The sequence below is a fragment of the Sphingobium terrigena genome, assembly GCF_003591655.1.
Classification (GTDB): Bacteria; Pseudomonadota; Alphaproteobacteria; order Sphingomonadales; family Sphingomonadaceae; genus Sphingobium; species Sphingobium terrigena.
This window is the reverse complement of sequence record NZ_QVRA01000004.1, coordinates 57,672-173,014: the sequence shown is the minus strand read 5'-3', so window position 1 is coordinate 173,014 and position 115,343 is coordinate 57,672. Positions and strand designations below refer to the sequence as shown.

Here is a 115,343-nt window from a genome sequence, read left to right as displayed (position 1 = left end):
TCGTCCATGGCGCGTCGGTCTGCGCGCTGGGCCTTCGGGTGACAGATGTCGCCTCAGCACTCGATCGGGCGGGTGCGCTGCGGATTGCCCGCTTTGAACAGGCGGTGGCGTCCGACGAAATGCAGATTCCGTCGGTGCGCGGCGTAGGTGGCAGCCTGATCTATTTCATCGAAACCGGCACACAGGACGCTGTCTGGGCACAGGAATTTGTGCCTGTGACCGACGCGGCGCAGGCCGATGCCGGCCTCGACCGGATCGACCATATCGCGCAGGCCATGGGGTATGAGGAGTTTCTGTCCTGGCTGCTCTATTATTTCGCGCTGTTCGACGTGACCAAGACGCCGCAACTGGAAATCGCCGACCCGCTGGGCATCGTCCATAGCCAGGCGGTGGAGTCCCCGGATCGCGGTTTTCGCATCACCCTCAACGGATCGGCAGCGGCGCAGACGCTCTCCTCCCGCTTCCTGCACCATTATATGGGGGCAGGGGTGCAGCATATCGCCTTTGCCTGCGCCGACATATTCGCCACCCGCGACGCGATGGTGGCGCGCGGGCTGGAACTGCTCGACATCCCGGCCAACTATTATGATGATCTGGCCGCGCGCTTCAGTCTGGACCCCGCACTGGTCACGCGCATGGCCGCGTCGGGCATTCTCTATGACCGGGTGGGCGATCAGGAATATTTCCAATTCTACAGCCGCGCCTTTGCCAAGCGTTTCTTCTTCGAATTTGTCGAACGGCGTGGTTATGATGGCTATGGCGCGGGTAATGCGACAATAAGGCTGGCGGCCCAGTCGCGTTTCAGGGACGATATGCCGGGTTGATGACGGTTTGACGAGAAGGACAGGTGGAGTGGGTAAGGCGGCCCTGACGGCAATCGAAGGTGGAGCGAGTGCGCGCACGGCGGAGGCCGAGGAGACGCGGCGCAACATATTGGACGTCGCCACCGTGGAATTCGCTGACAAGGGGTTGAGCGGCGCGCGGATCGACGAAATCGCCGAACGGACCAATTCGTCCAAGCGCATGATTTATTATTATTTCGGCGGCAAGGAAGGCCTGTATCGCGCGGTTCTTGAGCGTGCCTACACCGCCGTGCGCGAAGTCGACGCCGCTGTCCGGCGCGATCATCTGTCCCCGGATGCGGCCCTGCGCGATCTCATCACCACGACCTTTGACTATCATATCCAACATCCCGAATTTGTCCGGCTGGTCATGAACGAGAATATTCTGCGCGGCGCGCATGTCGGGGAGATACCGGGCATCCGCGAACGCAACCGCAAGGTGATCGACAATCTGCGCGACATATTGGCCCAGGGGGTCGCCAGCCGCCATTTCCGCGAAGGCATAGACCCGGTTGAACTGCACATGACCATCAGCGCGCTGTGCTTCTATAATGTGTCGAACCGCTACACCTTTGCCTTCGGTTTCGACCGGGACATGACATCGCCCAAGGCGCTCGGCCGTCGCCGCATGTCGGTGATAGACATTATCGAAAGCTGGTGCCGGGCCTGATCGGCGCACGGCCCGTTAGAAGGCTGCTGGCCCTTGCGCAGCAGCCCATCTTTGGATATTAATGTACGAAATAGTTAGCACATAAAAATTGCAGGTGAGGAGAAGCGGATGCGCAAGCCGACTTTCAACGCAGTGGCAGCAGCCCTGCTCAGCACAGTCGCATGTGCTGCCTACGCCCAGCCGCCATCCACCCCCGCACCGCCGACAGCACCCGAACCCGCGCTGGGTGACCCCATGCCCGAACGGCGCGTCGCCTTTCCGGGCGGTGTCATCGCCAGCACCGACATCGTCTTTTCCACCATCCCCGGCTATCGCCCGATCACGCTCGACCTCTATCGCGCCACCGGTGCCAGTAGCCCACAGCCGATCATCATCTACATCCATGGCGGCGGCTGGATGAACGGCCATACCCGCCAGTCCGGCGCGTTCAGTGATTTCCCCGCCGTCCTGGCGGACCTTGCCGCGCGCGGCTATGTCGTCGCCTCGCTCGAATATCGCCTGTCGCGCGAAGCCCCGTTCCCCGCCGCGATCGACGATGTCCGCACCGCCATCCGCTTTCTGAAAGCCAATGCGGCCACTTATGGCATTGATGCTGGCCGCGTCGGTGTTTGGGGTGGTTCGGCGGGCGGACAATTGGCGGCGCTGGCCGCGCTGGAGTGTGGCGCTGCTCCTGCTGGCGCGGACAAGGCCAATGCCACCCAGTCCGATTGCGTCCAGGCCGGGGTCGGCTGGTACGGCGTCTATGACTTCGCCACCATGCCCAAGTCCAACATCCCGCAGGCCGAAAATGTCTATCTCGATTGTGAAAAGGCCAGTTGCCCGGCGGACCGTGTCGCGGCCGCCAGTCCTGCGACCCATGTGGATCGGAGAGACCCGCCCATGCTGCTCATCCACGGCACGGAGGATCGGGTCGTACCCGTATCGCAGTCGCAGGAATTGGCCGCCAAGCTCAAGGCCGCGCAGGTTCCCGTCACGCTCGATATCATCGCCGGGGTCGGCCATAGCTGGATCGGCGCGAACGAAGCGGCAACCCGCGCGGCATCGCTCCGTGCGCTCGATCTGACATTCCGCTTTTTCGACGCCCGGCTCAAGGACGGCCGATGATGCGCCGCTTCTGGACAGCCGTGGCGCTGTCTCTGGCCCTCCTGATCGGCGACCGGGGCGCGCAGGCGCAGGTGGTGGAGCGGCCTGCTGGCCCACCGGTCCAGACCGATGCCGGTCTGGTTGGCGGTATCACCCTGCCGTCGGGTGTACGGTCTTGGCTTGGCGTGCCATTTGCCGCCCCGCCAGTGCGCGATCTGCGCTGGCGCGATCCCCGTCCGCATGAAGGCTGGACCGGTGTCTGGAACGCCGATCGCTTTGCCCCGGAATGTATCCAGCCCTTGCGTGGCCGTTCGATCAACCATTATTTCGGTGAAGAGGCAACCAGTGAGGACTGCCTCTACCTCAACATCTGGGCGCCGCCCGAACCGGCTCCTGCGGGCAAGCCCTATCCTGTCATCGCCTGGATCTATGGCGGCGCGTTCAACGTCGGTTCGGCGTCGATGGCCAATTATTCCGGCGCGCCGCTCGCGGCCAAAGGCGTGGTCTATGTCGCGATCGCCTATCGGGTCGGTCCGCTCGGCTTTCTCGCCCATCCCGATCTGACGGTCGAGGGCGCGGGCCATTCGGGCAATTATGGCCTGAAGGACCAGATCGCCGGACTGCGCTGGATCCAGCGCAATATCGCCGGTTTCGGCGGCGATCCCGGCGAGGTGACATTGGTCGGCCAGTCGGCTGGCTCCATGTCCATTTCCCTGTTGCAATCAAGCCCGGCAGCGCGCGGCCTGTTCCATCGCGTGGTCGGCATGAGCGGGGCGAGCTTCGGCGACCTGATGGCGCCGGTCCCGCTGGCGCAGGCTGAACAGGAAGGACGCGCCCTGCAACAGGCGCTCGGTGCGTCGTCGATCGAGGCGATGCGCGACGTTCCAGCAGACCGCCTCATCAGCGTGGCGGCAACCGTCCCGCGTCGCCCGGTCGTGCTGGACGGGCAGATATTGCAATCCCTGCCAGCCGCCAGCTTTGCGGCTGGCCAGCAGAATGACGTGCCCGCGATGATCGGCTTCACCCGCGACGAAAGCTTCCGCGCGCTGGGACCAGTCAACAGCATGGCCGATTATGCCGCCGCCGTGCGTAAAGCCTTCCCCGAAACTGCGGCGCAAATCCTCACCCACTATTCTGCCAAAACCGATGAAGCGGCCCGCCGCGCGCTCCGCGACCTGCAACGCGACGCCAGCGTCGGCATGCAAATGGCCGATTGGGCAAAGGCACAGGCGACCTATGGGAAGGCACCGGTCTATCCCTTCTTCTTCACACGGGTGCATCCCTATCGGCCGGGCGTCACCTTCGCCGATCATGACCCGGCGACCGTCGGTGCCTATCATACCGGGGACGTGCCTTATTGGCTTGGGACGCTGGACAGCCTCAACCGCTTTCGCGTCACCCGCGACTGGACGGCGCAGGATCACGCCCTGTCGGACGCGATGATGGCGGCCTTATTGTCCTTCGCCCGCACTGGCCAGCCCGGCGCAGATTGGCCGACATTTCAGGTAAAGCGCCCGCAAATGCGTCTGCTGGGTGATCCGGGCGGGGCGATCGACTGGCCCCATTACGCCGCCTTGCCACTACTCAAGGCAGCAGCAGCACCCCAGTCAGCAGCGCCGCTGGACCGGCTGCGCGTTCGCGATTGAGGCAGGGCGTCATGACCCATTATTCACGCAGGCATGTGCTGGGCCTTGGCATGGCAACGCCGCTGCTGCTGCCGACTCTTGCCCATGCCGCGGTGTCAGGCGCAACCGACGCGCCGGGACTGGCGTTCGTCTATGAAGCGATTGTGACGCTGGAGCCTGTGGTGGAGGTCGGCAGGACGCCGCTCGGCACCCGTCGCCGCATCCCCATAACCGGCGGACATTTTGCCGGGCCGCGCATCCGTGGAACCGTGCTGTCGGGCGGCGCGGACTGGCAGTTGCAGCGGGCAGATGACTGGACCGTGATCGAGGCGGACTATATGATGCGGGCCGATGATGGCACGCTGATCCACGTCCGCAATGTCGGCCTGACCAACAGCCGCGTCGCAGGCGCACCGGAACGCTATCTGCGGACCGTCCCCAGTTTCGAGGCACCCGATGGGCCGCACGCCTGGCTCAATCAGGCGATTTTCATCGGCACGCTGGGACCACCCCCTGATGATGCGCCCAAGCCATCGGTGCGCATCCGCGTCTATCGCGTCACATGAAGCACGCCGCCAAGGCCGCGATACTGGCCATGCTATTGGGCAGTTGCACGACGCTGCCCGACCCGCCGACCCGCGCGGTTGATCCGCCAACCGCCTGTGCCGCGACGGCGCAATTCTCCTTCGTCTGCGGCGCGGACAAGCCCGAAGATCTCGCCCACATCCCCGATACGCCCTGGTTGATCGCCAGCGGCTTTGCCAAAGGGGCAGGGCTGAAACTGGTCGATACCCGCCAAAGGACCGCACGCATCTGGTTTACCGCGCGCGCCGATCAAATCGCCCGCCATCCCGCCTTGCCCGATTGCGACCAGCCACCTGACCCAGCCCTGTTCACCACGCGCGGCCTTAGCCTGCGTGTCGTCGCTCCCGGCAAGGCACGGCTCCATGTGGTCAATCATGGCGGACGCGAATCGATCGAAGTCTTTTCGGTCGACTTTAGCGACGCAAGGCAGATACCTGCGCTCCAATGGCAGGGCTGTCTGCTAATGCCGCCGGGCCATGCCGCCAATAGCGTCACAACCTATAGCGACGGCACAGTGCTGGCGACCGTCCTGACCCGGCCGGGAACCAGCATCACCGACTTCGTGGAAGGGCGGGTGACGGGTGGCGTGTATCAGCGCCGCCCCGGTGAAACGGCATTCCAGTTGCTGCCGGGAACGCAACTGCCGGGCAATAACGGCCTTGAGGCGGCACGCGACGATAGCGGCTTCTATGTCATCGCCTTCGGTTTGCGGCAGGTGCTCGGCTATGATCGACATGACAGCAGTGTCCCGCTCTGGCGGCTGACCGTGCCGGATTTCATGCCGGACAATATCCATTGGGATGGCGACCGCCTGATCATGGCGGGGATGATGCGGGACGAACCTGCCTGTGGCGGGGTTCGCCGGATTATCGACGGCGTCGCCGATGGCATGACCTGTCATCGCGGCTACGCCGTGGCGCAGGTCGATCCCGTCGCCCATCAACTCACGATGCTCGCCTATGGTCCGCCCGATCCGCAGTTCAATGGCGTTTCTGCTGCCATTCTGATCGGACAGCAGCTATGGCTTGGCTCCTATCAGGCCGATCGTATCGCGGTTCGCGATCTGCCTTATGCCTTGCCGTAACATTGTATGTACCAGTTCGTACATTTCGCTTGCACTGACGAAAATGTGGGCGTACGAACGGGCCATGGCGATCGGGGCGCAACCCCGACGCATCGGGGAGGACAGGCCAGTCATGGGCCAGCGTTACATTCACATCCTGAACGGACCCAATCTCAACTTGCTTGGCGTGCGGGAGCCGGAGATTTACGGTCGCGATACGCTGGTTGATGTTGAAGCGGCCTGTCGGCGCGAAGTCGCGGGAACAGGCCTTGATATTCTGTTCCGCCAGAGCAATGCCGAGCATGACCTGGTCGGCTGGCTGCATGAAGCGCGGGTTGGATCGGCGGGCATCGTCATCAATCCCGCTGCCTTCTCCTATGCCGCCTATCCGATCCTCGACGCGCTCAAAATGTGCGAATGCCCGGTCGTCGAAGTGCATATCTCCAACATCCATCGCCGCGACGCGGAATGGCGCTCGCGCTCGATCATGACGCAGGTCGTGACCGGCATTGTCTCTGGCCTTGGCACGGACGGTTATGCGCTGGCCGTGCGGCATCTCGTCATGCTCGATCAGCGGCAGTTGGCGGCATGACCATCGCATCGGCCCTTCGTCCGACCAAGGCGCGCTTTGGCGTTCTTGGCCTGATCAGCATCGCGACCCTGCTCAACTATATGGATCGCGCCGTGATGGGCGTTGCCGCACCGGCGCTGACGCAGGAACTTCAGATTTCGCCCGAAATGATGGGGCTTATTTTCTCCGCCTTTTCATGGACCTATGCAGCGTCCCAGATTCCCGGCGGCCTCCTGCTTGATCGGTTGGGCACGCGGATCACCTATGCCGGATCGCTGATCCTCTGGTCCTTCTTCACCCTGCTGCATGGCCTCGCCACCAACGTCACCATGTTGTTCGGCTTTCGCCTGGCGCTCGGCATGTCCGAAGCGCCCTGCTACCCCTGCAACAGCCGCATCCTGAGCAGCTGGTTCCCGCAGCAGGAGCGCGCCCGCGCCAATGCCGTCTATGCCGTCGGCCAATATGCTGGCCTGGCCTTCTTCAGCCCCGTCCTTTTCTGGGTGGTCGGCAGCATGGGCTGGCGCGCGCTGTTCATCATTGCTGGCGGGATCGGTCTGGCCTTTGGCCTGCTGATGTACGCCTGGTATCGCGATCCCCAGCACAGCCATCGCGTCAACAGCGCGGAACTGGACCATATCCGCGCGGGCGGTGGTCTGGCAGACGCCGCCCCGGCGCAATCTGTCCGCTTTTCCTGGGCCAATGTCGGAAAATTGCTGTCGCAGCGCCAGATATTGGGCGCATCGATCGGCCAATTTTGCGGCAATTCGACGCTGGTCTTTTTCCTGACCTGGTTCCCGACCTATCTGGCGACCGAACGGGGCATGGACTGGCTCAAGTCCGGCACCTTCGCCATATTGCCCTATATCGCCGCATCGGCGGGTGTGCTGCTGGGCGGCCATGTGTCGGACATGCTGATCCGGCGCACGGGATCGGCCAATATCGGCCGCAAACTGCCGATCGTCGTCGGACTGCTGCTGGCATCGACCATCATCCTTGCCAATTTCGTGCAGAGCAACACGCTCGTCATCGCCATCATGTCGGTCGCCTTTTTCGGGCAGGGCATGGTGAATCTGGGCTGGACGCTCATTTCGGATGTCGCGCCGCGCCAGTATATCGGCCTGACCGGCGGGGTGTTCAATCTGTGCGCCAATCTGGCCGGCATCGTCACGCCCATCGTGGTCGGTGTGATCGTGGGGCAGACCGGCTCCTTCTATGGCGCACTGGCCTTTATCGGCACGCTCGCGCTGGTGGGGGCCGCGGCCTATATCTTCATCATCGGCGATGTGAAGCGGGTGGAAATGGACTGAATGACATATTGAACGACACCATGCACGATGAGGCATGGTCTGAAATGGACTAAATAGTTCGTTATAATAAGGGAGGATGAGCATGAATATTTCTTTTATGACGGGACTGCGCCTCGGCGGGTCGGCGACGGCCTTGATATTGGCTGCCTTTGCAGCGCCCGCCATCGCCCAGGCACCGGCCGCTGACGCGCCACCGCAGGTCGCGGCCGAACCGGAACAGCCCAGCACCGCCGATATCGTCGTCACCGGATCGCTGATCGCGCGGCCCAATAATGTCGCCGTCAGCCCGATCGTCACCGTCTCCGATGAGCTGGTACAGCAGAGCGGCCAGATCACGCTGGAAGATTCGCTCAACCAGTTGCCCGGCTTCACCCCGTCGGGCAATGCCGGCACTGGCGGTCAGGGGGCGGGCGGTCGCGCCACGCTCAACCTGCGTGGGCTGGGGTCGAACCGCAATCTCGTTCTGCTCGACGGTCGCCGCCTGCCGCTGTCGGACATTAACGGCAATGTCGATATCAACATCCTGCCTGAATCGATCATCGGCTCGGTCGATGTCATCACCGGTGGCGCATCCGCCATCTATGGATCGGACGCCATGTCCGGCGTCGTGAATTTCAAGACTGACCGCTATTTTGACGGCGTCCGCGCCGACATCCAGCAGGGCGACTCGTTCCGCGGCGACTATGGCAAGTTCAACGCCTCGCTCGCGCTGGGCACCAAATTTGCGGACGATCGTGGCCGGTTGATGCTCGCGCTTAGCTACGCCAAGCGCGATCCGCTGTCCGGTTCGCAGCGCCCCTTCTTCGCTGACCGCGTACCGTCCTCCTTCATCGGCACCGGCGCGTTCGTTCCCGACGCGCTCAACCTGCCCAGCCAGGCGGCACTGGCCGGCGTGTTCGCCCAATATGGCGTCACCAGCCCTATCAACCGCACGCTCAATCTTGGCTTCAACAATAATGGCTCGCTGTTTACCCAGACCGGGGCGATCAACTATCAGGGGCCAACGACCGGCGCTTATGCCGTGATCGGCGGCAATGTCCGTATGCCGGTGGGACCGCAGCTCCAGATCCTCAACGCCTTCGAGCGCAAGTCCGCCTTTGCCAAGGGCGAATTCGACATCACCGAAGCGCTGACTGCCTATGGCCAGTTCCTCTATGTCGATTCCACCGTGACGACCGAAAGCGGCGGCAGCCTCACCCAGTTTGCACCCTTCACGACGATCCCGGTCACCAACCCCTTCATCCCGTCCGACCTGCGCACGCTGCTGGCCTCGCGCACCAATCCGTCTGCGCCCTTCCGCTGGAGCGCGCGCTATGTCGGCATCGCCGACAAGGGGTGGGACGAAAATTACCGCGTCCAGCAATATCTGGGCGGCCTGAAAGGCACGCTGGCCGGATCATGGAAGTTCGACGCTTTCGCCTCCTATGATGAGACTGTCCACAATCAGTCGATGTTCAACGCGGTGCTGAAATCGCGGGTCCAGACCTTGCTCAACGCGGCCGATGGTGGCGCGTCGATCTGCGCTGGCGGGTTCAACCCCTTCGGTATCGCCAACGCGACCAACCTGTCGCAGGCGTGCCAGGATTATATGACCAGCACGGTCAACAGCACCGAACGGCTGACCCAGACGCAGGTGCAGGGCCAGGTGAACGGCCCGCTGTTCAACCTGCCTGCCGGGCCAGTCCAGCTCGCGCTGCTGGCGGGCTATCGCAAGAACACTTACGCCTTCAGTCCCAGCGCGGATCTGGTGTCCAACAATGTCGAGGCCGTCGTCGGTTCGGCTGCCGCCCGTGGCCAGATCAGCGTCAAGGAATTTGCCGCTCAGATCGACATTCCCTTGCTGTCGGAAACCCCCTTCTTCCACGAACTGGGCGTCGGCGCGGCCTTCCGCTATTCCGATTATAACCCGACCGGCAGCGTCAAGAGCTTTGAATTTGACGGACGCTGGCAGCCGGTGGAATCGCTGCTGATCCGCGGCAGCTATCAGCGCGCCGTCCGCGCGCCCAATATCGGTGAGCTGTTCTCGCCGGTTACCGGGTCGCAACTCGCCATCGGCACCCCGCCGGTCGCGATCGGGGATCCCTGCGACACCCGCTCGACCGCACGCACCGGTGCCAATGGGGCGCAGGTTCGGGATCTCTGCCTGGCCCAGGGCATCCCGCTGGCCGCGATCGACGCCTATCAGTTCGCCACGACCGCAACCGGCGGCAATATTCAGGGCAATAGCGGCCTGACCCCGGAAAAGGCCAATACCTTCAACGTCGGCTTCGTCTATAATCCCAAATTCTCGTCGCCCTGGCTGTCGGGTTTCTCCTTCTCGGTCGACTATTACAACATCAAGATTCGCAACGTCATCTCGACCATCAACGGCCTGACCGTGCTGGCGAAATGCTATAATCTCGATGGGTCGAACAGCAGCTATTCCAACAGCAATGAATTCTGCCAGCTGATCCAGCGCGATCCGACCGGCCAGCTGGTCGCCATCGCCCAACCCTATCTGAACCTGGGCGCACTTGATACCGACGGTGTCGATGTGCAGGTCAACTGGTCGCTCAAGCTCGCCGATGCGGGCATGGGCGACGGTTCCGGCAAAATCTATGCCTCCTCGGCGATAGGCTGGCTCAACCATTATAAGGTCCAGACCCTGCCGGGTTCGGCTGTGCAGGATTTCGTCGGCACCAGCACGCCGGGCCGCCCGCTGCCCAAGTGGAAAGCGCTTACGACGGTGGGATACAGCTCCGACGTGTTCGGGGTCGGTCTGCGCTGGCGTTATCAGGGCAAGCTGCGCGACATCAGCGCCATCACCACACCGGCGGCCGAACAGGTCGGGGTCAAGCCCTATAATCTGTTCGACATCTTCTCCACGGTCGACATTACGGAGAATTTCCAGCTGCGCGGCGGCATCACCAACCTGTTCGACAAGGCTATTCCTTTCGTCGCCAGTTCGCAGAACGGCACTGATGCGGGCACCTACGACATGGTCGGTCGCTCCTTCTATGTCGGCGCGAAGTTCAACTTCTAACTCTCCCCCTCCCGCTCTCCGCCATCCGGCGGGGAGCGGATTTTCTTCACGGGATATTTCAGCCTTGGCTCATCATATGGCATCCTTTCTGACAGGTTTGATCGGTCGCGATATCGGGCGGTCGCTCTCGCCCTGGCTGCATGAACAGGAAGCCGCAGCGCAGGGGGTGAACCTCATCTATCGCCTGTTCGATTTCGCCGCCGATGGGCTGGGGGAGGCGGACCTCGACAGGATGCTGGCGGCGTTGCAGCTGTGCGGTTTCGCCGGTGTCAACGTCACCCACCCCTATAAGCAGGCGGTTATCGCCCATCTGGACGAACTGTCGGAACAGGCAGCACAGATCGGCGCGGTCAATACCGTCGCCTTCCGCAATGGCCGCCGCTACGGATATAATAGCGATATTTTCGGCTTTGCGGAAAATCTGCGCACCGGCCTGCCGGGCGCCGCCCTGGATCAGGTCGTGCAGATGGGGTCCGGCGGGGCAGGGGCCGCGACGGCGCACGCCCTGATGGGCATGGGTACAGGCAAGCTGGTGCTGTTCGATCCCAACAGGGATCGCGCGCAAACGCTCTGCGCGTCACTCAACGCCATTTATGGCAATGGTCGGGCGATCGTGGGCGACGATCTCGCGCAGGCGATCGGCAGCGCCGACGGCATCGTCAACGCGACGCCGCTGGGCATGGTCGGCTATCCCGGCAGCGCCGTACCACAGGCCTGTCTTGAACCGCGCCTGTGGGTAACCGACATCGTCTATTTTCCGCTCGAAACCCAGTTGCTCGCTGAAGCCCGCGCCGCCGGTTGCCGCGTTCTTGACGGCAGCGGCATGACGATCTTTCAGGCAGCCGGAGCCTTCGAGCATTTTACCGGTCGAAAGGCCGATCCCGCACGGATGCGGGCCAGCTTCCAGGCCATATCAGCCCGCTAGGATCAGGCAGCCAGCCCCAGCGCGCGCAGTAGCGCGGCGGAATCCGGCTGCCGCCCCCGGAAAGCGACGAAATTGTCGATCGCCGGTCGCGATCCGCCCCGCGCCAGCACATGGTCCCGAAACAGACCGCCCAATGCCGCGCGATCCGCCTTTTCCTCGGCGAAGGCTTCGAATGCGTCGGCGGACAGGCGCTCGGCCCACAAATAGCTGTAATAGCCCGCCGCATAGCCGCCTGCGAAAATATGGCTGAAACTGTGGGAGAAGCGATGCCATGCCGGGGGATGGATCACCGCCACATCCTGCCGCACGGCAGCGACGATTTGCTGCACCGAAGGACCATCCTTCTGTGCTGCCGACTGATGCAGGCGCAGGTCGAACAGCGCAAATTCGACCTGACGCAGCAGCGCCACCGCCCCCATGAACCGCCGGGCCGCCAGCATCCGCCCGATCATCGCCTCATCCAGCGGCTGCCCGCTCTCCTCATGCGCGGACACGCGCCGCAACATGGCGGGTTCCCAGGCAAAATTTTCCATGAACTGGCTGGGCAATTCCACCGCATCCCATTCGACGCCCGATATGCCGCCAACCGATGGCACATCGACCTGCGTCAGCAGATGGTGGAGGCAATGGCCCATTTCATGGAACAGCGTCACCATTTCCTGATGGGTCAGATGCGCCGGACGACCCGCGCTGCCGCTGGCGAAATTGCACACCAGATAGGCGATCGGCATTTGCACGGCGTCGGCTTCACGCAGGCGTGGGCGGCACACATCCATCCATGCGCCCCCGCGCTTGCCCGCACGGGCGAACAGGTCGCAATAGAGCGCAGCCACCGGCGCGCCATCAGCGCCATGCACGGTAAAATAGCGCACATCCTCATGCCAGACTGGCGCGCCATCGGCGGGACGAATGTCCACCCCGTAAAGCTCGGTCACCAGCGCGAACAGGCCGTCCAATATCCGCGCCAGCGGCAGATGCGCGCGGATTTCGGCTTCGTCCAGCGCATGGACCGCGCGCCGCATCCGCTCGGTCGCATAGGCGATATCCCATGGCTCCAGCGTATCGATGCCCAGCTGCGCTTGCGCAAATTTGGCCAGCTCGGCCAGCTCCCGCTCGGCGTGCGGGCGCGCCCGCCGGGCAAGATCGACCAGAAACGCATCGACCTCCTCGCCATCGCGCGCCATTTTGGTGGACAGCGACAAAGCGACAGGATCGGCATAGCCCAACAGCCCCGCCGCTTCCTGCCGCAACGCCAGCAATTGCGTGATCCGGTCGCTATTGTCGAACTGCCCGGCATGGGGTCCCTGATCCGACGCGCGGGTGCCATAGGCTTCATAAACCGTGCGCCGCAGATCGCGATCGTCGGCAAAGCCGGTAATCGCCCGCACCGACGGCGCATGAAGGTCGATCAGCCAGCCGTCCAGACCCTTGGCCTCAGCCGCGCGGGCCATGGCGCCCCGGTCGCTCTCCGGCACACCTGCCAGCCTTGCGGGGTCGGTGACATGCAGCGTCCAGGCTTCGGTCGCGTCCATCACGGCATTGGCAAATTCGGTCGCCAGCCGCCCCTGCGCCACGCTGTTGGCGGCAAAGGCTTCGCGCTCTTCATCATCCAGCCCTACACCAGACAGCTCAAACCCTTGCAAGGTGAGCGCCAGCGCGCGCGCCTCCGCCTCACCCAGCCCGTCGCGCGGAATGGCGACCAGAGCGTCATAAAGCGCGCGATCCTGCCCGACTTCGGCAAAATAGCTGTCGATCATCGGCTGAACCTCGCCATGCGCTGCGCGCAATTCCGGCGTGTTCGCGACCCCGACCAGATGAGAAACGGTCTGCCACACGCGCGATAGCGCCGCATCGGCACGGTCCTTCGCCAGAAAGATGGCGTCATATCCCTGCGCCTCGGCACAGCGCCGCATCGCCGCACGATGCTGCGCAATCACTGTTTCGACGGCGGGCAAGATATGGTCGGGCCGGATCTCGCCAAAGCGCGGGTGAAGGCCGGAATCGAGCAGGGGATTATTATCGGTCATCCGGCTTCCTTACACAGCCTGACATTATCTGTCTGCCAGCATCCATGCGATCGTGTCGTGCAACGGACGAAGCGTTTGCGTCTCGTTCATGGCATCCAGGTTCCAAAGTTTGCCCCACAGCAGTTTTGCGGCGTTCCTCCACACAAACGCCAGATCGACCGGACCATGAAAGAGCTATTGTTCGCCGAGTGGGAAACGCAAGGCCGCCAGTCTATCGCGACCGGCGCACCGGGCAGATGGTGACCGCACCCAACAGGGCAAAACCACAGCCGACGATGTAGAGGACGGCATAATCGTCCCCCTGCGCGCTGCCGATCGCCAGGATGATCGGCGCGATGGCGGGGGCCAGCGATTGGGGTAGGCTGTTGGCGATCTGGAACACGCCCATATCCTTGGCGCTGTCCTCCGGCCGTGGCAGGATGGCGGCGAGCAGGGCAAGATCGACGGCGAAATACAGCCCCTTGCCGATCCCCGCCATCGCCACGCCGACCAGAAATTGCGGGACGGACGGCGCCAGCGCGATGGTCAGGAAACCGGCGGCCTCCAGCGTCGCGGCCAGGAACACCAGCGGTTTGCGACGCCCGGTCCAGTCGGTGATGAAGCCGCCAACCAGCGAGATGGCGATGGTCGCGGTCGCGATGATCGCCATGGATTTTACCATCACTTGCGTCGCCTCGCCACGCGGCAGCGACAACTGATCGGTCAGGAAGAAGAGCTGATAGGTCAGCAGGAACGACCAGGCCATCATGATGAGGAAACGGCTGCCGAACGCCCAGCTAAAGTCCCAGTCGCGGAACGGCGCACCAATCGCGCGCAGCATGGCGAAAGGGCCAAGCCGGCGAAGATCATCCCCCTGCGCCGGACGATCGGGCAGGATCAGGCACAGCGCGCCGATACCCGCCACGGTGATGGCAAAGGGGGTCAGAAACATCAGCAGCGACGACCCCTGTGTATATTGGGTGATCCAACTGCCCGCGAACGTCCCCATTGTCGATGTCATGCCCAGCATCCCGGCGACGCGGCCCTGCCAGCGCACGGGAATGACGTCGGGCAGGATCGGCAGACAGCCCGCCTGCATCGCGTTGAACCCGGCCTGGCAAATGACCCAGCCCAGCCCCAGCAACAGCAGGTTGGGCGCCAGGCCCAGGATCAGCAGGCCCGAACCGGCAACCACCAGACCGCCGACCAGCCATGGCCGCCGCCGCCCGAAGCGACTGCGCGTCCGGTCCGACAGCGCGCCACAAATGGGCGTCGCAACCAGCGCAACGAAGCCGCCAATCGCCAGGATGATCCCCAGCCAGCGGCCCTTTTCCGCTTCGCTCGCAATGTCCCCGACCCGCAACGCCAGCGTCAGCACCACCGGCGTCAGCAGCGCCACCCATATGCCGAACTGCGCCAGCACATAGACGGCAACGAAGCCAAGCGACACCGGCGGACGGCTCGCTTGCGGCGATGGCGAAGGGGTCATCGAAGCGACCTTTCAAACGGGCGATCAGGGGTGATAGCTTTTGCCTTCCGCATCAGCCTTCGCCTTGGCCGGGCTGTCGGCGAACAGGTCGTTCATCTTCGTCGGCAGGTTGGACTTTACATACCAGTCGGCGGGGAAGTCGGCCGCGTGCGGTCCGTCGATATTGCGGTTCACCAGACCCGAACTGGTCTTGCGCGTATAGGGAACAACATGTTGGCCCTTATTATTGCCAAGCTGCTCGAACAGCGCCTTGCGCAGGGTGATCTTGCTATCCAGCCATTGGGGATCGTCGATCAGATTGTGCATCTCGTCGGGATCGCTCTTGAGGTCGTACAGTTCCTCCAGATCCCAGACGCCATGATATTGGATATATTTCACCCGGTCGCGCTCGATCGCGAAGGTGGTGGGGGTCTGCGGGAAGCTCCATTCCCAATAATATTCATAGACGAAATCGCCCGGATTCCAGGTCTTTTCATCGATCTTGCCCTCCGCGAGGGCCAAGAAGCTCTTGCCCTCCATCTGGGTGGGCTTGGCGACATGGGCGATGTCGAGGAAGGTCGGCGCCAGGTCGAGATTGCGCACCACCGCCGGGTTGGTCACCCCCTTGGGCACCATGCCGGGCGCCCAGACGATCATCGGCACGCGCACCGACGGTTCATAGGCATTGCGCTTGTCGATCAACCCATGTTCGCCGATCAGGAAGCCATTGTCGGAATAAAAGACGACCATCGTATTTTTATCGAGATGGTTCTTCTTCAGATAGGCCATGATCCGGCCCAGGCTTTCATCCACCGGGGACAGGGTGCGATAATAGTCGCGCACCTGCTCCGTCATCGGGTTGTTGGTATGATAGGGGAAGTCCGCGCCGTGCCAGCTGTTGCGCTGGTTGCGCACCCATAGCGGCTTGCCCGCATTATTTTCGGGCGTGTTCGCCATGCTGGCGGGCAGCTTGATGTCCAGCTTGCTATATTGCGTCTTGTAGCGGTCCGGCGGCAGCGGGTCGCTATGGACGGCCTTGTGGCTCAGATACAGGAAGAAGGGCTTGGACGGATCGCGCCCTTTCTCCAGCCAGTTCATCGCGTAATCGGTCAGTTCGTCGGTGATATAACCGGTGCGTTTGACACGCGCGCCATCGACATTGAGCATCTGGCGATCGCCCGCCGCGATCCGTTCGGGCGACAGCTGTTCGGTCGGGAAATAGGTGCCTTGCCCCTTGAAGCTGACCCATTTGTCGAAGCCCTCGCGCGGGGCATCGGTATCAAACCCCATATGCCATTTGCCAAAGAAACCGGTCTGGTAACCCGCCTGCTGCAGATATTTTGGGAAGAAGGTCAGCCCTTCCTCTGAACTATTATTATTGTCCACCACGCCATGGTTGCGCGCGGTCTGGCCGGTCAGAATGGTCGCGCGGCTGGGCGAGCAGAGCGAGGATGTCACCACCGCATTGGGGAAATAGACCCCATTTTTCGCCAGCGCGTCGATATTGGGAGTCTGGAGGCCCGGCGTCAGGAAGCCCATCGCGTCATAGCGCAGATCATCGACCAGCACGAAGATCATGTTGGTCGGCTTCGGCGGCGCATTCACCGGCCTGGCCAGCGCGCCCGGTCCCAGCAGCGTGCAGGCGGCGATCATGGCGGCGTTCAGCGCGCGGCGGGCAGTGTTCATGGGCGCGGTCCCTTCTTGTCCCGGATGATGCAGCGAAAACCGATATGGCTGGTCGAACTGTCCACCGCCTGCGGATGGCGCGCGGCGGGGCGATAGCGCTGGCAATAATTGGGCGCACAGAGATGCGATCCGCCCTTCAGCACCTTGCGCGGGATCGGCACGGCCGGATTGGCGGGGTCCAGGCTTTCGCGCTTGGTGCCGCCGCGCGGATTCGCGGGAACGCAGCAACTCCCCTTGGCCTTGCGCTCGATCCGGGGCCGGGCGAACCAGTCGGTGGTCCATTCCCAGACATTGCCGATCATGTCGAACAGGCCATAGCCATTGGCGGGATAGGTGCGGACGGGCGAGGTGCGCTCATAGCCATCCTCCATCGTGTTGGCGAAGGGGAACGCCCCCTGCCAGTAATTGGCCTGGTAAACACCGCCCGGCGTCAGCTCGTCACCCCAGGCATAGTCCGCACCATCCAGCCCGCTCCGCGCGGCATATTCCCATTCCGCCTCGGTCGGCAGCGCCTTGCCCGCCCATGCGGCATAGGCCTCTGCATCGGCATAGGCGACATGGACGACGGGATGATCCGCCAATATGTTCAGCTCACTGTCGGGTCCATGCGGGTGCCGCCAGTCGGTGCCGAAACTGAACTGCCACCACTGGCTGAAATCGCCCAGGTCCACCGGGCCGCGCGTGCGCTGGAACAGCAATGATCCCGCCTGCGCCATCGCCGGGTCCATGCCGGGATAGTCCTTCGGGTCGGGCGCAATCTCGGCCAGGGTGCGGTGACCGGTGGCTTCGACGAAACGGGCGAAGTCGCGATTAGTGACGGGGGTTTCGTCGATCCAGAACCCATCCACCTGCACTTGGCGCACCGGCGCTTCTTCGGGATAGAAATGGTCCGATCCCATCAGGAAGGTGCCGCCGGGCAGATGGATCATGCCATTAGTCACGGCTGGCGGCCTTGAGCAGGATGCCCGCCCCGCGTGGATAGGCAGGCGGCGGACCGTCGTCCGGCAGGTCGGGGCTTTGCGCTTCGACATCGGCCATGGAGCGGGGCAGCGAGAAGGGCAGGCGTCCCTGTGCCGTAGCACGACCTGTTACAACATCCAGCACCGCCGCATCGCTCGCACCAAAGGTGACGATCAGGGTGCGGGCCATCGGCTCGATCGCGGTCAGGATGGCGGGGCGGTCCATCTCCACCGCGACGATCGTGGGGACATGGGCAGATGCGCGGGTGATTGCCTGCACATCCTTGTCTGCCGCGCGGAAATCGAGGCGGCCCTCATGCTGGCGCGCGCCAAAGAAATGATAGGGATGCAGCGTTTCGAACGGGGTCGCGGTGCGAACCAGCGCAAAATCCGCCTGCTGTGGATCATCGACCACGACAAAGCCAGCCGCCCGCGCCGCCGCGGCATCGACGCCATGGAGCCATATCCGCTTGCCCGGCGCGACAGGCAGGGTCGCCTTGTCATTACGCAACAACACCTGGCTCGCACGCTGGACGGCGTCGCCCTCGGCCTGCGCCTCGCGGCTCCCGACGATCCGGGCGGCAGCGGCCTCATCCACATAGGGATTGTCGAATAGGCCCAGCTCGAACTTCAGCCGCAGCACGCGGCGCACGGATTCGTCGATCCGCTTTTCGCTGACAAGTCCCTTGGCCACCGCGTCCAGGATCGGCGCGGGATCGTCCGCGCCGCCAAACTGGTCGATGCCTGCCTCTATCCCCTTGGCGAAGCGGGTCGTCTTGTCGGCCGTTTCCATGCCCCAGGGCGTGCCGATCGACGCTGGCGTCTGCGGGTTGGCCGCGTCCGGCGCCATGCAGGCTTGCGGGCAATCGCGGGTGATCGACCAGTCCGAGACGATCAGGCCACGATATTGTTTCTGTCCCCGCAACAGACCAGTCAGCATTTGCTTGTTGAAGCCCGCCGCGACCGGCTCGATCGGCTGGCCTGCAATTTTCGGCCCATGGACAATGACATAGGTGGGCATGACCCCGGAACTGCGCGCGGCCAGACTGTCGTCAAAGGCGCGGATATGCTGGGCAAAGGATGAGTCGCTCAGCGTGGCGTTGCGGCCATAATAGTTATGGCCGTCAAACCCTTCCGGCTCCGCGCCATAGCCGACCCAATGTTTGACCACCGTGGCAACGCCATCGGGCTTCACGCCGCTGCGGCCATGTTGGAACCCTTCGACATAGGCGCCCGCAAGGCGTGATACCTCAGCCGGATCGGACCCGAAGGTGGCGGCAAAGCGCGGCCAGCGTGGTTCGGTGGCAAGGTCGGCCTGCGGCGACAGCGCCATATGGATGCCGACCGCGCGATATTCCTGCCGGGCAATGTCGGCGAAACGCCGGACAGTGCCCGCATCCCCCAGCGCCGCGAAACCCAGCGTATCGGGCCACAGCGAAAAGCCGTCGCCGGTCGTGCTGGCACCCAAAGTCGCCTGAAAATGATGGCGTGGGTCGGTGCTGATCGTGGCGGGGATGCCCAGCCGCCCTGCCTCCGCGAGCTTTTGCACCACGTTGTTCTGCGCCGCCAGTTCTGCGGGCGACACAACCAGCCGGGTGATGAAGCTGCTGATATGGCGATCGTTCAGTAGTTTGGCGGTCGCGTCGGCATCGTAGATATTGCCCCCAAAGCCAATGGGCGAGCCGGGCGTTGGCAGCGTGCCGTGCAACAGCATCCCCGCTTTTTCCGTCAGCGTCATCTGCCCCAGCAGATTTTCGACCCGTGCGTTGATCGGCGCGCGACTGTCCTCGTAACGATCGAGCCGACCATTATGGTTGAGGTCGCGCCAGCCCTTGGGCGGCGACGCCGCACCGCCCAGTGTCAGCGCGAAAAACGCTGCTGCTGCGATCCTGTGCACCCCTACCACGTCAATTGTTCCCTCCCGCAAAAGGCGTCGACCGGACTGACCCCGGTGAAGGGCTCATCGCCGGTCAGCCTCTCCACCAATGCCGTCTGGACATCGGGTAGCGAGGCATAGGCGTTGATATAGGTCGCGAAATTGGGCGCGTCATACAGATAATAGGGTTGACCGAAGGAGACGAGCAGGGTCGGGATTTCCCGGTTGAACTGGATCATGCCGTTACGCGGGCTGGCGTGCAGTTTGGCGAAATCGAGGAAGATATGGCCAAGCGAAGGCGTTGCTTCCTGGCCGATCAGATAGAGGATGAGGTCGGCATCGGCGGGCGTCGGCATCGCTTCAGGGTCGAAATCGCGGATGGTGAAACCCCGGCTTTCAAGGCCCGCGCGCAGCGGCGTGAAGTCGCGGTCCGGCGCGCCGGAAAAAAAGCTGGAGCCTTCGTCGGCGATGATGACGATGCGCTTATGCCGGTCAGGGGTGATGGGCAGCAGGGCGTCGCGATTCTTGACCAGCGTGATGCTGGTCGCACAAGCGCGCGTTGCCCGGTTCAGATGTTCAGGTCGGCGCAGCGTATCGCGCACTTGGCTCAGGGGGGCGATCCGCTCATCCAGCGTCATGCGGTGCAGGCCGAGCTTTGCCTTGAATGACAGGAAGCGGGTGACCGCGTCGTGCAGCCGCTGTTCCGACAATCGGCTCTCACGCAGCCCTTGCAGCATGAAGCGCATATCCTCCGCCGGATCGCGACTGAAGAGGAAAACATCGCAACCATTTTCGATCACCGCAGGCACCGCCTCAGCGCGCGCCATCCAGCTGGTCAGGCCGCCCATGACAGTGGCGTCGGACACGATCAGGCCGGCAAAGCCCAGTTCCTCGCGCAGCAACTGCTGGTTGAGCAAGCGGGAGACGGAGGCTGGCTCGAACGCCTGCGCGCCAGCTTGCGCCAGTTTCTCGCGAATATAGGCGGGCAGCGCGATATGCGCTGACATGATCGTCATCACGCCATCATCGACCAATGTGCCGAAGATGCGGCCAAAGGTCGCACGCCATTCGCCCATGTTCATATCGTTGACGCTGGTGACGAGATGCTGGTCGCGATCGTCCAGCCCGTCTCCGGGCCAGTGCTTGGCACAGGCTGCGACGCCCTGCGCCTGCAACGCGCGGACATAGGTGCGGGCTTGCGCCAGGATGCGGTCGGGGTCGGACCCATAGGATCGGGTCCCGACCACCGCGTTGCGAAAGGCGCGGTTGATGTCGACGACGGGGGTGAAGGACCAGTTATAGCCCAGCGCCCGGCTTTCGCGCCCGACGATGGCGGCCAGATCGGCGCTAAGGGACAGGTCGTCGCAAGCGGCGATGCCCATCTGGTTGGGGATGGCGGTGGTAAAGGGATAGCTGATCGTGCCCCCTTCAATATCGCCGGACAGGATCAGGGGGATCTCCGCACGTTCCAGCGCATCGCGGGTCGCGGCCCAGGCGGTGTCGAGATCACGGGTCGGGAAGCGATGGAGGCCGCCCGGCGCATGGGCGAGCAGTTCCGCATTCTCCTCGATGCTGTCATGGCGCGCCGACAGGACAAACAGCTGCGCAATCTGTGCCTCGACGCTCATCGCATCGCGCGTGTTTTCCACCCAGGCCATGTCCTCCGGGGAGAGGGCGAGAGGACCGGCGCTGGGTGAAAGCTGAGAATATGGGACAGGAATGACGGGACTCATTTCGAATCGGGGGAGGCGTCGTCGTGGCGGACGCGGCGACCGGAACCGCCGCGCCGCAAGGATCAGAACTTCACGCCGAGCGTCGCGCCGAAATAGCGGTCCGCATCCTTGTTGAAGGTGCCGACCAGATCGGTGGCGCCGCCCAGGAACGACGAGTGGCCGATGCTGGTCAGGTAATTTTCATCGAACAGATTTTTGACGAACACGGTCAGGCTGTAACGGCCGTCAATCTGCTTGATGCCGATGCTGGCGTCGACCAGCGTGTAAGCGGGCTGTTCCAGCAGCGGGTCCTGCTCGACCGAAAAGTTCATCGCGCTCTGGAAATTGACGCCGACCTGCGCGAAACCGGCAAAGTCGGTGCCGGGAATGTCAGCCTCATAACGCGGGGCGAGGGTGACCTTCCACTTCGGGCTGACCGGCTGGGCCGCACCGCGCAGATTTTGCGTCGGCGTGACACCAGCGGCGGAGCGGTAGCAGATGTTGGTCGGTTTGCCCGACAGGACCGGGGCTGCCGCATTGAACTGCTGCGGGCAGTTAAGCCCGTCAATGTCGATCCGCGCATCCGAATAGGTCACCGCGCCGGTCAGGCTGAAATGATCGTCGGGACGGACGGTCGCTTCGATTTCAAAACCCTTGGTGCGCGACTTGCCTGCGTTGGTCGACACGAACTGGACCACGCCCGCGGCAAGATCGGACCGGTTCGCCTGCACCTGAAGATTGCTATAGTCGGCCAGGAACAAAGCCGTGTTGAAGCTCAGCACGCCGTCGGCGGTGCGACCCTTGAAGCCGATTTCATAGGCGTTGACATGTTCCGGCTCCAGCACGGTCTGGTTGGCCAGGTCGGTGCTGATTTCCATGTCATAGCCCAGCCCCTTATAGCCGCGCGTGTAGCTGGCATAGACCTGCGCGTTGCGGCTGAATTCATATTGCAGGCCTGCCTTGCCGGTCACGGCGGTATCGCTCGCCGTGATCGATCCGCTGACCGGCGCATTGCCCGGCAGCACCGCGTCGCCCGGCACCAGCGGCGAAATGCGGCTGCCGCCATTGGTGCCCTTTTCATATTGCAGGCGCAGCCCGCCAATCGCCTTCAGACCGCCGACGATACGATAATCGACCTGGCCAAAGACGGCGACGCTGTCCTGCTTCAGCCGGACATTGCTGGCCGACGACTGGTAGATGGTATTGGCCGGCGCACAGGGCTGACCAAAGGTTCCGGCGGTGCAGCGCGCGCGGCGGCGGTCGAACGGGCGCTTGATGTCGGAATGCATGTAAAACACGCCCGCGACATAGTTGAGGTCGCCCCCGCCATTATTGGCGATGCGCAGTTCCTGGCTGAAGGCGCTCAGGTCAAGCTGGCCATGGTTCTGGCTCCAGTCAGCATAAGCAGCGGAGGCGCCCACGAACAGCGGGACATTGCTGTTGATCCGCTCGATCGGCTGGTTCACGTCCAGATTGTAGGATTGATAGGCGGAGATGGACGTGACCGTCGCAGCACCCAGATCCCAGTCGGCCTGCAACGAATAGGTCTGCTGGTCGCTGTTGGAATAGGTGACCGTCTCGTCATTGAGCGTGCGATTGTTGCGGGTGGCGGTGATCGGGCCGACCAGCGCCTGGAGATTGGGGTTGGTGATCGCGATCCAGGTCGACGCGCAGCAATCCGCCTCGGTCTTGCGATATTCGCCGGTGAACAGCAGGTTCAGATTCTCAGTCGCGTCCCATTCCAGCTTGCCGCGCACGCCCCAGCTTTTGGAGCCATTGTCCCAGCTGTTTGTGGCGATGTTGCGGGCAACGCCGCGCACGTCATTGTAGAAACCGGTGAGGCGGGCGCGCAGCGTGTCGCTGATCGGGCCGGACACGGTGCCACGGGCGCGATATTCGCCATGTTCGGCGATCGTGAATTCACCGCGCCCTTCAAATTCGCGCGAGGGGCGGGCGGTTGTCACGCTGATAACGCCGGCGGTTGCGTTCTTGCCGAACAATGTGCCCTGCGGACCGCGCAGCACTTCGACGCGCTCAATGTCGGCCAGGTCGGTAAAGCCCTGGGTCTGGCGCACCGCGACCACGCCATCGACGACGGTGGATACGGAGGATTCAACGCCCTGGCCAAACAGCGCGGTGCCGATACCGCGAATGCGGAAACTGCTGTTGGTGGGAGTCGCACCCTGCTGGAAGGTCAGCGACGGGACGGCCTGCACCAGCGAGCTGCTGTCATTGATCTGGCGGTTGGCGAGCGTGTCGGCGCTCACTGCGGTCACGGCCAGTGGCACGTCCTGCAGGCGCTCGGCCCGCTTCTGCGCGGTGACGACGATGTCGGTGCCGTCCAGCGGCTCCTGGGGCGCTGTATCTTGCGCCATTGCGGCGGCAGGCATCATCGCGACGCTCAGGCTGAAAAGCGACACTGCAGCGTGGCGCATGGTCATGGCTTTGGAAAAACGCATATATCCTCCCCTGTCCGGCGCCTGTGTCGACGCGCGGTCTTGCAACTATGATTCCGACCAGCGGTTACCCGCTTGGTTGTAGCGCTAAATCTCCCTGCCGCACGCCCAAGTCAATATGATTATTTTAGCGCTACATTTTTTGCGTAAATTGCGGATTTCTTGCAACAGCGCGCTGGTCATCCATTTACAAAGATCAGGAATATAGCGTTAAACGAGCGCATAGCGCGTTCGCGTCCGTTCAGGGAGTTTCCAGCCATGGCCCGTTTGGGGCGTCGTACCAGCCAGGCTATCACCATCCAGACCGTTGCGGAACGCGCCGGCGTGTCGGCCATGACCGTGTCCAACGTCCTCAACAACAGCCCGCGCGTGCGCCAGGCGACGCGGGACACGGTGATGGCGGCGGTGCGGGAACTCAACTATGTCCCCAACATGGCGGCGCGGGCGCTGGCCAGCGCCAGCGCGACGCGGATCGGCTTGCTCTATCGCAACATCGAAAATGCCTTCCTCAGCTCCATATTGGTCGGCGCGCTGGACGCGACCAGTCGGCTGGGCGCGCAATTGCTGTTGCGGCCGCTGGAAAGTGGCGATCCCAAAGAAATTGCGCAGCAAATGCAGGGGCTGGTGGAAAGCGGCGCCCACGCGATTTTGATCGTCCCGCCCTATTGCGAGGTCGCCAATCGCCATGGTCTGACGCGCGACTTCCCCGTGCCGGTCGTGGCGATGTCACCGGGCGACATATTGCCGGGCGACCATATGGTGCGGATCGACGATTTCGGCGCAGCGCGGGACATGACCGCCTATCTGATCGGGCTGGGACATCGTAGCATCGGTTTCATTCGGGGCGGCGCTGGTCACATGATCCACCGGACCCGGTGCGAAGGCTATCAGGCGGCGCTGCGCGACGCAGGGCTGCCGATCCGGCCGGACCTGATCGTGACCGGCGATATGAGCTTTGAGTCGGGCCTCGCGGTCGGCGCGCAGCTGCTGGACCTGCCGGACCGGCCTACCGCCATCTTCGCCAGCAATGACGACATGGCCGCCGCGATCATCTCGCTCGCCCACAGGCGCGGGCTGGATGTGCCGGGTGACCTGTCGGTGGCAGGGTTCGACGACACGCCGATCGCGGTCAAAATCTGGCCATCGCTGACCACAGTCAAACATCCGGGCAAGGACATATCGGCGCAAGCGGCCATGCTCGCCGTCTCGCTCGCCAGAGGAGATCAGGAAGGCATGGCCGCGCCGACGGAACACTATCTCGAACACCGTCTGGTCGTTCGTGAATCTACTGCAATGCTTGGGCAAGCCGATCAGAAACGATAGCCGACCGTGCCCATGACATTGCGGGGTGCACCCATGAAACAGTCGCCACGGGCAAGGCAGGAGGCATAATAGCGGTTGTTCAGCAGATTGGTGGCGTTGAGTGCGAAGCGCCAGTTCTGCCAGTTGATCTCCGCCAGACCATCGACCGTGGTGCGCGCAGGCGTCGTGACGGTGTAGAGTGTGCCGACGGGAATGGCTGGATTGAGGCCATAAGGATCGATCAGGCCAGTGGATTTACTCTTGCCGCTATAAACGACACCGCCGCCCAGGCGCAACTGCGCTTCGCCGGGCAGGCCGAAGGTCTTGGTCGACCAGATCGACGCGGTATGGCGCGGCATATAGTCGAGGCTGGTGTTGCTTTCGGATTTGAGCTTGGCGTAGCCATAATTGGCGAGCAGTTCGAATTGGCCGGGCAGGGTGTGGCTGGCCTCGATTTCGAAACCCTTGGTGTCGAGTATGCCCGACTGGGTCGTGCCGCCAGCGGCCAGATAAAGGACGCGGTTCCGCTCATTGATCTTGAAGATCGTGGCCGTGACTAGGGTGTTGACGCCCGGTTGCCACTTGATGCCCGCTTCATATTGGGTGCCGGTCTGCGGTTTGTAGGGCGCGCCGGGCGGCGCTTGCGGATCGGGATTTTCGATCCGGCCAGCGACCGGCAGGAAGCTTTCGGTATAGCTGAAGAAGGGTGAGATGCCTGCGCCAATCTCACCGATGATACCGGCGCGGAAGGTGGTGGCATTATCCTTCTGTCCTGACGATCCCGTCACCCGATCGCGCCGTGCGCCCAGCACGACGGAGACACGATCGAAAAAGCGGATCTGGTCCTGCAAATAGACGCCCAGCTGCTTTTGCGAGTCATAGGTGAAGGGACCGGTCGGATCATAGGTTTGGAGCGCTTCCCGATCGATATCGTAAAGGTCGATCGTCTCGACGCCTAAGACACCGCGCTTGCCAACCTTGTTCCAGCTATAATCCAGGCCGACGAGCAGTTTATGTTCGATATTCGCGCCAGTGTTGAAGCTGAACTGCAGATTATTGTCGGTCGAAAAGACATTCATCCGCGCGTCGCTGGCGTCGGCATAAAGGCCGATGGTGCGACCGTCGGCTGCAAAGGGATTGGTGGGACTGGAATAGCTGTTGGCGTAGTGGGTCTTATACTCCAGGTCGCTGTCGATATAGCGCGCCTTAACACTGAGCCGAACATGGTCGGAGAAATTATGGGTGATGGAGCCGCCGCCCTGAAGCGACCGGCCATTATAGCGGTCCCAGCCCGGCTTGCCGACGAATGTATAGGGATCAAGCTTGCCTGCGGGATAGGCCGTATTCGGGCGGAAGGTGCCGACGATCGGCAGGAATTGGGAGGTCGATCCGGTGTCATCCTCCTGATACAGACCGGTCAGGACAATGTCGGTGTCGGGCGTCGGCTGCCACCGGATCGACGGCGCGAACATCACGCGATCATCGGGGACATGATCGACATAGGTGTCGGCATCGCGGACGCGGCCGACCGCGCGGATGGCGAAATTGTCGGCCAGGGCAAGGTTGACGTCGGCCAGCGCTTCCTTGCGGTCAAAGCTGCCATAGGCCAGGCTCGCTTCGCCCCGCGTCTCAAACCCCGGCGTCTTGGACACCAGATTGACAAGGCCGCCGATCGATCCCTGGCCGAACAGCACCGACGCCGGGCCGCGCACGATTTCGACGCGGTCGAAATTATAGGGGTCGGACGTGATGCTGGCATAGTAAGAGAATATGTCACGCATCCCGTCGCGAAACTGCAGCGCATCAAGGCCGCGCACGTTGAAACCATCGACACNGGTCGGACGTGATGACCTTGATCGGCTGGGGCAGCTGGATCAGCGGCGTTTCCGTTTTTGTCCCGGCATTGGCGGCAGTAACGATGATCTGGCCTTCGCTATCGTCGCGCGGCGCGTCAACTGCATCAGGTGCCTGATCCGCAGCAAAGGCAGTTGTGACAGAGAGCGCCAGCAATGCGGCGCCGCAAAGCGCCAATGATCGGATGGCAGACATTGATGGAATTCCCCTGTTGCAATTGATTCTCAACGTGGGGAGCGATTATAGCTATTAGGAATTAATCGCAATACACAATCATCAATGATTGAGGTTCGTGCCTCGATCGCTCATTCGCTATCCAGATAGCGCCCCGCCGCGTGCCGCACTGCCGCTGTCATACTGGTCAACGCCTGTGCCTGCAGGCGCAACACTGACCAGAAACGGGTGTTCCGGCACCAGTTCAACCAGACGGCCTGCATCGATATGTGGCTGGGCGAGGCATTGCGATCAACGAACCCGACAGTGACCCGCGCAACTGGTGATAACCATAATCGCCCAGTGTCGCCTCGCCGGAAAATTCCGTCTCGAAACTGGGCCCGCGGGTCGAGATGTTGATCGCGCCCGCCGTGGTATTCTTGCCGAACAATGTCCCTTGCGGCCCGCGCAGGATTTCGATCTGCTGCAAGGCCACCAGGTCGAATTGCGACTGGCCGACGCGGCCATAATAGACATTGTCGACATAGACGCCGACGCCATTTTCCAGCCCGTCATTGGTCAGCGAAACATTGCTGCCAAGGCCACGGATGTTGATGTTGGTATTGCGTGGATTATAGCTGAAAATCTGGAGGCTCGGCACGAGTTGCTGGCTCTGGCCGAGCGAGAAATTGCCTGTGGCGGCGAGTTGTTCCGCGCCCACGACGCTGAGCGCGATTGGCACATCCTGTGCGCTTTCGTCGCGGCGGCGGGCTGTGACCGTGATCGCGCCTGCATCTTCCTCTGCGGCGGCTGATCAGATCACTGCCGTGTCGGACGATCAGGTTGAACTGCTTGACGATCTCGTGCGCCTGCTCAATCTTGCGAGGGTGAACGAACCCATCATTGATCCCGCTCCCTCGCGTTCCGGCCCCTCAGTGGTGCTGCCTGCGCGACCCGAAGCGATCCGGCTTGACGCGGCGACCACGGCGGTCATCATTGTCGACATGCAAAACGCCTATGCCAGCAAGGGCGGCTATGTGGATGAGGCGGGGTTCGATGTCGGCCCGGCGGCCAGTGTCATTCCCAAGATCGCGCAAGTCGTCGATGTGGCGCGCGCAGCGGGGATGCCGGTGGTGTACCTGCAAAATGGCTGGGATTCCAACTATGTAGAGGCAGGCACGCCGCTGTCTCCCAACTGGCATAAGTCTAACGCGCTCAAGACGATGCGCGCGCGGCCGGCGCTTGCCGGGCAGTTTCTCGCGCGGGGCGGCTGGGACTATGAACTTGTCGATCGCCTGAATGTACATGAGGGCGACCTTCGCGTTCACAAGCCGCGCTATTCGGCCTTCTTCAACTCGCAACTCGATTCCGTGCTGCGGGCGCGCGGCATCCGCGCGCTCATCTTCACTGGCATTGCCACCAATGTCTGCGTGGAATCGACCCTGCGCGACGGCTTCCATCTCGAATATTTCGGCGTGCTGCTGGAGGACGCCGTGCATCATCTGGGACCGGACTTCATCCGTCAGGCAAGCCTCTATAATGTCGAAAAATTCTTTGGCTGGGTCAGCAATGTCGCCGATTTCTGTACAGCCGTCGGGCAGTTGCCACCAAAGGAGCCTTGATGCCTTTCGAACCGATCAACCCACCGCAATTCCCAACGCCCATCGCGCCCTATTCGGCTGGAGCCAAGGCGGGCAACACGATCTATGTGTCGGGCGTGCTGGCGCTGGGCGAGGGCGGCACGGTCCTGCATGTGGGCGATGCCGCCGCGCAGACGCGCCATGTGCTGGACGTCATCAAGATCACCGTCGAGGCGGCGGGCGGCACCATGGCGGACATCGCCATGAACCATATCTTCCTCAAGGATCTCAACGATTATGCCGCTTTCAATGCGGTCTATGCTGACTATTTTCCGGGCGACAAGCCAGCGCGCTATTGCATCAAATGCGAACTGGTAAAGCCCGACTGCCTGGTCGAGATCGCCTCGGTCGCTCATCTTGGCTGAGGCCGCTGGCCTCTATTATGAAACGCACGGGCGCGCGGATGCGCCGCCGATGATCCTGTCAAGCGGCCTTGGCGGCTTGGCGGGTTACTGGACACCAAATATCCCGGCGCTGGCGGAGCATTTCCGCGTCATCGCCTATGACCATCGCGGCACTGGCCGCAGTGACCGGACACTGCCCGATACCGTATCGGTCGAGGATATGGCAGACGATGTCATCGCGCTGATGGATGCCATCGGTATCGAGCGCGCGCATATCATCGGCCATGCGGTGGGCGGGGCGATCGGCATCGAGACGGCCATCCATACCGGACGGATCGACCGGCTGGTCGTCATCAATGGCTGGCGCTCGCTCTCGCCCCATACAAGGCGCTGTTTCGCCGCACGCCTCGCATTACTGCATGGCGCGGGTGAGCGAGCCTTTCTCGAAGCGCAGCCGCTGTTCCTCTATCCGCCCGACTGGATCGCGGCCCATGACCGCGAACTGACCGCCGACCTCGACCACCATCTGGCGGCTTTCCCCGGCGTCGAGACCACCACCAAACGCATCGCCGCCGTGCAGGCCTATGCGCCCGATCCGGCAGGGCTGGCGGCGCTTGAACATCTGCTCGTCATTGCCACCCGCGACGACTTCCTCGTGCCGTTCGCCACAGCGCTCGATCTCGCCGCGCCGGTGGACGGCGCCACAATCGCCACGTTCGATTGGGGCGGCCACGCCTGCAACGTGACCGACCCGGACAGGTTCAATCGCCTCATTCTCGAATTTCTCAGGAGCTAAAGTCCATGCAGGTCGGCGTTTTCGTTCCCATCAACAATAATGGCTGGCTGATCAGTGAGAATGCCCCGCAATATCTACCGAGCTTCGATCTCAACAAGGAGATCGCCCAGCGCGCCGAGAAATACGGACTCGATTTTCTGCTTTCTATGATCAAGCTGCGCGGCTTTGGCGGCAAGACGCAATTCTGGGAATATGGCCTTGAAAGCTTCACGCTGATGGCGGGCCTTGCGGCGGTGACGGAGAAGATCAAGATCTTCGCCACCTGTCCGACGCTCATCATCCCACCAGCCTTTGCCGCGCGTATGTGCAACACCATCGACAGCATCAGCCACGGCCGTTTCGGACTTAATCTGATCACGGGCTGGCAGCCGCCCGAATATACCCAGATGGGCCTCTGGCCGGGGGAGGAGCATTTCCGCAACCGCTACGACGTGCTGGATGAATATGCCCGCATATTGCGCGAATTGTGGGAGACTGGTCGCTCGGACTTCAAGGGCCAATATTATCAGATGGATGACTGCCTCGTTCGTCCCCAGCCGCAAGCGGACATGAAGATCATCTGCGCGGGATCGTCCGATGCGGGCCTCGCTTTCTCGGCGAAGTGGGCGGACTATGCCTTCTGCCTGGGCAAGGGCGTCAACACGCCAACCGCCTTTGCCTTCAACAACGACCGGTTGGCGAAGTTCACGGCGCAGACGGGCCGCAACGTGTCGGTTTTCGTGCTGGTGATGGTGATTGCCGCCGAAACTGACGAGGAAGCCATGGCCAAATGGCATAGCTATAATGATGGCGTCGATCTGGAAGCCATCGCCTGGCTGGCCGATCAGGGGGCCAAGGACACGGTCAACACCGACACCAACGTGCGCCAGCTGGCCGCGCCGGAAGGGGCAGTGAACATCAACATGGGCACGCTGGTCGGCAGCTACGAAAGCGTGGCGCGCATGTTGGACGAAATGGCGCAGGTGCCCAACACCGGCGGTGTGCTGCTGACGTTCGATGATTTCCTCGAAGGCGTGGAGGCATTCGGCACCCGCATCCAGCCGCTGATGAAAAGCCGCATTGGGATATCTTACTGAGACTGACTTGCATTAGTATGAAAGCTTCGCTAGCGATCGCCCCTTAAAAAGGGAGCTATCGTGCGCAAAGCCATTCACATCCTGCTATCGAGTGCCACGCTTATAGCTGGCGGACATGCATTCGCACAATCGCCGGAAGAGGCTGCCGATGCCGGACCCGGCGGCCCGATCATCGTGACCGCCGCCCGCAGCATCCTGCCTGCCAATGCGTTGCCGCTCACCATCGACGTCATCGACAAGGATGCGCTCGACCAGCAGATCGCCATCTCTGGGTCCGTCACGGACGCCGTGGCGACGCTGACGCCATCTTTCTCCCCCACGCGCCAGAAGCTGTCGGGCGCGGGTGAGACGTTGCGGGGTCGTTCGCCGCTCTATGCGATTAACGGCATCCCGCAATCGACGCCGCTGCGCGACGGCGCGCGTGATGGCTTCACCATCGACGGCTTCTTTGTCGACCGGGTCGAACTCATCTTCGGCTCCAACGCGCTGCAAGGCATTGGCGGCACTGGCGGCATCGTCAATCAGGTGACCGTCGGCGCGCCGAAAGTGGAAGGGCTGAGCGGTCGTGTGCTGGTCCAGGGGACAGCCGACAATGATGTCCATTCGGACGGCATCGGCGGAAAGCTGGGCGGCCTGTTCCAATATAAGGTCGGCGATTTCGACGCGACGATCGGCGCAACCTATGAAAAGCGCGGCGTCTATTACGACGGACGGGGCGATCGCATCGGCCTGAACCTGACCCAGGGCGAAACCCAGGATTCGCAGGCGACCAATATCTTTGCCCGGCTGGGCTATGCCGTATCGGCTACCGGCCGCATCGACCTGATCGCCAGCCGTTTCGAGCTGAAGGGAGAGGGCGATTTCGTTGCTGTGGAGGGCAATCGCCTCACCGGCCAGCCGACCGGTGCCGTCCGCGGCACACCGCCGGGCGATCCCGCCGCCAATCGTACCGAAAGCATTGCCCTGTCTTACACGGACAGCGCGCTGGGCGGCGGCAATTTCGTGAGTCAGATCTTCTTCAACCGGTCGCGCGACACGTTCGGCGGTGAACTGGCCCCGATCGCCAGTTTTCAGGACCCGTCGATCGCACCGGTCAACACATTGTTCGACCAGTCGCAAAACCGTTCGCGCAAGATCGGCGCGAAAATCAGCTATGAACGCGCCGTTCCGGGTTTCGAGGCGCTGACCGCGACGCTGGGTTTCGACGCCCTGTGGGACAAGACGCAGCAGCAGCTGATCGCCACGGGCCGCGTCTGGGTGCCGCCCGCCGAGTTTCGCAGCCTGGCGCCCTTCACCCAGGCCAATCTCAAACTGTTCGATGGGCTGGTGCGGGTCGCGGGCGGTGCGCGCTGGGAAAATGTGCAGATCAAGATCGACGATTTTCACACCCTTGCGCAGACCACCCGGACATTGGCGGTCAATCCCTATTGGGGCGGGGTCGATGTCGCAGGGGGCAAGCCGAAATTCGACGACCTTCTGATCAACGGCGGCCTGATCATCGAGCCATGGCAGGGCATCCGTGCCTATGCCAGCTATGCCGAAGGCTATACCGCGCCGGACGTCGGACGAATCACCCGGTCGATCAACCAGACCGGCGTCGATATCGACAACTATCTGGCCATCGAACCGATCGTGTCGAACAACCGGGAGGTCGGGATAGAAGTCAAACGCGGCCCGTTTGACGGGTCAGCGACCTATTTCTGGTCGTCCAGCGACAAGGGGCAATTGCTGGTGCCCGGCACCGGGCGCAATTTCGACGTCCAGCGCCAGCGCATCGAGATTGAGGGGCTGGAGGTCAACCTGCGCGCGCAAATGCCGATCGAGGGGCTGAAGCTGGGCATCGGCTATGCCCATATCCAGGGTCGTTACGATACCAACGCCGACGATGTCGTGGACACCGATCTGGACGGCGTCAATATTTCGCCCGATCGGGTCAACCTGTCGGCGACCTATAATCACGGCCCGGTCTCGGCGATCCTCCAGACACAATATTATCTCTCGCGCAGCTTCCACGCCGATGCTGGCCGTCCGCAACCCGACCAGCGCAACAATTTCGGTGGCTATACAGTCACCGATGCTAGCATCCGCTACCAGACGGGCCTTGGCGGCGTTCGGCTGAGCGTCCAGAATCTGTTCGACACATTTTATATCGACTATAGCAGCGACACCCGGCTGCCGACCGACAAGCTGGCCTATTTCGCCGGGCGGGGACGCAGCTTCACGCTCAGCTGGGACTATAGTTTTTGAAGCTGCTTGACCTTCTGCACCGCTGGATCGGCGGGCTGATCGGGCTGGTCCTGGCGGTGCTGGGCCTGACCGGCGCACTGCTGGTGCATAAGGACGCCTGGGTGCTGCTGCCCCACGCCGCCGATCCCCAGGTGCAGCACAGTGTCGCCATCGCAACGCTGGTCGATCAGGTCATGGGCAATCCCGCGACCCGGCCAGACATGATCAGCTTCGCCAGCCCCGATTTCGGCCTTGACCGGCTGCGCTATGCCGATGGTTCGGGTGCCTATATCAGCCAGACGGGCGAGTGGGTCGCGCGCTGGGACAGCCAGTGGCAGCGCCCGGAATTATGGCTGTTCGACCTGCATCATCATCTGTTCGCAGGCGACACGGGCGAGACGATCATCGGCATCGCTGCGCTGCTGGGGCTGTTCTTCGTCATTTCCGGCGTCATTCTGTGGACCCGGACGCGCAAGAGTTTTGCGTTCCGCCTGCTGCCCAAGCGGATCAGCCGCCCGGCCATCGTGCGCCACCACCGCGATCTGGGCGTCGTTGCGGCACCTTTGCTGTTTTTGTCGCTGCTGACGGGGGCCATATTGATATTCCGCCCCGTCGCCGCCGTGATCCTGGGCTTGTCCGCACCCGCACAGATCGACGCCAGCCTGAAAGCCCCCACATTCGCCGCCGTCGCCGTCGCACCGACGCTCGACTGGCGCGGCATGATCATGACCGCGCGAACCCGCTTCCCCGACGCCGATATCCGCAGCCTGTCGCTCCCTAGGGGCAAGAGCGGCCTCATCACCTTGCGCATGAAGAAGCCGGAGGAATGGCTGCCCAATGGTCGCACGACTTTGTGGTTTGCGGCGGATAGCGGCCGACTGGTCGGCGCACGGGACGCTGCGCATTTGCCCAACCGGGTGAAGATCTACAATATGCTCTACCCGCTGCACGCGGCCAAGGTGGGCGGGCTGCCCTATCGCCTGGTCATGACCTTCGCAGGCCTGGCGCTGGCGCTGCTGGGCAGCCTGACGCTCTGGTCCTTCTGGTTTTCCGGCCGCCGTCGGCGCGTCCCGGCGATGGCGGCGAAACCGGCAGTCGGCTGCTGATCCGATGCAGCCCGCGCTTGCGCCGGTGTCGTCACAGTTCTAGATACTTGTCTGACATATTGCATGTGATGGGACGCTGATGATCAGGCGTAAACTGGAAGTCTGTGTCGAAACCTTGGCGGACCTGTATGTCGCACTGGCTGGAGGCGCGGACCGGATAGAATTGTGCAGCGCGTTGGCCTTGGGTGGCCTGACCCCATCGGCTGGACTGGTGGCTCAGGCGGTGGACGCCGTGCGGCAGCAGGGCATGAGCATCCGCGCCATGGTCCGCCCGCGCGATGGCGACTTTGCCTATGACGTGGGCGATCTTGCCACCGCACAGGCGGAGGGTTTGGCGCTGATCGGGCAGGGCGTGGACGGGCTGGTATTCGGCGCAGCGCGCGCCGGGCAACTGGACTATGCCGCATTGTCCGACTGGACCGCGGCGATGCGAACCGTCCGCCCCGACATCGGCCTGACGCTGCATCGCGCAATCGATCTGGTCGATGATCCGGTCGCAGCCGTCGATCAGGCCGTCCATCTCGGCTTCGACCATATCTTGACATCGGGCGGTGCGACACGGGCTATCGACGCCCTGCCGATGATCGCTGCAATGCAGGCGCGCGCTGCCGGGCGGATCGTCATCATGCCCGGTGCAGGCGTCCGCGCTGCCAATGTCGGCGCGATCATCGCCGCCACCGGCGTGTCGACAGTCCATGCCTCCGCCAGCGAAGACAAAGAGGCGGTCGATGTCCACGCCCTCGCCTTGGGATTTGCGCGCGGTAACCAGCGACGCACATCGCTTGCCCAGGTGCGGGCCATCAGAGAGGCAATCGACCAATGATCCGCCTCCACCGCCGCGAAACCCTGACACTCGGTCTGGCGGCAAGCCTGCTGCCTGACGTCGCGACCGCGCGCCCGGCACCCGACGCCTCGCCGTTGCTCCACGGCCTTGGTTCCCGTGACGACGCCCCCTGGCACCTGCCGCAAAGCGATCCCTCGCGCCTGCTGCTCGATGAAGGCTGGCGTTTCCATGAAGGCGATATCGACGTGCCGCCGCCGATCGGCCATCACCTGACCTATTTATCGGTGAAAGCAGGCAATGCCCGTGGGCCGGCGGCGATCGACTGGGACGATGGCGACTGGCAAAGGGTGCGCCTGCCCCATGACTGGGCCTCCGCCCAGCCGTTCGTCAAAAGCGCCAACGTCTCGCAGGGCTATCGCCCGCGCGGCATCGGCTGGTATCGCCGCACCTTCCGGCTCGACCCGGCTGACCGGGACAAGCGGCTGGAATTGCACTTCGGCGGCATCGCGACGCAGGCGACCATCTGGGTCAATGGCAGCGTCGTCGCGCGCAATTTCTCTGCCTATAATGCGATCACTATCGACATCACCCCCTTCGCCCGCTTTGGCGAGGAGGATAATGTCCTCGCCATCCGCGTCGATGCCAATGCGATGGAAGGCTGGTGGTATGAGGGCGCGGGCCTCTATCGCCATGCCTGGCTGGCCAGACGCCCCGCTGTTTCGATCGCCACGGACGGCGTGCATTGCGATCCCCGGCAGGCGGATGGCGCATGGCGCGTGCCCGTCACCCTGACCGCCCAAAGCATCGCGCGCGACCCGCGTTCGGTGCGCGTCACCGCCATCCTGCGAGGCCCGGACGGGCGGGAGGTAGGCCGTCAGCAGGCGATGCTGGACGTGCCACCCCTCACGCAGGCCAGCGTCGCCATGACGATCCCGGTCGCCGCACCCCGCCTCTGGTCGGTTGACGATCCCGCCCTCTACAACGTCGATCTGCTGCTGGATGGGCCGGACGGCACCGACCGGCGGAGCATCCCCATCGGCTTTCGCACCATCGCCTTCGACGCTGACCGGGGCTTGTTGCTCAACGGCACGCCCGTCAAGCTCAAGGGTGTGTGCGTCCATCTCGACCATGCCGGGGTCGGTGTGGCGGTGCCGGACGCGCTGCTTGCCTGGCGGCTGGCGCGGCTCAAGGATATGGGCTGCAACGCCATCCGTTGCTCGCATAATGCGCAGGCGGAGGAATTTTATGCCCTGTGCGACCGGATGGGCTTTCTGGTCATGGACGAAAACCGCATCTTCAATCCCGCGCCGGAAAATCTGGCGCAGCTGGAATGGCTGGTCCGCGCCCATCGCAACCATCCCAGCATCATCCTGTGGTCGGTGTTTAACGAGGAACCGATGCAGGGGACGCGCGCGGGGGTGGAGATGGTCCGCCGGATGCGCGCGGCCGTCCGTGCGCTGGATGACAGTCGCCCGGTCACGGCGGCGATGAACGGTTCTTTCTACGATCCCGACAATGTGTCGCAGGTCGTCGATGTCATGGGGTTCAACTATTATCCCGACGATTATGACCGTTTCCACGCGCTGAATCCGCGCCAGCCGCTCACCAGTTCGGAAGATACCAGCGCCTTCATGACGCGCGGTGCCTATGCCAGCGACGCGCGCGCCCATGTCATCGCTTCCATGGATGAGGAAGCGGCAGCCTGGGGCGCCACCCATCGCAAGGCATGGAAGGCGATTGCGACGCGCCCCTTCGTCGCGGGCGGCTTTGTCTGGACGGGGTTCGACTATCATGGCGAACCCACCCCTTATGATTGGCCGACCATCGCCAGCTTCTTTGGCATTCTCGACCTGTGCGGCTTTGCCAAGACCGCCTATGATATCCGCCGTGCGCAATGGCTGGATGATCGTCCAGTCGTGGGTGTCGCGCCGCACTGGACCTGGCCGGGGCGCGAAGGCCAGCCCATCGACCTGCTGGTAACCTCCAACGCGCCACGGGTGCGGGTGCGGGTCAATGGCCGGATCGTGGCGGACCAGCCCTGCGACCGGATCATGGGCGTGGCCGTCAGGACCAGCTATGAACCCGGCCTGCTGGAAGTGGAGGCGTTGCGCGATGGGAAGGTCGTAGCCCGCGCCGCACACCATACGGCCGGTCCAGCCGTCGCGCTGCGCCTCACGCCCACGCGCGCGCATCTGCGCGGCGATGGGGAGGATGTCCTGGCCATCGCCATCGATGCCATTGATGCGCGCGGCCACCATGTCCCGGTTGCGCAGAATATGGCGCGCTTCACCATCAGCGGCGCGACCCTGATTGGCGTCGGCAATGGCGATCCCAATTGCCATGAAAGCGAAAAGGCACCCAAACGGTCGCTGTTCAACGGCCTCGCGCAAATGATCCTGCAGGCAGGCACCGGGCGAGGCCAGATCCGCGTCGAGGCGCAGGCCGACGGATTGCGGGCTGCCCGCCTTGTCCTCCCGCAACTCGCCATTCCCCCGCGCCCGTCGGTTCCGGCGCTACCGCCTCGCACGCTGGTCAGCGAATGGCGGCGCTCGCCTGCCTTTGCCGATCGCCCCCATACCGCGCTGCGCCCGGCCGATGGCGACAATAATCTGTGGGCCTTCATGCGCGCAGGCACGCCGACCCCTGCAGATAGCACGCCGCAATGGCGCGTCTATCGGGCGGCCCTGCCCCAGCGCAAGGCGATCATCGCGCATGGTGGCCGGATCAGTTTCGCGGCCCTCGCCGGGCGCGCCGAACTAAGGGTCGATGGTCGCCTGCTGGCCAGCAGGAGCGACACGACGACCGGCCCGCTGGTCGCCGACCTGCCACCCGATGCAAAGGAGGTAGCGCTGCTTATCCATTCGGACGCCGGGCAGCCGTCGGGCCTGCTGGGCCGGGTGCAGGTGGAGGCGCGGGACTGACATCCCGCGCCATGCCTTAGCGGAACGCCCCGATGGTCGCGATCGCGATGGCGGGCGCAGGCACCGCCGGGCGCGGGAAGCGCAGCCGCACATAGCGCGCCGGGCGTGGCGCGGAAAAGGGGATGCGCTGCGTCGCGCGGGCATAGTTGATATTCTGGAACTCGCCCTCTTCCGCCTTGCTCCAGCGCTGGCCATCGACGCTGCTTTCCACCATATAGCGGGCGGGCGGCGCGGCCTGCGGATCGACATGGCGGGTCGGGGTCAGCGTAAATCCCGCCAGCGTTTCCGCCTTGCCCAGATCGATGGTCAGCATCGCCGGGGCAGGGCTGGTCCAGGCCGTCTTGGCATCATCATCCAGCATGGCCTCACCGCCCGATGCACTGGCGGCGATGATCGTCCATCCGGCGCGCGCGACGATGCTGGGATCGCTGACTTGCGCCGGGGGCAGCGTGACCGGGGCAACCGACAGGAAAAGCGCAAATTCGCGCAGCGTCGGCCCGGCCTCCGCCGCCACGGCGCGGAAACGTACCCGGCGCGGCGACACCGGCGCAGGCAGACGGACCAGCCGCTGCGGACCCACCATGTCCTTGCGCGCGACCTCCCGCCACGCCTGCCCGTCATCGGCGATGTCGATGGCAAAACTGGTCGTGCGCAGCCCTAGCGGTAGCCATTCCTGCAAGCGGATCGTGTCGAACCGCGTGCCGGGGGCCAGGTCCAGCGTCAGGCTGGCGTCGCGCGCATCGGCTGGCGCACACCAGAAACTCTCAGGATTGCCGTCGATCGCATGACCGGCGGTGCCGCCAATGTCGGCGCTGGCGCTCGCCACCGCGCCGCGTGCCAGATCGGTGGCGAAACTCGCGCGCACTGCATCGCCAAAGGCGGTCAGGCTGGCAACATCGCGCTCGGCAATCCGCCCGCGCCGGTCAGGCGGCAGGTTCAGGTGGAATGTCGTGCCATGGCCGATCGACTGGTCGAACATGGCCATCAGCTTTTGCGGCGTCTTGACCTGCGCATCCTCGTCCGCATGATAGAACCAGCCCGGCCGGATCGACACATTGGTTTCGGCGGGCCACCACAGCGCGCCGCCGCGCACCCCGCTATTGCCCTTCACCTGGTCATAGGGTTCGTCGGGCATGGTCGGCCAGCATGGGTCACCGGCATGGCCATCCTCATTGCCGACCCAGCGTATGTCGGCCCCCAGCGGATCGAAGGTGCAGGCACCCGGTTGCAGCTGGTGGACCAGCGCGACGATGGCGGGCCAGTCATAATAGGCGGGGGCGTCGATCTTGCGGGTTTCCCGCGCCCCCCCATAATAGCCGTCTCCGCCATTGGCCCCGTCGAACCAGACCTCGAACAAATCGCCATAGCGGGTGCATAATTCGGTCAGTTGCGCCCGGTAATAGTCGATATAGGCGGGCGTGCCGTAATCGGCGCGGTTGCGGTCCCATGGCGACAGATAGACGCCAAAGCCAATGCTCGCGCGGCGGCAGGCCTGCTCCAGTTCGCCCACTATGTCGCCCTTGCCGTCCTTATAGGGGCTGGACCGGATGCAATGGTCGGTCAGCATGGTGGGCCACAGGCAAAAACCGTCATGATGCTTGGCGGTGATGATCAGGCCGTTGAGGCCCCCGGCCTTCGCCGCCGCGACGATCTGGTCGGGATCGAAATCGGTGGGATTGAACAGCTTGGGATCTTCGTCGCCATAGCCCCATTCCTTGTCGGTATAGGTGTTGATCGAAAAATGGACGAAGGCATACATGCGCCGGTCATGCCATTTCAGCTGGCGCGGCGATGGCGTCGCGCCCCATGGAGCGGGCAGGGCGGGGCGGGTCATGACGCCTGCCGGGCCGCGCGGCGCGCAGGCGCTGGCGCCCGCGATCAGCGATCCTGCCATCAGGGTGCGACGGGTGACATAGGCAGTCATGGTTTGGCTCCGTTAGGCAAGTCTTGGTTCAACGGCTGGGGGATCAGCCACACTTCGGCAATCTGCCGTCCACGCCCGCCGCCGCCGATGCCGGGCGGTCGGGTCCAGCTCAGGTCGAGCGTGCCACCGGCGGTCAGCGCTTGCGGTATGGCCAGTTCGACGCGCTGCGGATTGGCGCTGCGCACGGGTGGGGCAGGCAGTTGCACCCCATTGGCGGTCAGCGTCAGCGGCAGCACATAATCCTCGCCCGCCCATGTGTAGCGCAGCCGGTAGGCGCGGTTCTTTTCCAGCCCCTCATAATGAAGCATGAGCGGCTGTTCATATAGCGCCTCGGCATAGCTGAGTTCCGCCATGCGCCAGCCTTCGTCCGGGCTATGTCCAGCTACCCCGTCAATCGCACTGCGCCACAGTTGCGGATCGTCGGGATAGCCCGGCCCGCGCACCAGATGCGGCTCATTACCGGGGTCGCCCAGATCATCGTAAAGCGCCAAATCCGCCATGCCCCACCGGTCGCCGATCGCGACCAGCGCTTTGACCTGCTCGGCTCGTGTAGCCAACGCCAGCGCCGCAGTCATGTCCCGCTCCACCGCGACCCTATCGTTCAGGTCGATCATCGCCCGGTCCAGATTGGCACCCCGCCGCCAGTGGGACGCGCCATGCCGCGCGACCGACAGCTGCATCCCGGCCTTCGTCCATAGTTGGTCCGCCAGAAGCACCAAACGCTCGTGCAGCGTCGCCACCCGTTCCGCGTCCGGCCGCGCATAGGCAAAGCGCGCGCCCGCCACGGCTGCGTCAGGCCCAATACCCGGCGTCTGCCGCAACGTATACAGCGCCTCCGCCTGCCGCGCCCTCGCGCCCATCAACCGTGCGCGCACCAAAGCGTCATAGACCGCGCGATAACGATAAAGATCGGCCTGCCAACGCGTTGATTTGATGCGATCAATAGCGTCAAGCGTTGCATCAATCCCGACATTGTCCGCCGGATCGCCCCGCCAGTTCGCCTCCAGCATCGCCGGGATCGTGGCAAAGGCCAGGTCGCCGATATAGAAGCGCGAATATTGTTTTGCTATGTCCAGCTCAGTGTCGGCTTTCCATCCCAGCGCCAGCCATTGATGGACATTCCAGTCGTCATTGACCCCTTCGGAATAGCTGACCGCGCCCCGTGTCCCAGGCGACAGATGATCGAAGGCCGCCTGCATCGCCGCCGGTCGCGGGTTCACCGGCTCGCGCCCCTGCGTCAGCGCAAAGGCCGGGTGCCAGTCCGGCACCGGCAACTGCGCCTGCATCGCATGGGCCGTATCGGGATACAGCTCGACCGGATATCGCCCGGCGATCCGGTGCAGATGCGCCGCCACGCTCTCCCGCGTCTGCGGCCCGACGAAAATGCCGCTCAGCCAGCGCGGCTGTTTCACCAGCTGCGTGTAAAAGGCATCCAGTCCCGCCGCATCGAACCCCTGCGTTGACAACAGCAGTTCCGCCTTCGGAAAGCGCCCGCGCAACACGGCTGCCAGCCGCCGGGCGAGCGGGAAAAGCCGGTCGGGCGGGCTATGGCCGGGGTCGCCACCGGGAATATAGAGCGCATCGACCTTGGGCAGGCTGCGCAACAGCACATCGAGCCGCGCCGCCTCCGCAGCATCTGCTGCGCCGCCGTCATAATCCTCCAGCGCGGGATAGAAAATCGCGACATCCAGACCCAGCGCTGCGGCTGCCCCTGCCATGGCAGCAACCGCCTGCTCCGGCGGCACCGGCATCAGCGGCGATGTCGGCGCGTCGTCGGATCGCGGCGCGATGATCTGGATGCGGTTTGCCCCCCACAGCGCGAAATCCTCGATCCGCCGCCGCAGCATCGCCGGGGTCCAGGCGTCGTAGCTGTTATTCTTGAACCGATAGCCGATCTGCGTCCCACGCACCGCCTGCCGGGGCTGCTCGGCGACCGGCGCATCCAGCCTCAACATCAGGCCATCAGTATGGCGCAGCACCCATCCCGCGCCATAGATCAGGCCGCGGGTTCCCTTGGCCCGGATCATGATGCTGTCACCCCGCCGGTCGATGCGGAACGCCTCTGCTGCCATCCCGCGCGCCTCGATCATCCGCACGCGCACCCCGCATCCCGCCGCTCGCGCGCCACGTTCCGCCAGCCTCTGCCGAAGCAGCCCGGCCGCGACCGGCTCCCCCTCGACGCAGACGGATTGAAGCGCGACCGGCGCGGGCACTGCGCCGGTCGCGGTCGCCAGCATCAGGGCGGCGACTAGGCTCATGCGGGGTGGCCGGGGCGGTCCTCGACCCGCGCGGCAAAGCTTTTGTTCGGCGTGTCGCTCATCTCGAACCGCAGCGTGCCGCCCCTGACCAGATCGGCATGGCCGATCCAGCTTTTCGTCCATGGCTGCCCGTTCCAGCTGACGGCGCGCACATAGGGCGTGGCGGCGCTGTTCCCCGGTGCCTCGATCACCAGTTTGCGGCCTTCGCCCAGCCGCACGATCGCCCGCTCGAACAGGGGACTACCCAGCACATAGGTCGCGCTCACCGGATCGACCGGATAGAAACCCAGCGCCGACAGGATGAACCAGGCGCTCATCTGCCCGCAATCGTCATTGCCGATAATGCCGTCGGGCGCGGCCTTGTACATCTGCGCCATCAATCGCCGGACCATCGCCTGCGTTTTCCACGCCGCCCCGCAATAGGCGTAGAGATAGGCGACATGATGGCTGGGTTCATTGCCATGGGCATATTGGCCGACCAGCCCGCTAATGTCTGGCGGCGCGCCTTCGGGCAGGGTGGAATCGGCGGTAAACAACCCGTCCAGCTTGGCCTCGAAAGCGGCGTCCCCGCCCATTGCCGCGATCAGGCCATACACGTCGTGCTGGTTCAGAAATGTGGCCTGCCAGCTATTGCTCTCGGTAAAATCGCGCCACTTCTTGGAATGACCAATGCCATTGGGGGCAAAGGGTTCGGCCCACCGCCCATCGGCTAGGCGCGGCCGGGCAAAGCCGGTTTCCGTATCGAAAACATTGCGCCAGTTGCCACACCGCTGCCGCAGTCGTGCTGCCCGTTCGCCCGCGCCAGCGGCATCGGCGATATGCGCGGCGGCATAGTCGTCATAGCTATATTCCAGCACGCGCGACACGCTTTCAAAAATGCGGTCTGCGGGGATGAACCCCATCTCGTCATATTCGCGAATGCCCAGGCTGTTGTCGAGATGCGGGGTCGACCAGTCGAACAGCCGCTTCTCGATCCCCGGCCAGGCAGCGGCATAATCGGCAGGGATGCCCTTGGCCCGCGCTTCGGCCAGCACCGCAACGCTGTGCCAGCCAATCATGCAGCCGGTCTCCACGCCCTGCAATGGCCAGACCGGCGGCCCGAACGGGCTTTGCTGCGTCTGGCGGATCAGGTCGGACGTGAACGCCGCCGCCTGCTTTGGCCGGATCAAGGTCTGGAGCGGGTGAAAGGCGCGATAGGTGTCCCATAGCGAATAGGCGCTATAGGCCTGCTCGCCATCGGCCAGCTGGTGAACCTGCCGATCCAGCCCGACATAGTGCCCGTCGACATCGGAAAAGAGCGTCGGCCCCAGGCTTGCATGATACAGCGCCGAAGACAGGATCGTGCGCTGCTCCGCCGTGCCGCCTTCCACCTGAATATGGCCCAGTTCCGCATCCCAGGCCTTTTTCGCGGCAGCGCGATAGCGATCGAAATTCCAATGCCGCGCCTCGGCCTTCAGATTGGCGATGGCCCCATGCTGATCGACCGCCGATATGCCACAGCGGATCAGCAACGGCACCCGTCCGGCATCGTCAAAATGCAGCACGGCCTTCAGCCGCTTTCCGGTGACGCCGGTGGAGCCTGCGGGTGCATCCTCATCACCGAAAAAATCGATTCCGTCCGGCTGCCGGGACAATTGCATCGCAAAGAAGATGCGCCGCCCCTTCGCCCAGCGAAACACCCGCCGCGTGCCGGTCAGCATCATGCCGTCCCAACGCAGCGCCGCCTCGTCGATCAGCGGCGCCTCGCCCGGCCCTTCCATGACGAGGTGGCTCAGGTCGATCAGCACATGGCCCGGCCCTGCGGGGAAATGATAGCGATGGATGCCGGTCCGCGGCGTCACCGTCAGTTCCGCCCGTACCCCGCTTTCCAGCATGACGGCATAATAGCCCGGCTCGGCCCGCTCACCGCTATATCGCTGGCGATAGCCCGGTTCGGACAGGTCGATCGGCCCCGGCTGCAAGCGCACCGGGCCGCGCGTCGGCACCACCAGCAAGTCCAGCATATCGCCGATCCCGGTCCCCGACAAATGGCTGTGTGAAAAGCCCAGCAGCGACGCATCGCCATGATGATAGCCCGAACAGGTGTCCCATCGCGCCGTGTCGGTGTCGGGCGACAATTGCACCATGCCAAAGGGCATGGACGCGCCGGGGAAGGTGTGGCCATCACCACCGGTGCCGACGAACAGGTCGGGCGGGGTCGCTGCCACCGTCGCGGCATCCAGCCGGAAGGCTCCGGCCAGCGTCAGCGCACCGCTGCTCGCCAGCAGCGCGCGGCGGGTCAGGCGGGTCATACTCTCTCTCCCAGCAAAGCAGGCTTGCGCCGCGCGAGGTCAAGCATCAGCTCTCCGAACAGCCCGTTGGCCCAGGCGAACCAGTGGCGCGTAAAGCTCTTGGGATCATCCTGATCGAAAGCCTCATGCATGAAACCGGTCCCGGCATGACTGGCCTTGAGCCAGCGCAGGCACTGGCGGATGATGGCGTCATCCTCGCTGTTCATGGCGCGCATGACGATCGCCATGGGCCAGATCATGCGCAACCCGGCATGGGGACCGCCAATCCCCTCGGCGGCCTTGCCCTTGAAGAAATAGGGGTTGCGCTCGCTCCACGCGGCCGCAGCCGTCCGCCGGAACAGCGGGTCATCGGCGGGCACCGCGCCCAGATAGGCCAGCGCCGACAGGCTCGGAACATTGGCGTCGTCCATGAAATGGCCGTTACCAAAACCATCCACCTCATAGGCCCAGAGCCGGTCGCCGGTGGCCGGATCGATCATCGTCCCATGGGCGCGGGTGGCAACCTCGACCTCATCGGCCAGTGCCTTGGCATCGCGGGCCAGCGCATCGTCCTTCGCTGCCTCGCTCGCCACGATCGCCAGTTTGCGCAGCGCCGCCACCGCGAACAGATTGGCGGGGACCAGGAAGGGAAAGATGCAGGCATCGTCGGACGGGCGATACATGCTGTGGATCATCCCGACCTTGCGTGTCGGCGCGCCATAGCCGTTCAGGATCAGCGTTTCGGTGGCCAGCCTGTCGCGCCGCAAGAAGCGATAGGGACCGGGACCATCCTTGCGCTGCTGTTCGCGGAAGGTGCGGATGCTGGCGCGCGCACCGTCACGCCACAGCGCATCGAACGGCGCGGCATCGCCGCTCGCACGCCAATAATCATGCGCCAGCCGCATCGGATAGCAGAGCGAGTCCACCTCCCATTTCCGCTCCGCGACACCCGGTTTCATGTCGGTATCGTCGGCCAGCGCCCAGGGCAGGCTGGTCCTGGCGGCGGGATCGCGCATGAAGGCATTGGCATAGGGATCGATCAGGATCGAACGTGCCTGCCGGGCGATCAGACCGCGGAACAGCTGGCGCAGTGCGGCATCGTCGCGCGCCAGATGCACATAGGGATTAAGCTGCGCCGAACTGTCGCGCAGCCACAGACATTCAATGTCGCCGGTGATGACGAAGGCGTCTGGCCTGCCGTCCACTTCGTCCATGAACACGGTCGTATCGAGCGTGTTGGGATAGCAATTGCCGAACATCCATCGCAGTTCGGGATCGCCGATCCGCGCCGAAATACGGGCAATCTCGCGCTCTACCGCCGGGCTGGTGAAGCGGCGATCGGCCGGGGCAGGGCGCTTGCTGGCGGCGCGCGGCGCAGCGCCGACGGCTGGCGTCGCCGCCATGGCCAGACTGGCGGCGATCATGGCGCGGCGATCCATCCTCATTTGGGCAATTCCTGCATTCCGCTGATCGTGAAGGGAACCTCCACGCCGCTTGCTTCGCCCGGCTGTCCACCACCGATAAACAGGCGATAGGCGCCGGGCCGCACCGCCCGCAGGCCATCACGATCCACTGTCGACAAGGCGCGCGGATCGAGCGTGAAACTCACTATCTTGTCCTTGCCTTTCTTGAGCATCACCCGCTGGAAGCCGACCAGGCTGTGGCGCAACAGCGGATCGTTGAAATCGCCGATCCGTCGCAATTCTTCGGGCGGGATCAGATAGGCCTGCGCCACTTCCTCACCATCACGATCGCCGCTGTTACGCAGTCGCGCCGTGATGGTCAGCGTGGCTCCGGCAGCTATCTCCGGTGGCGCTTCGGCCCGGTCATAGGCAAATTGCGTGTAGCTCAGGCCATGGCCAAAGCCCCAGAGCGGACTGCCATGGAAATAGCGATAGGTCCGCTCCCGCATATTATAATCGACGAAGGCGGGCAGGTCGCGGGTTCTGGCGTAGAAGGTGACGGGCAGGCGACCGGACGGGGCATAGCGTCCCTCGATCAGGTCGCTGATCGCCGTGCCGCCCGCCTGACCGGGATACCAGGCAGCAATGATCGCATTGGCATTGTCCTTGGCCCATTGCATGGCCACCGCGCTGCCCGACATCAGCACGACGACCAATGGCCTGCCGCTGGCTTTCACCGCCTCCAGCAATTGCTGCTGCGCCTGGGGCAAAGCAATATCGGTGCGGTCGCCCCCCGAAAAGCCCGGCACTTCGATCTGGAGCGCTTCGCCCTCGACCGCTGGCGACAGGCCGACAAAGGCGACCACGGCGTCCGCGGCCCGCGCTTGCGCCACGGCATAGCTGCGCTGGGGCAGGGGCGGCGCGACCCAGGTCAGGCGTATGCCTTCATCCTCGCTGGCGTGCGACAGTTCCAACCGAATCTTGCGGGGCCGCGCATCATCAAAGTCGAGCCGTGCCTCTACCTGGCTATTGTCGCCTGTATCGGCGATAACCGGCTGGTCATCGATCCACAGCCGCACCGCATCATGGCCATTGCAATCGAAACAGCGCGGCACATCGATTCGCACGACATGTTCGCCTGCGCCTTCCGGCATCAACGTCCCGGTCCAGCGCACGCCATAGCGATCGGACGGGACGCCGGGTGCTGGCGATGTCCGGTTCCAGTCGAAATCGACCTTGTTGTGGGTCTGCGTAATGATCGGCGCGCCGGTCATGGCCGGGTCAGCGAAAAATTCAGCTTTCAGACCCGTGGCAAAAGCGGTTTCGGGGATGACCACCGGCACGCCCTCCGCCAGGGTCGATCCTTGGGCATAATGAACGTCGAACCTTTTGCGCAGCGCCGTCAGCGGCGTTGCGGGATCAGCAGCCGTGCCATGATAATTGGCCTCCAGCACATCCAGACTATCGGCATTGGGACCAACAACAGCAATGCGCGCTCCGCGCTTCAGCGGCAGGACGCCGTCATTCTGGAGCAGCACCAGCGACTTGCGCGCCGCTTCCAGCGCTAGCGCCTGATTGGCCGCCGTATTGACGGCGCTCGCCGGGATGCTGTCCCACCGGCTCTTCGCGCCAAATGCGTCACCCAGCGCCTTGCGCACCGCAAAAGTACGGGCAAGCGCAGTATCGACCGTCGCGCTGGTCGTCAGCCCTTGCGCCAGCGCCTTGTCCAGCGCGGCATAGGCTTTGCCGCAATTGAGGTCCATGCCCGCATTGATCGCCACCGCCGACGCGGCAGCATTGGTCTGGCGATAGCGCTGATAATGGTTGATATTGCCGATCGCATCGCAATCCGACACGACCAGCCCGTCAAAGCCCCAATCCTTGCGCACCCGCTGGTTCAGCAGCCAGTCGGACGCACAAACCGGCACGCCATGCACGCTGTTATAGGCACACATCACCGACAGCGCCTTGCCTTGCGTCAGCGCCATGCGGAAGGCGGGCAGGTATGTCGCTTCCATATCATAGGCGCTGGACTGGACGTTGAAACTGTCGCGTCCGGCTTCCGGCCCGCTATGTGCGACCAGATGCTTGGGCGTGGCGATGGCGCGGGGCTGCGACAGGTCCGGTCCCTGCAACCCCTTCACATAGCCTACGGCCAGGCTGCCGGTCAGCCGCGGGTCCTCACCATAGGTTTCCTGTCCCCGGCCCCAGCGCGGATCGCGGAAAATATTGATGTTGGGCGACCATATGGTCAGCCCCTGATAGCGCCGCCGGTCCTTGCCAGGCACGCCATTATATTTGGCGCGCGCCTCGGTCGATACCACCGTGCCGATCCGCTCCATCAGGTCCGGGTCCCAGGTTGCGCCAAGGCCGATCGCCTGCGGGAATACCGTCGCCACGCCATTGCGGGCCAGGCCGTGCAGCGCCTCGTTCCAATAGTCATAGGCGGGCAGTTCCGGGCCGTCGGCCGGTGCGCCCGATTGCAGTTGCGCGGCCTTTTGCGCCGCTGTCATCGACGCGATTTTCGCCTGGATATCGGCATCGACGACAGGCGTGGCCGCCGCCAGCAGGACCAGCATCACGCTCAACGACCATCTCCCAGATGACGCAGCTCCAGTGCCTTTTGCAGGGTGGAAAGCGGCGCCTTCGATGCAATGGAAGCGGTCACGCTCTCACCGGGCAGCAGATCGACATAATTGTCGGACGCGCGGGCATCGATCGTGCCGAAACCGATCCATAGTCCGCGCGCAAAGCGCGTTGCCGTGACGGTGAGTTGCGGCTTGCCATCGGCGCTTAACGACCAGCGTGCGACCAGGCCGGGGTCCGGCAGGGCCATCGCCTTTTCCGGCAGGGCCGACACGATGGCCCGCGATACCTGCCTGCCATCCACCATCAGGTCCGCGACTGCAAAGGTGCGGCTCCTGTCCGCCATGCCGAACAGCATGTCGTCGCCAAGGTCGCCAACCTTCAGGGAGGAAAGCGGCGCGAGCGGCGCGGTCCCTTCCTTCACCAGCGTCTCCCTGCCATCGACATCGACCCGTCGAATCCGCCATGTCGCCGCAACCGGGGTCGTCCGGTCGGAAATCAGCGACACGTCCGTCCTGCCATCCTCATGGCGGCCCGCCGCAATCGCGACCGGCGCGAAGAAACGGCGCGCGGCATAGTGCAGCGCCTTCCAGCGACCATCATAATCGATGCTCGACCAGGACGCGCCGGGCCACACATCGTTCAACTGCCAGTATAGCGATCCCATGGTGAGCGGGCGGCAGGCGCGATGGTGCAGCGCCCCCAGGGCGATGCCATCGGCCTGCATCGCCTGGCTCAGATAGACGAAGTCGGCAAAGTCGCGGGGCGTGCGATAGCGCTGCTCGATATAGAACAGCAATCTTTCCTGTCCTTCACCCTTCAGGAATTTCTGATGGGCGCGCATGACCGGCGATGTGATCGACAGGTCCTTGGCATCGGCAAAGGCGCGAATGGTCGGCATGACGGGCATCGCCTGAAGCCCATATTCGGACATGAAGCGCGGGCAGCTGTCGAGATAGGCGGTAGCTGGCTTCTTGCCGCCCCAGACGTCCCAATAATGGCGATCGCCGTCGCCATCGACATCGGGCTTGCCCTCATAATTGCTGCTGGGCGATCCGGGCCAGTAAGGCACATCGCTGTCCAGTCGCTCTGCGGCATCGCGCAAAACCTGGTTGAACAATATGGCCATGCCCACACCGATCCGCTCCTGCTCGTCGGCACCCACCCTTTTCTTGAAAGCGATACGGTCGGACCAGTTTTCCCAGCCCGACAGCACTTCATTATTGCCCGACCACAGCACGATCGATGGATGCGCCTGCACCCGCGCGACCTGTTCTTCGGCCTCGATGCGGACATTTTCGCGAAAATCGCGATCATAGGGCGTCACCGCGCCGCCAAACATGAAATCCTGCCAGACCATCAGGCCCAGCTGGTCGGCGGCATCATAGAAGCTGTCGGGCAGATAATGGCCGCCGCCCCAGATGCGGACCATGTTCATGTTGGCGTCGCGCGCGTCCGTCAGGATCGACGCCATCCGTTCCGCCGTCACGCGCGGCGCAAAGCTGTCGAACGGGATGACATTGGCGCCCTTCATGAAGATCGGCAGGCCGTTCACTTTGATTATGAACCCGCGTCCCTTGTCGTCCGCTTCGCGCACCAGTTCGACCGTGCGCAGGCCAGTGCTTTTCTCCGCCCGGTCTGCATCCTCACCGTTGAAACTGACCCGCGCCGCGACCTTGTAGAGCGGCTGCGCGCCATAGCCGGTGGGATACCAGAGCTGCGGCGCGTCGATCGATACCGGCACGGCGACCTGATTGACGCCAGCGGTGACCTGAATATTGCGGGTGGAAAGGACTGACCGGCCGTTCGGGCCAGTAACAGTCGTTTCCACCCGCGCCTGACCGCCGCGATCGGCGACCAGGTTCAGATTGGCGGTGATGCGGGCTTCCGCTTGTGTCACCGCCTCCTGCGCGACCCGCAGGCTCTCGATGCGCAGGCTGTCCCACGCTTCGATTTTGATGGGGCCGTTCGGCCCGATATTCAGGATGCGCGGCCCCCAGTCCCAGCCATAATGATATTTGGGCTTGCGAATATAGGGCGATGTCTGCCGACCTTCCGGCTCGTCACCAAAGACGCTGTCATATTCGCCGGGCAAGGGGTTGGAGAGCGGCAATATCTTGGGCTGCAACGTCTTGAGCGGCGATGCGAAGCGGATCATTATCTCGTTCGCGCCTGCTTTCAGCAGCGGCTTCACATCGGCGCGCCACCGGCGATGCGCGTTGTTGGCGGTCAGCACTACCTTCCCGTTCACAATCACGCTCGCAAACGTATCCAGCCCGTCAAACAGCAGGTCGATATGATCGCGCGCCAGCAGCGCTGCATTGGCGTCGATCCGTCCGCGATATTCCCAATCGCTGCGTCCGACCCACTGGATCGTCGCCTCGTTGAGACCGACGAACGGATCGGGCGTGATCTTCGCGTCCATCAGGTCGCTCTGCACCGTCCCCGGTACGGTCGCGGGCAGCCATGCTGCGGCCCTGGGATGCGCCTTGGCCGCCTCCTTTTCGTCCGGCGACAGGCGCAGCGCCCATCCCTTGTCGAGCATGATGTCGGTGCGTAGCCCGGCGCTCACCGCAACCGGAGCGGCCGCCAGCATCAGGGCGAGGGTCGTGCGCAGCATCAGCGACGATCCGCCAGCGTCACGCTCTCGACGGCATAGAAGGGATCGGACAAGGGCGACGTGAACTGGAAACAGAGATTGGCGTCCTCCTTCTGATCGGCAACCGGCGCGCTGAACGTCATCCGGTTGGGCGCGCTCTTTGGATCGGGCAGGGGAAAGGTGCCAACCACCGCGCCCTCGCATCCGCCAGCCCGCACGACCAGCTCGCCATGCGCGGTCACCGCATAATGCGCCCGCAAAGCACTTTCTTCATGCGCCAGACCATAATGGCGCGGCAGGCGGGCGACCGCGATCGTGACCGCTTTCGCCTCGCCCAGCGGCGCGTCAGCCCATTGGGTGCAGGTGTCGAAGATATTGACGTTGAACGCCGGGGCATCCTCGCTCTGGCCCGATACCAGCGGCACGCGCAGGCCAAGCGCGCCCTTGGGGCAAGCGACCAGATCGGATGCGGTCGCACGGAGCAGTGCGGCGCGGGAAGCATCGAAACGGCGCGGCGCGGCGGCGGCACGGCCATCGGTCAGATAGGCTGCCGCCTCGACACTCGCGCCAGTCCTGATTGTCAGTGGCGCGGAATAAGCCTGCGACCTTCCGCCCAGCTTGCCGTTCGTCGCATAGCGGATGGCACCCGCGCCCGCCTGGGTGTCCATGGCCAGCATCACCTTGCCGCTGCGCAGCGCGTCACCCCGGCTGCCCTGCATCCTGAAGTTGACGGCGAAGGCGCTGTCCGCCGCCGCTATGCCCTCGCGCTGGTAACGCAGCATCTGCGGATCGAGCCGCGCGACAAAGTCCTTCCAGTCGCGCTTGTCCCTGGCCGACCATGTCAACTCCGCCACGGCGGACAGGCGGGGAAAGATCGCATGTTCCTTCTGCTTCGCCGTCGCCAGATATTCGGAGAAGGCGGTTGCCTGCGCGCCAAGCACATGCCGCGCATTGTCGGCGGACACGCCTGCGGCCACCGGTTCAAACGCATAGACCTGTTCCAGCGTCTGGATCGACAGGCGGCCGGGCGGCTCGTCGCTGCGGTCGGACTGGAGACTGTCGAAATAGAGAATGGGGGCGGGGGCCAGGACGACGTCATGCCCCTTGTTCGCCGCCTCGACCGCGCCCTTCTCGCCGCGCCAGGACATGACCGACGCGCTGGTCGGCACGTCGCCCTCCAATATCTCGTCCCAGCCGATCAGGCGGCGGCCCTTGGACGAGAGATATTGGCCCAGCTGCGCGATCATCCAGCCCTGCATCTGGTTTTCGGTCTTGATGCCCATTTTCTTCATCTGCGCCTGAACCAGCGGCGAACGCTGCCACTGGTCCTTGACCGCTTCGTCCCCGCCGACATGGATGAACGGCGACGGGAATATGGCCATCAACTCGTCCAGCACATTGCGGATGAAACCCATGCTGCGGTCGGACGGGGAAAAGAGCCAGGGATTGATGCCCCAATCATGGCTGACATCGGGGCGGTCGCCCAGCACGCCTATTTCTTCGGGGTAGGCCGCGACAGCAGCCTGGGCATGGCCCGGCATGTCGATTTCCGGCACGATGGTGATGCCGCGATCGGCCGCATGGGCGACCAGCGCCTTCAATTCGTCCTGCGTGTAGAAGCCGCCAACCTTTGCGCCCGGCGCGCCGCCCGACGATGGCGGCGTGCGCCAGCCGCCGATTTCCGTCAGCTTGGGATAGCGCTTGATCTCGACGCGCCATCCCTGATCATCGGTCAGATGCAAGTGCAGCGTATTGAGTTTCTGCGCCGCCATCGCATCGATGATCGGATAGAGGGTTTCGACCGGCTGGAAATGCCGCGCCACGTCCATCATCAGCCCGCGCCAGACGAAACGGGGCGCATCCTCAATCGAAACCGCCGGTAAAGTGACGGCCTGCCCGAACCTGGCGTCAGGGGACAAGAGTTGCGCCAATGTCATCGCGCCCCAGATCAGGCCGCGATCCTCGCGCGCCCTTATGGTCGCGCCCTGCGGCGTCACATCCAGCCGATATCCCTCGGCAGCGTCGACCGAAGCGTCACGCTCGAACCGGATCACCCCGCCTGCACCCGAAGCAAGAGCGATACCGCGATCCTTCTGGACCTGCGAGATCAGCAGCTTCGCCGCCTTGGCCGCGCCCACATCATTTCCCGGTGCGCTGACGAGCGACCCGGCGGCGATGCGGAGCGTCCCCGCGCTCGGCGCAATGCGGGCGGGCATGGGGATCAGCGGAAGCGCGGTCTGCGCTGCGGCAGGCGCTGCGGCTAGAGCGATCGAAAGGGCGAGGAGACGACGCATTGCAGGGCTCCATTATGATGACAGATCAGTTGTGCAATCCGCCGGTCACGAAAACAAGGACGGGCGACCCCGTGCAGTGGGCCGCCCGCGGCAGTTGCCTGCCTAGATCATATCTGCCCGTGTTGGAGAGAGTGGGCAGACATGAAGAGGGTCGGGGAACGTCCTGCCGACCCGCGATGCGGCGCAGCGACGGGGCGAAGGACGTTCCCAATCATCAAAAGCGCACGCTGACGCTGCCGGCATAGGTCCGGCCATTCTTGTAGAAGGCCGTCGGCGTGGCGCGCGTGCCGGCATATTGAATATAGGTTTCGTCCAGCAAATTCTGTGCGTTGGCCGTCAAGGTGATATTCGGTGTGATCGCGTAGCTGGCCGAGAAATCGAGCTGGTTATAGGGCGCGACCATATCCACCGAATTCAGGCGACCGATCGCCCGGAAATAGGCGGAGCGATAATTATAGCTCAGCCGCGCCTGGAACGGACCACTTTCGAAATAGGGAATGATGTTGACCGTATGCTTCGACAGATAGGGCAAATTCAGCCCTTCGTCGGTCGAGCTGTCGGCAAAGCTATAATTGGCCTGGATGCCAAAACCGCCCCAGATTTCCGCTTGGCCTGACACCAGCACGCCGTTCACCGTCGCCTTGCCGCCATTGATCGGCTGCGACACATTATACACCTGATTCTGTTGCAGCAGTTCGTTGAAGAAAGTCTGCTGCGTGATGCCGTTATAGATATAATCCTTCACTTCGCGGCGGAACAGTTCCAGCGAGAAGAGCATACCTGCCTTGGGATACCATTCGGCGGACAACTCATAGTTGGTCGACTGATAGGGCTTCAGGTTCGGGTTGCCACCGCTCGCGTCCAGCGTGATGTCGTTGCGGCCGATCGATCCGCCCAGCTGTTCGTAGCGGGGGCGTGCGATCACCTTCGCTACGCTGCCGCGCAGGATGACGTTGCTGCCGGTATCATAGGCGATGTTGAAGCTGGGCAGGAACTTCAGATAATCATTGTTGACGCGGCCGGGGACCAGCACGGGCAGCGCGCCATCCCCCTGCGCGACCTGCGCGGTAAAGGCCGAGCTATTCTTGGTGTAGACCAGACGGCCGCCGATATTACCGCGGAACCCGCCCTGCTCGAAATTGAACTGGACATAATTGGCGGCGACTTCTTCGTCGACAATGTAGGATGCCGTCGGCTTGTCCACGGCGATGTTCACCGAATTGGCGAGAATGTCGATGACCGCCTGGGCCGGCAGATTGATATATTGGGTGGCATTGCCTGTCCCGCCCGTGCCGTCAAAGGCACCGTTTGGCGTGGTGATGGTATCGACGCCCAGGCTGGCTAACGTGTAACCGCCCGACAGATCATAATTGTTGAAGCCCGCAGCGTTCAGGCGGTTGCGATGCTTGGTATATTTGCCGCCAATCCGCACTTCGGTGAACGGTCCGAAGGCGACCGGAATGACGGCGTCGTATCCGGCATAATAATCACGGTCGATCGTTCTGGAAAAGTCGATGCCACCCGCCCGTGCCGCGACGAGTTGGGTGCCATTATAGATGATCGGCTGGCCGTCGATCGTCTGTGCCTGCGCGCTGTTGCTGCGACGATAATTGGCCGGATCGGTCAGGTCGCCGTCATAATTGACTTCAGCGCTGTTGGGCGTGAAGCTGTAGCTGTAGGGCAGGTCGGTACGGACATCGAGCAGATATTCGGGGTTGCGGCCACCGACCGCGCGGCTCCAGCCGCCAGTGGCGGTAAAGCTAGCGCCGCTGTCACTCTTCCATTCGGCCTCCAGATTGAGGTTGTTGGTCGTGAGCTTGGTTTTGCGCACCAGCAAATCCAGCTGCGAACTCTGGCTGTTGGCCGATGCAGCGCCGAAGCTGGCAGCGGTCACGACCCCGTCATTGACCGTGGCCGATTGCAGGACGTCGCCGCTCCAAGCGCCGGGAATGACATACATGGACTGGCTGCTATTATTATAGTTGCCGTCGATACGCAGGCCGGTCAGCGTCAACGTCAGACTATCGGTCGGCTTAAACTGCATCGTGCCCGAATAGCTGATGCGCTTACGCTGCTGCGTGAAATAGGCATAGTTGATGCCAAAGGGGCTCTTGGCGTTGTAGAGGTCCGCCAGCGTGCCGCCGGTAACGGTGGCATTTGGATTTTTCAGCGTGAAGCTGCCGTCGGCCGCTGTGTTGAAGAAGCGGCTGCCGGCATTTTCGAAACCGAAAAATTCCACGCCTGCCCGTGTCAGATTCTGTTTGTCATAAGTAACCGCGGCAAGGATGCCGAATGTCTCATCCTGATTTTTCCAGCTATACAGGCCGGACGCACGAATATTGCCCTTCTCCGCACGGTCGTTCCACGAATAGCCGCCCGACGCAAAGACGCTATTGGCCGGAGTTTCGAGTGGGCGCCGCGTGCGCACGATGACGGTGCCGCCGATCGACCCTTCGTCGATGCGCGGTTCGGGGGACTTATAGACTTCCAGTCGCTCGACCAGTTCGGGGGCGAGCAGCGAATAGTTGAAGGTGCGGCTGGTGGGGTCATTGTCATTGCCACCCCAGTCTGCCGATGCCACGGCGTGCCCGTCCAGCAGCATCCGGTTGAGCGCGGGGTCGGTGCCGTGGATCGCAACCTTCTCACCCTCGCCAAAACGGCGATCGATGGACACGCCCGGAATGTGCGACAGGGATTCGGCCACATTGCGATCAGGGAATTTGCCAATATCTTCCGATGTGATGACATCGACGACCGCATTGGCCTGCTTCTTGACGTTGATGGCATTGCGCAGGCTCGCGCGGATACCCGTAACGACGATTTCGCCCTGCGGATCGGGCGCCGGAGCGGCTTGCTGCGCGGAAACGGCTGCTGGCAACAGGGCCATAGCGCTTGTGGTGAACAGCATGAAATGTCGCAAAGCCATAATATACCCTCTGTCCTTCGACTCCTGCGGCGATTCTCGGCAAGAGCCTGTGTAGCGACCTGTTGTAAGCGCATTAATGGTTTCTATTAGGTATTATAAATGTCGCACTTGGTATTGTTGATCGTATATCCTGGACGGATAAAATCTACATAAATTTGCCATTTGGCAGAAACATTATGATAAATATCTGAATATAAAGCGATAATTTGATAAATGACACCCTTTTCAACCTCTTGCCGAGAGAATTGGCAGGTGACTTGATCGCGTGATCCGCACGCTTCGCCTGGCTTCCAATCCGTCGTCTCGGTGCCGAAGTGACCGTTTCCCCTATTGAAAATACGCATATTGGCGTGCAGCGCCTACTTCCATCCACAATAGCCCCTCAGGCCAATTGGCAAAAAATAGGACTTGAACAATACCAATGAATGACCTAAGTCGGAGTTGTGCATGATTCAACCCTCCACTACGGTCACCCGATTGGGATATCGACTTTTGTAGGGGGTATTATGGCGTCTTTTTCCGACCGGGTCGGGCAGTTGCGGGAAGAGCTGCGGATTCCGCTCTATCTTCAGTTGCAACAGCTCGTCCGCCAAGCGATCGAAACGCGCGTCCTGGTGCAGGATGATCTGATACCGGCCGAGCGGGACCTGGCCGTCGAATATGGCGTTTCGCGCATCACGGTGCGCAAGGCGATTGACGGACTGGCCCAGGAGGGGCTGGTTGTGCGTCGTCGCGGTGCGGGGACATTTGTGGCTGCCCGCGTCGAAAAAAGCTTTTCCAAACTATCCTCTTTCTCGGAGGATATGGTCGCACGAGGGCGGCGGCCCAGCAGCGAATGGCTGATGAAGTCGGTCGGCCTTGTAACCCCCGAAGAATCGCTGTCGCTGGGCCTGTCGCCTGGCACGCAGGTTTACCGGTTCCAGCGTATGCGCTTTGCCGACGATGTGCCGATGGCGATCGAATATTCCACCATTGTCGGGCGCTGCCTGCCCGGTATCGATGCGGTCGGCGAGTCACTCTATGCCGCGCTCGAAGCCGTCGGCAACCGTCCCGTGCGGGCGTTGCAGCGCCTGCGCGCGATGCATTTTCCGCTGGAACAGTGCAAGCGACTGGGTGTCGAAACGGGTCATGCTGGGCTGTTCATCGAAAGGCGGGGTTTTCTCGCCGACGGGGAAGCCGTTGAATTCACACAATCCTATTATCGGGGCGACGCCTATGACGTCGTTGCCGAACTCAACGCAACTTAGCGCGGCGGGCCGCGCGTCAGGGGGTTTGATGTCCAACGTAGAGCTGCAATCGGGGCGATCCGCGATGTGGCTGGAAGCAGGCGAGGGTGGCGAGTCTGTCGCGCGCTTTCTCCTTCGCAATGGCAAGGCGCTGGATGCACTGTCCGAACGTCTGCGTTCCAGCCCGCCCAAATTGGTCATCACCTGCGCGCGTGGATCGTCCGATCATGCGGCGACCTATGGCAAATATCTCATCGAAACCTTGCTGGGCTTGCCGGTCGCGTCTGCGGCACCGTCCGTAACCTCGGTCTTTTCGACCGAGTTTCAGCAAACCGACGCTTTGCTGATCGCCATTTCCCAGTCGGGTCGCAGCCCCGACCTGCTGTCGACGGTCGAACGCTACAAGGCGGCAGGCGCCTATGTGGTCGCGCTCGTCAATGACGAAAGCTCGCCGCTGGCGACGATGGCGGATTACCTGCTCCCGCTGTGCGCTGGCGCGGAAACATCGGTTGCTGCGACCAAATCCTTCATTGCGTCCATGGCCGGCCTGGCCGCGATCGCGGGATGGTGGAGCGATGACGCGCGCCTGCGCGACGCCCTTGACCGGCTGCCGACCCTGCTCGACATGGCCTATGAACTGGACTGGACACCGCTGGTCGGTGCATTGGCAAATGCCAGCAATCTGTTCATCATCGGGCGGGGCTATGGCCTGTCGATCGCGCAGGAGGCAGCGCTCAAGCTCAAGGAAACCTGCGGACTGCACGCTGAAGGTTTTTCCAGTGCTGAGGTGCGCCATGGCCCGATGGCGATCATTGAAGAGGGATTTCCGGTGATCGCCTTCGCCACGTCGGATATGTCCGGCGATGATGTGCGGGCCGCCGCCACCGAATTTGCCGATCGTGGGGCGGACGTGCTGCTCGCCGATTGCCGGGCTGGCACATCCAGCGCGCTGCCGACACTCACGAGCCATGCCCTGCTGGAACCGATCCTCCTGATCCAGTCCTTCTATGCCGCCGCGGAAAGGCTGGCGCGCGCACGCGGGCTGGACCCTGATCAGCCGCCCTATCTGCGCAAGGTCACGGAAACCCGATGAGCATCACGGGATTTCACAATGGCTGCATATTGACGGGGCGGAACAGGCTCGACGGCGCGGCGCTTCACATTAATGGGCAGTTGATCAGCGAAGTCGTGCCCGGCGGCGCTCGATCAACCGATATTGATCTGGAGGGCGGCTATATCGTTCCCGGCTTCATCGATACGCAGGTCAATGGCGGTGGCGGCGTTCTGTTCAACGAGCGGATCGACGTGGCGGGCATCCGGCGCATTGGGGAAGCCCATGCGCGATTTGGCACCACGGCCTTTCTGCCGACCCTGATCAGTGCGCCGCTGGAAGATGTGGCGCTGGCGCTTGATGTCGTCGATCAGGCGATCGAGGCTGGCGTGCCGGGCGTGGTGGGCATCCATGTTGAAGGGCCATTCCTGTCAGATGCCCGGCGCGGCATCCATGATTCGGCGCATTTCCGGCCCTTGGACGACGAAGCGGTCGCTCTGCTCACGCAGCCCAGACGCGGCATTGTCATGGTGACGCTGGCGCCGGAGAGCAATGATCCGTCCGCGATCGACGCATTGGTCCGCGCCGGGGTCATTGTCTGCATCGGCCATAGCGATGCCACTTATGCGCAGACCCGCGCTGTGATTGATGCGGGCGCGCGGGGCGTCACACATCTGTTCAACGCCATGTCGCCGCTGCATCATCGCGAACCGGGCGTCGTTGGTGCCGTTCTGGAGGATGAAACGCTTTATTGCGGTCTGATCGTGGACGGCGCTCATGTCCATCCCGCCGCGATCCGCGTGGCGCTGGCGGCGCGTCCGCGTGACCGGTTCATGCTCGTGACCGATGCGATGCCAACCGTCGGGTCCGACGACAAGAGCTTCGTCCTGAATGGCGAAAATATCCGGGTTCAAGATGGCGTGTGCGTCAATGAAGAAGGAACGCTCGCCGGCTCTGACTTGGACATGGCACAGGCGGTGCGAAACACGCATCAGCTTGGCGTGCCGCTCGAAGACGCGGTCGCGATGGCCACCGTCAATCCTGCCGCTTTCCTCGGCCTGTCGGATCGCATCGGTGTGCTGGAACCCAACCACCGCGCTGATTTCGTCTGGCTGGACCGGGATCTTCGCGTGCGCGGCACATGGATTGGCGGCCAGCGCATTTTTTAAGGGTGAAGGCTGCGGACGGCGAATTTTGGTGCCCGGCGAATCGCCGGGATGAAGGGAACGCAATGGGATCGATCATCCTTACATCGCCGCTGCATGGTTGGGCCACGGTCATGGACGATGTGCCTGATGCCGTCTTTTCCGCACGGATGCTGGGCGATGGCATCGCTATCGAGCCGCTTGCCGGATTGCTTCATGCCCCATGCGATGGCGAAGTCCTGACCCTGCATAGCAGCGGCCATGCGGTGACCCTGCGTGGCGATGGCGGCGTGGAGGTGCTGATGCACCTTGGCATTGATACCGTCGCGCTGGACGGGCAGGGCTTTGATCCGCTGGTCGCTGTCGGGGATATGGTCATGCGCGGCCAGCCGCTCATCCGGTTCGACCTGGATGCCGTCGCCCAGGCGGTGCCATCCTTGATCACGCCCGTCATCATCACCAATGCGGACCGTTTCCGCATCCAGCGGCGCGTGACCGGACAAATTGTCGGCGTCGGCGAAGGCATCTTATATTTGGAGCCGGTCGAAGCCGCCATTGCGCTCGTCCCGGAGATAAATGGCGACAAGCGAGCCATGGCAACTGTCACAGTCCCGATGGTCCACGGCATCCACGCCCGCCCCGCCGCGCGTATCGGAGAGACGGCCCGGACGTTCGTAGCGGCCAGCTGGCTGGTCAAGGACGGGTGTGAGGCCTCAACCCGTTCGCCGATCAGCCTGTTGCAATTGGGCATCCGCCTGAACGACCGGATCGACGTCGTGGCAACGGGTGAAGATGCTACGGATGCTGTTGCCGCGATACGGGCGCTGATCGAAGGCGGGATGAATGAGGTCGAAGGGGGGGAGGTGTCCCCATCGCCCTCTTTGATCGAGCCGCAGCGCCGCATGCTGCCAGACGGAGCGATGGGCGGCACGTTGGCCGCGCCGGGCTATTGCATTGGCACCGCCCGCTGGCTCCATGTCGCGGATATCGACGTGCCTGTCGACGGGGCGGGGGTAGAGGCGGAACGAGCCCGTCTCACCGCCGCGATCGACACGGCGAGACAAGCCTTGGCGCAGTCGGACGGGCCAGCAGCCGATGCGGCGATCCGTCGCGCCCACCTTGCCTTTCTGGATGATCCGGCGCTGCAACAGGGTGCCGCCGCGCACATCGATATGGGCCGCGATGCCGGCCATGCCTGGCGTCACGCCTGCCGCGACATGGCGGCATCGATGCGGGCCATGGGTGACGCTCGCTTTGCCGAACGCGCCGACGACCTGCTCGATCTTGAGCGACGGCTATTGCAGCTATTGACCGGCAGCCCCGCAGACTCCCTGTCCTTCCCGCCCGACACGGTCCTGCTCGCCGACGAAATGGTGCCGTCGCAGGTCATGGCGCTGGACGCCCATGTCGTCGGGATCGCGCTGGCGCGGGGCGGCCCCACCTCCCATGTCGCCATCCTCGCCGCCAGCAAGGGCATTCCCATGCTGGTCGCGATCGGCGATCCATTGTCCGCTGTGGCCGACGGAACACGGCTCATTCTCGATGCTGATGACGGTCTGCTTCACGCTGATCCCCTGCCGCCCATATGGGCTGACGCCAAAGAGAAAGTGGCCCGCCGGGCGCAGGCCCGCAGCGCTGCCGTGGCCAACGCCACCCAATCCTGCGTCAGCCGCGACGGCGTGCGGATCGAGGCATTCGCCAATCTCGGGTCGCTGGCCGACGCAGAAATCGCCATGGCGCACGGGGCTGAAGGATCAGGCCTGCTGCGCACCGAATTCCTGTTCCTTGATCGGGACGCTGCCCCCGATGTGCAGGAACAGGCCACCCTTTACGGCCAAATCGCGGCGAAGCTGGATGGGCGGCCACTGATCATCCGTCTACTCGATATTGGTGGCGATAAGCCCGCCAGCTACCTGCCGATGGCGGCGGAGGAAAATCCGGCGCTGGGCTTGCGCGGGATCCGCGTCAGTCTGGCAAGGCCGGACATATTGGACCAGCAATTGCGCGCTATCCTGTCCGTCGTGCCATATGGCCAGTGCCGCATCATGGTGCCGATGGTCGCCAGCGTCGATGAACTGCTGGCGGTCCGTCAGCGGGTCGATATCCTGTGTCGGGAAATGGCGATCGGCCATCGGATCGAGGTCGGCGTCATGGTTGAAACCCCCGCTGCGGCGGTGACGGCGGCGATGCTGGCGCGCCATGCCGATTTCCTCTCGATCGGCACCAACGACCTGACCCAATATGCGCTGGCGATGGATCGCGGCAATCCGGCGGTCGCCGCTGGCGTGGATGGTCTCCATCCGGCTGTGCTGGGTTTGATCGCCCTGACGGCAGCGGGCGCGCGTGGCCATAAGCGCTGGGTCGGCGTCTGCGGCGGCCTGGCTTCGGACCGTCTTGCAATCCCGCTGCTGCTGGGCCTTGGCGTCACCGAATTGTCGGCAGCGCCCCATTTCGTACCGGATCTCAAGGCGCTGGTGCGCCGACTGTCGATCGCCGAGTGTCGCCTCCACGCAGAAGCGGCGCTGCAACTGGAATCCCCGGCGCAGGTGCGCGCGCTGGCGCGTCGTTTTGAGGAAGGTCTGTCGCAATGAGAAGGATTGTCGGATCGCTCCAGCCGATTGGCCGCGCCTTGATGTTGCCGATCGCCGTCTTGCCGATCGCCGGCTTGCTGCTGCGACTGGGGCAGCCCGACCTGCTCGGCATTCCCCTATTGGCGGCGGCGGGCGATGCGCTCTTTTCCAGCCTTGGTCTGTTGTTCGCGATCGGTGTGGCGACGGGCATCGCCCGCGACGGCAATGGGGCCGCGGCACTGGCTGGGGTCGTCTGCTATCTTGTGACGATGCACGGCGGCCGCGCCCTGCTCCAGGTGCCCTTGGATGTGACCGCCGGTCTGGCCGACGCGCTGGCGGACACTGTCGCGCAGGCGTGGAAGGCGAAGGCCTTTGCGCGCCTCGACGTCCCCGTCGGGATTGTGTCGGGCCTCATCGGCGGCACGCTCTACAACCGTTATGCCACGATCAGCGTCCCTGCCTTTCTGTCCTTCTTCGGTGGCCGCCGTTTCGTGCCGATCGTCGCAGGGGCAGCGGGGGTTGGCCTCGCCTTGCTGGTTGGCGGCAGCTATGCGCTGCTGGACGCCGGTCTGGATATCGCCAGCCGCGGACTGGTCGCTTCGGGCCATCTGGGCCTGTTCGGTTTCGGTATCCTCAACCGCCTGCTGCTCGTCACCGGGCTGCATCATATCCTTAACAATGTGGCCTGGTTCGTGCTGGGCGATTTCAACGGCACGACGGGCGATTTGCGGCGCTTCTTTGCCGGAGATCCCCATGCTGGCGCATTCATGGCGGGATTTTTCCCCGTCATGATGTTCGGCCTGCCCGCCGCCTGCCTCGCCATGTATCGCGCGGCGCTGCCGGACCAGAAGAAGGCGGTTGGCGGCATGTTGCTCAGCCTGGCGCTCACATCCTTTCTGACTGGCGTGACGGAGCCGATCGAATTCAGCTTCATGTTTCTGGCGCCATTGCTGTACGCCATCCATGCGGTGCTGACCGGCATATCAATGGTAGTCATGGACCTTCTGGGTGTCCGGCTGGGTTTCGGATTTTCCGCTGGCCTGTTCGATTATCTGCTCAATTTCGGACGCGCGACCCGGCCCTGGCTGTTGTTGCCGGTGGGGATTGCCTATTTCCTCATCTATTACGGCATTTTCGCGTTCGCCATTCGCCGCTTCAACCTCGCCACGCCTGGACGACAACCGGTCGAAACCCAACCCGAAACTGTCACGCAAACTGACGCTCGCGGCGCAGCCTATCTGGCCGCTCTGGGCGGTAGCGCCAATCTGCAGACCATCGGTGCCTGCACGACGCGGCTTCGCCTGATCGTCCAGGATCAGGGGCTTGTGAACGATGCTGCGCTCAAGGCGCTGGGTGCGGTCGCAATATTGCGTCCTTCGGCGCAATCGGTGCAGGTGATCATCGGCCCGATCGCCGACCAGGTTTCGGAAGAAATCCGCCTGGCTGCTGCCCAGGGCGCGGCACCGCGCACCTCCGCGCCCATCCCGGCAACCTCGCCCCCATCGTCATCTGTCGAGGCGCGGGCCGACATCATTGCGGCACTGGGCGGTGTCGACGCCATTGCCGACACACGCCTGGTGGCAGGACGGCTGCGGATCGTCCTCAATCGCGCCGTGAATGTCGGAAGCCTCTGGACGATCGCCGATGTACATGGTGTCGCCCATATCGATGATCGGACGCTGCACATCATCGGCCAGGGGTTGACGCGCTAGGAAAAGGGATCAGTCGATCCTGATCCCGTCGAGCGCGCCCAGCGCCAGCGCCACCGTCCCCAGCGGCCCGGCCCGGTCGCCCAGTAACGGCGCGCTGACCACCGATGCGATGCTCGCCTCGTCAATATAGGGCAGATAGCCGCCCGCCAGCGCCACCACCTTTGCGCGCACCCGGTCCAGCAGGTCGGTCCGGCCCATGCCGACCCCGCCACCGATCAGCACCTGACGGGCCGCTACGTTCATCAGGATCGTGGTGACCATCTGGGCAATGTCGCTGGCCACAAAATCCCAGCGCGGGTCGTCGGACGCGATGCTGTGGCCGGGCGCGCCGAAGCGCTGGGCGAGCGCGGGGCCGGACACCAGCCCTTCGATACAGTCGCCATGAAAAGGGCAGACGCCAGGAAACTCGTCGCCCGGCGCACGCCGAACCTGTATATGACCAATTTCTGGATGCAGCGCGCCATGGACGGTACGGCCGTTAAAGGCGAAACCGCCGCCGACACCTGTGCCGATGGTGATATAGCATAGGCTGTCCGATGGCACGGCACCTTGCGCCCCCGCACCCCAGCGCAATTCGGCCAAGGCTGCGCCATTGACGTCTGTATCGATGGCGGCTGGACAATCGAAAGGTTCGGTCAACGTCGCATAGATGTCGGCCCCGGCCCAGCCGGGTTTCGGAGTGGGCAGCATGATACCGAAATCAGGAGCCTGTCGGTCCAGCCGCAACGGGCCAAAGCTGCCGATACCCATCGCCGCAAAGGGCGTTTCCCCATGCCACGCGCGCAATATATCCAGCACGGACCCCAATGTCGTCGCAACCTCCCTGGTAGGGATGGTGCGAAGATCCATGATGTTCTTGCCCTGCGCGCGCACGACCACGACCTTCGTTCCGCCCAATTCTACGCCTGCGACTATGGCCGGATTGGTCACCTTCATCTCCCTGCAATTCCTTATCGCTCGTTGCGGTCATTCTGGCCCATGCGCAGGCACGAAATTCGAACCGGATGGCTTATGTCGGACGCGCGATCCACAGATCATGTCCTCATAATGCGAGAATTGGTATTATCGCAACACGAACCTTGTCCTTGACGCAGCTCGCTCAGTCATTCGATGTACAAAACAGCACAGAAAGAGGCTGGCGCACGGCTAAATTGCTGCGCCTTTCCTCGACTCGCCATATGTCGAGTTTCGACATTCCAGACTCAATTGTAGCGGTCGAATTTCAAGGCGCAGCGGCTTCCCAGGCAGGAAAAAGCAATTTTTATATCCAAAAATTCAGCAATTTATGCCGGATGTTGCGGACCATAGTGCGCCAATGTCATTTTTGTGTAGATTTTGCGAAATCTGAATATAACATGGAAATAACCAAAGGGTGGGTTTGGTTATCATCACATGTCCAATGTGCCCTTTTGGTGAAATCAGCAGGCCAGCAAATTGGCCGGGGAGTCGTCGGTGCGTGGCACCGTATTAGGGGGAATTGTTCATGGCTTTGCGACATATCGCGTTTCTGACAACCAGCGCACTTGTGGCGCTTCCCCTCGCCGCCGCCGCGCAGCAGGCCGACGTCGCCGCCGCGTCCGGCAGCGAGAGCGAAATCGTCGTCACCGGATATCGCGCCAGCTTGCGCGACGCGATCGAGATCAAGCGCAAGGCGAACTCTATCGTCGATGTCATCAGCGCGGAAGATGTCGGCAAATTCCCCGACAGCAATATTGCAGATTCGCTGGCGCGCCTGCCCGGCGTGACCGTCGACCGTCAATTTGGCGAAGGCGAACAACTGTCCATTGCCGGCGTCGAACCAGCGCTCAACCGCCTGACCATCGACGGTCATTCGGTGGCATCTGCCGACTGGGGTGGCAACCCGTCCGACCGGTCCAGCCGCACCTTCAACTATTCGTTGCTGGCCCCGGCCATCGTCAGCCAGGCGATCGTCTACAAGACGCCGGAAGCCCGCCTTCAGGAAGGCGCGATCGGTGCCAGCGTCGATGTCGTCACGCGCAAGCCGCTGGATCTGGACGCCAACACCTTCCGCTTCAACGGCGGCTATGAATATAATGACCGCGCCAGCCGGGGCAGCCTGCGCGGGTCGGCGCTTTACAGCTGGAAGAACCAGGACGAAACCTTCGGTGTCCTGGCGGCCGTCAATTATGACAAGGAGCAGCTGAGCCGGGCAGGCGTCGCATCCTACTGGTATCGCACGGGTGCCGCTTTGCTCGATAACGCGAATTCCAGCGCCCTCGTCAACGGCAAGCGGATCTCCGACCTGACCGATGCCGAACGTACCGCGTTCAGCGACGCCCGTTATGCGTCCTTCCTGGCCCGCGAGTTCTTCAAGCAGGAGCGTGAACGCATCGGCTTCAATGGCGCTGTCCAGTTCCGCCCGGCCGACAACCTGACCCTGACGGGCACCGCGCTGATCATTCGCGGCAATTATGACAATGTGTCCAACTCGATGTACACCTATGGCTTTGAAGGTTCGCGCATGGTGAGCGCGCAATCCTCCAACGGCATCGTGACGTCTGCGACCTTCGCTGGCATCCCGGACGGCACGAACGGGGCCACGGGTCAGCTCGACACCAACTTTCGCCGCACGCGCGTCAAGAATGACACATATTCCGCCATGCTCGACTGGCAGCCGGAAGGCTGGCTGATCACCGGCAACGCCGGCTATACCAAGGCTACCGGCGGCAAGGACCCGGAATATCTGCTCGATTTCCGTACCAAGCAGGGCTTTACCGCTGGTGCCAATGGCAAAAACACGATCGTCGATTGGGACTCAGCGGCCAGCGATCCGACCAAATGGCTCAGCAACTTCACCGCCGTTGGTGGTGAAAATCTCAGCCCTTCGGATCAGGCAGCCAATGGCGGCGTAGCCTTTTTCGGTCGGCAGATTGGCGGCATTCCGCTCCAGTCGGGCTTCACCAAGGATGACGAAAAATTCGGCGAACTGAATTTCAAGCGTGACGTCAGCTGGGGACCGATTACCCACCTGCTGTTCGGCGCACGTTTTGCCGATCATTCCAACAGCAACACGACCTTCAGCAACGCCGTATTCACCAACCGGAATTTCACGCTGGGCGATCTCGATTACTACGTCCTCGACAAGGATCTCTACAAGGGGCTTGGCACAACCGGAAACGGCACGCCCTATGCCACGCTGGACAAGGACGGCATCATTGCCGCACTTGATGAATATGGCACTGTGCAGATCGACCGGGGCCTGGCGAAAAATGAATATTTCAAGGTCGATGAAAAGATCGGCGCTGCCTATGTCCAGGCCAATTTCGAGGCTGGCAAGCTGCGCGGCAATGTCGGCGTCCGCTTCGTTCACACCAAGGACGTCTCCAACTTCTATGTTCAGAGCAACGGCATCTATGAACTGACCCGCGTTTCCAACAGCGACGATCGTTTCCTTCCCTCGATCAACCTCATTTATGATGCGGGCGATCAGGTAGTGTTGCGCGCTGCTGCGGCAAAGGTCATGGCCCGTCCCCGCTATTCCGACCTTGCTGGATCCATCTCTCTGGACGATGCGACCCGGTCTGGCGGTGGTGGCAACCCGGATCTCAAACCCTATGCCGCGACCAATTACGGCTTGTCCGCCGAATGGTATTTCGCACCAGGCAGCTTCCTGGCGGCCGAACTCTTTTACCGCGACATTTCCAACTATGTCGGTAACGCGGTGGAAGATGGCGTGACCTTCACCAATCCGGTGACCGGCCAGACGCTGGACTATTCGATCTCGCGTCCGGTCAATGGCGGCAAGGCGAAGGTCACCGGCTTCTCTCTGTCGGGCAATGCGAATTTGATCGCGGGTTTCGGCCTCCAGGCAAGCTACACATTTGCCGACGCCGAAACGCCTTTCGCCAATGGCCTGCCCTATCTGTCGCGCAGCACTTTCCAGATCTCGCCCTATTTCGAAAGCGGCCCGATCCAGGCGCGTGTCAGCTACAATCGCCGGTCCAAATATTTCTACCGCTTCGGTCGCCAGCAGTCGCAGGATTATACCGCCGCCTATCGTCAGGTGGATGCGCAGATTTCCTATGCGATCTCGGAAGCGATCCAGTTGACCGCGACGGCCTCCAATCTGCTCGACGAAACCTATTATCAATATAGCTCGACGCCGTCGGCACCGACGTCGATCTACAAGAACGGACGCGTTTTCTCGACCAGCGTCAGCGTCCGCTTCTAATCCCCTCCAGATGTGCCGATTTGACCCGTCCCTCCATTGGAGGGGCGGGTTCTTTTTGTACGCCGATCCGCATTTGTTACCGGGGCCAGCTGCCCGGTCGGCATAGCTGAACCATGCCGGGATGCGTATGATCCAATGCTTGCCTATATGTTCAGCGCAGGCCGAACAATCTGTCTCGCACCGACCCAGACTGTTTGGAAACGCGTTGAATATGCTATGATGCAGCGACAGTCTGGAGGGCCAAATGGGTCGCTTGATCACCGCCAGCACATCGTCCGGCCCGATCGTCGCCGGTCGCCAGCGCCTGTTGCACGACCTTTCGCCAGTGTCGCAGCGATGCTGCCCGATCTGCGGCAGCGTTGGCAGGAATGAAGGATCGTGTCGCGCGCGGTAGCCGGTCGAGCGCTATCAGATCGGGCCACAGGCCGACGGTAATGCCCGCCAGAAAGGCCGCGCCCAGCGCCGTGCTTTCATGATTGGCCGGGCGTTCGACCGGCAATCCCATCATGTCGGCCAGAAATTGCGCGAACCAGTCATTGGTCGCCATGCCGCCATCGATGCGCAGCATGGCGGGCGGGGCGACGCCATCACCCGCCATCGCCTCGACCAGGTCGCAGGTCTGGAACGCGACCGCCTCCAGCGCGGCGCGGACGATATGCGCCGGGCCGGTATCGAGCGTCAGCCCGGTGATCGAGGCCCGCACATCGGTCCGCCAGTGCGGCGCGCCCAGCCCGACAAAGGCGGGGATCAGGTGAACGCCATGATCGGCGGGGACGGACGCGGCCAGCCGGGCGCTATCCTCCGCACTGGTAATGATACCCATCGTGTCGCGCAGCCATTTGATCGCCGCACCCGCGATGAAGATCGACCCTTCCATCGCATAGGCGCGCTCCTGCCCGATGCGATAGCCGATGGTGGTCAGCAGCCGCTTGTCCGACAGGGTCGGCACGGTGCCGATGTTGGAGAGCAGGAAGCAGCCGGTGCCATAGGTCGATTTGATCTGCCCCGGCGCAAAACAGCGCTGACCGATCAGCGCAGCCTGCTGATCCCCCGCCATGCCCGCAATCGGGATGGCACGGCCCGTAATCGCCGGATCTGTCATGCCGAAGATATGCGCGTTGGCATGGACGTCCGGCAGCAATGCGCGGGGAATGGCGAAGAGGCGCAGCAGATCATCGTCCCACTGCTCGGTCATGATATTGTAGAGCAGGGTCCGGCTGGCGTTGGTCAGGTCGGTCGCATGGACCCGCCCGCCGGTCAGTCGCCACAGCAGGAAACTGTCCACGGTCCCCGCCGCCAGTTCGCCCCGCTCGGCCCGCGCTCGCGCGCCGGGGATGGTGTCCAGCAGCCAGCCCAATTTGGTCGCCGAGAAATAGGGATCGAGCAGCAGCCCGGTTCTGGCCCGTACCATCGGCTCCATCCCATCGGCCAGCAGCGCGGCGCAGCGGTCGGCGGTGCGGCGGTCCTGCCAGACGATGGCATTGTGCAGCGGCTTGGCCGTAGCGCGGTCCCATAGCAGGATCGTCTCGCGCTGGTTGGTGATGCCGATCGCGGCGACATCATCGGTCAGCACCTCGCGCAGCGTTGCGATCGCCCCCTGCCAGATATGCTCCGGGTCCTGCTCGACCCAGCCGGGATGGGGATACTGTTGCGGCAGGTTGCGGCTGGCGCTCGCCTCAATCGCCGCGTCCGCATCGAAACGGATCGCGCGGGAGGAGGTGGTGCCCTGGTCGATGGCGACGATGCTCATGCGATGGTCTCACGGATATAGTGGCCCAGCCGCTCAACCTGCGCGGGGTCAAGATAATAGCCCAACTTGGTCCGCCGCCAGAGTATGTCGTCGGCACTGCGCGCCCATTCGTGGCGGATCAGATAATCGACCTCCCGCGCCCGCAATCCCGCGCCGAAATCCGTGCCGAGATCATCGGCTGTGCGGGCATTGACCAGAAGCGTGTCGATCCGGCTGCCATAGGCATGGGCCATGCGCCGCGCGACAGGTTCGTCAAGAAACGGCCAGCGTTCCCGAACGCTAGCGAGGAGCGCCCCGAAATCCCTAATGTCACCACCGGGCAGCGCGCGGTTGCGCGTGTCGCCGCCTTCTATCCCCAGCCGCTCCAGCGCCGCCTGGGCCAGATGCCGCGCGGTCGTGATCTTGCCGCCGAACACACTCAGCAACGGCGCGCCCTTGCGGTCCAGTTCCAGCCGATAGTCGCGACTGACCGCACTGGCGGCCTGCGTCCCGTCATCCACCAGCGGACGGATACCGCCATAGCTGCCGACGATGGCGTCCTCGCGGAGCGGCGTGCGCAGATAGCGGTTGGCCGCGTCCAGCAGATAGGCGATCTCGGCGGGCGCAATCACGGTGTCGGTCGGGTCGTTCACCGTCACTTCGGTCGTGCCGATCAGGGTGAAATCGTCCAAATAAGGGATGGCAAAGACGATCCGGCCATCGGCTTGCTGGAGCAGCCAGGCATGGTCGCCCGCCAGGCACCGCTTCACGACGATATGACTGCCCCGCACCAGCCGGATAGGACTGCTGTCATTCTGCCCCAGCCGACCGTGCAGCACTTGCTCCACCCATGGCCCGGCGGCATTGACGATGGTGCGCGCCGCAACCTGATGCACGCCCGTCGCGTCGCGCAGCGTCACCGTCCATTGCTCCGCCTGCCGCTGCGCCGATTCCAGCCGGGTGCGGGTGCGGATTTCCGCCCCGGCTTCCGCTGCGTCCATGGCGTTCAGCACCACCAGCCTGGCGTCATCGACCCAGCCGTCCCAGTAACTGAACCCTCGCCCGCCATTCTGCACCAGCGCCGGATCATCCAGCCGGATGCCGCGCGAACGGGGCAGGCCGCCGCCCCAAGCAAACAGATCATAGAGCCACAAGCCCATCCGCACGATCGGCCAGGGCCGCATCGATGGCATATGGGGCAGGCGAAACTCCAGCGGCCAGACGATGTGCGGCGCGGTGCGCAACATGACCGCCCGCTCGGCCAGCGCTTCGCGCACCAGCTTATACTCATGATATTCCAGATAGCGCAGCCCGCCATGCATCAGCTTGGTGGAAGCAGACGATGTCCCCTGCGCCAGATCGCCCTGCTCGACCAGCAACACGCGCTTGCCCGCGACCGCAGCGGCTCTGGCAATCGCAGTGCCGTTCACGCCGCCACCAACGATCAGAAGGTCATATGGCTCAGGCATGGAGGGGGCGGGCTTCATCGCCATGCGTCCGGTGCGGCGTCAACCCTGTGTCCATGGCGGTGCAGCTCTCCTTTATATCTATGCCAGCGCGATCGTCAGTCCGCTTCTTGCCATAGACTTCGCTTCGGAACACGCAGCCTTTTATATCCCTGCCACCGGGTCGATAGGTGGATTTCATATTTTGCTTTTGATCCCGCCCGCCGCGGCGGCTCTGCTTGTCCGCAACAATTGAAGGAGTGGATATGAAGGGCAAGCCTTAGCCGCGCAGCGGGTTAGGCGAAGTTGGAAGAGGGGGATCGACGCTGGTGCCTGTAGCAAGCCCATCCCCCATCCTGTCCTACATGCCCCTATTCTGCTAGGCCCGGCAATGGCTCCTTCCCATCGTCCGCACACCATCCCCGGCAGCGCATCATGCGCTGTCGTTCCTCCTATCATGCCAGAATTCACCATAGAGGATATGGACGAAGTTAGCGAAGTTCCGCGACACAAAATGTCCCGATGGCGTATCATAATGTCGCATTTGCCGGGAAATATGCGAAGTTAAGCGCCCGAAATCCTATTTTTCAGGCCGCCTCTTCCACGACAAAATCGACATGCAGCCCACGCAGCGTCATACAAATCATCTGTGCGCCATGTCACCGGCAAAGCCGCACTGATCACGGGCGGCAGTCAGGGGCGCAGCACCCAGCCGCCATCAACATGCAGCGTCTGCCCGGTGATCCAGGCACCGGCCTGCGAACAGAGCAATAGCAGCGCACCGACCAGTTCATCGGGTGCGCCACTGGCGCGGGTACAGACGCTCATCGCCAGATATTGCGCGAAGGGAGAGCCTTCGGGCACCAGCTTCGCGCCCGCTTCGCTGGTGACATTGCCCGGCGCGATCGCGTTGGCCGTGATGCCGTCCCGGCCCAACTGCTTGGCCATGGTGGTGGTAAGGCCGGTCAGCGCCAGCTTGCTGACGCCATAAATGGACACGGCAGGGAAAGCCCCGCCCGACACCTGATTGATGATCCGGCCGCCGCCGCGCGCCCGCATGGACGGGATCACCGCCTGTGCACAGCGCAGCGCACCGGTGACGTTGACGGCCATGATCTTGTCCCACTGGTCGAACGGCACTTCGGCGACATTCAACTGTCCCAGTTCCAGCATCAGCGCAGCGTTGTTGACCAATATATCAACGCCGCCAAAGGCATCCTGCGCAGCCGCCGCCATGGCTGCAACCTGATCGTCCTGGGTGATATCGACCCCGGCGGCGATGGCCCGGCCACCCGCTGCAATGATTTCGTCAGCGATAGCCTGCGCGCCTGCCAGATTGATGTCGGCAACGACGATGGCGGCACCCGCGGCGGCAAGGCCTGTCGCATAGGCGCGACCGATGCTGTTACCACGCCCGCCCGCGCCGGTGACGATAGCGACTTTGCCGTCCAGACGGAACTGGTCGATGGAAAAGGGCATAAAGGCTCCTGCGAATAAAGGGTCATGCGGCAGCGCTGTGCGCGACCAGATCGAGATAGGGGCGGGCGGTGTCGCGCAGCACGGCAAAGGACGGCGCGTCGCCCATCACCTCGCCAAGCAGCGCGACATCCTTGGCGAGCAATTTGGCGCCATGAGCGAAGGCACCGACACTGGGTTGGCGGGCATAAACGTCGAAGCCGAAGCTGCGCCCGCTGCTGACCTTGACCAGCTCGGCCAGTGCCGCGCGATCGACGCCGATCGCATCCGCCGCTTCGAGCGCATTATGCGCCAGCGCCATATGGGCAGCCATCAATGCATTGTTGATGAGCTTGGCATTTTGTCCGGCACCGACATCGCCCAGATGGACGATCGTCCCGGCAAAGGCGCGCAACAAGGGGGTGATCTTCGCCACAACATCGGCATCGCCGCCCAGCATCACGGTGAGCGTTCCGGCTGCCGCGCCGCCGCCACCACCGCTGACGGGTGCATCGACCAGGCTGATGCCGCGCGCAGCGGCCTGATCGGCAAGGCGGGTGCAGGTGCGGGGATGGATGGTTGAATGGATGATGATGACGCCGCCGGATGCCATGGCCGGGATCAGATCGGCACAGATCGCCTCTACCCCGGCATCATCCACCACGCAGACCGCAACGATGGCGCACGCCGCCCCCAGCGCGGTCACGCTGTCGGCAAAGGTTGCACCGCTATCGTGATAGGGGGCCAGGCTTTCGGGGCGACGCGCCCATAGCATCACCGGATGGCCCGCCTCGATCAGGCGCTGCGCCATCGGGCCGCCCTGACTGCCCAGACCAATGAAACCGATCGTCATTCCGCTATCCTCCCCCTTTTCACCCTGCGGTGATGCCACGGTCGATGTTGATGCAGGCGCCGTGAAAGCCCTGCGCCCCGGGCGAGGCGAGCCAGGCGATCGTCTGGGCGACCTCGTCCACCTCAACCAGACCGCGTAGACCGGAAAAACGGGCGATCAGCGACGGGTCGATATTGTCCGGCATGGTCAATCCGGTGACGATGCCGGTCATCATGCCGCCCGGCGCGACCGCGTTGATGCGGATCGGCTGGTGCATATATTCCATCGCCAGCGCCTTGGTCATATGGGTCAGCCCGGCCTTGCTGGCGCAATAGGCGGCGAGATAGGCCTCCCCGACAAAGGCGGCGGATGAAGTCACATTGACGATCGCGCCATCCTGGTCGAGCAGGTGCGGGATAGCCGCCTGGCACAGGAAGAAGGGGGCGTGGAGATTGACCGCCATCGTCAGCATATAGTCGCGCGCGGCCATGTCCGGCGTGTGCGCGAACTTGATGACACCCGCGACATTGCACAGCGCATCGAGCCGACCGAAGGCGCTCAGCGTCGTCGCGACGGCTGCGCCGCAATTGTCGGGTTGCGACAGGTCGGCGCTATGGATGTGGGCCACGCCGCCGATCGCCGCGATCTCCCCGGCGGTGTCGGCCAACCCCTGCGCATTGACATCGACGATGCAGACGCTGGCACCGGCACGGGCCAGCGCGATCGCGGTTGCCCGGCCGAGGCCGGAGGCCGCGCCAGTGACTAGCGCCACCTTGTCCACCATGGATGGAGGGGTCATGCGTCTGTCTCCTTTGCGCCAAAGGCCAGCCCCTTGGCGACCTGCGCGCCTTGTTCGATGACTGCGCCCTGCGCGACCGATGCCTTGGGCCAGCCGGCGTGGATGGCGTATTGCAGGATGAATTCGAACATCTCGCTTTGGGTTGTATTGCCGCTCTTCATCGCGGCGTAGATATGGGTGTGGATCGGCGTGTAGGCGGCTGAATCGCAGACCCCGACCAGCGTGATCCAGCGGCGCGCTCGCTGGTCCAGGCCGGGTCGGTTCCATATTTCGCCAAAGACATAGCCATTGATCCCGGCCTCAAAATAGGCGGTTTTCGCGGGCGGCCCGCCAAAGGTCATGACGTCGATGAAGGCAGCCATGCCGTCCGCCATCCGCGCATCATGCTGCCATGGTTCGGCCCGGATCGGCGGCACGTCGGCAGGGGGCAGGCCCAGTGCGTCGGCAGCGGTGCTGACCGCTTCATCAAACAATGCGCCCGCGCTCCAGCCGCAATAGATGGCGGCATGGGTTGCGGCTTCGCGCAGTTCGGCCAGCGTCAGATCGCCATTTTTAAGCGCCCCGCGCGCATAGGCCGTCGCCATGGCGCGATGGCCGGTATTGGCGGCACTCGCCAGCGCGATCAGATAGCGTGAGCGGCGGTCGAGGGCGTCGCGCGACCAGACTTCGGCAAAGATGAAATCGCGCCATGACTGGTCATAGAGCGTCGCCGCTTCCGGCGCTCGCAAATCGAGTATCTCCGCCTGCAATGCCAGGCCGCGCGCGGTGCGCTGCTGCGGATCGAGCAGGGTCATCATGCCACCGCCGGGGGCGTCAGATTGACGTAAACATTCTTGATCCGCAGAAATTCGTGCAGACCCGCTTCTCCGCCCAGACGGCCATAGCCGCTCTGCTTCATCCCGCCGAACGGGACGCAGGGGGTCATGGCTTCGCCCGACGCATTGACCTGAATTTGCCCGGCGTCGAGCTGGCTTGCGACATGATGGGCGCGGCGCAGATTTTGCGTGTGAATATAACCACCCAGCCCGAAATCGCTGTCATTGGCGATCGCTATCGCCTCTTCCTCGCTATCGAAGGGCGTGACGGTCAGGACCGGGCCGAATATCTCCTCACGGGCGATGTGATCGTCAGGGCTGACATCGGCCAGGATCGTCAGTGGCAGGAAATAGCCTTCGGCATGATCGCCCTCCAGCCGCGTGCCACCGGCAACGACACGCGCGCCGTTCGCCTTGGCCGCGTCGATCATCCCAGCGATGCGATGCAAGGCTGGCAGGGAGATGACAGGGCCAAGCACCACCGTCTTGTCGAACGGGTCGCCGACGAGAACATGCGCCGCCATGGCACCCAGCATCTGGAGATATTGTTCGTAGATCGGCCGCTGGACCAGCAGGCGCGTGCCGTTAACGCAACCCTGGCCATTGGCGCTTACTCCACCGGACAGACCACGCCGGGCCGCTTCCTGAAGATCAGCGTCGGCAAAGACGATCACCGCCGACTTGCCGCCCAATTCCAGGCCGCAGGGCTTGAGCGTTTCGGCCGCGTTGCGCAGCACCGTCTTGGCCGTCGCACCGCTGCCCACGAACTGGATCTTGTCGATGCCGGGATGCGCGACCATTGCCGCCCCGACATCCGCGCCACCGGCGACGACGTTGATGACCCCGGCGGGGAAGCCCGCCTCCAACAGCAATTCGCCCAGCCGCATGACGGCCCATGGGGCAAGTTCGGGTGCCTTGAGGACGATGCAATTGCCCGCCGCCAGCGCCGGGGCCAGCACCATCGTCGCAGCGAACAGCGGGCCATTCCACGGCACGATCGCGCCAACCACGCCATAGGGTTCATAGGCGACATAATCATGGGCGGGACCGCCCCAGGTCGGCACGGTGCACCCCTGAATCTTGTCGGCCCAACCACCAAAATAGCGGAATTTCTGTGCCGCATCCACTGCGACGAAAGGCGCGGCCCGCATGATCGAGCCATTTTCGATGACGCTGAGCGTGGCCAGCTCCATCATCGTCTGCTCGAACAGGGCAGCCGCCCTGAACATCAGGTCGCGGCGTTTGTCCCCTGCCAGCGCGCGCCAGCCCGGCAGTGCAGCCCTGGCTGCCTTGACCGCCGCATCGACATCATCGGCATTGCCCAGTTGCAGGCTGCGCGTGATCTGGCCGGTGGCGGGATAGATATGGTCGTGGATTGCGCCGCCGCCTGCCTCTGCCCTGCGGTCGCCGATCAATATGGGGTGGCGCGGCAGCAGATCGAGCGCGGGTTGGGTAAATGCCATTCATCCCTCCTGTTGCGCCATCCATCGGATTTGGCGTCTGTGGAGCGGAAGATATCATAATATATGCCTGTTAATAGGACGAATAGAAGGGTAAATGGCATATCGCTGTCACGTTACGCCGATAATATGCGTATAAATATGTGGATGTTATTTCAGCCGGAGCGGTAAACCGGCGGCGATGAAGACGGCCTGATCGACGGCGGCGGCCACCGCCTGATTAATCTCACCCGCCATATCGCGGAAACGCCGGGCCATGGCATTGTCGGGAACGATGCCCAAGCCCACTTCATTGGAGACGAAGATCAGCGGGCCGGCAGCGAGGGTGATGGCGTTGGTCACTGTTTCGATTGCCGGTGCGAGATCACGTTCTGCAAAGAGCAGATTGGAGGCCCATAAGGTCAGGCAGTCGATCAGCAGCACCCGGTCCGCCCGGCTTTCGGCGGCGATTGCAGCGGCCAGATCGAGCGGAGCATCGACCGTGCGCCAGCGCGCGCCGCGGTCATCCTGGTGCCGGGCGATACGCTGGGTCATTTCATCGTCCAGCGCCTGCGCTGTAGCGATATAGACCAGATTGCCGGACCGACTTTCCGCCTGCGCCTGGGCAAAACGGCTTTTGCCTGACCGCGCGCCGCCCAGGACCAGCAGGGATTTGTCAAACGGCTTCTCATTCATCGTTCATTTCCGGCGTTTTTTCGATTGTCCTTTAGCAACTTATTGGCGAACGGCATCATCGGATAGACAAGAACGGAACGCCTGTTTTGCCAGACTGGACTCATCATGGCGGTCGCCTTTCGCAGGCCATGGCGGCTTTTCCGCAGGTGAGCGGATCGTGGCTGGACCTGTCGACCGGGATTAACCCTGATCCTTGGGATGGCATTGATCGCCTGCGCATCGATTGGCGACGCCTGCCGGATGAGACCGATCTGGCCTTGCTGGAACAGGTCGCGGCTGTGCATTTCGGTGTGCAGGGTCATGGCGTGCTGGCGCTGCCTGGCACCGAATTGGGGCTGCGCGGCCTGTCGATGCTGGGATTGCCCGCGCCGTTCCGTCATGTCGCGCCGGGATATCGCACCCATGGCGAGATTTTTGCCGATAGCCGGGCGATTGATTATGGCGCGCTTGCGCAGGAGGCCGGGCAGGGCGGGACGATCCTGCTGGCCAATCCGGCCAACCCGGACGGGCGGCTGATGACGGTGGCGGAACTGGTAGCCATCGCCCATAAGCTCGCGGCAAAGGGTGGTTGGCTGGTGGTCGATGAGGCCTTCATCGACGCGCATGAGCGGGGGAGCCTGTTGCCCGCGCTGGATGGAGATGCGCCGGTGGTCGTGCTGCGGTCCTTCGGCAAGTTTTTCGGATTGGCGGGGGTCCGTTTGGGCTTTGCGGTTGGCCCGCAAGCGCTGATTGAACGATGGCGGGCGATGCTGGGGAGTTGGCCCCTGTCCGCCGCGGCCATCGCGATCGGCACGGCGGCCTATGGTGACGCGCGATGGATCGCGGCCACCCGGCAGCGATTGAGCGAACGAGTCGCTGCGCTGGACGCCATGCTGGTGCGGCATGGGCTGAGGGCGACGGGGCAGTCGCCGCTGTTCAGGCTGGTGGAATGCAATGCCGCGCGGCTGTTCGATCGGCTGGCGCGACGCGGCATCCTGACTCGGCCATTCGACTATGCGCCGTGCTGGTTGCGGCTGGGGGTTCCGGCCCGTGCGGACGAACTGGACCGGCTCGACCGGGCCTTGGCCGATGGCTGATCCGGTTGCGCTGGCGGCATTGGTGCTGGATGCGGCGATTGGCTGGCCCGGCGCGCTCTATCGGCGGATTGGCCATCCGGTCGGGCTATTCGCAGCCTTGATTGATCGGGGTGAGACTTGGGGCAATCGGCCGCATTGGTCCTTTGCGCGGCGTCGCGTGCTGGGTGTCGTCACCATGGCGCTGTTGCTGGTGCTGACCGGCGGGCTGTGCCGGCTGGCGCAGGCGGGGTTGACGATGATGCCTGGCGGGTTGGGATGGATCGGCGTTGCGCTGCTGGCCTGGCCCGCGCTGGCCCAACGCAGTCTGCATGATCATGTGCTGCCGGTTGCACAGGCGCTGGAGCGTGGCGATTTGGGCGGCGCGCGGCGTGCCGTCGGGATGATCGTGGGGCGCGATACGGCAGCGCTGGACGAGAGCGGGGTGGCGCGCGCGGCGATCGAAAGTCTGGCGGAGAGCTTTTGCGACGGGGTTGCCGCCCCTTTGTTCTGGCTGGTCGTCGGTGGATTGCCGGGTGTCTGGTGCTACAAGGCGATCAATACTGCCGACAGCCTGATTGGCCATCTTGAGGACCGCTGGCGCGCGTTCGGCTGGGCGGCGGCGCAGATTGATGATGTGGCCAATCTGATCCCGGCGCGGCTGGGTGGGCTGGTGTTGTGCGTTGCAGGGATGGGCGGCTGGCGAACGATGGTGCGCGACCATGGTCGGCACGCATCGCCTAATGCTGGCTGGACCGAAGCGGCGATGGCAGGGGCATTGGAACTGCAGTTGGCGGGGCCGATCGCCTATGATGGCGTGGTCCATGACAAGCCTTGGATCGGGGCGGGACGCGCAGATGCGGGACCGGATGATATTCGCCTGGCTTTGCGTTTCTATCGCCGTGCGTGCCTGCTCCTGTGGGGGATCGCTGCGGTCGTGATGTGGTTCTAACCTGTCACGACGATCGCGAACAGGCCCACCTCGACCAGTTCGATCCCCGCGCCATGGCAATCGCCTGACACGCCGCCGACCCGGCGTTTGAGCCAGAGCGCCCAGAGGGCAATCAGCAATGGCGCGGCCAGCATGGCGGGGACTAGCCAGGTGCTCGCGATCAGCAGGCCGAACCAAAACGCAATATGAGGCCAGCCGACCGCATCGGCAAAGCGTGCGCCCAGGCCGGCATGGAGCGGGGGGAGCCATCTTGCCCATATTAGTGGGCCGATCCGCGCGGCAAAGGGGATCAGCAGCAATGGCAGATTGTTATCCTGCTCGATCAGCGCGCGGAGCAGGACCAGCTTGGCGAGCAACAGCAGCATGATTGCGACGACACCGAAACTGCCGACATGCGGATCAGCCATGACGGCCCGGAAGCGCGCTGGGTCTTTGTGGCCCGCGCCGACTGCATCGGCGAGATCGGCAAGGCCGTCGATATGGAGCGCGCCGGTGATGCCGATCCAGAGCAGCAGCACCGCTAGCGCCGCGATCCAGGCATCGCCACGCAGGAGCTGTGCGCCACCCGTCAGGAACAGGCCGATCAGCAGGCCAACCGCAGGAAACCAGCGCATCGACCGGGCAAAGGCGTCGTCATCCACCGCAATGGAGGGGAAGGGGAGACGGGTCAGAAACTGCGCAGCGATGATCAGGCCTTTCATGACCGCAGCCCGATAATCTGCGCGGAGGGCGCGTCGCCCCGCCACAGCTTGAGCGATAGCAGCGCGGCATAGGGCAGGTCGAAGGCCCAGACCTGCCGATGATCAAACCCGCAAAGTGCCGCCAGCGCAGCCCGCATGGCACCGCCATGGGTAACGGCCAGCGTAGGCCGGGACGGCAGCGCATCGATCGCAGCGGTTACGCGCTTGACCAGTGTAGACCAGGTTTCGCCATCTGGTGGCGGGTTGGCATCCGGGTTGGTCCAGAAGCGTCCGAGCGCAGCGTTGTCAATCTGGGTGGTGGCCAGACCGTCCCATGCGCCAAAATCCATTTCGCGCCAGCGCGGATCGATCGTCACTGGCAGGCCAAGCGATCCGCCAATTGCCCTTGCCGCCTTGCTGGCGCGTTGGAGGTCGGAGGATATAAGCCCATGTACGGCCAGCCCACACGCTCGCTCGACACAGGCGGCGATGCCTGCCGATGTTGGTCTCGCATCACTACGGCCAAGCAACCGCCCCGCGCCTTCCGGTTCACCGTGGCGCAGCAGATGCAGGGTAAAGCTGCTCATTCCCGGCCTGCCACGCCCGCTTCGGCAAAGGTCGCCATGCCGTTATGCGCCGCCAGCGCACCCCGGATGATCCCGACCGCCAGCGCCGCGCCGCTGCCTTCGCCCAGCCGCATGTCGAGCGAGAGGAGCGGGGGCAGGCCCAGTCGCTCCAGCAGGCGGCGATGGCCCGGTTCGGCGGACATATGCCCGGCGATCAGATGATCAGTGATGGCGGGAAAGCTGGCTGCCAGCGGGGCGACCGCCGCGCAGGAGATGAAGCCGTCGAGCACGACCGGAATGCTGAGGTGCCGCGCCTGCACCACTGCACCTGCTATCGCCGCGATTTCGCGTCCACCCAATCGCCGCAATGTCTCGAACGGGGTATGCGCGGCATCTGTGTGATGCGTAAGAGCACGGTTCACAACCGCGATCTTGCGGTCAATCCCCGCCTGATCCATGCCTGTTCCCGGCCCGACCCAATCCGCCGCGCTGCCGCCTAAACTGCGGGCGCACAAAGCTGACGCTGCGGTCGAATTACCGATCCCCATTTCGCCCACGATCAGCAGATGCAGCCCCGTATCGACCGCCGCCGCGCCTGCCTGCAACGCCGCGAGACAATCCGCCTCATCCATCGCGGCATCCACGGTGAAATCCGCCGTTGGGCGGTCGAGGTCCAGCGCTACGATGTCCACGTCCATCCCCGCCGCCTGCGCCAGCGCGTTGATCGCGCCGCCGCCGTTGCGGAAATTATCGACCATCGCGGCGGTGACGCTGGCAGGGAAGGCGCTGACGCCATGGACGGTGACGCCATGATTGCCCGCAAAGATAACTGCGCGGGCATGGTCGATCAACGGGCGCGGCGTCCCCTGCCATCCGGCGAAGAACAAAGCGATTTCCTCAAGCCGACCCAGCGATCCGGCGGGCTTGGTGAGGTGCGCCTGTCGCTCGGCAGCGGCGGCGATGCTGGCTGGCTGCGCTTCCGGCAATGTGCGCAGAGCCATGTCGAAGGCGCCGGGGGAAGCAAAATACCTCATTCGGCGACGAAGCCCGGCGGCGGGGTGCGGGTGATGAAATGGCCCTTCACGCCCTGTGGCCATTGGCCGAAGGGCACCCGGCCATGCTCGCTGGCGGCATAATGGACGGCATAGTCAAGGATCGCGGTTGCCGCCTGTTCGTCGGGATCGAAGCGGCCCAGCACATAGCCGACCCGACCCGGCGCGCGCAGATGAACGGTGCAAAAGTCTGCGCAGGCGAACAGGCAGGCCATTTCCTGCACCGCGATGCCGGCATAGCGCGGGTGGCTGGCCTGCACTTGCCGCAACTGTTCGACCAGTTGCGCGCCACCGCGCTGGCCATCGCCATTCTCACGCGCGTCCTTGCTATGGCGGCAAGTGTTGCACGCCACGATGGCGGGGCCGTCATCCACGGGTTTCAGCATGGGCAAGCTTGTCCTTTCAACGGGGAGGGGGTTATCGCGTGACGATCCGGTCGCGCCAGGGCTCGCGCGCCTGCCAGTCGCGCTGTTCCAGTTCGGGGGTGGCGCTGTCGTCTGACGGGTAACCGATGCACAGCAGCGCGATCAGCGACCAGGGGGCGGGAACGTCGAGCATGACATTGACCTGTACAGGGTCCAGGATCGACACCCAGCCCATGCCGATCCCGCGCGCGCGCGCCGCCAGCCACAGCGTGTGGATGGCCATGACCGTCGAATAGCGCAGCATTTCGGGCATGGTCGCGATGCCAAGGCCATGGCCTGCACAGGGTGCTTCGTCGCAATAGACGGCCATCAATTCGGGCGCTTGCGCAACGGCGTGCAGTTTGAGCGCGCGATAGCGGGCTTCGCGATCCGTGCCGACATAACGTTCCGCCGCACGGGCGACTTCCGTGTCGACATGATCTGCCAGAGCCTGTCTTAGTGTGGACGATGCGATACGGACGAAGCGCCATGGCTGGGCGTTGCCCACCGATGGCGCAAGTGCCGTCGCGGCCAGCAACCCGTCCATGTCCGCTGGCGCGACCGGATCGGGCCGGAAATGGCGCACGTCGCGCCGCCAGCGCAGCAGCATGTCAAGCTGCGCGGCGAAGGCGGCGTCGAACCGGGGCGGGGCCGCGTTCAGAACTCGATCCCCTTTTGCGCTTTCACGCCTGACCGGAAGGGATGTTTCACCATCGTCATGTCGGTGACTAGATCAGCTGCCTCGACCAGTGCGTCGGGCGCATTGCGACCGGTAACGATGACATGCTTCATGGCGCTGCGTCCGGTCAGCACCGGCAATATCTCGTCCAGCGGCAGATAGTCGTAGCGCAGGACGATGTTCAACTCGTCCGCCAGCACCATGTCATAGGATGGGTCGGCGATCATCCGGCGAACCTCGTCCCATCCATTGCGGGCCACGGCGATGTCGCGGCTGCGGTCCTGCGTGTCCCAGGTGAAGCCTTCGCCCATCGGCTTGAATTCCACTTGGGTTGGGAAGGCGTCGAACACGACTTTCTCGCCGGTGGTCATCGCGCCCTTGACGAACTGGACGACGCCGACCTTCATGCCATGACCGATCGCGCGAACGACCATGCCCAATGCCGCACAGGTCTTGCCCTTGCCCTTGCCGGTGTGGACGATCAGCAGACCTTTTTCCTGGGTCTTGCTGGCCATGATCTTCGTTTGCGCGGCCTGTTTCTTGCGCATTTTTTCAGCGTGCCGGGCTTCGATCGTCTCAGCGTCCATCGGGCGTCTCCTTTCGCATCAGGTAAATGTCCATGATCCAACCATGGCGGGCGCGCAGATCGGCGCGGAGCGTGGCGATGCGGGGTGCGGCTTCGGCCAGCGACCCCGCGACCAGTGCCTCCTGCGCCATGCCGAGATAGGCACCCCACCAGATGTGGACGCCCACGGGGTCGATTGCGTCGAAGGCGCATCCGCTGTCGAGCATGACGACCAGCGTGCCGACGCCATCGGGCCAGCCGTGCACGCGCAACTGGCGGCCGGTGGTGATCAGCACCGGATCGGCCAGCGCGTTGAGCGGGATAGCGTGGGCGGCGGTCAGCGCCTGAATGCTGGTGATGCCCGGTATGACGCGCAGGATCAGCGCCATGCCGCCGACGCGCAGCTGGTCGGCGATGCGCAGGCTGCTGTCGTAGAGCGAGGGATCGCCCCAGACGAGCAGCGCCAGCCGTCCGCCTTTGGGCAGATGCTTTTCGATTGCGTCTCGCCATGCGGTCGCAATGGCGTCGTGCCAGTCGCTTACCGCGCCCAGATAATCATCGCGTCCGTCGCGGGCCGGCAGGTCGAACTCCACCACATTGGGCTTGGCCGTCAGCACCGCGGCGCAGAGGTTGCGGCGCAGGTCGATAAGGTCAGACTTGGCGTCACCCTTACGTGGCAGCAGGATCAGGTCGGCATCGTTCATCGCCCGGACCGCTGCCGCCGTCAGATGATCCGGGTTGCCGGTGCCGATGCCGATCAGGTCGATGGCGATCATGCGTCGGGTGCGATCATATGAAAGAAGGTGCCGGTCACTGTGCCGCGATGCGACCCGGTTTCGGCGACGGTCGCGCCATCGGCGTCGGTGACGCAGGCGAGGGGAGCGTCGCGCTGTTCGACGATGGTGGAATAATGAAATTCATGGCCGCGTAGGCTGGTGCCTGCCGTCATTGCGCCAATTGGTGCGAGCAACTGCGCATGACGATAGCCCAGATGCATCTGCCGCCTGGCATGGCTGGTGACGAGGGACAGCAGACCGGCCATGCGATGGCTTTCCCCCGCCTTGTCGATCAGCGCGTCGCCCAGCACCATATAGCCGCCACACTCGCCATGGACCGGACGGGTGGCAGCGTGGGTGCGCAGGCCGGTGAGGAAATGCTCCGCCGCCGCGATCCTTCCGGCATGAAGTTCGGGATAGCCGCCGGGCAGCCAGACCAGATCCGCGTCAGTAGCTGGCGCTTCGTTGGCCAGTGGCGAGAAGGGGATGATCTGCGCGCCAGCCCGCCGCCAGCCTTCGAGCAGATGGGGATAGGTGAAGGAGAAAGCAGCATCCTGTGCGAGGGCGATCCGTTGCGCGGGGGGCGATGGCAGCGATCCGGCTATGCCTGACGATCCATGGCGCGCCGCGGCGACGATCGCGACCAGATCGCAATGGGCGCGCAGGAAGGCGGCATAGTCGGTGATCGCCCGGTCCAGATCGGGATGCTCGATCGCCTGTACCAGTCCTAAATGCCGCTCCGGCAGGGTCAGGTCACCGCGCCGGGGAAGCGCGCCAAACACGGTGATCCCCGCCTGCTCCATGCCCCGCCGGGCCAGCCGTTCATGGCGCGGGCTGGCGACGCGGTTCAGGATCACACCGGCAAAAGGCAGCCTAGTATCATACAGCCGAAAGCCCAACGCGGTGGCCGCCGCCGATTGCGCCTGGCCGCTGACATCGACCACCAATATCACCGGCCAGCCCATGCGCCGTGCCATGTCGGCGCTTGCGCCATTGCCGCTGGCCCCGGCGCGTGCGACGCCGTCATAGAGGCCCATCGACCCTTCGGTCAGGATGATGTCCGCGCCGGTCGCGCGGGCGGTGATCGCGTCGATCAGGCCGGGCGTCATCGCCCAGCTGTCAAGATTATAGGAGGCGCGGCCGCTGGCGGCGCGGTGAAACGCCGGGTCGATATAGTCCGGCCCGCTCTTGAACGGCTGCACCGCCAGCCCATCCTGCGCCAATGCACGCAGCAGGCCCAGCATCACCGTGGTCTTGCCGGTCCCCGAAGCCGCGGCGGCGATCATGAGGCCGGGGACGCTCATACCTGTTCACCTGCGAAAGGCGACTGCGCACTTTGCGGGCGGAAGCGCCGGTCATAGCCGGTCGCATAGAGGCTGCTTTCGCCAAAATCATCGTTGGCCAGCACTTGCCCGACGATGATCAGTGCGGTGCGTTCCATACTGCCCGCGACCGCCTGTTCGATCGTGGCCAGCGTCGCGCGGACGATGCGCTGGTCGGGCCAACTGGCGCGCCACACCACTGCGGCCGGGCAGTCCGGGCCATAAGCGGGGGTCAGATCTGCGACCACCCGGTCGAGCTGATGGATGGAGAGGTGGATCGCCAGTGTCGCGCCGGTTGCGGCGAAATTGGTCAGGCTTTCGGCAGGTGGCATGGTGCTGGCGCGGCCCGGCGTGCGCGTCAGGACCAATGACTGGGTGAGGCCCGGCAGGGTGAATTCGGCCTCCAGCGCAGCGGCAGCGGCGGAGAAAGCGGGGACGCCCGGCGTAACGGTAAAGGGGATGTCCAGCGCGCGCAGTCGTCGCAATTGTTCGCCCATCGCCGACCAGATTGACATGTCGCCCGAATGGAGGCGGGCGATGTCATGGCCCTGCGCATCGGCGGCTTCGATCTGTGCCATGATCTGGTCCAGCGAGAGTGATGCTGTATTGATGATCCGGGCATCGGGCGGGCAGTGCGCCAGCAGCGCTTGCGGCACCAGCGACCCGGCATAGAGGCAGACGGGCGATGCAGCGATCAGGTCGCGGCCGCGCAGGGTAAGCAGATCGGGCGCACCGGGACCGGCGCCGATGAAATGGACGGTCATGCGGGGGTTCCTTGGGCGATGGCGCAGGTCGCCATGTGATCGGCAGAAATGTGGCGCTGGGAGAGCAGGGTGGCACCCGGCCCCGCTGCGGCGAGCGCTGCGGCTTCGGCGACGCTGCCGACACCATAGGCAAGCAAGCTGGCGTCGGAGCTAGTCGGAGTGACCTGCGCGCGCAGGGCTTCGCGCGGTATGACATGGAGCGGCACGCCCATAGCATCGGCCAGTGGGCGGAGCAGCGCGGTCTTGTCCAATGGCGCGGCGAAGGCGGTGACGGCGGGCAGTCCCTCTTGCGCCAGCGCGAGCGCGCTTTCGAGTGACGCAAGGCTTGTGCCTTGCCGAAAGCCAAAGCCTGCGGCGATCATAAGGTGACACTCCATTGCACCAGCGGATAATGGGCGCGCCAGCCGCGGCGGCTGCCCAAAGGCGCGGCGTCGGCCAGCTCGATTCGCAGCAGATCGCCGCCCTTCTCGTCATGAGCGCGAGCGAGGAGCGCTTCGGATTCTAGCGTCACGGCGTTGGCGACGAGGCGGGTGCCGGAGGGCAATCGAGCGAAGAGATGGGTGAGCAAGGCGTCGGACAGGCCGCCGCCGATGAATACGGCGTCGGGTGCGCAATTGGGTAGTATGGCGGGCGCGCGACCCGTGATGACTTGGAGCCGATCGACGCCCAACACGGCGGCATTGGCGGTGGCACGGGCGGCGCGCGCCGGATCAGCTTCAAAACCTGTCGCGCGATTGGCAGGGTGGGCGAGCAGCCATTCGATCCCGATCGAACCGGAACCCGCGCCAATGTCCCAGAGCAATTCGCCAGCGCGTGGCGCGAGGGCGGAGAGGGCGAGCGCCCGGACGGGTCGCCTGGTCATTTGCCCGTCATGCGCAAACAGCGTATCGGGCAACCCTGACGCACAGGGCAGGGCCATACCGTCCCCGGCGCAGGCGATGCCGACAGCGACCGGATGCGCTATGTCGGTGAAGTCCATATCGCTGGCAGGCGCGGCGCGGATGCGTTCGCGCGGGCCGCCCAGCGCCTCCAGCACATATAGCTGGGATGCGCCGAAGCCCAGAGCATTCAGATAATCAGCCATATCCCCCACCGCTGCGCCATCGCGGAGCAGCGCGATGATATGACCACCGGGGACCAGATGCGGGCGGATGCGGGACAGCGGCGTAGCGTGCAGCCCGACGCAGACCGTCCGTTCAATCGCCCAGCCCAGTCGCGCTGCGGCCAGTGCGAAGGTGGAGGGGGCAGGGTGGGCGCACCATTCGCCGGGCTGAAGATGCGCCGTCACGACCGATCCTGCCCCGAACCAGAAGGGATCACCCGACGCCAGCAGCACCACGCGCCGCCCGCGCTGTGCCAGCAGCAGCGGCACGCCATCGGCAAACGGCACCGGCCATTCCTGCACGGCGCAATCGAGCGCAGGCAGCAGTGCCAGATGCCGCGCTGCGCCCATCACCAGTTGCGCTTGCGCCAGCGCATCGCGCGCCGCTAAGGCGAGGCCGTCGGCTCCATCCTCACCGATGCCGATGATCGTCAGCCAGGGAGCGTCAGCCATGCCCAACATCCTGCTGCTGGGCGGCACGACGCAAGCGAGCGCGCTCGCCCGCCTGCTGGCCGATGCCGGGATGCGGGCGACGCTCAGCTATGCCGGGCGCACCGAACAGCCGCGCGCGCAGCCGGTGCCGGTGCGGATAGGTGGCTTTGGCGGGGTGGAGGGGCTGGCGCGCTATCTGCGCGACCATCGGGTCACCCATTTGATCGATGCGACCCATCCCTTCGCAGCGACGATGAGCGCTAATGCGGTCGCGGCGGCCAATATCACCGCCGTGCCGCTGATCGCGCTCAGCCGTCCGGCGTGGACGCCGCAGGCTGGCGATGACTGGACCCCTGTGCCCGACATCGCCGGCGCCGTGGCTGGGCTGGCCGGCCCGGCCCGCCGCGTCATGCTCGCGCTGGGGCGGATGCATGTCGATGCTTTCGCCGCCCGGCCACAGCATCATTATCTGTTGCGCTTCGTCGATGCGCCCGCAACCTCGCCCGCCTTGCCCAAGCATGGCCTGGTCGTTGATCGTGGCCCGTTCACGGCGGAAGCCGACACACAATTGATGCGCGACCATGGCATTGACCTGCTGGTCTGCAAAAATGCGGGCGGGACTGGTGCGGAGGCGAAACTGATTGCGGCGCGAACGCTGGGGCTGCCGGTCCTGCTGATCGACCGGCCGGTCTTGCCGCAGCGGATCGAGGTGGATGATCCGCAAGCGGTCATGGAGTGGCTGGGTCATGCTGCTGACCGTGGAGTATAGAGGATCGCTCCCGCCGTCCGCTCGATCAGGCGGGTGCGGCTCGACCCGACAATGACCATGGTGCGCATATCGGCCATGTCGGGTGTGGCCTGCGATAATGGCACGATATGCAATGTCTCGTCGGGGGTTGATACGGCGCGGGCGAACAGGATGGGGCGGTCATCGTCGCAGGCTTCGCGCAACAGGTGCAGGATCGCAGCGAAGCCGTCGGGCCTGGCTTTCGATCGCGGATTGTAGAAGGCGATGGCGAAGTCCGCCTCCACCGCCAGCCGCACCCGCCGCTCGATCAGATCCCAGGGCTTCAGATTGTCCGACAGATTGATCGCGCAGAAATCATGGCCGAGCGGTGCGCCCGCCCGCGCACTGGCGGCCAGCATAGCGGTAATGCCGGGCAACACGTCAATACGCAGGTCGCGCCAATGGGGCGGCCCGTTGTCCAGCGCCTCGAACAAAGCGACCGCCATCGCGAACACGCCGGGGTCGCCGGAGGACACGATGACGACGCGCCGTCCGGCAGCGGCCAGTTGCAGCGCATGGCCTGCCCGATCCAGCTCTACCCGATTGTCGGACGGGTGCAGCGTCAGCCCCGCGCGTGGCGCGACCCGCGCGACATAGGGGATATAGCCGATTACGTCCGTCGCCTGCGCCAGTGCCTCGGTCACCTGCGGCGTGACCATGGCGTCGCTGCCCGGTCCAAGGCCCGCTATGGCGATCCAGCCGGACCCGCTCATGGCCGTCGCCCTTGTCCATGGATTAGCAGGATCGAGAAATAGGGGGTGACCCGATCCGCCTCGACCAGCCGGCTCACGCGCTGGTCGGGCATGGCTGCATGTTCGACCAGCCAGGCGGACTCAGCGCGGCCAGCGGCGATGACGGCGCGGCGCAGCTTGGCGAGGTTGCGGCCGATCTTCATCACCACCAGCGCGTCGGTATCGCGGATGCGGCGGGTCAGTTCTTCCTCCGCCATGGTCGCCATCAGCACGGTCAGCACATCATCGCCCCAGCTGATCGGTGCGCCCGAAGCGGTCCAGGCGCCGGCCATGCCACTGATCCCCGGCACGACCGCGACCGGCGCGATGCCCGACAGGCGGCTGTGCAGATGCATGAAGGAGCCGTAGAAAAAGGGATCGCCCTCGCACAGGACCACGACATCCGCGCCGCCCAGCGCCAATGTAGCGAGCCGGGCGGTACAATCGGCGTAAAAAGCGGACAGGCACTGGTTGTAGCGCGGATCGGTCACTGGGATTTCGGTCGTGACCGGATATTCCATCGGGATTTCGATCACGTCCGTGCGCAGCATCCCCTCGACAATGCGCCGCGCCTGTCCGGGTCGTCCGGCCTTGCGGAAATAGGCGACATGGCGCGCGCCGCGCACCAACCGGTCGGCGCGGACGCTGAGCAGGTCCTGCGCGCCGGGGCCAAGGCCGACGCCGTGGATGGTGCCGATGGTGGTGATCGCGTTCATTCTGCTTCACTCGCCAGCGCGTTGACCGCCGCGACGGTGATCGCGCTGCCACCGAGACGTCCCTCGACAATCGCGCAGGGAACGGGTTGCGCCGCCCACAAGGCATCCTTGGATTCTGCCGCGCCGACGAAGCCGACCGGGCAGCCGATGATGGCTGCGGGGCGCGGGCAGGCGGGATCCTCCAGCATGTTGAGCAGATGGAACAGCGCAGTGGGCGCATTGCCGATCGCAACGAGTGCGCCAGCGATATAGGGCCGCCACAATTCCAGCGCGGCGGCGGAGCGGGTGTTGCCGATTGCCTGCGCCAGACCGGCGCCTTGTGGATCGTGCAGCGTGCAGATGACGGGATTGTCGGCGGGCAGGCGGGTGCGGGTCACGCCTTCGGACACCATCCGCGCGTCGCAGAGGATCGGCGCGCCAGCCGCCAATGCGGTGCGCGCAACGTCCACGAAGCCTTCGGAAAAACGGATATGGCGGGCGAGATCGACCATTCCGGCGGCATGGATCATCCGCACCGCGACCGGCTCTTCGCTGGCGGCAAAGCAGGCAAGGTTGGCCTCCGCGCGGATCATGGCGAAGGACTGACGATAGATCGCCGCGCCATCGGTTTGGTAGCTATGGGGCATCAATCGGCTCCGAAATGGGCAAGGAGGGCAGCCTGCGTCAGGCCGGATTGCAGCGGCGGATCAGCCGCGCGGGCATCGGTCGCCAGATCGAGCCGGCCGTCTCGCCCGGTCAGCATGACATCGGCAGGCGCGGCGCGGGCGCAGCCCTTGGCGCAACCCGACACGTGCAGGCGGCCTGTGACATGAGGGGCAAGGCGGCGGGCAAAGGCGCGGGTTTCGACGGTCGATTGTGGACAGTCGGGCTCGCCGGGGCAGGCATCGACGCGCAGGAGTGGATCGCCGGCATCGGTGATCCAGCCGTCGTTGGCGGGCGTCCCTCGCCCCTCGATCAACAGCATCCGCCACGGGGTAAGGCGGATCGCGTCGATAGGGCCAAGGCCTAACAGTTGTTCTGCCGCCATGCGGCCAAATGGCACGCCCAGCACGTGGCCGCCCGGCACCACCGGGCGAGCGGGATGAGCGGGCGGGATCGCGCCAGCGGCAAAGGGCGGGAGAGTGGCCCGATGCCGCGCCATGCGCCCGGAACCCCTACCGCCGCTTTCGATGAACCAGTGGGTGAGCGCCAACAGTGCATCGACCTCCGCGCCCTGCTCCACCACCGACCCGGTCGCATGACCATCAGCGCGCAGGATCAGGCCGCCATGCTGTCCGCGCTCGATGCGGAAGTCGCCGCCTTCGTGGAACAGCGCGCAGGCCTCCCCGGCGTCGATGACGAAGCCGACCTTGCCGGGCAGTTCGGGCAGTTCGCCCAGCCTTGCGATCAAGCTCCGTGCGATCCGGGCCGTGTCGTCGCCTTCCTGCCAATCCGGTGCGACCAGCAGATTGCGCCGGGTTTCGATCACTGGATCAGGATCGACCAGTCCTGTCGCAACCAATGTCGTGAGCAAGGCGGATAGGGCTGCTTCTCTCACGCCGCGTAGCTGGAGATTGGCGCGGCTGGTCAGGTCGATCTGGCCATTGCCATGGACCGTCGCTGCCTCGGCCAACACGGTCATTTGCGCGCGGGTAACCCGGCCCAGCATTGGCCGCACCCGGACGATCAGACCATCGCCCGCCGCCATCGGGTGCCATGCATCGGGGCACCAACCCTTCACCGCAAAGCTGCTCATGGCTGCGGCTCCAGACTGGCGAGGATCGAATTGCGCCGGGTGCGCCACAGCCCGGCGGAATGAAGTGCGGCGAAGCGCTGCTCCATCGCCGCCAGCGCGCCGGGGTTCTCGCGGTTCAGGAAGGCGCACACATCTGCTTCGCCCAGCGTTGCGTCATGATAGAGGTCGAACAGGTGCGAGGGCACTTGTCCGGTCAGATGGGCAAACGCCCCCAGATGGTCGAGTGTCGCGGCAATTTCCGCTCCGCCGCGAAAGCCATGTCGCATAATGCCGCTGATCCAGCCGGGATGCGCGGCCCGCGCTCGCACCACGCGCGCAATCTCTTCGGTCAGGCTGCGTGCGGTTGGCCGGGTGGGGTCGCGATTGTCGAGATGGTAGAGCGCGGCGCTGCCGCCCGTCACCGCCTGCGCGGCAGCGAAGCCGCCTTCATGCGCGGGATAGTCGGCGGCGAGCAGCAGGTCGGTTTCGGGCAGATCCTGCGCATGGACGAAGCTGTCCGCGGCCGCGACCCGTGCGCGCAGTCCGTTGGGGTCTGCTGCCGTGCCGGGCATATCGAACGCATGGTCGGATGCCGCCAGCCAGGCTTCGCCCGCCGCTTTCCGTGCGGCGTCTGAGTAAGTTTCGGCGGCATCGCCCATGCCCAGCCCATAACGCCCCGGTTGCGGCCCATAGACGCGCGGTGTGGCCAGGCGACCGATGAATGGGTTGTGGTCGGTCGGCTCATCGCATTCGCCCAGCGCGCGCACCGCCTGCCCGAACAGCGTGCCCAGCGTTGGGAAGGCATCGCGAAACAGGCCGGACACGCGCAGCGTCACATCGATGCGGGGTCGGTCGAGTAACGACAGCGGCAGTATCTCGATCCCCGTCACCCGTTCCGACGTTGTATCCCACACCGGCTTCACGCCCAGCAGGTGCAGCGCCATGGCGTAATCCTCGCCCGCCGTGCGCATCGTCGCTGATCCCCACAGGTCGATCACTATCGCGCGGGGATAGTCGCCCTGATCCTGCAAATGGCGGCGCACCACTTCCTGTGCCATCCGCACCCCCTGCGCATGGGCGCTGCGTGAAGGGACGGCGCGCGGGTCGATGCTGTAGAGGTTCCGCCCGGTCGGCAGCACGTCGGTGCGACCGCGATGTGGCGATCCTGACGGGCCGGGTGCGACCCGTCGTCCGGCCAGCGCCGCCAGCAGTCCGTCCCGCTCCACCGCACCATGCTCGCCCCGGCCAAACAGGTGCAGCCCGTCGCCATATTGGCTTTCCTTGACGTCGCAGACGAAGCGGTCGATGCGGGTGATGATCTCGACCGGCGACGCATCCGCCGCGATGCCCAGTTCCGTTTCCAGCCCCAGCGCGCGCGCTTCATCGGCAATGTCGGTCTGCAACCGCGCCCGCCGCGCCGGGTCCAGCCCATCGGCATTGGAAAATTCGTCGAGCAGCGCCTCGATCCGCGCCAGCCCTGCGCCGCTGCGGGTGGGGGCAAGCGGTGGCGGGGCATGACCGATCGTCACCGCGCCGATCCGTCGCTTCGCCTGCGCCGCTTCGCCCGGATCATTGACGATGAAGGGATAGATGACCGGCACCGCCCCGGTCAGCGCCTGCGGCCAGCAATCGTCCGACAGCGCGACGGCCTTGCCCGGCAACCATTCGAGCGTACCATGCGCGCCCATATGGACCAGCGCGTCGATCCGCTGCTCCCGCAGCCAGAGATAGAAAGCGATATAGGCATGGCATGGGCAGCGCGACAGGTCATGATAGTCCTGATCGCGCGCGGCGGCATCTCCCCGTTCGGGCTGGAGCGCGACGAGGATATGGCCTGCGCGGAAAGCGGCAAAGGCGAAGTGGCCGTCTAGCACCGAAGGGTCGCTTTCCGGCTCTCCCCATGCGGTGGCGATGTCGGCGCACAGGGATGGCGAGAGTGTTTCGAGGGCTGCGCGATAGTGCGAGAGCGGCCAGTAGATGCGCTCTTCTGTCAGTCGTTGCGGCAGGTCAGCGCTGGCAGCAGTGGCATAACCAGCCCCCGCCAGATCCTCCAGCACGGCCTGTGCCGATGCCAGCGCGTCCAGTCCGACCGCATGGGCCATTTGCCACGCCTTGCCCGGATAGGTGGAGAGCAATAGCGCCAGTTTCCGCGTAGCGGCGGGTTTTGTCGCCAACGCGATCCAGCCCGTCACCCGATCAACGATCGCTGCGACCTGCGCGGGATCGGCGCGATGGCGCGCGCGGGCGTGGTGCAGGTCAGGGTCGCGCGCTTCGGCACCCTTGAAGCTCGCCACCCCAGCGAAAATCCGCCCGTCCATCTCCGGCAGCACGATATGCATGGCCAGGTCTGCGGGCGACAGGCCTCGCGCGGCGTCCGCCCAGGCCGCACGGCTGTTGGTGGCCAATGCGATCTGGATCATCGGCACGTCGATGCTATCGAACGGGGTTTGGCCATCCTCGCCGCGCGCGGAAAAGGCAGTGGCGTTGACGATCGCGGCGGGGGCCAGTGCGCTCGCCCAGCGGGTCAACCAGCCGCGCCCATCGGCGGCTTTGAGCGACGGCGCGAACAGGGCGATGATATCGAAGCCGCGTTGCTCGAACGCCGTCTGCAAGGCGACGAACGGGTCAAGATCGTCCGCGACCAGATAGGATCGGTAGAAGAGCATCAGGATGCGCGGCCTGACCGACGTGAGGGCGAATGTGGCCGGACAGGTGACGCCTTCGCCCGCCCGCCATGCCCCAATGGTCGCGATGGGTCGGGACTTGACTATGCCATCCACGACAAGACCGGCATGGTGCGCTAACGTCCAAAGCGTCGCCAGCGCGGCGTCCGGCCCGCCGATATCGCACAGCCGCGCCAGCATCCGCAGCCGATCGACTGACAGGGTCGATGCTGCATCCAGCCGCGCGTCATCCCGTCCGTCTCCCGGCAACACGGCCAGTGCAATGCCCTGCGCCCTGGCCAGTGCCTCCACCTGTTGCAGGCCGTAGGACCAGTAGGATGCGCCGCCGATCAGCCGGATCAGGATTGCCTTCGCGCCGGACAGGGTGCGTTCGATATAGGTGTCGACCGAGAGCGGATGCGCCAGCGTCGCCAGATTGGCGAGGCGCAGCGTCGGCAATCCCTTGCCCAGCCGCCACCCGGCCGCAAACGCGCCCAGATCGCTGTCGGAAAAGGACAGGACCACAATTGCCGCAGGGGGCTGCGCCAGATCCTGCGGACTGGCGACATCCTCCATGCCTGGCGTTTCACGGAAAATGACGTGCATCGTGCGCGCTCAGTCCAACAGCGCCGCCCGGATGGTATCGGGGTCGATATGGTCATGCTCGGCGATCACCACCAGAGACGTGCCGCGCGGTTCGCCGGGCTGCCATAGCCGGTCATAATGGCAACGCACCCGCGCGCCGACCGCCTGAACCAGCAGTCGCATCGGCTTGCCGGTCACCGCGGCATAGCCCTTCACCCGCAATATCTGCCGGTCGCGGGCCAGTGCCTCGATCCGGCTGGTCAACACGGCGGGGTCGGTGATTTCGCCCAGCGCGATCACGACGCTGTCGAAATCCTCATGCTCATGCTCGTCCTCGCCATCATGGTGGGACGGGCGGGACGCGATGTCATCTTCCGCCGCTGCGCCAAGGCCCAGGATCAGGCGCGGGTCGATGACGCCGTCGGTCAGTTCGATCACCGGAACGGGACGCGGGGCTTCCGCCGCGATGACCGTGCGCGCCGCTGCCACGCCATCCGGCCCGGCCAGATCGACCTTGGTCAGCAACACCATGTCGGCGCAGGCCAGCTGGTCCTCGAACACTTCGGCCAATGGCGTTTCATGGTCGATGCCCGGATCGGCAGCGCGTTGCGCTTCTATAGCGACCAGATCGGGCGCGAAGCGGCCTGCGGCCACCGCTTCGGCGTCGGCCAGCGCCAGCACTCCGTCCACGGTGATGCGGCTGCGGATCGCGGGCCAGTCGAATGCCTTGAGCAGGGGTTTGGGCAGCGCGAGACCCGATGTTTCAATGAGGATATGGTCGGGCCGGGGATCGAGCGCGAGGAGATGTTCGACCGTGGGAATGAAATCGTCCGCCACGGTGCAGCAGATGCAGCCATTGGCCAGTTCGACGATATTATCGGCCGGGCAATCGGGAATGGCGCAGGATTTGAGGATGTCGCCATCCACCCCCAGCGTGCCGAATTCATTGACGACGACGGCCAGCCGCCGCCCGCCCGCGTTGCGGATCAGGTGGCTGATGAGCGTGGTTTTCCCCGCGCCCAGAAAGCCGGTGACGATGGTGACGGGCACCTTGGTGAGGTCCGACATGGCAATTCTCCGCGCGCCGCGACGACGAAGGGCGGGGCGTACCGGCGCACGTCGCCGGTCGGCGCGCGACGACGGACAGGCGCGCAAAGTCGCCCGGCGCAACGCACCGATGCGGCCCCGGCCGCATGGACTCGTCGCTCAGACGGAGAGTTACCGTGCCAAGACCATCCCCTGGATCTGGGCAAGAGCGACCGGTGCGCCGGCAGGTCTCCTGGCTCGCGGGTCACAGCTTGATGCACGCCTTCCCGGATTCGCGCATGACGCGCCGTCCAGTGGCTGCTCCCCCAAAAGAGGAGCGATGTGCATCGCGCTATCCGCTTACAGTTGCAGGGACAGCCATGGATTTGGACGGAAAACCGCCCGCACCATATTCCCGATTAAGCCTCTTGCGAGGCACCGGCGCGATCATGTGAGAACCGGCGCAAACCGGCTTTCAGGCGTTCCCCTAATCCAGTTTTATCCTCAAGCCAAGCATGATCAGGTCGCCCGCCGCACTTCGATTTCGTCGAAGCGCCGCCAGCGGTAGATGAGGAAGCTGGCGACCCAGCAGAACAGGAACAGACCGATAATGGCAAAGCCCAGGCTGTTGAAATTCTCGCCCAGCGCGCCCGCCATGTCCCACGGCCAGCCAGCAAGACCCAACTTGTCGCCAATTAGCGCGAGCGTTTCGATCCCGCCAATGACGATGGCGACGATCGCGGAAATCAGGGTGATGGTGATGTTGTAATAGAGTTTGCGGATAGGCTTGACGAACGCCCAGTCATAGGCGCCCAGCATGACGACCCCGTCCAGCGTATCGATCAGCGCCATGCCGACCGCGAACAAAGCGGGCAGGACCAATATGGTGCCAATCGACAGGCCGTTGGCCGCCTGATGCGCGGACATGCCCAATATGGCGACCTCGGTGGCGGTATCGAAACCGAAGCCGAACAGGAAGCCCAAAGGGGCCATGTGCCAGCTGCGGTTGACCAACCGGAACATCGGCCGGAACATCCGGGCCAGCAGGCCGCGGCCGGACAGCAGCAGGTCCAGGTCCTCCTCATTATAGACGCCGCCTGCCCGCACATGGGCAAAGCTGCACCATACCGATCGCAGGATGACGAGGTTCATGCCCGCAATCGCGAACAGGAACAGCGCTGAAACGGCCGTCGCCACCACGCCGCCGACCTGTTTGAACCAGACGAAGTCCGACAGGGCGTTGGTAGTCAGCACGATCAGGACCGACGCGATGGCGATGATGCTGCTATGGCCGATGGCAAACCACAGGCCGACGGAGATGGGCCGCTGCCCGTCCTGCATCAGCTTGCGGGTCACATTGTCGATCGCCGCGATATGATCGGCATCGACAGCGTGGCGCAGGCCGAGACCCCAGGCGAGCAGCGCCGTCCCCAGCATCAGTGGTTGCGCATGAAACAGGCTGAAGGCCCAGCCCCAGGCGGCCATATTCGCCACAATCAGCGCGGCGATCAGTATCGCGACGCGACTACGCAGCCGCGTCATTCCCTTGTTTTTCGGGTCGCTCACAAGCGTCTCCCCCCGGCGTCCTGCGACATGGCCGGGCCTGCTGACGCAACGCGACAGCCGACACGCGCGGCGACCGGACGCCAAAGGCGGCCAACGCACGTCCCGAAGCGGCCCCGCCGCTTGCACGTCGCTCAGACGGAGTTCACCGTGCCACGGCCATCCCCTGGGCCAGGGCAAGAGCGACCAGACGCCGGCAGGTCTCCTGGCTTGCGGGTCACAGCTTGATGCGCGCCTTCCCAGGCCTCGCAGGATTTAGCGTCCGGCCCAGTGGCTGCCCCTCGGATATCGGGGCGTGTGCATCGCGCTCTCCGCTTACAGTTGCAGGGACAGCCGTGGATTAAGGCGGCAAACCGCCCGCACCACATTCCCGATTAAGCCCCTTGGCAGGGCACCGGCGCGATCATGTTTGGAAACCGGCATGAACCAGCTTCCGTGCGCATCCCTAGATGAGATTATGGCAAAGGCCAATGGCCTTCGCGCATTAGACCGGCCAGGTTTCAAGCCGCCAGGCCGAATCCCAGAACATCCATTCGTAACGGGTCGCATTGCGAAAAGCGCGGGCCATGGCGTCGCGCATTGTCGGCGTTGTGGCGGCCGCCGCTTCGTCCACCAGCGCGTGGACCCGGTCGGTCGCTGCGCCAAAGCCCGGATCGGCATAGGTGTCGATCCATGGCGCATAGGGGTTGGGGCTGGTGGCGCGCGGCTTGATGGCGCAGCCGACCTCCCAATAGACCCAGAAGCAGGGCAGGATGGCTGCGATCAGTTCCTCATAGCTGCGGGTCGCGGCGAGACTGGCCAGATAGCTGGTATAGCCAAGGCAGGCCGGGGTCGGTTCGGCGGCCTGCACCATGGCTGCCGTGACCCCGAACTGTGCGAAGAAGGCCTGATGCAGGCCTTCCTCCACCTGCACCGCGACCTTCGCCCCGTCGGAAAATTCCAGCCGTCCGGCAGCGCTGGGTGCGCGGGCCGCGGCGATCGCAAGCACGCGGGCATATTCGGCGAGATAGAGGCTGTCCTGCACGATATAATGCTGGAAACTGTCGCGCGGCAGTGTGCCGTCGGCCAGCGCGGTCAGGAATGGATGGGCCAGGATCGCCTGCCGCAGCGGGGCGACCTCCGCCCAGATCTGATCGCAAAAGCCCATCGCTATGTCCTTCGTCAGAAGCGCACGGTGGCGCTGGCGCCGAACTGGCGGCCGGTGTTGATGGTGAAGCTGTCGAACGGACCATTGGGGCCAAGGCCGAGCAACAGCGGCAATTGCTGCTGGCCAAAGGCCGAGATGGCCCAGCGTTTGTCGAGCAGATTCTTGGCCCAGATGTCGAAAGTCCAAGCCCCGTGGCTGACGCCTACTCGTCCGTCGACCGAAGTATAGCCGGGCGAATGGAGGATGTTGTCGATCTCAAAATCGACGCGGGACACATAGGCGACACTGAGCCGTACATTGACAATCGCAGGGCCAGCCGCGCCCTGCCAGCCCAGGCCGCCATTGACAGTCCAGTCGGGCGCATTGGGGGTCCGCTGGCCGCTCATGTCGAGGATGGCGGGTTCGCCGGGTTCTGGCGTGGGGTTGGGGGTGAAATAGGTGCCGGTGCGGCTATGGGTCCAGGCCAGCCCACCGTCGAGACTAAACCCTGCGCCCAGCGCCGCCTGCGCTGACGCCTCGATCCCGTGGACATCGACCTCCGGCACCGACAGCACGACCGAATTGCCCAGGAATACGGTATTCTGGAAATTGTCATAGTCGGTGACGAAGCCGGCAAGCGACAGGCGGATGCGGCCATCGGCGCTCTCGCCCTTGACCCCCGCCTCGATCGATCGGGTGGTTTCGGCCGGGAACACCGCCTGCCACACATCGGCCGGGCCGGGCAGAGGGTTGAAGCCGCCTGCCTTGAAGCCGATGGCGCCGGTGACATAGGCGGTCAGATGATCGGTCGGACGCCAGGCGATAGACAATTTGGGCTGCCACTTCTCGAACGTGCGGGCGCGCTGGGCAACCGTTATGCCGCTAACGGTGCCGACCGTATCTTCCTTGCGCCGGTCGCGGTCGTAGCGCAGCGCTAGGGTCGCTTCGACCTGCGGCGTAATGTCATAGCTGGCCTGCCCGAAGATGCCGACCTGGCTGGATCGGGTTTCGGCGCGGAACGCTTCGCCACCGAACAGCAGCGGCCCGAAATCATCGGTGCGGTCGCGCTCCAGCCGCTGGTAGAACAGGCCGACATGCCAGCGCAGCGGCCCGTCGCCGCGCGACGTCAGCCGGGTTTCGCTCGTCCATGCCTTGATATCAACAGGTTGAGCGATGGGCTGGATACCATCTGGAAAGGCCGGGACGCCAAAGAAGGTTAGCGGCTTATCATTGCGGAAATCCAGTTCCTCAACGAAATCCTTGTGATAATCGTCATAGCCACCAGTCCATGTGAAGAGCAGCGCATCGCCCGCTTCCTGTTCATAGCTGGCCTGCGCGCCCCACCATGTGCGCGATGCCCGGCCTTCAAAATCGCCAAAGGGGTTGGTCAGCGCCGCGCCCGACAAGCGCCCGCCATAGAGCCCTGTGACATTGCCCGACGAGATATAGGCCGCGCCACCTTCCTCATTGGCCCAGCCCAGACGGAAGCGGAAAGTGGCGGTTTCATTGAGTGCGACCTTGGCCTTCAGGCGCAGATTGCGGCTGATGCTGCCATCGACCTTCTTGTCGAGGAAGCTGTTGCGGATGAAGCCGTCGCTGTTGCGATAAGAACCGGACAGACGCAGTTGCACCTGATCCGACACCGGGGCGTTGACCACGCCATCGGCGGTCCAGGTCAGACCATTGCCGATGCCGACCGCTGCCTCGCCGCCCCAGTCCGGGCCGGGATCATTGGTGGTCATGGCGATTGCGCCGCCCGACGCGGAACGACCGAACAGCGCGCCCTGCGGCCCCTTCAAAATCTCGACCCGCGCCAGATCATAGGGACGCAGCGTGAACAGTTCCGAATCGGGCAGCGCCAGCCCGTCGACGATATAGGCGATCGAGGGCGACTGGCTGCGGTTGGTGGATATGCCACGCACGGAAATAAGGTTGGTGCCGGGGTCCTGATCATGGATCATGAAGATGCCCGGCGTCGCGGCGATGAAATCGTCGATCGTTTTCAGGCGCTGCGCAGCGATGGCGGCGGGACCATAGACGGCGATCGTGTCCGGCACGCCGATTTCCGCTTCTTCGCGGCCGCGCGCAGTGACGACGATGCTGTCATCGGCATGGGCGACGCCCGCCCCCAGCAATAGCGCGATCGAGATGGCAGGCGACGTAATGGCGTAAAAACGCATATCCCTATTCCTCCGCCGGTGTGAGCCGGATCAGGTTCGCGGGTTTGCCGACTGGACGCCCCCTGCGCCCGATCCGCCTCTCAGCCCTGACAGCGCCAGGACACCCCGTGGGTTGAAACTGGGGGTGCGCCTATGGCGTCCTGCGCCGCGCGTCAAATGATCGCTGCGGAAGTTGCGCATATTCCTGCCGAAGCGGGGGTGGTTTTCAGTCAGCTATGGCGTCGATCGAGGATGATCCGTTATCGACGGCGTGGCCAAACCCCTATTGTGCCTATCGCTATGCTTCACGCTTACCCCCTGGTCCCGTCATGGTGATGATCGCCCCCTTTCTGCTGCTGGCTGCCGCGGCGGGTGATGCGATGCCGTCGCGCCCCCATTCGCATATCCATGCGGCGGGAGAGATTGACGAGGAACAGGGACCGCTGTTGCTGGAGGTCACCTATACCGGCGAAGTGATGGGCAATGTGGCGGGCGGGGTGAAGCGGCGCGCGCGCTATCTCGATAATCTCGACATTGTGCTGGAGGCTGATCTGGAAGCGATGCTGGGCTGGCGCGGGGCCGAGGCGCATGTCTATGGCATCTACAATAATGGCGCGTCGATCTCCAACGCGGTGGGCGACGCCCATGCCGTCAGCAATATCGAGACCGGGACGCGGGCGTTCAAACTTTATGAAGCGTGGATCGACCAGATGGTCGCGCCCGGCCTGTCACTGCGCGCGGGGCTATATGACCTCAATTCGGAATTTGATTCGCTCGACGCCGCTGGTGTGTTCGTCGGCAGCGCCCATGGTATTGGCAGCGACATTTCGCTGACGGGTCGTAATGGCCCGTCGATCTTCCCCTCGACATCGCTGGCAGCACGGGTCGAATGGCGACCGGCCAAGGACTGGGCCGTGCGCGCTGCCGTGCTGGACGGGGTGCCGGGCGATCCCGATCATCCCGCCCGCACCGCGATCAAGCTGGGCAAGGGCGACGGCGCGCTGTTGATCGGTGAGTTGGAAGCGCCTGTCGCTGGTGCGCGGCTGTTGCTGGGTCGCTGGCGCTATACCGCGACTTTCGATGCCTGGGACGGGAGTCGGGGACAGGGCAATGCCGGTGTCTATCTGCGCGGTGAAATGCCGCTGATGAGTGATGGCGAGGAACAGATTGACGGTTTCTTCCGGCTTGGCACGTCGAGCGGGCGGTTCAACATGTTCGACCGGTTTGCCAGCTTGGGCGTGAAGTGGACAGGCGCACTGGCCCGGCGACCGGAGGATGAACTGGGTCTGGCGGTCATGACCGCCACGACATCCGCCGACTATCGCCGCGCCAGTGGCGCAGGCCGTTCCGAATCCGTCGCCGAAGTCACCTATCGCGCGCCTCTTTCACCCTGGCTGACGATGCAGCCCAATATGCAATATGTCCGCAATCCCGCCGCCGACCCGTCCATCCGCGACGCCTGGGTGGTCGGGCTGCGCTTTGCCGTCGGATTCCGGCTGATCGATTAAGCGGTCCCGTCAGGCTGGCCGGCGCGGCGCGCGGCGGGCAGGGCCAATGTGATGAGCAGGCAAAGCGCCATGGGCAGGATGGCGAACAGGAAAAATTGGCTCGGCCCTGCACCGTGGCCGATCAGCCAGCCACCGGCCAGTGGACCGCCGATCGCGCCGATCCGGGCTACCGCGACGCCGAAGCCGATAGCGGTCGCCAGGCAATCGGGCGGAAAGACACCGGTGACGACTGCCATGATGCACAGATGCACCCCGACAATGCCGCCGCCTGCGACCAGCAGCAGCATGTTCCACGACAAAGGGTCGGCGGGCAGGATCGCCAGCAGGGTGAAGGCGACGATGATCGTGACATAGGCACCCGCCAGCGCCAGCACGGCATGGTTGCGATCGATCAGCCAGGCGAGCGCGAGAGCAACGACCAAGCCGCCCGACTGGATGATGGTGATCGAGCGCGCGGCCTGATCCAGTGTAAAGCCCGCCTGCGGCAACAGGGTCGGTGTCCAACTGGTGATAAGATAGAGGCCGAAGGCATTGATACCATAGAGCAATGCAAAAATGGCGGTCGGGAACCGCAACGGTTTGCGCAATATACGGGCAAGCGGGCGGACGGCCCGGTCATCAACCGATGGCGCCATTTTCTGTTCGGCCGGAAATAGCAGGAAAAGGGCCACAGCCAGCACTAATGTCGCGGCACCCGGCAGCAGGAACAAAGCGCGCCACCCGCCCAGCGCAACCAGTGGCGGCGCGATCAAACCCGCGGCGATCGCGCCAAAAGAAATGCCGAGCGATACGATCGTCAACGTGCTTGCGCGTCGCCCCGGTGGTGCCCAGATGGCGGCCAGTGCGGTGACATTGGGCAGACATGCTCCCAGCGCCAGACCGGTCAGCAAGCGCCAGACGATGAAGCCGCTTATGCTCGTTCCGGTTGCGGTCGCCATGGTCAGCAGGCCGATGCAGATGACAGAGAGGATGATCGTCCGGCGGCGACCGAAGCGGTCACCCAGCGGTGCCAGCAGGACCGCGCCGACGCCCAGCCCCAACAACACCGCCGACAAGGCAAAACCAAAGCGGGCGGGCGGAATGTCGAGCGCCGTCGCGATGTGAGGGAGCGCCAGCGGCAGCGCCGCCAGATCATAGCCATCGATGAACAGGATGATGCCGCACAGGAACAGCGACAGGATCAAGCGCGGCGTAAAACCCGTGGCTTCGCTGGTCACGCAGCCTGCTCCAGCGGGCGGGTCATGGATCGGTATTCCTCTCATTTTATCGTAACGAATGATATAATAGGGTTGGCCGGACCCGGACTGTCAAGCGCTAAAAAAGCCGATGCAACGGCTTGTGATAACCATAACGTTCGTTATAGTGTGTCAATGACAAGGCGTGCAGCGCCGATCAGGAAGAGGATAGACCATGGTTCCCGACAACATCCATATCGCCCATCCCGACAAGCTGTTCATTGGCGGCGCGTGGGTCGAATCGACGGGCCATGGCGTGATCGAGATCGTCTCCCCCAATAGCGAGGAGGTCATCGCGCGCGTTGTCGATGGCACGGAAGCGGATATGGATCGCGCCGTCGCTGCCGCGCGCAAGGCGTTCGATGACGGGCCATGGTCCACCATGGCACCCCCCGATCGTGGGGCGATCGTGCGGCGGATGGGGGAGGAACTGGGCAAGCGCGCGCCTGAACTGGCCGCCGCCTGGACCGCGCAGGTCGGCGGTCTCGCCAGCTTTGCGCCGATCATGACCGGCGGCGCGACCATGACGATGATGGCGATAGCTGGCTATGCCGATAGCTTTCCCTTTGTCGAAAAGCGCCCGTCGAGCCAGGTCCATACCGCCATCGTGGCGCAGGAACCCGCTGGCGTCGTCGCGGCGATCGCACCGTGGAACGCGCCCTATGGTATCATGTCGGCCAAGGTCGCCTATGCGATGGTGGCAGGCTGCACCGTCATCATGAAGCCATCGCCCGAAACCCCGCTGGAGGCCTATATCATGGCCGAAGCGGCGGAGGCGGCAGGCGTCCCAGCGGGCGTCGTCAATCTGGTCGCTGCGGGGCGCGATGCGTCCGACCATCTGGTCCGCAACCCCGGTATCGACAAGGTGACCTTCACCGGATCAACGCTGGCGGGCAAGCGCATCGGCGAAGTGTGCGCCGGGCGAGTTGCGCGCTGCACGCTGGAACTGGGCGGCAAGTCGGCGGCGATCGTACGGGACGATTTTCCCATCGAAGTTGCCGCCGCGATCCTGGGCAATACCATCACCATCATGAGCGGGCAGGTGTGCGCGATGCTGAGCCGCGCCATCGTGCCGCGTCACCGCCATGACGAACTGGCCGACGCCATTGCCAAAGTGATGCAGGGCATCCGCATCGGTCATAGCGACGCGCCCGATACCCAGCTTGGCCCGGTGGCGATGAAGCGGCAGTTGGAGCGGGTGGAGGAGTATGTGGCGCTGGGGCGGACTACAGCTGATCTGGTCACGGGGGGCAATCGCCCCGCCCATATGAACAAGGGCTATTTCATCGAGCCGACCCTGTTCGCCAATGTCGATAACAAGAGCCGCATTGCCCAGGAGGAGATTTTCGGACCTGTGCTGTGCCTGATCCCGGCGGACGATGAGGAGGACGCGATCCGCATCGCCAATGACAGCGCCTTTGGCCTCAACGGATCGGTGCTGACAAATGATGCAAACGCCGCCTATCGCATCGGTCGCCGCATCCGCGCGGGCGGATTCGGGCAGAATGGCATGAAGCTGGAATTCGGCCTGCCCTTTGGCGGCTTCAAGCAATCGGGCATTGGTCGCGAAGGCGGGGTGGAAGGACTGCATCCCTATCTGGAAAGCAAGACCATCCTGCTCGACGCGACGCCTGCCGGCTTCTGACCATGATCGCGCTGGACGCACGCGGGCAGGGGCGGGGCGCTGCCTTCACCGCCGCGCGGATCATTTATGGCGGCTGGTTCCTGTTTTCGGGGGTGGAATATTTCACCCCCTTCGATCTCCAGCCGCTGGGCAACACGCCGCTGGCGCAGGAATTCACCCTGGCGTTGATCCACAGCGGATTGTTCGCCTGGATCAAAGTGATGGAAGTGGTGGTGGCGCTGCTGGTGCTGGCGAACCGGGGGGTGCTGCCCGCCGCGCTGGCCAGCGTGCCGCTCAATGTCGTGATCGGTTACTGGAATTTCGTGCTGGATCCGGGCGTGGTCGAATATGCGTTTGGCATCGTCACGCTGCTGCTCAACGCCATACTCCTCTGGCCCTGGCGCAGGGAATTGGTCGGGCTGCTGCGCTGGTAGGCTGTGATATATCGGCCATATTGCCAGTTTCGTATGCCTGGGATACTTTCTCTTCCTGTGGGATGACTCGTTGACGACCAGCAATAGCGTCGCGGCGGGCAGAGAGAGGGATGTCGGGCATGGTTCATTATAGTGTCGATCGTGCGGAGTGGGTCCGCTGAGCGCGGTCGAGCGCTTTTCCACCCGGCTGGTGCCGCCACCACGACGCCAGCGTTTCTGGCGCGAGGTCGTCGCCGAAGCCTTCCCCGGCATGACCGCCCATGCGCCCGAAGGCATCAAGGCCGAACTGGCGCGCTGGTCGCTGGGTGGGGTCGGGCTGGCGCGGGCGCGCAGCGAACGGGCGCAAGTCAGCCGGGTCGCGACCGATGGCGAGGAACGACATTTGCTGCTCCACCTGCTCCATCGCGGGTCGATGACCATGCTGCATGGCGACCGCAGCAGCACCGCGCGGATCGGCGACATCGTGATCGCAGATGATCGCCATCCCTATGCCATCGACATTTCGCAGTATAACGACTGCCTGATCCTTCAGGTGCCGGTTGCGATGATGGGCGATGATATTGCCGGGCGCGACTGGCATGGCTGCCTGATGCCATCGACCAATCCCAATGTCCTGTTCCTGGCCCATGTGCTGCATGGCCTATGGTCACAGCGGGACCAGTTTGCCGATCTGGATGACGATGCCGGCGTCCTGTTGGCCGACGCGGCGCGGATGCTGTGCCGTCGCAGTACGATGGATCGCCCCGCGATCCAGCTGCCCCGTTCCCCGGTCGACTATGCGCTGGAGCATCTGGGCAATCCCGACCTTGGCACGGCGCTGATCGGCCAGGCGCTCGACCTGTCGCCCCGTGCCGTGCAAAAAAATTTCGTCCGTCATGTCGGGCTGACACCCACCGCCTTCATCACCGCGCGGCGGCTGGAGCGGGCGGCGACGTTGCTGTCGCGCGACGATGGGCGCACGATTACCGATGTCGCGTTCGAGGTCGGTTTCAACGATTCCGCATTCTTCACCCGCTGCTTTCGCCGGCACTTTGGCGTTGCGCCCAGCCAGTGGCGTAACGGGGCGGCGAGTTCGCATCCGTCCTGATCTCTGGTTCGCCTGCATCCAAGACCGTTAACGCCCTTACTCCTATAAGCGCCGTCAAGCCGCCGACATAGGCGAGGCATTTTGGGGAGATGAAGATGGGCAAGTCCTTAGTTTCGATGCTGTTGGCATCAAGCACGCTGGTCGCCGCACCGGCACTGGCACAGGATGCCGAACAGAGCGGTGGTATCGCAGAGATCGTCGTGACCGCGCAGAAGCGCGCGGAAAATGTGCAGGACGTCCCGATCGCGATTTCGGCCTTCACCTCTGAATCCTTGCAGGAGCGCGCCGTCGGTAGCGTGTCGCAACTCTCCGCCATCGCGCCCAACGTCAATCTGGACGCAGGTACGCCCTTTTCCGGTTCCACCGCCGTGCTGGCCGCCTATATTCGCGGCATCGGATCGGATGATTTTGCCTTCAACATCGATCCGGGCGTCGGCATTTATCTGGACGGCGTCTATCTCGCCCGCACGGTCGGCGCGAACCAGGATCTGCTTGATGTCGCGCGGGTCGAAATCCTGAAAGGGCCGCAAGGGACATTGTTCGGCCGCAACACGATTGGCGGCGCGATCTCCATCGTCACCGCCGATCCGGGCAAGGAGTTTACGGCCAAGGGGGATGTGACGCTGGGCAGCTACAAGCTGTTCCAGGCGCGGGGTTCCGTGACCGTGCCGATCACCGATGGCCTCAGCTCCGCCTTCACCTTCGGCATCAAGTCGCGCGACGGCTTCCTGAAGCGCCTGCCCTATCCCGACCAGCGCGCCAATAATGCGCCGTCCTTCACCGCTTTCTCCGCCGCTGGTTATGACAGCGCGGGCAAGGAAGGCGAGAATGACAATTGGAACCTGCGCGGAAAGCTGCGCTGGGACAATGGCGGTGCGGTGCGCGCGACCTTCTCGGGCGATTATAGCAAGGACAAGGGTACGTCGGCCAACAAGCTGATCGGCACGGCGGAATTCGTCCCTGGCAATTTCGCGGGGACCACGAACCTGCCCGGCACGGCTTTCGACCCGACCGGCACCACCGGCTTCCTGTTTGCCGGTCTCTATAATTTCTGCATTGGCAGCACCGGCGCGGAAATTGCGGCCCGCAATGCGCAGGCGCTGTGCGGCGTAGCGGGAACGCAGTTCAATCCGCAATTCCAGCTGGCCAGCGTCGCCAGCGCGAATGTCGATGGCAACCCGGCCAATGATCGCCTGCCCTGGGACGGGCGCTATCTGATCGCCAACAAGGATCGCAGCTATGCCAGCGGCAACAGCTATTCCAATCTGGAAAGCTGGGGGCTGAGCGGCATTGTCGACTTCGACCTGGCCGACAATGTCGCGCTGAAATCCATCACGGCCTATCGTGAGCTGCACTGGAATGCCGGGCTGGACGCAGACGGATCGCCGCTCAACTTCCTGCAACTCAGCTTCACCATGAACCAGTGGCAGTTTAGCCAGGAATTCCAGCTGCTCGGCAATGCGTTTGACGAAAAGCTGCGCTATGTACTGGGCGCCTATTATTTCAAGGAAGCGGGCGACCTGCACGACTTTGTCACCTTTGGCGAAGGTCTGGTGCAGGTTGATGGCCCGAATGAGCTGGCGACCAAAAATTACGCCTTTTTCGGCCAGATCGATTATCGCCCGATCGACCTGATCGGCATCACCATCGGCGGCCGCTACACCAATGAACGCAAGCAGTTCGAGGGCGGGCAACAGGAGCTGAACGGCTTTAACTACAAGCTGTTCGGCTGCGCCGACGCCAATGGCAATATCTTCCCCGGTGGCGCGTTCCCGCTGGCACCGGTGCCCTGCCAGCCGGCGCTGAGCTATCCCGACCCGACCAATCCCGTGCGGGTCTATACGCCTGGCGTCAATCGCAAGAAGTTCAACGACTTCTCGCCCAAGGTCGGCGTGCAAATCCATCCTTCCGAAGATGTCATGCTCTATGGCAGCTGGTCGAAGGGCTACAAGACTGGCGGCTGGACCACCCGCCTCACCAACCCGCAGGGCAATGTCGCGCCGGACTTTAACGAGGAAAAGGCGACGACCTGGGAGGCGGGGATCAAATCGACCCTGCTCGATCGCCACCTGCAACTCAACGCGGCGGTGTTCTCGACCAAATATCGTGACATTCAGCTCAATATCCAGGTCGGCACATCGCCCACCATCGCCAATGCGGGTGACGCACGCATCCGCGGTTTCGAGCTGGAAATGGTCGCGGCGCCGGTCGATGGCCTGACGATCAACGGGGCAGTCGGCTATATCGATGCGCAATATACGTCGGTATCGCCGGGCGCAGCGGCGGTAGGCGGGGCCAATCCGTTCCAGGCGGGAACACTGGTGGGCGAAACCCTGCCCAAGACACCCAAATGGAAGGTCAATCTCAGCCCGCGTTATGAGGCGAAGCTGGGCAATGGCGGGTCGGTCGTGTTGCTGGCCGACTGGACCTACACGTCGAGCGCATGGAACGACACGCAGCGTACATTCCTGCTCAAGCGGGTATCGACCGACATCATCAACGCCTCGATCAGCTATCGCGAGCCGGACGGCCACTGGTCGCTGACGGCGGGCGGCACCAACCTGACCGACAAGCGCTTCCTGACGTCGGGCGGGTCGAATATCGCAGCGGGTGCGATCTTTGGCACCTATAACCGGCCGCGCGAATGGTATGTCCGCTTCGGCTTCGACTTCTGATCGTGAACAGCATCGCGATCGACGCGGCGGTGGTGGAGGGGGCTGGCAGCCCCTTCCGCTTCGAGACGCTGGCGATGGACGCGCCCGGTCCTGACCAGATCAGGGTGCGGCTTCATGCCTGCGGGATTTGCCACACCGACATGGTGATGCGCGATGGCGCGCTGCCCATCCCCTTCCCGGTCATATTGGGGCATGAAGGGGCAGGCGTGGTCGATGCGGTGGGACCGGGCGTTACCGGGGTCGTGCCGGGCGACCATGTATTGCTCAGCTTCCACAGTTGCGGTGCGTGCGGTGCCTGTCACGATCATCAGCCCGGCTATTGCGTGGAATTTGTGCCGCGCAATTTTCTGGGTGTGACGCAGGCGGGGCAGGGCGGCATCTGGCGCGGGGATGAGCGGATCGGGGGCAACATCTTCGGCCAGTCCGCCTTTGCCACCTATGCCTTTGCCCATAGCGACAATGTTGTGCGGATCGACCCGGACCTGCCGCTCGACATATTGGCACCGCTCGGCTGCGGGGTGCAGACCGGCGCGGGGACCGTGCTGGAAACATTGAAGGTGCAGCCCGGCCAGTCGATCGCGATATTGGGCGCGGGCGCTGTCGGCCTGTCGGCGCTGATGGCGGCGGTGATTGCGGGTGCGGGGCGGATCGCGGTGATCGACCGCCATGCCAGTCGGCTGGCCCTGGCACGCGAACTGGGCGCGACGGAGACGGGGAATGATTTGGCCGGCCTCGACGGGCTGTTCGACCATATCGTCGATACGACCGGCGTGCCTGCGTTGCTCAGTCTTGCGGCGGACCGGCTGGCGCAGCGCGGCACGCTGGCGTTGGTCGGTGCCTATCCGCCGGGTGGCTTCACGATCGACCCATCGTCGATCATGAGCATGGGGCGGCGGATCGTTGGTGTGGTGGAAGGCGGCATTGACCCGCAGAGCTTCATCCCGCGCCTGATCACTTACTATCGCGAAGGCCGCCTGCCGCTGGAAAAACTGATCCAGCGCTATGATTTCGCCGATCTGGAAGCCGCCTTTGCGGCGTCGGAAAGCGGCGCGGTGGTCAAGCCGGTGGTGGTAATGCCTTCGAATTAGGGGTCACTCAAAGAAGGCGACTGCCCGCACCTCGATACTGGCCCGCGTCCTTGTGCCGGGCAGGCTGCTGTCGTGGAAGGCGGTATGCGGGCAGCGCCAGGTGACGTCATGGTCGCTGTCCTGAAATTTGAACAGGAGCACATCGTCCGCCGCCATGTCGGAGAAATACCACCAGCGGTGGCGGTCACGATGGCGGAAGATGGACGCGGCGATCATCTGATCCTCGCCGTCGACCGGGGCGGTCAGGGCGTCGCCCACCGGAAATTCGTCGACCACGAACAATGTGTTGGACGTCGCTTCCTCGTCCGACACGGTGCGACCGTCGCACACCGCCAGCGGCCAGTCCTGCGGGCCGGGCGAAAAGCTGCGCCAGAAACTGACGCAGACATAGCGTTTATAGCCAGGCGCGTCGGGAAAGGCGGCAGCATAGGCGCGCTCGGCGGCGCGTCGCCCGGTAATCTCGTTATAATCGACATGCGCCTCACCCGCCGGTGGCTGGATGCCGCCTTCATGCCGGTAATTGGCGACCTTCTCCTGCGCCCTTGCAGTGAGGTCAGCCGACGTGCGGATCATCCAGCCGCCCGCCGACACACAGGAGGCGCCGGTCAGGCTCTGGATCGCCCCTTCACATTCCCGTAGATAGAGCTGATCAACCGCCGCCTTGTCCCAGAAATCATTGATCGCGGTGCGATGCCTGCCCAGCATGAAGCCGTGGGTGTCGAAAGCGAAATGACCGCGGATCGGCATCCCGTCACGCACGACCATGGGATAGTCGCGATAGCGGCCAGTGTTGATCTCTATCCCTTGCGACACATAGCGGCGGGTGACGAAATCGCCCTCGTCAAGATAACGGATCAGCGCGGGCGCCTGCCGCGCGCTGTCCTCGATCGCGTCTGCGTCCAGCAGCGTCGCCATCAGTCCACTTCTTCCGGCAGCGCGCCGATGACGGACTTGACCTCCAGAAACTCCTCCAGCCCGAAGCGGCCAAATTCGCGGCCATTGCCCGATTGCTTATAGCCGCCAAAGGGCATGTCGAAGGCGAGGCCACCGGCATTGACGAACACCGCGCCCGCGCGCAGGCGGCTGACGAATTTGCGGGCATGGGCCGGGTCGCCCGCGACATAAGCGCCCAGGCCGTAGGGCGTGTCGTTGGCGATGCGGATTGCTGCCTCATCATCATCATAGGGCATCAGAACCAGTACCGGGCCGAAAATCTCCTCCCGCGCGATCGTCATGTCCGGCGTCACGTTGGCGAACACGGTCGGGCGGACATAGCTGCCATGCTCTATGCCTTCGGGACGGCCCAGACCGCCAGTCACCAATGTCGCGCCCTCGTCAATGCCGGTCTGGATCAACGACTGGATACGCTCCCACTGGCGCTGGCTGACGACCGGACCGATATGGTCGCCCTCAACCTGCGGATCGCCGATCTTCTTGGCCGCGAACAGCGCGCCGACCTTTTGCGCGGCCTCGTCATGCTGCGAGCGATGCACCAGCATTCGCGTCGGCGCGACGCAGCTCTGACCGCTGTTGAGCAGCACGCCGCCCACCCCGCCGGGCAGGGCGACGTCGAGCGGCGTGCCTTCCAGGATGATGTTGGGCGACTTGCCGCCCAGTTCCTGCGCCACGCGCTTGACCGTATCGGCGGCATTTTTGGCGACCATGATGCCCGCGCGGGTCGATCCGGTGAAGCTCACCATGTCGATGCCGGGATGTTTGGCGAGCGCGGTGCCGACGCCTCCGCCATCGCCCTGCACCAGGTTGAACACGCCCGGCGGCACGCCCGCGGCATCCATAATCTCGGCAAAGATCGCGGCGCAGCTTGGCGCTTCTTCGGAGGGTTTGAGGATCATGGTGCAGCCAGCGGCCAGCGCCGGACCGACCTTGGCGAGGATCTGGTTCATCGGCCAGTTCCATGGCGTAATCAGCGCCACCACGCCGATCGCCTCGCGCACCACCCGGTTATTGCCGATCTTCTCGCTGAACGCATAATCCTTGAGCGCTGCGAGCGCCTGTCCCAGATGGCCAAGGCCGGACCCCGCCTGCGCGGTCTGGGCGATCGAGATGGGGCAGCCCATTTCGGTGGCGATGGCGCGGGCGATATCCGGGATGCGCTTCTGATATTCAGCGATGATGCGTTCGAGCAGCGCGATCCGCTCCTCCCGGCTGGTGAGCGAGAAACTCTCGAACGCGCGCCGCGCGGCGATCACCGCCGCATCGACATCGGCCGCCGTGCCAAGGATCAAGTCGGCCGCGCTGGCGTCGGTCGCCGGGTTGATCACCGCGATGACGCGGCCACCCTGGCTGTCGACCCACTGGCCATCGATATAATGCTGGAGTGTATTGGGCATGGGATAAGTCCTTATGCGGAAATCAGGCCGAGATCGGCGTCGGTGGCGGGCGTGCCCCATTTGTCGCGCGGCGGCATGGGTCGGCTGGTCCAGGGTGGGTCGAGCGTGAAGCTGGAGACGGTGCGTCCCTCTGGCAGGCGACCATTGCCGCCGCCCTGGGCATAATCATAATAGAGCGTCATCAACTCGGCATGGCCATGATGACTCTGGGCGACCGGATGCGACAGGCACGCCTCGCGCCAGCGCAGCAACCGGGTCAGATGCTGCGGGATCTGATAGGCTTCATAATAGTCGAGAAACCATAATCGCTTGAACATGGGTGTGAAGGCGACCTCCGCCCAACCGAACCGGTCGAACAGATAATCGCCGTCCGGCGCATAATGGCGCAGAAAATCGTCCAGCCGCGCATATTGGGCATCGACTTCTGCCTTATGCTCGTCGCGCTTTGCCGGGTCGCGGTTCAGGATCATGCGATATCCAGCGCCCGTAAACTGCCCGTCAGTAGCGCAAAGCATTGCCTCGACGGCATGTTCATAGGGGTCATGCCGCGCCACCGGAGGATCGGGAAAGCGACCCTCCACATAGCGCATGATGACCATGCTTTCCTTCAGCGTTTCGCCATTTTCCAGCTCCAGCGCGGGGAGCGACGTCGTGCCGCGCGTCTTGGCGAGCAGCCAGTCGGGGCGCGGCTGCGATATGTCGATCTCATGATCCGCCATGATGCCGTGCAGCCCTTTCAGGTCGAGCAGCAACTCGATCCGCTCGGAAAAGGGGCAGCCGGGAATATGATACATGCGCAGCTGCCCGCCAGCCGGTTCTTCATGCCAGGCCATGGGCGTCATGCTGCCGACATGGCCGGGCGCGGCGGCATTTCACTCTGCGATCTGGCGAACATCGCTTGTGCGGCGGGGCGGGCGTTGATCCGGTCGATCCAGGCCAGCAGGTGCGGCGTAGCCTGCCCGTTGATAATGTCGGCGTATCCAAATTGCATCCCGTTCGCGATCGCGAAATTGCAGATATCGGCCAGCGTATAATCGTCACCCGCCAGCCAGGGGCTTTGCGACAGGCGTTTCTCCAGCCGGTCGATCGACACGCGGATCTTGCGCATTTCCTCGTCCAGCACCTCTTTGGGGAAACCAGCGCGCGCGCTGCGCCATTTGGCTTGCTGTTCGGGGATGGGGATATGTTTGAGCTTCTCCTCAAACTCCTCATCGCTCAGCTTGCGCGCCATCGGGCCGATCATCCGCTCCCATCCGATAGTGGACACGCACCAGCAGAAATATTCGTCCACCCATTTGGTCCAGACGCGCATTTCCGCGATCGTCACCGGATCGGTTGGGCGCAGGCGCGGGGCATCGGGGAAGGCATCCTCCAGATATTCGCAGATCACCGTCGATTCGGTGATGATATGGCCGTCATGGTCGAGCGCTGGCACCTGACCGCGTGGGTTGATCGCCTTGAACCAGTCCTCATGATGCTCGAACCGGGTCGGATCGACGAAGCGCGGCGTGAATTCCAGCCCCTTTTCATAGAGCGCCAGCAGCGGCTTCATCGAATTGGCGGCCGGACCGAAGCTGTAGAGCGTCAACATGGCAGATATCCTCACCTTGGGATGTGCAGCGTCTGTGCGCCTTCGCAACCTGTGGTGCAGGGCCGGGCCATCGCCCACAAGTCGTCTGTCTATACTATCAGTGGCGCTACCCGGCGGACGGCCGCGCAACCTGTCACTGCTAATGATAGCGCCGCCACTCGCCTTGCCGGAACGAGCGCACTTTGCTTTGGGTGACACACGAGCGGGCATTGACCCCGCCATGGAGAGAAGCGGATGCTCGAATTGCTGACGTCGGAGACGCCCAATGGCTGGAAAGTCTCGATCCTGCTGGAGGAACTGGGCGTTCCCTATGAGGTGACACCGATCGCGCTGACCGATCGGGTGCAGAAACAGGACTGGTATGTCGCGCTTAACCCCAATGGCCGCATCCCGACGCTGATCGATCATGAGGCGGGGGATTTCGCGATCTTTGAATCGGGCGCGATCCTGCTCTATCTGGCGGAAAAATATGGCCGCTTCATTCCCGCTGATGCCAAGGATCGCAGCCGGGTGATCCAGTGGGTGATGTGGCAAATGTCGGGGCTTGGCCCGATGATGGGGCAGGCGACGGTGTTTACCCGCTATTTCGACGAAAAACTGCCATCGGTGATCGACCGCTACGTCCGCGAGAGCCAGCGATTGTTCGGCGTGCTGGATGGGCAACTCGCTACCCGTGACTATCTGGTCGGCGATTATTCCATTGCCGACATCGCCTGTTTCCCTTGGATACGCGGCCATGACTGGGCTGGTGTGGACATCAGTGCCTTTTCGAACATCTTGCGCTGGTATGACCGGATCGCCGAACGTCCGGCGGTGCAGCGCGGTCTGCTCGTGCCGCCACCGCCCACAGCCGAAGACATGGCGGAAAAGACCATTTTGCAAGGAAAGACTATCATAGCGTGACAGTATT

At 63.8% G+C, this 115,343-nt stretch carries 88 protein-coding genes, 1 pseudogene and 3 riboswitches (2 of these 92 cut by a window edge); of the genes and pseudogenes, 38 read left to right on the top strand and 51 right to left on the bottom strand.

What is annotated here, in order from left to right; all coding sequences use genetic code 11:
* The 10 genes from D0Z70_RS06175 to D0Z70_RS06130 form a co-directional block, all read left to right on the top strand.
* A protein-coding gene (locus D0Z70_RS06175) for a bifunctional sugar phosphate isomerase/epimerase/4-hydroxyphenylpyruvate dioxygenase family protein (RefSeq protein WP_119744667.1) crosses the window boundary here: on the top strand, positions 1 to 824 show its final stretch. It extends 1,039 nt beyond the left edge of the window; the window shows 824 of its 1,863 coding nt (coding positions 1,040–1,863); its start codon lies off the left edge, out of view; its stop codon occupies positions 822 to 824.
* A gap of 28 nt (positions 825 to 852) precedes the next feature.
* Positions 853 to 1,512, top strand: coding sequence for a TetR/AcrR family transcriptional regulator (locus tag D0Z70_RS06170; protein ID WP_239018831.1), 660 nt, complete (start codon positions 853 to 855; stop codon positions 1,510 to 1,512).
* Between the two features lie 108 nt (positions 1,513 to 1,620).
* Positions 1,621 to 2,616 (top strand): alpha/beta hydrolase, encoded by a 996-nt coding sequence (locus tag D0Z70_RS06165; RefSeq protein ID WP_119744569.1) that lies wholly within the window; start codon positions 1,621 to 1,623, stop codon positions 2,614 to 2,616.
* Complete coding sequence (locus D0Z70_RS06160) at positions 2,613 to 4,241, top strand: carboxylesterase/lipase family protein (RefSeq protein WP_239018830.1); 1,629 nt, start codon at positions 2,613 to 2,615, stop codon at positions 4,239 to 4,241. Before D0Z70_RS06165 ends, D0Z70_RS06160 begins: the two co-directional genes overlap by 4 nt.
* Positions 4,242 to 4,252: 11 nt before the next feature.
* Positions 4,253 to 4,786 carry a DUF3237 domain-containing protein gene (locus D0Z70_RS06155; protein WP_239018829.1) on the top strand — a complete coding sequence of 178 codons (534 nt, stop codon included), beginning with the start codon at positions 4,253 to 4,255 and terminating at the stop codon, positions 4,784 to 4,786.
* Positions 4,783 to 5,889, top strand: coding sequence for a hypothetical protein (locus D0Z70_RS06150; protein ID WP_119744568.1), 1,107 nt, complete (start codon positions 4,783 to 4,785; stop codon positions 5,887 to 5,889). Before D0Z70_RS06155 ends, D0Z70_RS06150 begins: the two co-directional genes overlap by 4 nt.
* A gap of 64 nt (positions 5,890 to 5,953) precedes the next feature.
* Positions 5,954 to 6,460: a type II 3-dehydroquinate dehydratase gene (locus D0Z70_RS06145; protein WP_220475624.1), complete on the top strand. Its 507-nt coding sequence runs from the start codon at positions 5,954 to 5,956 to the stop codon at positions 6,458 to 6,460.
* A complete protein-coding gene (locus tag D0Z70_RS06140; RefSeq protein ID WP_119744566.1) occupies positions 6,457 to 7,746 on the top strand; it encodes an MFS transporter in 1,290 nt (429 codons plus the stop codon). The genes D0Z70_RS06145 and D0Z70_RS06140 overlap by 4 nt, the downstream gene beginning before the upstream one ends.
* A gap of 82 nt (positions 7,747 to 7,828) precedes the next feature.
* Positions 7,829 to 10,768, top strand: a complete 2,940-nt coding sequence (locus D0Z70_RS06135; protein ID WP_119744663.1) for a TonB-dependent receptor domain-containing protein — start codon at positions 7,829 to 7,831, stop codon at positions 10,766 to 10,768.
* A gap of 76 nt (positions 10,769 to 10,844) precedes the next feature.
* Complete coding sequence (locus D0Z70_RS06130) at positions 10,845 to 11,693, top strand: shikimate dehydrogenase (RefSeq protein WP_119744565.1); 849 nt, start codon at positions 10,845 to 10,847, stop codon at positions 11,691 to 11,693.
* Positions 11,694 to 11,695: 2 nt separating this feature from the next.
* On the opposite strand, the gene D0Z70_RS06125 is transcribed toward D0Z70_RS06130, so the two are convergent.
* From D0Z70_RS06125 to D0Z70_RS06095, 7 genes are all read right to left on the bottom strand, one after another.
* Positions 11,696 to 13,720: a M3 family metallopeptidase gene (locus D0Z70_RS06125; RefSeq protein WP_119744564.1), complete on the bottom strand. Its 2,025-nt coding sequence runs from the start codon at positions 13,718 to 13,720 to the stop codon at positions 11,696 to 11,698.
* 211 nt (positions 13,721 to 13,931) lie between these two features.
* Positions 13,932 to 15,188, bottom strand: a complete 1,257-nt coding sequence (locus D0Z70_RS06120; RefSeq protein WP_119744563.1) for an MFS transporter — start codon at positions 15,186 to 15,188, stop codon at positions 13,932 to 13,934.
* A gap of 24 nt (positions 15,189 to 15,212) precedes the next feature.
* Entirely contained in the window at positions 15,213 to 16,853 is a 1,641-nt protein-coding gene (locus tag D0Z70_RS06115) for a sulfatase family protein (RefSeq protein WP_119744562.1), read from the bottom strand.
* A complete protein-coding gene (locus D0Z70_RS06110; protein WP_119744561.1) occupies positions 16,850 to 17,782 on the bottom strand; it encodes a formylglycine-generating enzyme family protein in 933 nt (310 codons plus the stop codon). The genes D0Z70_RS06115 and D0Z70_RS06110 overlap by 4 nt, the downstream gene beginning before the upstream one ends.
* 4 nt (positions 17,783 to 17,786) lie before the next feature.
* On the bottom strand, positions 17,787 to 19,709 hold the full coding sequence (locus D0Z70_RS06105; RefSeq protein WP_119744560.1) for a glycoside hydrolase family 3 protein: 1,923 nt from the start codon (positions 19,707 to 19,709) through the stop codon (positions 17,787 to 17,789).
* Positions 19,710 to 19,711: 2 nt separating this feature from the next.
* Positions 19,712 to 21,346 (bottom strand): glycoside hydrolase family 3 protein, encoded by a 1,635-nt coding sequence (locus D0Z70_RS06100; RefSeq protein WP_239018828.1) that lies wholly within the window; start codon positions 21,344 to 21,346, stop codon positions 19,712 to 19,714.
* A gap of 137 nt (positions 21,347 to 21,483) precedes the next feature.
* A complete protein-coding gene (locus tag D0Z70_RS06095) occupies positions 21,484 to 23,859 on the bottom strand; it encodes a TonB-dependent receptor (protein WP_119744662.1) in 2,376 nt (791 codons plus the stop codon).
* A 255-nt stretch (positions 23,860 to 24,114) separates the two neighbouring features.
* Between D0Z70_RS06095 and D0Z70_RS06090 the strand changes: the two genes are divergently transcribed.
* On the top strand, positions 24,115 to 25,179 hold the full coding sequence (locus tag D0Z70_RS06090) for a LacI family DNA-binding transcriptional regulator (protein ID WP_119744558.1): 1,065 nt from the start codon (positions 24,115 to 24,117) through the stop codon (positions 25,177 to 25,179).
* On the opposite strand, the pseudogene D0Z70_RS06085 reads toward D0Z70_RS06090, so the two are convergent.
* Both D0Z70_RS06085 and D0Z70_RS06080 read right to left on the bottom strand, forming a co-directional pair.
* Positions 25,167 to 27,207: pseudogene (locus D0Z70_RS06085) on the bottom strand (TonB-dependent siderophore receptor). The gene D0Z70_RS06090 and the pseudogene D0Z70_RS06085 sit on opposite strands and share 13 nt — an antisense overlap.
* Positions 27,208 to 27,430: 223 nt before the next feature.
* Entirely contained in the window at positions 27,431 to 27,907 is a 477-nt protein-coding gene (locus D0Z70_RS06080) for a TonB-dependent receptor plug domain-containing protein (RefSeq protein ID WP_239018827.1), read from the bottom strand.
* A 145-nt stretch (positions 27,908 to 28,052) separates the two neighbouring features.
* On the opposite strand from D0Z70_RS06080, the gene rutB reads away from it, so the two are divergent.
* The 8 genes from rutB (at position 28,053) to galA (ending at position 38,058) form a co-directional block, all read left to right on the top strand.
* Entirely contained in the window at positions 28,053 to 28,787 is a 735-nt protein-coding gene (gene rutB / locus D0Z70_RS06075) for a pyrimidine utilization protein B (protein ID WP_119744661.1), read from the top strand.
* A complete protein-coding gene (gene rutC, locus D0Z70_RS06070; RefSeq protein ID WP_119744556.1) occupies positions 28,787 to 29,170 on the top strand; it encodes a pyrimidine utilization protein C in 384 nt (127 codons plus the stop codon). The genes rutB and rutC overlap by 1 nt, the downstream gene beginning before the upstream one ends.
* Entirely contained in the window at positions 29,163 to 29,945 is a 783-nt protein-coding gene (rutD, locus tag D0Z70_RS06065; RefSeq protein ID WP_119744555.1) for a pyrimidine utilization protein D, read from the top strand. The genes rutC and rutD overlap by 8 nt, the downstream gene beginning before the upstream one ends.
* A gap of 5 nt (positions 29,946 to 29,950) precedes the next feature.
* A complete protein-coding gene (rutA, locus tag D0Z70_RS06060) occupies positions 29,951 to 31,021 on the top strand; it encodes a pyrimidine utilization protein A (protein WP_119744554.1) in 1,071 nt (356 codons plus the stop codon).
* Positions 31,022 to 31,081: 60 nt separating this feature from the next.
* Positions 31,082 to 33,268, top strand: a complete 2,187-nt coding sequence (locus tag D0Z70_RS06055) for a TonB-dependent receptor (protein ID WP_420820371.1) — start codon at positions 31,082 to 31,084, stop codon at positions 33,266 to 33,268.
* A complete protein-coding gene (locus tag D0Z70_RS06050; protein ID WP_119744552.1) occupies positions 33,265 to 34,353 on the top strand; it encodes a PepSY-associated TM helix domain-containing protein in 1,089 nt (362 codons plus the stop codon). The genes D0Z70_RS06055 and D0Z70_RS06050 overlap by 4 nt, the downstream gene beginning before the upstream one ends.
* A 79-nt stretch (positions 34,354 to 34,432) precedes the next feature.
* Positions 34,433 to 35,176, top strand: a complete 744-nt coding sequence (locus D0Z70_RS06045) for a copper homeostasis protein CutC (RefSeq protein WP_119744551.1) — start codon at positions 34,433 to 34,435, stop codon at positions 35,174 to 35,176.
* Positions 35,173 to 38,058 carry a beta-galactosidase GalA gene (gene galA, locus D0Z70_RS06040; protein WP_119744550.1) on the top strand — a complete coding sequence of 962 codons (2,886 nt, stop codon included), beginning with the start codon at positions 35,173 to 35,175 and terminating at the stop codon, positions 38,056 to 38,058. The genes D0Z70_RS06045 and galA overlap by 4 nt, the downstream gene beginning before the upstream one ends.
* Positions 38,059 to 38,074: 16 nt before the next feature.
* Here galA and D0Z70_RS06035 read toward each other — a convergent pair whose 3' ends face one another.
* The 8 genes from D0Z70_RS06035 to D0Z70_RS06000 all read right to left on the bottom strand — a co-directional run bounded on the left by D0Z70_RS06035 (position 38,075) and on the right by D0Z70_RS06000 (position 56,300).
* Positions 38,075 to 39,982 carry an alpha-L-fucosidase gene (locus tag D0Z70_RS06035; RefSeq protein WP_119744549.1) on the bottom strand — a complete coding sequence of 636 codons (1,908 nt, stop codon included), beginning with the start codon at positions 39,980 to 39,982 and terminating at the stop codon, positions 38,075 to 38,077.
* The gene (locus D0Z70_RS06030) at positions 39,979 to 42,240 is read right to left on the bottom strand and encodes a hypothetical protein (RefSeq protein ID WP_119744548.1); all 2,262 of its coding nucleotides are present in this window, start codon (positions 42,238 to 42,240) and stop codon (positions 39,979 to 39,981) included. The genes D0Z70_RS06035 and D0Z70_RS06030 overlap by 4 nt, the downstream gene beginning before the upstream one ends.
* Positions 42,237 to 44,531: a GH92 family glycosyl hydrolase gene (locus D0Z70_RS06025; RefSeq protein WP_119744547.1), complete on the bottom strand. Its 2,295-nt coding sequence runs from the start codon at positions 44,529 to 44,531 to the stop codon at positions 42,237 to 42,239. Before D0Z70_RS06025 ends, D0Z70_RS06030 begins: the two co-directional genes overlap by 4 nt.
* Positions 44,528 to 45,955, bottom strand: coding sequence for a glycoside hydrolase family 125 protein (locus D0Z70_RS06020; RefSeq protein WP_119744546.1), 1,428 nt, complete (start codon positions 45,953 to 45,955; stop codon positions 44,528 to 44,530). The genes D0Z70_RS06025 and D0Z70_RS06020 overlap by 4 nt, the downstream gene beginning before the upstream one ends.
* Positions 45,952 to 48,492, bottom strand: coding sequence for a glycoside hydrolase family 3 C-terminal domain-containing protein (locus D0Z70_RS06015; protein WP_119744545.1), 2,541 nt, complete (start codon positions 48,490 to 48,492; stop codon positions 45,952 to 45,954). Before D0Z70_RS06015 ends, D0Z70_RS06020 begins: the two co-directional genes overlap by 4 nt.
* Before the next feature lie 5 nt (positions 48,493 to 48,497).
* The gene (locus tag D0Z70_RS06010; RefSeq protein WP_119744544.1) at positions 48,498 to 51,119 is read right to left on the bottom strand and encodes a beta-mannosidase; all 2,622 of its coding nucleotides are present in this window, start codon (positions 51,117 to 51,119) and stop codon (positions 48,498 to 48,500) included.
* A complete protein-coding gene (locus D0Z70_RS06005; RefSeq protein ID WP_119744543.1) occupies positions 51,119 to 53,392 on the bottom strand; it encodes a beta-N-acetylhexosaminidase in 2,274 nt (757 codons plus the stop codon). Before D0Z70_RS06005 ends, D0Z70_RS06010 begins: the two co-directional genes overlap by 1 nt.
* A 214-nt stretch (positions 53,393 to 53,606) precedes the next feature.
* On the bottom strand, positions 53,607 to 56,300 hold the full coding sequence (locus D0Z70_RS06000) for a TonB-dependent receptor (RefSeq protein ID WP_239018826.1): 2,694 nt from the start codon (positions 56,298 to 56,300) through the stop codon (positions 53,607 to 53,609).
* Positions 56,301 to 56,824: 524 nt separating this feature from the next.
* On the opposite strand from D0Z70_RS06000, the gene D0Z70_RS05995 reads away from it, so the two are divergent.
* The 5 genes from D0Z70_RS05995 to nagE all read left to right on the top strand — a co-directional run bounded on the left by D0Z70_RS05995 (position 56,825) and on the right by nagE (position 64,022).
* Complete coding sequence (locus D0Z70_RS05995; RefSeq protein WP_119744541.1) at positions 56,825 to 57,565, top strand: GntR family transcriptional regulator; 741 nt, start codon at positions 56,825 to 56,827, stop codon at positions 57,563 to 57,565.
* 28 nt (positions 57,566 to 57,593) lie between these two features.
* Positions 57,594 to 58,637 (top strand): SIS domain-containing protein, encoded by a 1,044-nt coding sequence (locus D0Z70_RS05990; protein WP_182913859.1) that lies wholly within the window; start codon positions 57,594 to 57,596, stop codon positions 58,635 to 58,637.
* Entirely contained in the window at positions 58,634 to 59,764 is a 1,131-nt protein-coding gene (gene nagA / locus D0Z70_RS05985; protein ID WP_119744539.1) for an N-acetylglucosamine-6-phosphate deacetylase, read from the top strand. The genes D0Z70_RS05990 and nagA overlap by 4 nt, the downstream gene beginning before the upstream one ends.
* A 62-nt stretch (positions 59,765 to 59,826) precedes the next feature.
* Positions 59,827 to 62,331 carry a phosphoenolpyruvate--protein phosphotransferase gene (gene ptsP, locus D0Z70_RS05980; protein ID WP_119744660.1) on the top strand — a complete coding sequence of 835 codons (2,505 nt, stop codon included), beginning with the start codon at positions 59,827 to 59,829 and terminating at the stop codon, positions 62,329 to 62,331.
* Complete coding sequence (gene nagE / locus D0Z70_RS05975; RefSeq protein ID WP_119744538.1) at positions 62,328 to 64,022, top strand: N-acetylglucosamine-specific PTS transporter subunit IIBC; 1,695 nt, start codon at positions 62,328 to 62,330, stop codon at positions 64,020 to 64,022. The genes ptsP and nagE overlap by 4 nt, the downstream gene beginning before the upstream one ends.
* A gap of 9 nt (positions 64,023 to 64,031) precedes the next feature.
* Here nagE and D0Z70_RS05970 read toward each other — a convergent pair whose 3' ends face one another.
* Positions 64,032 to 64,937 carry an ROK family protein gene (locus D0Z70_RS05970; RefSeq protein ID WP_119744659.1) on the bottom strand — a complete coding sequence of 302 codons (906 nt, stop codon included), beginning with the start codon at positions 64,935 to 64,937 and terminating at the stop codon, positions 64,032 to 64,034.
* Positions 64,938 to 65,107: 170 nt separating this feature from the next.
* Here D0Z70_RS05970 and D0Z70_RS24575 point away from each other — a divergent pair, with 170 nt between their 5' ends.
* Both D0Z70_RS24575 and D0Z70_RS05965 read left to right on the top strand, forming a co-directional pair.
* On the top strand, positions 65,108 to 65,533 hold the full coding sequence (locus tag D0Z70_RS24575) for a hypothetical protein (protein WP_147418743.1): 426 nt from the start codon (positions 65,108 to 65,110) through the stop codon (positions 65,531 to 65,533).
* 14 nt (positions 65,534 to 65,547) lie between these two features.
* Entirely contained in the window at positions 65,548 to 68,214 is a 2,667-nt protein-coding gene (locus D0Z70_RS05965; protein ID WP_239018825.1) for a TonB-dependent receptor, read from the top strand.
* Positions 68,215 to 68,428: 214 nt separating this feature from the next.
* Here D0Z70_RS05965 and glpK read toward each other — a convergent pair whose 3' ends face one another.
* Positions 68,429 to 69,964 (bottom strand): glycerol kinase GlpK, encoded by a 1,536-nt coding sequence (glpK, locus tag D0Z70_RS05960; RefSeq protein ID WP_239018824.1) that lies wholly within the window; start codon positions 69,962 to 69,964, stop codon positions 68,429 to 68,431.
* Complete coding sequence (glpD, locus tag D0Z70_RS05955; RefSeq protein ID WP_239018823.1) at positions 69,961 to 71,412, bottom strand: glycerol-3-phosphate dehydrogenase; 1,452 nt, start codon at positions 71,410 to 71,412, stop codon at positions 69,961 to 69,963. Before glpD ends, glpK begins: the two co-directional genes overlap by 4 nt.
* Here glpD and D0Z70_RS24850 point away from each other — a divergent pair.
* Positions 71,411 to 71,644 carry a hypothetical protein gene (locus tag D0Z70_RS24850; RefSeq protein ID WP_182913871.1) on the top strand — a complete coding sequence of 78 codons (234 nt, stop codon included), beginning with the start codon at positions 71,411 to 71,413 and terminating at the stop codon, positions 71,642 to 71,644. The genes glpD and D0Z70_RS24850 overlap by 2 nt on opposite strands.
* Positions 71,645 to 72,081: 437 nt before the next feature.
* Here the strand turns inward: D0Z70_RS24850 and D0Z70_RS05945 are convergent, their stop codons facing one another.
* From D0Z70_RS05945 to cobU, 6 genes are all read right to left on the bottom strand, one after another.
* Positions 72,082 to 72,867, bottom strand: coding sequence for an SDR family oxidoreductase (locus tag D0Z70_RS05945; RefSeq protein WP_119744535.1), 786 nt, complete (start codon positions 72,865 to 72,867; stop codon positions 72,082 to 72,084).
* A gap of 22 nt (positions 72,868 to 72,889) precedes the next feature.
* Positions 72,890 to 73,696: an NAD(P)-dependent oxidoreductase gene (locus D0Z70_RS05940; RefSeq protein ID WP_119744534.1), complete on the bottom strand. Its 807-nt coding sequence runs from the start codon at positions 73,694 to 73,696 to the stop codon at positions 72,890 to 72,892.
* A gap of 19 nt (positions 73,697 to 73,715) precedes the next feature.
* Positions 73,716 to 74,474: an SDR family NAD(P)-dependent oxidoreductase gene (locus tag D0Z70_RS05935; RefSeq protein ID WP_119744533.1), complete on the bottom strand. Its 759-nt coding sequence runs from the start codon at positions 74,472 to 74,474 to the stop codon at positions 73,716 to 73,718.
* A complete protein-coding gene (locus D0Z70_RS05930) occupies positions 74,471 to 75,271 on the bottom strand; it encodes a carboxymuconolactone decarboxylase family protein (RefSeq protein ID WP_239018822.1) in 801 nt (266 codons plus the stop codon). The genes D0Z70_RS05935 and D0Z70_RS05930 overlap by 4 nt, the downstream gene beginning before the upstream one ends.
* Positions 75,268 to 76,752, bottom strand: a complete 1,485-nt coding sequence (locus tag D0Z70_RS05925; protein WP_119744532.1) for an aldehyde dehydrogenase family protein — start codon at positions 76,750 to 76,752, stop codon at positions 75,268 to 75,270. The genes D0Z70_RS05930 and D0Z70_RS05925 overlap by 4 nt, the downstream gene beginning before the upstream one ends.
* 147 nt (positions 76,753 to 76,899) lie before the next feature.
* Positions 76,900 to 77,424 carry a bifunctional adenosylcobinamide kinase/adenosylcobinamide-phosphate guanylyltransferase gene (gene cobU / locus D0Z70_RS05920; protein ID WP_119744531.1) on the bottom strand — a complete coding sequence of 175 codons (525 nt, stop codon included), beginning with the start codon at positions 77,422 to 77,424 and terminating at the stop codon, positions 76,900 to 76,902.
* Between the two features lie 128 nt (positions 77,425 to 77,552).
* Between cobU and D0Z70_RS05915 the strand changes: the two genes are divergently transcribed.
* Together D0Z70_RS05915 and cbiB are read left to right on the top strand one after the other, a co-directional pair.
* A complete protein-coding gene (locus D0Z70_RS05915) occupies positions 77,553 to 78,500 on the top strand; it encodes an aminotransferase class I/II-fold pyridoxal phosphate-dependent enzyme (protein ID WP_182913858.1) in 948 nt (315 codons plus the stop codon).
* Positions 78,493 to 79,428 carry an adenosylcobinamide-phosphate synthase CbiB gene (gene cbiB / locus D0Z70_RS05910; protein WP_119744529.1) on the top strand — a complete coding sequence of 312 codons (936 nt, stop codon included), beginning with the start codon at positions 78,493 to 78,495 and terminating at the stop codon, positions 79,426 to 79,428. The genes D0Z70_RS05915 and cbiB overlap by 8 nt, the downstream gene beginning before the upstream one ends.
* On the opposite strand, the gene cobS is transcribed toward cbiB, so the two are convergent.
* From cobS to cbiE, 11 genes are read right to left on the bottom strand one after another with little or no spacing between them, the layout of a single operon-like run.
* Positions 79,425 to 80,129, bottom strand: coding sequence for an adenosylcobinamide-GDP ribazoletransferase (gene cobS / locus D0Z70_RS05905; RefSeq protein ID WP_119744528.1), 705 nt, complete (start codon positions 80,127 to 80,129; stop codon positions 79,425 to 79,427). The two genes, cbiB and cobS, sit on opposite strands and share 4 nt — an antisense overlap.
* The gene (locus tag D0Z70_RS05900; RefSeq protein ID WP_119744527.1) at positions 80,126 to 80,695 is read right to left on the bottom strand and encodes a histidine phosphatase family protein; all 570 of its coding nucleotides are present in this window, start codon (positions 80,693 to 80,695) and stop codon (positions 80,126 to 80,128) included. Before D0Z70_RS05900 ends, cobS begins: the two co-directional genes overlap by 4 nt.
* Positions 80,692 to 81,708: a nicotinate-nucleotide--dimethylbenzimidazole phosphoribosyltransferase gene (gene cobT, locus D0Z70_RS05895; RefSeq protein WP_119744526.1), complete on the bottom strand. Its 1,017-nt coding sequence runs from the start codon at positions 81,706 to 81,708 to the stop codon at positions 80,692 to 80,694. Before cobT ends, D0Z70_RS05900 begins: the two co-directional genes overlap by 4 nt.
* Positions 81,705 to 82,112: a DUF1636 domain-containing protein gene (locus D0Z70_RS05890; RefSeq protein ID WP_119744525.1), complete on the bottom strand. Its 408-nt coding sequence runs from the start codon at positions 82,110 to 82,112 to the stop codon at positions 81,705 to 81,707. Before D0Z70_RS05890 ends, cobT begins: the two co-directional genes overlap by 4 nt.
* 31 nt (positions 82,113 to 82,143) lie before the next feature.
* The gene (bluB, locus tag D0Z70_RS05885) at positions 82,144 to 82,791 is read right to left on the bottom strand and encodes a 5,6-dimethylbenzimidazole synthase (protein ID WP_119744524.1); all 648 of its coding nucleotides are present in this window, start codon (positions 82,789 to 82,791) and stop codon (positions 82,144 to 82,146) included.
* The gene (cobO, locus tag D0Z70_RS05880; protein WP_119744523.1) at positions 82,788 to 83,396 is read right to left on the bottom strand and encodes a cob(I)yrinic acid a,c-diamide adenosyltransferase; all 609 of its coding nucleotides are present in this window, start codon (positions 83,394 to 83,396) and stop codon (positions 82,788 to 82,790) included. The genes bluB and cobO overlap by 4 nt, the downstream gene beginning before the upstream one ends.
* Positions 83,386 to 84,150 (bottom strand): precorrin-6A synthase (deacetylating), encoded by a 765-nt coding sequence (cobF, locus tag D0Z70_RS05875; protein ID WP_119744522.1) that lies wholly within the window; start codon positions 84,148 to 84,150, stop codon positions 83,386 to 83,388. The genes cobO and cobF overlap by 11 nt, the downstream gene beginning before the upstream one ends.
* Positions 84,147 to 85,454, bottom strand: a complete 1,308-nt coding sequence (locus tag D0Z70_RS05870) for a cobyrinic acid a,c-diamide synthase CobB (protein WP_119744521.1) — start codon at positions 85,452 to 85,454, stop codon at positions 84,147 to 84,149. Before D0Z70_RS05870 ends, cobF begins: the two co-directional genes overlap by 4 nt.
* Positions 85,451 to 86,236, bottom strand: coding sequence for a precorrin-4 C(11)-methyltransferase (cobM, locus tag D0Z70_RS05865; protein ID WP_119744520.1), 786 nt, complete (start codon positions 86,234 to 86,236; stop codon positions 85,451 to 85,453). The genes D0Z70_RS05870 and cobM overlap by 4 nt, the downstream gene beginning before the upstream one ends.
* A complete protein-coding gene (locus tag D0Z70_RS05860; RefSeq protein WP_119744519.1) occupies positions 86,233 to 86,598 on the bottom strand; it encodes a cobalamin biosynthesis protein in 366 nt (121 codons plus the stop codon). Before D0Z70_RS05860 ends, cobM begins: the two co-directional genes overlap by 4 nt.
* Complete coding sequence (cbiE, locus tag D0Z70_RS05855) at positions 86,595 to 87,800, bottom strand: precorrin-6y C5,15-methyltransferase (decarboxylating) subunit CbiE (RefSeq protein ID WP_420820370.1); 1,206 nt, start codon at positions 87,798 to 87,800, stop codon at positions 86,595 to 86,597. Before cbiE ends, D0Z70_RS05860 begins: the two co-directional genes overlap by 4 nt.
* On the opposite strand from cbiE, the gene D0Z70_RS05850 reads away from it, so the two are divergent.
* Positions 87,790 to 88,539 carry a cobalt-precorrin-6A reductase gene (locus tag D0Z70_RS05850; protein ID WP_119744517.1) on the top strand — a complete coding sequence of 250 codons (750 nt, stop codon included), beginning with the start codon at positions 87,790 to 87,792 and terminating at the stop codon, positions 88,537 to 88,539. The genes cbiE and D0Z70_RS05850 overlap by 11 nt on opposite strands.
* Here D0Z70_RS05850 and cobJ read toward each other — a convergent pair.
* The 9 genes from cobJ to D0Z70_RS05805 form a co-directional block, all read right to left on the bottom strand.
* On the bottom strand, positions 88,515 to 89,270 hold the full coding sequence (gene cobJ, locus D0Z70_RS05845) for a precorrin-3B C(17)-methyltransferase (protein ID WP_119744516.1): 756 nt from the start codon (positions 89,268 to 89,270) through the stop codon (positions 88,515 to 88,517). The two genes, D0Z70_RS05850 and cobJ, sit on opposite strands and share 25 nt — an antisense overlap.
* Positions 89,267 to 90,004 carry a precorrin-2 C(20)-methyltransferase gene (cobI, locus tag D0Z70_RS05840; RefSeq protein WP_119744515.1) on the bottom strand — a complete coding sequence of 246 codons (738 nt, stop codon included), beginning with the start codon at positions 90,002 to 90,004 and terminating at the stop codon, positions 89,267 to 89,269. Before cobI ends, cobJ begins: the two co-directional genes overlap by 4 nt.
* Positions 90,001 to 90,630, bottom strand: coding sequence for a precorrin-8X methylmutase (locus D0Z70_RS05835; protein ID WP_119744514.1), 630 nt, complete (start codon positions 90,628 to 90,630; stop codon positions 90,001 to 90,003). Before D0Z70_RS05835 ends, cobI begins: the two co-directional genes overlap by 4 nt.
* Entirely contained in the window at positions 90,630 to 91,739 is a 1,110-nt protein-coding gene (locus D0Z70_RS05830; RefSeq protein ID WP_119744513.1) for a cobalamin biosynthesis protein CobG, read from the bottom strand. The genes D0Z70_RS05835 and D0Z70_RS05830 overlap by 1 nt, the downstream gene beginning before the upstream one ends.
* Positions 91,736 to 94,987 (bottom strand): cobaltochelatase subunit CobN, encoded by a 3,252-nt coding sequence (gene cobN / locus D0Z70_RS05825; RefSeq protein WP_119744512.1) that lies wholly within the window; start codon positions 94,985 to 94,987, stop codon positions 91,736 to 91,738. Before cobN ends, D0Z70_RS05830 begins: the two co-directional genes overlap by 4 nt.
* A 9-nt stretch (positions 94,988 to 94,996) precedes the next feature.
* Positions 94,997 to 96,034 carry a cobalamin biosynthesis protein CobW gene (gene cobW / locus D0Z70_RS05820; RefSeq protein WP_119744511.1) on the bottom strand — a complete coding sequence of 346 codons (1,038 nt, stop codon included), beginning with the start codon at positions 96,032 to 96,034 and terminating at the stop codon, positions 94,997 to 94,999.
* 184 nt (positions 96,035 to 96,218) lie between these two features.
* Positions 96,219 to 96,450, bottom strand: a riboswitch (cobalamin riboswitch).
* A 61-nt stretch (positions 96,451 to 96,511) separates the two neighbouring features.
* A complete protein-coding gene (locus D0Z70_RS05815; RefSeq protein WP_119744656.1) occupies positions 96,512 to 97,534 on the bottom strand; it encodes a HoxN/HupN/NixA family nickel/cobalt transporter in 1,023 nt (340 codons plus the stop codon).
* A 199-nt stretch (positions 97,535 to 97,733) separates the two neighbouring features.
* A riboswitch (cobalamin riboswitch) is annotated at positions 97,734 to 97,969 on the bottom strand.
* 70 nt (positions 97,970 to 98,039) lie between these two features.
* Positions 98,040 to 98,702 (bottom strand): thiaminase II, encoded by a 663-nt coding sequence (gene tenA / locus D0Z70_RS05810; protein ID WP_182913857.1) that lies wholly within the window; start codon positions 98,700 to 98,702, stop codon positions 98,040 to 98,042.
* A 14-nt stretch (positions 98,703 to 98,716) separates the two neighbouring features.
* A complete protein-coding gene (locus tag D0Z70_RS05805; RefSeq protein WP_119744510.1) occupies positions 98,717 to 100,861 on the bottom strand; it encodes a TonB-dependent receptor in 2,145 nt (714 codons plus the stop codon).
* Positions 100,852 to 100,979, bottom strand: a riboswitch (TPP riboswitch). Its footprint overlaps the gene before it by 10 nt.
* A 190-nt stretch (positions 100,980 to 101,169) precedes the next feature.
* Here D0Z70_RS05805 and D0Z70_RS05800 point away from each other — a divergent pair.
* A complete protein-coding gene (locus D0Z70_RS05800) occupies positions 101,170 to 102,348 on the top strand; it encodes a carbohydrate porin (RefSeq protein WP_119744509.1) in 1,179 nt (392 codons plus the stop codon).
* Here the strand turns inward: D0Z70_RS05800 and D0Z70_RS05795 are convergent.
* Complete coding sequence (locus tag D0Z70_RS05795; protein WP_119744508.1) at positions 102,345 to 103,565, bottom strand: MFS transporter; 1,221 nt, start codon at positions 103,563 to 103,565, stop codon at positions 102,345 to 102,347. The two genes, D0Z70_RS05800 and D0Z70_RS05795, sit on opposite strands and share 4 nt — an antisense overlap.
* A 193-nt stretch (positions 103,566 to 103,758) precedes the next feature.
* On the opposite strand from D0Z70_RS05795, the gene D0Z70_RS05790 reads away from it, so the two are divergent.
* The 5 genes from D0Z70_RS05790 (at position 103,759) to D0Z70_RS05770 (ending at position 110,491) form a co-directional block, all read left to right on the top strand.
* The gene (locus D0Z70_RS05790; protein ID WP_119744507.1) at positions 103,759 to 105,228 is read left to right on the top strand and encodes an aldehyde dehydrogenase; all 1,470 of its coding nucleotides are present in this window, start codon (positions 103,759 to 103,761) and stop codon (positions 105,226 to 105,228) included.
* 2 nt (positions 105,229 to 105,230) lie between these two features.
* On the top strand, positions 105,231 to 105,641 hold the full coding sequence (locus D0Z70_RS05785; protein ID WP_119744506.1) for a hypothetical protein: 411 nt from the start codon (positions 105,231 to 105,233) through the stop codon (positions 105,639 to 105,641).
* A 148-nt stretch (positions 105,642 to 105,789) separates the two neighbouring features.
* Positions 105,790 to 106,728, top strand: a complete 939-nt coding sequence (locus D0Z70_RS05780) for an AraC family transcriptional regulator (RefSeq protein WP_119744505.1) — start codon at positions 105,790 to 105,792, stop codon at positions 106,726 to 106,728.
* Between the two features lie 89 nt (positions 106,729 to 106,817).
* The gene (locus tag D0Z70_RS05775; protein WP_119744504.1) at positions 106,818 to 109,403 is read left to right on the top strand and encodes a TonB-dependent receptor; all 2,586 of its coding nucleotides are present in this window, start codon (positions 106,818 to 106,820) and stop codon (positions 109,401 to 109,403) included.
* 2 nt (positions 109,404 to 109,405) lie between these two features.
* Positions 109,406 to 110,491: an NAD(P)-dependent alcohol dehydrogenase gene (locus D0Z70_RS05770; protein ID WP_119744503.1), complete on the top strand. Its 1,086-nt coding sequence runs from the start codon at positions 109,406 to 109,408 to the stop codon at positions 110,489 to 110,491.
* A 3-nt stretch (positions 110,492 to 110,494) separates the two neighbouring features.
* On the opposite strand, the gene D0Z70_RS05765 is transcribed toward D0Z70_RS05770, so the two are convergent.
* Genes D0Z70_RS05765 through D0Z70_RS05750 form a run of 4 tightly spaced genes read right to left on the bottom strand, consistent with a single transcriptional unit; the run spans position 110,495 to position 114,433 of the window.
* Positions 110,495 to 111,406 (bottom strand): CmcJ/NvfI family oxidoreductase, encoded by a 912-nt coding sequence (locus tag D0Z70_RS05765; protein WP_119744502.1) that lies wholly within the window; start codon positions 111,404 to 111,406, stop codon positions 110,495 to 110,497.
* On the bottom strand, positions 111,406 to 112,842 hold the full coding sequence (locus D0Z70_RS05760) for an aldehyde dehydrogenase family protein (RefSeq protein WP_119744501.1): 1,437 nt from the start codon (positions 112,840 to 112,842) through the stop codon (positions 111,406 to 111,408). The genes D0Z70_RS05765 and D0Z70_RS05760 overlap by 1 nt, the downstream gene beginning before the upstream one ends.
* A gap of 11 nt (positions 112,843 to 112,853) precedes the next feature.
* Positions 112,854 to 113,684: a glutathione S-transferase family protein gene (locus tag D0Z70_RS05755; RefSeq protein WP_239018820.1), complete on the bottom strand. Its 831-nt coding sequence runs from the start codon at positions 113,682 to 113,684 to the stop codon at positions 112,854 to 112,856.
* The gene (locus tag D0Z70_RS05750; RefSeq protein ID WP_119744500.1) at positions 113,681 to 114,433 is read right to left on the bottom strand and encodes a glutathione S-transferase family protein; all 753 of its coding nucleotides are present in this window, start codon (positions 114,431 to 114,433) and stop codon (positions 113,681 to 113,683) included. Before D0Z70_RS05750 ends, D0Z70_RS05755 begins: the two co-directional genes overlap by 4 nt.
* 234 nt (positions 114,434 to 114,667) lie before the next feature.
* Here D0Z70_RS05750 and D0Z70_RS05745 point away from each other — a divergent pair, with 234 nt between their 5' ends.
* Positions 114,668 to 115,336 carry a glutathione S-transferase family protein gene (locus D0Z70_RS05745; RefSeq protein ID WP_119744499.1) on the top strand — a complete coding sequence of 223 codons (669 nt, stop codon included), beginning with the start codon at positions 114,668 to 114,670 and terminating at the stop codon, positions 115,334 to 115,336.
* A protein-coding gene (locus D0Z70_RS05740; protein WP_119744498.1) for an acyl-CoA thioesterase crosses the window boundary here: on the top strand, positions 115,333 to 115,343 show its 5' end (the start). Its footprint extends 415 nt past the window's final position; 11 of the gene's 426 nt are visible here — the first part of the coding sequence; its start codon is at positions 115,333 to 115,335; the stop codon falls past the right edge of the window. Before D0Z70_RS05745 ends, D0Z70_RS05740 begins: the two co-directional genes overlap by 4 nt.

Excerpts from the sequence above, each read along its gene's own strand:
- D0Z70_RS06100 (WP_239018828.1), bottom strand. The coding sequence starts at position 21,346 with ATGGCCTGGGTGGAAAACACGCGCGATGCGATGAGCGTCGAGGCACAG.
- cobI (WP_119744515.1), bottom strand. The coding sequence starts at position 90,004 with ATGAACGCGATCACCACCATCGGCACCATCCACGGCGTCGGCCTTGGC.
- D0Z70_RS05800 (WP_119744509.1), top strand. The coding sequence starts at position 101,170 with ATGGTGATGATCGCCCCCTTTCTGCTGCTGGCTGCCGCGGCGGGTGAT.
- D0Z70_RS05755 (WP_239018820.1), bottom strand. The coding sequence starts at position 113,684 with ATGACGCCCATGGCCTGGCATGAAGAACCGGCTGGCGGGCAGCTGCGC.
- D0Z70_RS05835 (WP_119744514.1), bottom strand. The coding sequence starts at position 90,630 with ATGCCCCATAGCTACCAAACCGATGGCGCGGCGATCTATCGTCAGTCC.
- D0Z70_RS05815 (WP_119744656.1), bottom strand. The coding sequence starts at position 97,534 with ATGACGCGGCTGCGTAGTCGCGTCGCGATACTGATCGCCGCGCTGATT.
- D0Z70_RS06140 (WP_119744566.1), top strand. The coding sequence starts at position 6,457 with ATGACCATCGCATCGGCCCTTCGTCCGACCAAGGCGCGCTTTGGCGTT.
- D0Z70_RS06150 (WP_119744568.1), top strand. The coding sequence starts at position 4,783 with ATGAAGCACGCCGCCAAGGCCGCGATACTGGCCATGCTATTGGGCAGT.
- D0Z70_RS05850 (WP_119744517.1), top strand. The coding sequence starts at position 87,790 with ATGCCCAACATCCTGCTGCTGGGCGGCACGACGCAAGCGAGCGCGCTC.
- D0Z70_RS05860 (WP_119744519.1), bottom strand. The coding sequence starts at position 86,598 with ATGATCGCCGCAGGCTTTGGCTTTCGGCAAGGCACAAGCCTTGCGTCA.
- D0Z70_RS06110 (WP_119744561.1), bottom strand. The coding sequence starts at position 17,782 with ATGATCCATCTGCCCGGCGGCACCTTCCTGATGGGATCGGACCATTTC.
- D0Z70_RS24850 (WP_182913871.1), top strand. The coding sequence starts at position 71,411 with ATGGAGGGGGCGGGCTTCATCGCCATGCGTCCGGTGCGGCGTCAACCC.
- D0Z70_RS06035 (WP_119744549.1), bottom strand. The coding sequence starts at position 39,982 with ATGACTGCCTATGTCACCCGTCGCACCCTGATGGCAGGATCGCTGATC.
- nagE (WP_119744538.1), top strand. The coding sequence starts at position 62,328 with ATGAGAAGGATTGTCGGATCGCTCCAGCCGATTGGCCGCGCCTTGATG.
- cbiE (WP_420820370.1), bottom strand. The coding sequence starts at position 87,800 with ATGTTGGGCATGGCTGACGCTCCCTGGCTGACGATCATCGGCATCGGT.
- D0Z70_RS05805 (WP_119744510.1), bottom strand. The coding sequence starts at position 100,861 with ATGCGTTTTTACGCCATTACGTCGCCTGCCATCTCGATCGCGCTATTG.
- nagA (WP_119744539.1), top strand. The coding sequence starts at position 58,634 with ATGAGCATCACGGGATTTCACAATGGCTGCATATTGACGGGGCGGAAC.
- D0Z70_RS06090 (WP_119744558.1), top strand. The coding sequence starts at position 24,115 with ATGGCCCGTTTGGGGCGTCGTACCAGCCAGGCTATCACCATCCAGACC.
- D0Z70_RS05935 (WP_119744533.1), bottom strand. The coding sequence starts at position 74,474 with ATGACCCCTCCATCCATGGTGGACAAGGTGGCGCTAGTCACTGGCGCG.
- cbiB (WP_119744529.1), top strand. The coding sequence starts at position 78,493 with ATGGCTGATCCGGTTGCGCTGGCGGCATTGGTGCTGGATGCGGCGATT.
- cobT (WP_119744526.1), bottom strand. The coding sequence starts at position 81,708 with ATGAGGTATTTTGCTTCCCCCGGCGCCTTCGACATGGCTCTGCGCACA.
- D0Z70_RS06020 (WP_119744546.1), bottom strand. The coding sequence starts at position 45,955 with ATGAGGATGGATCGCCGCGCCATGATCGCCGCCAGTCTGGCCATGGCG.
- D0Z70_RS06160 (WP_239018830.1), top strand. The coding sequence starts at position 2,613 with ATGATGCGCCGCTTCTGGACAGCCGTGGCGCTGTCTCTGGCCCTCCTG.
- D0Z70_RS06015 (WP_119744545.1), bottom strand. The coding sequence starts at position 48,492 with ATGCTGGTCCTGCTGGCGGCGGCCACGCCTGTCGTCGATGCCGATATC.
- D0Z70_RS06025 (WP_119744547.1), bottom strand. The coding sequence starts at position 44,531 with ATGACCCGCCTGACCCGCCGCGCGCTGCTGGCGAGCAGCGGTGCGCTG.
- D0Z70_RS06045 (WP_119744551.1), top strand. The coding sequence starts at position 34,433 with ATGATCAGGCGTAAACTGGAAGTCTGTGTCGAAACCTTGGCGGACCTG.
- cobM (WP_119744520.1), bottom strand. The coding sequence starts at position 86,236 with ATGACCGTCCATTTCATCGGCGCCGGTCCCGGTGCGCCCGATCTGCTT.
- D0Z70_RS05995 (WP_119744541.1), top strand. The coding sequence starts at position 56,825 with ATGGCGTCTTTTTCCGACCGGGTCGGGCAGTTGCGGGAAGAGCTGCGG.
- tenA (WP_182913857.1), bottom strand. The coding sequence starts at position 98,702 with ATGGGCTTTTGCGATCAGATCTGGGCGGAGGTCGCCCCGCTGCGGCAG.
- D0Z70_RS06130 (WP_119744565.1), top strand. The coding sequence starts at position 10,845 with ATGGCATCCTTTCTGACAGGTTTGATCGGTCGCGATATCGGGCGGTCG.
- D0Z70_RS05940 (WP_119744534.1), bottom strand. The coding sequence starts at position 73,696 with ATGACGATCGGTTTCATTGGTCTGGGCAGTCAGGGCGGCCCGATGGCG.
- D0Z70_RS05930 (WP_239018822.1), bottom strand. The coding sequence starts at position 75,271 with ATGATGACCCTGCTCGATCCGCAGCAGCGCACCGCGCGCGGCCTGGCA.
- glpD (WP_239018823.1), bottom strand. The coding sequence starts at position 71,412 with ATGCCTGAGCCATATGACCTTCTGATCGTTGGTGGCGGCGTGAACGGC.
- D0Z70_RS06115 (WP_119744562.1), bottom strand. The coding sequence starts at position 16,853 with ATGAACACTGCCCGCCGCGCGCTGAACGCCGCCATGATCGCCGCCTGC.
- D0Z70_RS05785 (WP_119744506.1), top strand. The coding sequence starts at position 105,231 with ATGATCGCGCTGGACGCACGCGGGCAGGGGCGGGGCGCTGCCTTCACC.
- D0Z70_RS06135 (WP_119744663.1), top strand. The coding sequence starts at position 7,829 with ATGAATATTTCTTTTATGACGGGACTGCGCCTCGGCGGGTCGGCGACG.
- D0Z70_RS05890 (WP_119744525.1), bottom strand. The coding sequence starts at position 82,112 with ATGCTGAAACCCGTGGATGACGGCCCCGCCATCGTGGCGTGCAACACT.
- D0Z70_RS06155 (WP_239018829.1), top strand. The coding sequence starts at position 4,253 with ATGACCCATTATTCACGCAGGCATGTGCTGGGCCTTGGCATGGCAACG.
- D0Z70_RS05925 (WP_119744532.1), bottom strand. The coding sequence starts at position 76,752 with ATGGCATTTACCCAACCCGCGCTCGATCTGCTGCCGCGCCACCCCATA.
- D0Z70_RS06125 (WP_119744564.1), bottom strand. The coding sequence starts at position 13,720 with ATGACCGATAATAATCCCCTGCTCGATTCCGGCCTTCACCCGCGCTTT.
- galA (WP_119744550.1), top strand. The coding sequence starts at position 35,173 with ATGATCCGCCTCCACCGCCGCGAAACCCTGACACTCGGTCTGGCGGCA.
- D0Z70_RS06010 (WP_119744544.1), bottom strand. The coding sequence starts at position 51,119 with ATGCTGCGCACGACCCTCGCCCTGATGCTGGCGGCCGCTCCGGTTGCG.
- D0Z70_RS05990 (WP_182913859.1), top strand. The coding sequence starts at position 57,594 with ATGTCCAACGTAGAGCTGCAATCGGGGCGATCCGCGATGTGGCTGGAA.
- D0Z70_RS05945 (WP_119744535.1), bottom strand. The coding sequence starts at position 72,867 with ATGCCCTTTTCCATCGACCAGTTCCGTCTGGACGGCAAAGTCGCTATC.
- glpK (WP_239018824.1), bottom strand. The coding sequence starts at position 69,964 with ATGAGCATCGTCGCCATCGACCAGGGCACCACCTCCTCCCGCGCGATC.
- cobN (WP_119744512.1), bottom strand. The coding sequence starts at position 94,987 with ATGCACGTCATTTTCCGTGAAACGCCAGGCATGGAGGATGTCGCCAGT.
- rutC (WP_119744556.1), top strand. The coding sequence starts at position 28,787 with ATGCCTTTCGAACCGATCAACCCACCGCAATTCCCAACGCCCATCGCG.
- cobU (WP_119744531.1), bottom strand. The coding sequence starts at position 77,424 with ATGAATGAGAAGCCGTTTGACAAATCCCTGCTGGTCCTGGGCGGCGCG.
- D0Z70_RS05870 (WP_119744521.1), bottom strand. The coding sequence starts at position 85,454 with ATGAGCGTCCCCGGCCTCATGATCGCCGCCGCGGCTTCGGGGACCGGC.
- D0Z70_RS06005 (WP_119744543.1), bottom strand. The coding sequence starts at position 53,392 with ATGCGTCGTCTCCTCGCCCTTTCGATCGCTCTAGCCGCAGCGCCTGCC.
- cobW (WP_119744511.1), bottom strand. The coding sequence starts at position 96,034 with ATGTCGGACCTCACCAAGGTGCCCGTCACCATCGTCACCGGCTTTCTG.
- D0Z70_RS06165 (WP_119744569.1), top strand. The coding sequence starts at position 1,621 with ATGCGCAAGCCGACTTTCAACGCAGTGGCAGCAGCCCTGCTCAGCACA.
- D0Z70_RS06095 (WP_119744662.1), bottom strand. The coding sequence starts at position 23,859 with ATGCGTTTTTCCAAAGCCATGACCATGCGCCACGCTGCAGTGTCGCTT.
- cobS (WP_119744528.1), bottom strand. The coding sequence starts at position 80,129 with ATGAAAGGCCTGATCATCGCTGCGCAGTTTCTGACCCGTCTCCCCTTC.
- D0Z70_RS05830 (WP_119744513.1), bottom strand. The coding sequence starts at position 91,739 with ATGAGCAGCTTTGCGGTGAAGGGTTGGTGCCCCGATGCATGGCACCCG.
- cobO (WP_119744523.1), bottom strand. The coding sequence starts at position 83,396 with ATGGACGCTGAGACGATCGAAGCCCGGCACGCTGAAAAAATGCGCAAG.
- D0Z70_RS05750 (WP_119744500.1), bottom strand. The coding sequence starts at position 114,433 with ATGTTGACGCTCTACAGCTTCGGTCCGGCCGCCAATTCGATGAAGCCG.
- D0Z70_RS05765 (WP_119744502.1), bottom strand. The coding sequence starts at position 111,406 with ATGGCGACGCTGCTGGACGCAGACGCGATCGAGGACAGCGCGCGGCAG.
- D0Z70_RS06120 (WP_119744563.1), bottom strand. The coding sequence starts at position 15,188 with ATGACCCCTTCGCCATCGCCGCAAGCGAGCCGTCCGCCGGTGTCGCTT.
- rutA (WP_119744554.1), top strand. The coding sequence starts at position 29,951 with ATGCAGGTCGGCGTTTTCGTTCCCATCAACAATAATGGCTGGCTGATC.
- D0Z70_RS05745 (WP_119744499.1), top strand. The coding sequence starts at position 114,668 with ATGCTCGAATTGCTGACGTCGGAGACGCCCAATGGCTGGAAAGTCTCG.
- D0Z70_RS05790 (WP_119744507.1), top strand. The coding sequence starts at position 103,759 with ATGGTTCCCGACAACATCCATATCGCCCATCCCGACAAGCTGTTCATT.
- D0Z70_RS05900 (WP_119744527.1), bottom strand. The coding sequence starts at position 80,695 with ATGAGCAGCTTTACCCTGCATCTGCTGCGCCACGGTGAACCGGAAGGC.
- D0Z70_RS06030 (WP_119744548.1), bottom strand. The coding sequence starts at position 42,240 with ATGAGCCTAGTCGCCGCCCTGATGCTGGCGACCGCGACCGGCGCAGTG.
- ptsP (WP_119744660.1), top strand. The coding sequence starts at position 59,827 with ATGGGATCGATCATCCTTACATCGCCGCTGCATGGTTGGGCCACGGTC.
- cobJ (WP_119744516.1), bottom strand. The coding sequence starts at position 89,270 with ATGAGCGGGTCCGGCTGGATCGCCATAGCGGGCCTTGGACCGGGCAGC.
- D0Z70_RS05760 (WP_119744501.1), bottom strand. The coding sequence starts at position 112,842 with ATGCCCAATACACTCCAGCATTATATCGATGGCCAGTGGGTCGACAGC.
- cobF (WP_119744522.1), bottom strand. The coding sequence starts at position 84,150 with ATGATCGCCATCGACCTGATCGGCATCGGCACCGGCAACCCGGATCAT.
- D0Z70_RS05775 (WP_119744504.1), top strand. The coding sequence starts at position 106,818 with ATGAAGATGGGCAAGTCCTTAGTTTCGATGCTGTTGGCATCAAGCACG.
- D0Z70_RS05915 (WP_182913858.1), top strand. The coding sequence starts at position 77,553 with ATGGCGGCTTTTCCGCAGGTGAGCGGATCGTGGCTGGACCTGTCGACC.
- D0Z70_RS06145 (WP_220475624.1), top strand. The coding sequence starts at position 5,954 with ATGGCGATCGGGGCGCAACCCCGACGCATCGGGGAGGACAGGCCAGTC.
- D0Z70_RS06000 (WP_239018826.1), bottom strand. The coding sequence starts at position 56,300 with ATGCTGTTCACCACAAGCGCTATGGCCCTGTTGCCAGCAGCCGTTTCC.